The sequence below is a fragment of the Marinomonas profundimaris genome (genome assembly GCF_000508165.1).
Classification (GTDB): domain Bacteria; phylum Pseudomonadota; class Gammaproteobacteria; order Pseudomonadales; family Marinomonadaceae; genus Marinomonas; species Marinomonas profundimaris.
Window position 1 is genome coordinate 1 of record NZ_AYOZ01000061.1, and the last position, 115,343, is coordinate 115,343.

Annotated in this window: 111 protein-coding genes and 6 tRNA genes (1 of these 117 running past the window's edge); 48 read left to right on the top strand and 69 right to left on the bottom strand. The window is 42.6% G+C overall.

The features are described from left to right. The first annotated feature begins 76 nt into the window (after positions 1-76). The 20 genes from D104_RS35325 to D104_RS35425 all read left to right on the top strand — a co-directional run bounded on the left by D104_RS35325 (position 77) and on the right by D104_RS35425 (position 21,695). Positions 77-152 (top strand) — tRNA-Glu (locus D104_RS35325). Between the two features lie 58 nt (positions 153-210). Further along, positions 211-285 (top strand) — tRNA-Gly (locus D104_RS35330). Between the two features lie 18 nt (positions 286-303). Further along, positions 304-379: transfer RNA gene (locus D104_RS35335), tRNA-Glu, on the top strand. A gap of 48 nt (positions 380-427) precedes the next feature. Beyond that, positions 428-1,255, top strand: coding sequence for an aminodeoxychorismate lyase (gene pabC / locus D104_RS35340; protein ID WP_024025407.1), 828 nt, complete (start codon positions 428-430; stop codon positions 1,253-1,255). Continuing rightward, positions 1,242-2,273: an endolytic transglycosylase MltG gene (mltG, locus tag D104_RS35345; protein ID WP_024025408.1), complete on the top strand. Its 1,032-nt coding sequence runs from the start codon at positions 1,242-1,244 to the stop codon at positions 2,271-2,273. Before pabC ends, mltG begins: the two co-directional genes overlap by 14 nt. A gap of 12 nt (positions 2,274-2,285) precedes the next feature. After that, entirely contained in the window at positions 2,286-2,924 is a 639-nt protein-coding gene (gene tmk, locus D104_RS35350) for a dTMP kinase (protein WP_024025409.1), read from the top strand. Beyond that, positions 2,925-3,863 (top strand): DNA polymerase III subunit delta', encoded by a 939-nt coding sequence (gene holB / locus D104_RS35355; RefSeq protein WP_024025410.1) that lies wholly within the window; start codon positions 2,925-2,927, stop codon positions 3,861-3,863. It abuts the gene before it with no gap. A 7-nt stretch (positions 3,864-3,870) separates the two neighbouring features. Beyond that, positions 3,871-4,683, top strand: a complete 813-nt coding sequence (locus D104_RS35360) for a TatD family hydrolase (protein ID WP_024025411.1) — start codon at positions 3,871-3,873, stop codon at positions 4,681-4,683. Positions 4,684-4,891: 208 nt separating this feature from the next. Further along, positions 4,892-7,336, top strand: a complete 2,445-nt coding sequence (locus tag D104_RS35365) for a Lon protease family protein (protein ID WP_024025412.1) — start codon at positions 4,892-4,894, stop codon at positions 7,334-7,336. 537 nt (positions 7,337-7,873) lie between these two features. Continuing rightward, positions 7,874-8,305, top strand: coding sequence for a cytochrome b562 (locus D104_RS35375; RefSeq protein WP_024025414.1), 432 nt, complete (start codon positions 7,874-7,876; stop codon positions 8,303-8,305). A gap of 61 nt (positions 8,306-8,366) precedes the next feature. Further along, positions 8,367-8,720 carry a hypothetical protein gene (locus tag D104_RS35380; RefSeq protein ID WP_024025415.1) on the top strand — a complete coding sequence of 118 codons (354 nt, stop codon included), beginning with the start codon at positions 8,367-8,369 and terminating at the stop codon, positions 8,718-8,720. A 111-nt stretch (positions 8,721-8,831) separates the two neighbouring features. Further along, the gene (locus tag D104_RS35385; protein ID WP_031215349.1) at positions 8,832-9,899 is read left to right on the top strand and encodes an AraC family transcriptional regulator; all 1,068 of its coding nucleotides are present in this window, start codon (positions 8,832-8,834) and stop codon (positions 9,897-9,899) included. Positions 9,900-10,042: 143 nt separating this feature from the next. After that, positions 10,043-11,812 (top strand): acyl-CoA dehydrogenase, encoded by a 1,770-nt coding sequence (locus D104_RS35390; RefSeq protein ID WP_024025417.1) that lies wholly within the window; start codon positions 10,043-10,045, stop codon positions 11,810-11,812. A 48-nt stretch (positions 11,813-11,860) separates the two neighbouring features. Further along, on the top strand, positions 11,861-13,510 hold the full coding sequence (locus D104_RS35395; protein ID WP_024025418.1) for an electron transfer flavoprotein-ubiquinone oxidoreductase: 1,650 nt from the start codon (positions 11,861-11,863) through the stop codon (positions 13,508-13,510). Between the two features lie 121 nt (positions 13,511-13,631). Beyond that, complete coding sequence (locus tag D104_RS35400) at positions 13,632-14,081, top strand: YaiI/YqxD family protein (protein ID WP_024025419.1); 450 nt, start codon at positions 13,632-13,634, stop codon at positions 14,079-14,081. Between the two features lie 78 nt (positions 14,082-14,159). Next, positions 14,160-15,449, top strand: a complete 1,290-nt coding sequence (locus D104_RS35405) for an NAD(P)/FAD-dependent oxidoreductase (RefSeq protein ID WP_024025420.1) — start codon at positions 14,160-14,162, stop codon at positions 15,447-15,449. Between the two features lie 145 nt (positions 15,450-15,594). Further along, positions 15,595-16,020 (top strand): MerR family transcriptional regulator, encoded by a 426-nt coding sequence (locus D104_RS35410; RefSeq protein ID WP_024025421.1) that lies wholly within the window; start codon positions 15,595-15,597, stop codon positions 16,018-16,020. Between the two features lie 5 nt (positions 16,021-16,025). Continuing rightward, positions 16,026-18,626 carry a heavy metal translocating P-type ATPase gene (locus tag D104_RS35415; RefSeq protein WP_024025422.1) on the top strand — a complete coding sequence of 867 codons (2,601 nt, stop codon included), beginning with the start codon at positions 16,026-16,028 and terminating at the stop codon, positions 18,624-18,626. A gap of 250 nt (positions 18,627-18,876) precedes the next feature. Beyond that, positions 18,877-20,049 carry an MFS transporter gene (locus D104_RS35420; RefSeq protein ID WP_024025424.1) on the top strand — a complete coding sequence of 391 codons (1,173 nt, stop codon included), beginning with the start codon at positions 18,877-18,879 and terminating at the stop codon, positions 20,047-20,049. A 65-nt stretch (positions 20,050-20,114) separates the two neighbouring features. After that, a complete protein-coding gene (locus D104_RS35425; protein ID WP_024025425.1) occupies positions 20,115-21,695 on the top strand; it encodes a sensor domain-containing diguanylate cyclase in 1,581 nt (526 codons plus the stop codon). Between the two features lie 208 nt (positions 21,696-21,903). Here D104_RS35425 and yjjG read toward each other — a convergent pair whose 3' ends face one another. The 7 genes from yjjG to D104_RS35460 form a co-directional block, all read right to left on the bottom strand. Then, positions 21,904-22,584, bottom strand: coding sequence for a pyrimidine 5'-nucleotidase (gene yjjG / locus D104_RS35430; RefSeq protein WP_024025426.1), 681 nt, complete (start codon positions 22,582-22,584; stop codon positions 21,904-21,906). 29 nt (positions 22,585-22,613) lie between these two features. Then, positions 22,614-23,192 carry an inosine/xanthosine triphosphatase gene (gene yjjX, locus D104_RS35435; protein WP_024025427.1) on the bottom strand — a complete coding sequence of 193 codons (579 nt, stop codon included), beginning with the start codon at positions 23,190-23,192 and terminating at the stop codon, positions 22,614-22,616. Between the two features lie 86 nt (positions 23,193-23,278). Further along, entirely contained in the window at positions 23,279-24,376 is a 1,098-nt protein-coding gene (gene aroC, locus D104_RS35440; RefSeq protein WP_024025428.1) for a chorismate synthase, read from the bottom strand. Between the two features lie 3 nt (positions 24,377-24,379). Further along, positions 24,380-25,294, bottom strand: coding sequence for a 50S ribosomal protein L3 N(5)-glutamine methyltransferase (prmB, locus tag D104_RS35445; protein WP_024025429.1), 915 nt, complete (start codon positions 25,292-25,294; stop codon positions 24,380-24,382). Between the two features lie 47 nt (positions 25,295-25,341). Beyond that, positions 25,342-26,106 carry a hypothetical protein gene (locus tag D104_RS35450; RefSeq protein WP_024025430.1) on the bottom strand — a complete coding sequence of 255 codons (765 nt, stop codon included), beginning with the start codon at positions 26,104-26,106 and terminating at the stop codon, positions 25,342-25,344. A 166-nt stretch (positions 26,107-26,272) separates the two neighbouring features. Continuing rightward, positions 26,273-27,292, bottom strand: a complete 1,020-nt coding sequence (gene sppA, locus D104_RS35455; protein WP_024025431.1) for a signal peptide peptidase SppA — start codon at positions 27,290-27,292, stop codon at positions 26,273-26,275. Between the two features lie 3 nt (positions 27,293-27,295). Beyond that, on the bottom strand, positions 27,296-27,940 hold the full coding sequence (locus D104_RS35460) for an HAD-IA family hydrolase (RefSeq protein ID WP_024025432.1): 645 nt from the start codon (positions 27,938-27,940) through the stop codon (positions 27,296-27,298). Positions 27,941-28,007: 67 nt separating this feature from the next. Here D104_RS35460 and D104_RS35465 point away from each other — a divergent pair, with 67 nt between their 5' ends. Continuing rightward, positions 28,008-28,430 (top strand): MaoC family dehydratase, encoded by a 423-nt coding sequence (locus D104_RS35465; protein ID WP_024025433.1) that lies wholly within the window; start codon positions 28,008-28,010, stop codon positions 28,428-28,430. Positions 28,431-28,504: 74 nt separating this feature from the next. Here the strand turns inward: D104_RS35465 and adhP are convergent, their stop codons facing one another. After that, positions 28,505-29,515 carry an alcohol dehydrogenase AdhP gene (gene adhP / locus D104_RS35470; RefSeq protein WP_024025434.1) on the bottom strand — a complete coding sequence of 337 codons (1,011 nt, stop codon included), beginning with the start codon at positions 29,513-29,515 and terminating at the stop codon, positions 28,505-28,507. Positions 29,516-29,725: 210 nt separating this feature from the next. Between adhP and D104_RS35475 the strand changes: the two genes are divergently transcribed. Then, positions 29,726-30,031 (top strand): hypothetical protein, encoded by a 306-nt coding sequence (locus D104_RS35475; RefSeq protein WP_024025435.1) that lies wholly within the window; start codon positions 29,726-29,728, stop codon positions 30,029-30,031. A 44-nt stretch (positions 30,032-30,075) separates the two neighbouring features. After that, a complete protein-coding gene (locus D104_RS35480; protein ID WP_024025436.1) occupies positions 30,076-30,669 on the top strand; it encodes a CBS domain-containing protein in 594 nt (197 codons plus the stop codon). Positions 30,670-30,757: 88 nt separating this feature from the next. Here the strand turns inward: D104_RS35480 and tusA are convergent, their stop codons facing one another. Both tusA and D104_RS35490 read right to left on the bottom strand, forming a co-directional pair. Next, positions 30,758-30,991: a sulfurtransferase TusA gene (tusA, locus tag D104_RS35485; RefSeq protein WP_024025437.1), complete on the bottom strand. Its 234-nt coding sequence runs from the start codon at positions 30,989-30,991 to the stop codon at positions 30,758-30,760. A gap of 57 nt (positions 30,992-31,048) precedes the next feature. Next, positions 31,049-31,633, bottom strand: a complete 585-nt coding sequence (locus tag D104_RS35490) for an alpha/beta family hydrolase (RefSeq protein ID WP_024025438.1) — start codon at positions 31,631-31,633, stop codon at positions 31,049-31,051. A gap of 172 nt (positions 31,634-31,805) precedes the next feature. Between D104_RS35490 and hemN the strand changes: the two genes are divergently transcribed. From hemN to D104_RS35505, 3 genes are read left to right on the top strand one after another with little or no spacing between them, the layout of a single operon-like run. After that, positions 31,806-33,176, top strand: a complete 1,371-nt coding sequence (gene hemN, locus D104_RS35495) for an oxygen-independent coproporphyrinogen III oxidase (protein ID WP_024025439.1) — start codon at positions 31,806-31,808, stop codon at positions 33,174-33,176. A gap of 21 nt (positions 33,177-33,197) precedes the next feature. Further along, positions 33,198-33,959, top strand: a complete 762-nt coding sequence (gene fnr / locus D104_RS35500; protein ID WP_024025440.1) for a fumarate/nitrate reduction transcriptional regulator Fnr — start codon at positions 33,198-33,200, stop codon at positions 33,957-33,959. Between the two features lie 25 nt (positions 33,960-33,984). Beyond that, complete coding sequence (locus D104_RS35505; RefSeq protein ID WP_024025441.1) at positions 33,985-34,527, top strand: adenine phosphoribosyltransferase; 543 nt, start codon at positions 33,985-33,987, stop codon at positions 34,525-34,527. Between the two features lie 78 nt (positions 34,528-34,605). On the opposite strand, the gene D104_RS35510 is transcribed toward D104_RS35505, so the two are convergent. The 4 genes from D104_RS35510 to D104_RS35525 form a co-directional block, all read right to left on the bottom strand. Next, positions 34,606-35,169: a YfaZ family outer membrane protein gene (locus D104_RS35510; protein WP_024025442.1), complete on the bottom strand. Its 564-nt coding sequence runs from the start codon at positions 35,167-35,169 to the stop codon at positions 34,606-34,608. 10 nt (positions 35,170-35,179) lie between these two features. Next, positions 35,180-36,019: a tRNA 2-thiocytidine(32) synthetase TtcA gene (ttcA, locus tag D104_RS35515; RefSeq protein ID WP_024025443.1), complete on the bottom strand. Its 840-nt coding sequence runs from the start codon at positions 36,017-36,019 to the stop codon at positions 35,180-35,182. Positions 36,020-36,136: 117 nt separating this feature from the next. Then, positions 36,137-36,655: a SprT family zinc-dependent metalloprotease gene (locus D104_RS35520; protein ID WP_024025444.1), complete on the bottom strand. Its 519-nt coding sequence runs from the start codon at positions 36,653-36,655 to the stop codon at positions 36,137-36,139. Then, entirely contained in the window at positions 36,652-38,412 is a 1,761-nt protein-coding gene (locus tag D104_RS35525) for a RecQ family ATP-dependent DNA helicase (RefSeq protein WP_024025445.1), read from the bottom strand. Before D104_RS35525 ends, D104_RS35520 begins: the two co-directional genes overlap by 4 nt. Positions 38,413-38,508: 96 nt before the next feature. On the opposite strand from D104_RS35525, the gene D104_RS35530 reads away from it, so the two are divergent. Further along, positions 38,509-39,153 (top strand): UPF0149 family protein, encoded by a 645-nt coding sequence (locus D104_RS35530; RefSeq protein WP_024025446.1) that lies wholly within the window; start codon positions 38,509-38,511, stop codon positions 39,151-39,153. Between the two features lie 19 nt (positions 39,154-39,172). Here D104_RS35530 and D104_RS35535 read toward each other — a convergent pair whose 3' ends face one another. From D104_RS35535 to D104_RS35565, 7 genes are read right to left on the bottom strand one after another with little or no spacing between them, the layout of a single operon-like run. Further along, positions 39,173-40,327: a fused response regulator/phosphatase gene (locus D104_RS35535; protein ID WP_024025447.1), complete on the bottom strand. Its 1,155-nt coding sequence runs from the start codon at positions 40,325-40,327 to the stop codon at positions 39,173-39,175. A gap of 10 nt (positions 40,328-40,337) precedes the next feature. Continuing rightward, the gene (locus D104_RS35540; protein WP_024025448.1) at positions 40,338-40,637 is read right to left on the bottom strand and encodes an STAS domain-containing protein; all 300 of its coding nucleotides are present in this window, start codon (positions 40,635-40,637) and stop codon (positions 40,338-40,340) included. Between the two features lie 28 nt (positions 40,638-40,665). Continuing rightward, entirely contained in the window at positions 40,666-40,971 is a 306-nt protein-coding gene (locus D104_RS35545; protein ID WP_024025449.1) for a BolA family protein, read from the bottom strand. A gap of 11 nt (positions 40,972-40,982) precedes the next feature. Beyond that, positions 40,983-44,399 carry an SbcC/MukB-like Walker B domain-containing protein gene (locus D104_RS35550; protein WP_024025450.1) on the bottom strand — a complete coding sequence of 1,139 codons (3,417 nt, stop codon included), beginning with the start codon at positions 44,397-44,399 and terminating at the stop codon, positions 40,983-40,985. Positions 44,400-44,408: 9 nt separating this feature from the next. Continuing rightward, the gene (locus D104_RS35555) at positions 44,409-45,056 is read right to left on the bottom strand and encodes a DUF4194 domain-containing protein (RefSeq protein ID WP_024025451.1); all 648 of its coding nucleotides are present in this window, start codon (positions 45,054-45,056) and stop codon (positions 44,409-44,411) included. Beyond that, complete coding sequence (locus tag D104_RS35560; protein WP_024025452.1) at positions 45,056-46,447, bottom strand: Wadjet anti-phage system protein JetA family protein; 1,392 nt, start codon at positions 46,445-46,447, stop codon at positions 45,056-45,058. The genes D104_RS35555 and D104_RS35560 overlap by 1 nt, the downstream gene beginning before the upstream one ends. Before the next feature lie 39 nt (positions 46,448-46,486). Then, entirely contained in the window at positions 46,487-46,894 is a 408-nt protein-coding gene (locus D104_RS35565; RefSeq protein ID WP_024025453.1) for a sirohydrochlorin chelatase, read from the bottom strand. A 168-nt stretch (positions 46,895-47,062) separates the two neighbouring features. On the opposite strand from D104_RS35565, the gene D104_RS35570 reads away from it, so the two are divergent. Next, positions 47,063-47,944 carry a TIGR01777 family oxidoreductase gene (locus D104_RS35570; protein ID WP_024025454.1) on the top strand — a complete coding sequence of 294 codons (882 nt, stop codon included), beginning with the start codon at positions 47,063-47,065 and terminating at the stop codon, positions 47,942-47,944. A 5-nt stretch (positions 47,945-47,949) separates the two neighbouring features. Here the strand turns inward: D104_RS35570 and D104_RS35575 are convergent, their stop codons facing one another. From D104_RS35575 to D104_RS35595, 6 genes are all read right to left on the bottom strand, one after another. Further along, the gene (locus D104_RS35575; RefSeq protein WP_024025455.1) at positions 47,950-48,462 is read right to left on the bottom strand and encodes a DNA topoisomerase family protein; all 513 of its coding nucleotides are present in this window, start codon (positions 48,460-48,462) and stop codon (positions 47,950-47,952) included. Positions 48,463-48,468: 6 nt separating this feature from the next. Continuing rightward, entirely contained in the window at positions 48,469-48,837 is a 369-nt protein-coding gene (locus tag D104_RS35580; protein ID WP_024025456.1) for a hypothetical protein, read from the bottom strand. Further along, positions 48,834-49,571, bottom strand: a complete 738-nt coding sequence (locus tag D104_RS35585) for an HAD family hydrolase (protein WP_024025457.1) — start codon at positions 49,569-49,571, stop codon at positions 48,834-48,836. The genes D104_RS35580 and D104_RS35585 overlap by 4 nt, the downstream gene beginning before the upstream one ends. Position 49,572: 1 nt before the next feature. Beyond that, on the bottom strand, positions 49,573-50,565 hold the full coding sequence (gene hemH / locus D104_RS35590) for a ferrochelatase (RefSeq protein WP_024025458.1): 993 nt from the start codon (positions 50,563-50,565) through the stop codon (positions 49,573-49,575). A 173-nt stretch (positions 50,566-50,738) separates the two neighbouring features. Then, positions 50,739-51,542, bottom strand: coding sequence for a sulfite exporter TauE/SafE family protein (locus D104_RS0119150; RefSeq protein ID WP_024025459.1), 804 nt, complete (start codon positions 51,540-51,542; stop codon positions 50,739-50,741). An 85-nt stretch (positions 51,543-51,627) separates the two neighbouring features. Beyond that, the gene (locus tag D104_RS35595) at positions 51,628-52,563 is read right to left on the bottom strand and encodes a chemotaxis protein CheV (protein WP_024025460.1); all 936 of its coding nucleotides are present in this window, start codon (positions 52,561-52,563) and stop codon (positions 51,628-51,630) included. Positions 52,564-52,676: 113 nt separating this feature from the next. Between D104_RS35595 and D104_RS35600 the strand changes: the two genes are divergently transcribed. Continuing rightward, positions 52,677-53,861 (top strand): EAL and HDOD domain-containing protein, encoded by a 1,185-nt coding sequence (locus D104_RS35600; RefSeq protein ID WP_024025461.1) that lies wholly within the window; start codon positions 52,677-52,679, stop codon positions 53,859-53,861. Continuing rightward, positions 53,858-54,634 carry a TatD family hydrolase gene (locus D104_RS35605; RefSeq protein WP_024025462.1) on the top strand — a complete coding sequence of 259 codons (777 nt, stop codon included), beginning with the start codon at positions 53,858-53,860 and terminating at the stop codon, positions 54,632-54,634. Before D104_RS35600 ends, D104_RS35605 begins: the two co-directional genes overlap by 4 nt. 10 nt (positions 54,635-54,644) lie before the next feature. On the opposite strand, the gene D104_RS35610 is transcribed toward D104_RS35605, so the two are convergent. From D104_RS35610 to D104_RS35620, 3 genes are read right to left on the bottom strand one after another with little or no spacing between them, the layout of a single operon-like run. Further along, positions 54,645-56,987, bottom strand: coding sequence for a DNA polymerase II (locus D104_RS35610; RefSeq protein WP_024025463.1), 2,343 nt, complete (start codon positions 56,985-56,987; stop codon positions 54,645-54,647). A gap of 31 nt (positions 56,988-57,018) precedes the next feature. Continuing rightward, positions 57,019-59,478, bottom strand: coding sequence for an ABC transporter permease (locus tag D104_RS35615; protein WP_024025464.1), 2,460 nt, complete (start codon positions 59,476-59,478; stop codon positions 57,019-57,021). Next, complete coding sequence (locus tag D104_RS35620) at positions 59,475-60,158, bottom strand: ABC transporter ATP-binding protein (RefSeq protein WP_024025465.1); 684 nt, start codon at positions 60,156-60,158, stop codon at positions 59,475-59,477. Before D104_RS35620 ends, D104_RS35615 begins: the two co-directional genes overlap by 4 nt. A 25-nt stretch (positions 60,159-60,183) precedes the next feature. On the opposite strand from D104_RS35620, the gene D104_RS35625 reads away from it, so the two are divergent. Genes D104_RS35625 through D104_RS35635 form a run of 3 tightly spaced genes read left to right on the top strand, consistent with a single transcriptional unit; the run spans position 60,184 to position 62,502 of the window. Beyond that, positions 60,184-60,810 carry an arylesterase gene (locus D104_RS35625; RefSeq protein ID WP_024025466.1) on the top strand — a complete coding sequence of 209 codons (627 nt, stop codon included), beginning with the start codon at positions 60,184-60,186 and terminating at the stop codon, positions 60,808-60,810. A 10-nt stretch (positions 60,811-60,820) separates the two neighbouring features. Further along, the gene (locus D104_RS35630; RefSeq protein WP_024025467.1) at positions 60,821-61,756 is read left to right on the top strand and encodes a D-2-hydroxyacid dehydrogenase; all 936 of its coding nucleotides are present in this window, start codon (positions 60,821-60,823) and stop codon (positions 61,754-61,756) included. Beyond that, positions 61,756-62,502: a pseudouridine synthase gene (locus tag D104_RS35635; RefSeq protein WP_024025468.1), complete on the top strand. Its 747-nt coding sequence runs from the start codon at positions 61,756-61,758 to the stop codon at positions 62,500-62,502. Before D104_RS35630 ends, D104_RS35635 begins: the two co-directional genes overlap by 1 nt. Here the strand turns inward: D104_RS35635 and D104_RS35640 are convergent. Continuing rightward, positions 62,482-62,991: a GNAT family N-acetyltransferase gene (locus tag D104_RS35640; protein WP_024025469.1), complete on the bottom strand. Its 510-nt coding sequence runs from the start codon at positions 62,989-62,991 to the stop codon at positions 62,482-62,484. The genes D104_RS35635 and D104_RS35640 overlap by 21 nt on opposite strands. Before the next feature lie 146 nt (positions 62,992-63,137). On the opposite strand from D104_RS35640, the gene yciH reads away from it, so the two are divergent. The 3 genes from yciH (at position 63,138) to D104_RS35655 (ending at position 65,114) form a co-directional block, all read left to right on the top strand. Then, a complete protein-coding gene (yciH, locus tag D104_RS35645) occupies positions 63,138-63,482 on the top strand; it encodes a stress response translation initiation inhibitor YciH (protein WP_024025470.1) in 345 nt (114 codons plus the stop codon). A gap of 165 nt (positions 63,483-63,647) precedes the next feature. Continuing rightward, positions 63,648-64,676 (top strand): GGDEF domain-containing protein, encoded by a 1,029-nt coding sequence (locus D104_RS35650; RefSeq protein WP_024025471.1) that lies wholly within the window; start codon positions 63,648-63,650, stop codon positions 64,674-64,676. Positions 64,677-64,703: 27 nt separating this feature from the next. Continuing rightward, positions 64,704-65,114 (top strand): acyl-CoA thioesterase, encoded by a 411-nt coding sequence (locus D104_RS35655; protein WP_024025472.1) that lies wholly within the window; start codon positions 64,704-64,706, stop codon positions 65,112-65,114. Between the two features lie 147 nt (positions 65,115-65,261). Here the strand turns inward: D104_RS35655 and D104_RS35660 are convergent. Both D104_RS35660 and D104_RS35665 read right to left on the bottom strand, forming a co-directional pair. After that, positions 65,262-65,349, bottom strand: a tRNA-Ser gene (locus D104_RS35660). A gap of 92 nt (positions 65,350-65,441) precedes the next feature. Continuing rightward, positions 65,442-66,008 carry a nitroreductase family protein gene (locus D104_RS35665; RefSeq protein WP_024025473.1) on the bottom strand — a complete coding sequence of 189 codons (567 nt, stop codon included), beginning with the start codon at positions 66,006-66,008 and terminating at the stop codon, positions 65,442-65,444. Positions 66,009-66,132: 124 nt separating this feature from the next. Between D104_RS35665 and D104_RS35670 the strand changes: the two genes are divergently transcribed. Beyond that, complete coding sequence (locus D104_RS35670; protein WP_235075967.1) at positions 66,133-67,644, top strand: coiled-coil domain-containing protein; 1,512 nt, start codon at positions 66,133-66,135, stop codon at positions 67,642-67,644. Between the two features lie 21 nt (positions 67,645-67,665). On the opposite strand, the gene nadA is transcribed toward D104_RS35670, so the two are convergent. The 14 genes from nadA to D104_RS35740 all read right to left on the bottom strand — a co-directional run bounded on the left by nadA (position 67,666) and on the right by D104_RS35740 (position 78,499). Beyond that, the gene (nadA, locus tag D104_RS35675) at positions 67,666-68,712 is read right to left on the bottom strand and encodes a quinolinate synthase NadA (protein ID WP_024025475.1); all 1,047 of its coding nucleotides are present in this window, start codon (positions 68,710-68,712) and stop codon (positions 67,666-67,668) included. Positions 68,713-68,753: 41 nt separating this feature from the next. After that, positions 68,754-68,829, bottom strand: a tRNA-Lys gene (locus D104_RS35680). Between the two features lie 28 nt (positions 68,830-68,857). Then, positions 68,858-68,933: transfer RNA gene (locus D104_RS35685), tRNA-Lys, on the bottom strand. 41 nt (positions 68,934-68,974) lie between these two features. Further along, complete coding sequence (gene ybgF, locus D104_RS35690; RefSeq protein WP_024025476.1) at positions 68,975-69,757, bottom strand: tol-pal system protein YbgF; 783 nt, start codon at positions 69,755-69,757, stop codon at positions 68,975-68,977. Then, the gene (gene pal, locus D104_RS35695; protein ID WP_024025477.1) at positions 69,757-70,335 is read right to left on the bottom strand and encodes a peptidoglycan-associated lipoprotein Pal; all 579 of its coding nucleotides are present in this window, start codon (positions 70,333-70,335) and stop codon (positions 69,757-69,759) included. The genes ybgF and pal overlap by 1 nt, the downstream gene beginning before the upstream one ends. A 19-nt stretch (positions 70,336-70,354) precedes the next feature. Continuing rightward, positions 70,355-71,653: a Tol-Pal system beta propeller repeat protein TolB gene (gene tolB / locus D104_RS35700; RefSeq protein WP_024025478.1), complete on the bottom strand. Its 1,299-nt coding sequence runs from the start codon at positions 71,651-71,653 to the stop codon at positions 70,355-70,357. Then, positions 71,653-72,555: a cell envelope integrity protein TolA gene (gene tolA / locus D104_RS35705; RefSeq protein ID WP_235075968.1), complete on the bottom strand. Its 903-nt coding sequence runs from the start codon at positions 72,553-72,555 to the stop codon at positions 71,653-71,655. The genes tolB and tolA overlap by 1 nt, the downstream gene beginning before the upstream one ends. 38 nt (positions 72,556-72,593) lie before the next feature. Next, a complete protein-coding gene (gene tolR, locus D104_RS35710) occupies positions 72,594-73,022 on the bottom strand; it encodes a protein TolR (RefSeq protein ID WP_024025480.1) in 429 nt (142 codons plus the stop codon). Beyond that, positions 73,022-73,702, bottom strand: a complete 681-nt coding sequence (tolQ, locus tag D104_RS35715) for a protein TolQ (RefSeq protein ID WP_024025481.1) — start codon at positions 73,700-73,702, stop codon at positions 73,022-73,024. The genes tolR and tolQ overlap by 1 nt, the downstream gene beginning before the upstream one ends. 9 nt (positions 73,703-73,711) lie before the next feature. Continuing rightward, positions 73,712-74,725 (bottom strand): Holliday junction branch migration DNA helicase RuvB, encoded by a 1,014-nt coding sequence (gene ruvB, locus D104_RS35720; protein ID WP_024025482.1) that lies wholly within the window; start codon positions 74,723-74,725, stop codon positions 73,712-73,714. A gap of 3 nt (positions 74,726-74,728) precedes the next feature. Beyond that, positions 74,729-75,331, bottom strand: a complete 603-nt coding sequence (gene ruvA / locus D104_RS35725) for a Holliday junction branch migration protein RuvA (protein WP_024025483.1) — start codon at positions 75,329-75,331, stop codon at positions 74,729-74,731. Then, positions 75,328-75,885 carry a crossover junction endodeoxyribonuclease RuvC gene (gene ruvC, locus D104_RS35730; RefSeq protein ID WP_024025484.1) on the bottom strand — a complete coding sequence of 186 codons (558 nt, stop codon included), beginning with the start codon at positions 75,883-75,885 and terminating at the stop codon, positions 75,328-75,330. Before ruvC ends, ruvA begins: the two co-directional genes overlap by 4 nt. 160 nt (positions 75,886-76,045) lie before the next feature. Then, entirely contained in the window at positions 76,046-77,818 is a 1,773-nt protein-coding gene (gene aspS / locus D104_RS35735) for an aspartate--tRNA ligase (protein WP_024025485.1), read from the bottom strand. A gap of 189 nt (positions 77,819-78,007) precedes the next feature. Continuing rightward, complete coding sequence (locus tag D104_RS35740; RefSeq protein WP_024025486.1) at positions 78,008-78,499, bottom strand: GreA/GreB family elongation factor; 492 nt, start codon at positions 78,497-78,499, stop codon at positions 78,008-78,010. Between the two features lie 178 nt (positions 78,500-78,677). Here D104_RS35740 and D104_RS35745 point away from each other — a divergent pair, with 178 nt between their 5' ends. Continuing rightward, positions 78,678-79,127 (top strand): MarR family winged helix-turn-helix transcriptional regulator, encoded by a 450-nt coding sequence (locus D104_RS35745; protein WP_024025487.1) that lies wholly within the window; start codon positions 78,678-78,680, stop codon positions 79,125-79,127. Continuing rightward, the gene (locus D104_RS35750) at positions 79,124-79,858 is read left to right on the top strand and encodes a siderophore-interacting protein (RefSeq protein WP_024025488.1); all 735 of its coding nucleotides are present in this window, start codon (positions 79,124-79,126) and stop codon (positions 79,856-79,858) included. Before D104_RS35745 ends, D104_RS35750 begins: the two co-directional genes overlap by 4 nt. Before the next feature lie 72 nt (positions 79,859-79,930). On the opposite strand, the gene cysN is transcribed toward D104_RS35750, so the two are convergent. The 3 genes from cysN to D104_RS35765 all read right to left on the bottom strand — a co-directional run bounded on the left by cysN (position 79,931) and on the right by D104_RS35765 (position 83,613). Further along, positions 79,931-81,544, bottom strand: a complete 1,614-nt coding sequence (gene cysN, locus D104_RS35755; RefSeq protein WP_024025489.1) for a sulfate adenylyltransferase subunit CysN — start codon at positions 81,542-81,544, stop codon at positions 79,931-79,933. Positions 81,545-81,574: 30 nt separating this feature from the next. After that, positions 81,575-82,480 carry a sulfate adenylyltransferase subunit CysD gene (gene cysD / locus D104_RS35760; protein WP_024025490.1) on the bottom strand — a complete coding sequence of 302 codons (906 nt, stop codon included), beginning with the start codon at positions 82,478-82,480 and terminating at the stop codon, positions 81,575-81,577. A 212-nt stretch (positions 82,481-82,692) separates the two neighbouring features. Further along, positions 82,693-83,613, bottom strand: coding sequence for a hypothetical protein (locus tag D104_RS35765; protein WP_024025491.1), 921 nt, complete (start codon positions 83,611-83,613; stop codon positions 82,693-82,695). Between the two features lie 157 nt (positions 83,614-83,770). On the opposite strand from D104_RS35765, the gene D104_RS35770 reads away from it, so the two are divergent. Continuing rightward, entirely contained in the window at positions 83,771-84,355 is a 585-nt protein-coding gene (locus D104_RS35770; protein ID WP_024025492.1) for a superoxide dismutase, read from the top strand. 72 nt (positions 84,356-84,427) lie between these two features. Here D104_RS35770 and D104_RS35775 read toward each other — a convergent pair whose 3' ends face one another. Both D104_RS35775 and D104_RS35780 read right to left on the bottom strand, forming a co-directional pair. Continuing rightward, on the bottom strand, positions 84,428-84,868 hold the full coding sequence (locus D104_RS35775) for a tellurite resistance TerB family protein (protein ID WP_024025493.1): 441 nt from the start codon (positions 84,866-84,868) through the stop codon (positions 84,428-84,430). Further along, complete coding sequence (locus D104_RS35780) at positions 84,868-85,332, bottom strand: DUF6942 family protein (RefSeq protein WP_024025494.1); 465 nt, start codon at positions 85,330-85,332, stop codon at positions 84,868-84,870. Before D104_RS35780 ends, D104_RS35775 begins: the two co-directional genes overlap by 1 nt. A gap of 221 nt (positions 85,333-85,553) precedes the next feature. Between D104_RS35780 and D104_RS35785 the strand changes: the two genes are divergently transcribed. The 4 genes from D104_RS35785 (at position 85,554) to D104_RS35800 (ending at position 88,776) form a co-directional block, all read left to right on the top strand. Continuing rightward, on the top strand, positions 85,554-85,952 hold the full coding sequence (locus tag D104_RS35785; protein ID WP_024025495.1) for a YeeE/YedE family protein: 399 nt from the start codon (positions 85,554-85,556) through the stop codon (positions 85,950-85,952). A 10-nt stretch (positions 85,953-85,962) separates the two neighbouring features. Further along, complete coding sequence (locus tag D104_RS35790) at positions 85,963-86,382, top strand: DUF6691 family protein (protein WP_024025496.1); 420 nt, start codon at positions 85,963-85,965, stop codon at positions 86,380-86,382. Positions 86,383-86,649: 267 nt separating this feature from the next. Further along, positions 86,650-87,816 carry a type III PLP-dependent enzyme gene (locus tag D104_RS35795; protein WP_024025497.1) on the top strand — a complete coding sequence of 389 codons (1,167 nt, stop codon included), beginning with the start codon at positions 86,650-86,652 and terminating at the stop codon, positions 87,814-87,816. 117 nt (positions 87,817-87,933) lie between these two features. Further along, positions 87,934-88,776 (top strand): MOSC domain-containing protein, encoded by an 843-nt coding sequence (locus D104_RS35800; protein WP_024025498.1) that lies wholly within the window; start codon positions 87,934-87,936, stop codon positions 88,774-88,776. Positions 88,777-88,845: 69 nt separating this feature from the next. Here the strand turns inward: D104_RS35800 and D104_RS35805 are convergent, their stop codons facing one another. Next, positions 88,846-90,432, bottom strand: coding sequence for an ABC-F family ATPase (locus D104_RS35805; protein ID WP_024025499.1), 1,587 nt, complete (start codon positions 90,430-90,432; stop codon positions 88,846-88,848). A 305-nt stretch (positions 90,433-90,737) separates the two neighbouring features. On the opposite strand from D104_RS35805, the gene D104_RS35810 reads away from it, so the two are divergent. Beyond that, positions 90,738-91,232: a cyclic nucleotide-binding domain-containing protein gene (locus D104_RS35810; RefSeq protein ID WP_024025500.1), complete on the top strand. Its 495-nt coding sequence runs from the start codon at positions 90,738-90,740 to the stop codon at positions 91,230-91,232. A 33-nt stretch (positions 91,233-91,265) separates the two neighbouring features. On the opposite strand, the gene D104_RS35815 is transcribed toward D104_RS35810, so the two are convergent. The 10 genes from D104_RS35815 to D104_RS35860 form a co-directional block, all read right to left on the bottom strand. Next, on the bottom strand, positions 91,266-91,619 hold the full coding sequence (locus D104_RS35815; protein WP_024025501.1) for a RidA family protein: 354 nt from the start codon (positions 91,617-91,619) through the stop codon (positions 91,266-91,268). 88 nt (positions 91,620-91,707) lie between these two features. After that, positions 91,708-92,316, bottom strand: a complete 609-nt coding sequence (gene cobO / locus D104_RS35820; protein ID WP_024025502.1) for a cob(I)yrinic acid a,c-diamide adenosyltransferase — start codon at positions 92,314-92,316, stop codon at positions 91,708-91,710. Positions 92,317-92,356: 40 nt separating this feature from the next. Next, positions 92,357-96,091: a methionine synthase gene (metH, locus tag D104_RS35825; protein ID WP_024025503.1), complete on the bottom strand. Its 3,735-nt coding sequence runs from the start codon at positions 96,089-96,091 to the stop codon at positions 92,357-92,359. Between the two features lie 165 nt (positions 96,092-96,256). Next, the gene (locus D104_RS35830) at positions 96,257-97,894 is read right to left on the bottom strand and encodes a coiled-coil domain-containing protein (protein WP_024025504.1); all 1,638 of its coding nucleotides are present in this window, start codon (positions 97,892-97,894) and stop codon (positions 96,257-96,259) included. 177 nt (positions 97,895-98,071) lie between these two features. Further along, entirely contained in the window at positions 98,072-100,705 is a 2,634-nt protein-coding gene (gene pepN / locus D104_RS35835) for an aminopeptidase N (protein ID WP_024025505.1), read from the bottom strand. A gap of 10 nt (positions 100,706-100,715) precedes the next feature. Then, positions 100,716-101,540: a DUF2797 domain-containing protein gene (locus D104_RS35840; RefSeq protein WP_024025506.1), complete on the bottom strand. Its 825-nt coding sequence runs from the start codon at positions 101,538-101,540 to the stop codon at positions 100,716-100,718. Continuing rightward, the gene (locus tag D104_RS35845) at positions 101,540-101,821 is read right to left on the bottom strand and encodes a YeaC family protein (RefSeq protein WP_024025507.1); all 282 of its coding nucleotides are present in this window, start codon (positions 101,819-101,821) and stop codon (positions 101,540-101,542) included. The genes D104_RS35840 and D104_RS35845 overlap by 1 nt, the downstream gene beginning before the upstream one ends. A 25-nt stretch (positions 101,822-101,846) precedes the next feature. Beyond that, positions 101,847-102,725 carry a rhomboid family intramembrane serine protease gene (locus tag D104_RS35850; RefSeq protein ID WP_024025508.1) on the bottom strand — a complete coding sequence of 293 codons (879 nt, stop codon included), beginning with the start codon at positions 102,723-102,725 and terminating at the stop codon, positions 101,847-101,849. Between the two features lie 59 nt (positions 102,726-102,784). Next, positions 102,785-103,666: an NAD(+) kinase gene (locus D104_RS35855; RefSeq protein ID WP_024025509.1), complete on the bottom strand. Its 882-nt coding sequence runs from the start codon at positions 103,664-103,666 to the stop codon at positions 102,785-102,787. 133 nt (positions 103,667-103,799) lie between these two features. Continuing rightward, positions 103,800-104,747: a 1-aminocyclopropane-1-carboxylate deaminase/D-cysteine desulfhydrase gene (locus tag D104_RS35860; RefSeq protein ID WP_024025510.1), complete on the bottom strand. Its 948-nt coding sequence runs from the start codon at positions 104,745-104,747 to the stop codon at positions 103,800-103,802. Positions 104,748-104,950: 203 nt separating this feature from the next. Between D104_RS35860 and D104_RS35865 the strand changes: the two genes are divergently transcribed. Together D104_RS35865 and D104_RS35870 are read left to right on the top strand one after the other, a co-directional pair. Next, positions 104,951-107,737: an FAD-binding and (Fe-S)-binding domain-containing protein gene (locus tag D104_RS35865; protein WP_024025511.1), complete on the top strand. Its 2,787-nt coding sequence runs from the start codon at positions 104,951-104,953 to the stop codon at positions 107,735-107,737. A 65-nt stretch (positions 107,738-107,802) separates the two neighbouring features. Continuing rightward, the gene (locus D104_RS35870; protein WP_024025512.1) at positions 107,803-108,543 is read left to right on the top strand and encodes a spermidine synthase; all 741 of its coding nucleotides are present in this window, start codon (positions 107,803-107,805) and stop codon (positions 108,541-108,543) included. 75 nt (positions 108,544-108,618) lie between these two features. Here D104_RS35870 and pgm read toward each other — a convergent pair whose 3' ends face one another. Then, complete coding sequence (pgm, locus tag D104_RS35875) at positions 108,619-110,262, bottom strand: phosphoglucomutase (alpha-D-glucose-1,6-bisphosphate-dependent) (protein ID WP_024025513.1); 1,644 nt, start codon at positions 110,260-110,262, stop codon at positions 108,619-108,621. 92 nt (positions 110,263-110,354) lie between these two features. After that, positions 110,355-111,479, bottom strand: a complete 1,125-nt coding sequence (locus D104_RS35880; protein WP_024025514.1) for a beta-ketoacyl-ACP synthase III — start codon at positions 111,477-111,479, stop codon at positions 110,355-110,357. Positions 111,480-111,735: 256 nt separating this feature from the next. Between D104_RS35880 and D104_RS35885 the strand changes: the two genes are divergently transcribed. Beyond that, on the top strand, positions 111,736-112,896 hold the full coding sequence (locus D104_RS35885) for a patatin-like phospholipase family protein (protein WP_235075969.1): 1,161 nt from the start codon (positions 111,736-111,738) through the stop codon (positions 112,894-112,896). Here D104_RS35885 and murI read toward each other — a convergent pair. The 4 genes in view from murI to D104_RS35905 are tightly spaced (at most 8 nt apart) and all read right to left on the bottom strand, a layout consistent with a single transcriptional unit that may run on beyond the window. Next, positions 112,893-113,702, bottom strand: a complete 810-nt coding sequence (gene murI, locus D104_RS35890) for a glutamate racemase (protein WP_024025516.1) — start codon at positions 113,700-113,702, stop codon at positions 112,893-112,895. The two genes, D104_RS35885 and murI, sit on opposite strands and share 4 nt — an antisense overlap. Beyond that, on the bottom strand, positions 113,699-114,793 hold the full coding sequence (gene murB, locus D104_RS35895; protein WP_024025517.1) for a UDP-N-acetylmuramate dehydrogenase: 1,095 nt from the start codon (positions 114,791-114,793) through the stop codon (positions 113,699-113,701). The genes murI and murB overlap by 4 nt, the downstream gene beginning before the upstream one ends. A gap of 8 nt (positions 114,794-114,801) precedes the next feature. Beyond that, positions 114,802-115,278 carry a low molecular weight protein-tyrosine-phosphatase gene (locus tag D104_RS35900; protein ID WP_024025518.1) on the bottom strand — a complete coding sequence of 159 codons (477 nt, stop codon included), beginning with the start codon at positions 115,276-115,278 and terminating at the stop codon, positions 114,802-114,804. Next, positions 115,275-115,343, bottom strand: the end of a protein-coding gene (locus tag D104_RS35905; protein WP_024025519.1) for a Trm112 family protein. 129 nt of this gene lie beyond the right edge of the window; 69 of the gene's 198 nt are visible here — the last part of the coding sequence; the start codon falls outside the window, past its right edge; the stop codon is at positions 115,275-115,277. Before D104_RS35905 ends, D104_RS35900 begins: the two co-directional genes overlap by 4 nt.

Sequence of the window (115,343 nt, forward strand, 5' to 3'; positions counted from 1 at the left end):
GTTCGAACCCCCTATGGGACGCCACTTTTTATTGTGTCGTGCAGAAAGTGTAAGTTAGAAAAATGCAAAAGTTTATGTCCCATTCGTCTCGCGGCCTAGGACACCGCCCTTTCACGGCGGCAACAGGGGTTCGAACCCCCTATGGGACGCCACTTTTACCTTATTCATAAGGTAAAGAATTGCTTAAGTAGAATAGAGCAATTTTGTAATGCGGGAATAGCTCAGTGGTGGATCACAACCTTGCCAAGGCTGGGGTCGCGAGTTCGAGCCTCGTTTCCCGCTCCAATATCTAGTTTTTGATATGTCCCATTCGTCTAGAGGTCTAGGACACCGCCCTTTCACGGCGGTAACAGGGGTTCGAACCCCCTATGGGACGCCATCCTTTTTTACGCTATCATAGCGAACCTTATTTTTTGAGTGTTTAGCCATGACTTGGTTCGTCAATTATCGATTAGACAATCTAATTTCCGTTGCTGATCGAAGTCTGGCGTACGGTGATGGTGTTTTCGAAACCATTCGTGTCATTCCAACCTGTTTTTTTCAAATCAATGATCACCTGTTTCGACTTTATCGTGGGCTATCTAAGCTGGGTATGCCATTTTCGTTAGAGCAAAAACAAATCCTTTATGATTTTTTGCACATACAAATTTTACCTTTGATCGATGAGGAATCTGTGGTGAAGATCATGGTCAGTCGAGGAGAAGGGGGGAGAGGGTATGCAGCACCTGATCAATGTATACATTCCATTATAATCGGCATTCTTCCTGCACCAGATTATCAAATGCATCGTAAAAACGGTGTTTCACTCTCCATTTCACCCATTTCAGTCAACAGTAATCGTTTTCTATCCGGTATTAAGCATTTGAATCGATTGGAAAATGTCTTGGCGAAACAATACCTTCAAGAAGAAGACTTTGAAGCGATCATGCTGGACGGCGAAAAAAATGTGGTGGAATGCATTCAGAGTAATATTTTTTGGTCGAAACAAGGCATTTTTTATACACCCTCATTAGAAGTTGCCGGTGTGCAGGGGACGTATCGGAAGGCCATTATAGAGAATCAACAGGACTACACTGTTCAAATTGGTCACTTTTCTTTGTCTGAGCTCATGGCAGCGGATGAAGTGTTTATTACTAACAGTTTATTGAGGGTTGTACCTGTGACAAATATTGCTGGAACCTCTTTTCCGATTGGTGTTCACACCCGGAAAATTCAAATTTTAATGCGAGCTAAGGATATGCATGGCGTTTATTAAGTGGTTTTTTCGTGTTGCTGTTTTGTTAGTGTCTTTATCGGCCATTGTGGCAGGCTATCTGTATCATTCAATTACTTCGCCGATTACATTGGCGACAATTGATACCGTAGAAGTCCGCGCGGGGGATACCTCTTATAGTTTGGGTAAAAAATTGAATGATAGAGGGTTAATTGAATACCCGTTTCTTACGCGTGTTGTTTCGAAACTGAACCCTGAGTGGGTTCCGAAAGTAGGCAAGTACGCGATTAATCCTGAGATGAATTTACTGGATATCATGGCGCTGTTTGATTCTGGAAAATCCATTTTTTATTCTATTACCTTGCTAGAGGGTAAAACAACACGAGATTATTTATCTGCGATGGAAGCGCGGGGCAATATAACCATGACCTTATTGAATGCTTCAAATGAAGATTTGGTAAAAAGAATAGGACTTGATGTCTCTCATCCAGAAGGTCAATTCTTTGCCAATACTTACCGTTACCATGAAGGTGACACGGATGTGAGTATTTTGAAGCATGCCAACGAGTTAATGACCAAAACCTTGAATGAGTTGTGGTTAAGTAAAGCCGCAGACTTGCCTTATCAATCATCTTATGAGGCGTTAATAATGGCGTCGATTATTGAAAAGGAAACCGGTGTGCCAGAAGAACGTCCTTTGATCGCTCAAGTCTTTATTAGTCGACTTAAAAAAGGCATGCGTTTACAAACGGACCCAACGGTTATTTATGGATTGGGAAGTGACTATACAGGCAATTTAACACGTAAAGGATTGCAGAGTACGTCGCCATACAATACATACCGCTTTTTCGGTTTGCCACCAACACCGATTGCAAATGTGGGTCGAGAAGCCATAGAGGCTGCGCTAAATCCAGAGCAAACCAAAGCGCTGTATTTTGTGGCGAAAGGTGACGGTACGCATGCTTTTTCTAATAGCTTACGAGAGCATAACCGGGCGGTAAGACAATTTCAGTTTAAACGTCGAGAAGATTATCGCTCGACCCCAGACAGTGCGAAATAGAAGGATGTCAGTATGAAAGGTAAATTCATTTCGCTCGAAGGGGGGGAAGGCAGTGGTAAGACGACGGCGATTCAGTTTATTCGTCAGTGGTTAGAGTCACATCGCATTCCCTATATTTTGACACGTGAGCCGGGTGGAACGCCGCTGGCGGAAGAAATACGCGAGTTGATATTGACGTCGAGAGAAGAGCCGGTGAATGATGTTGCGGAACTGTTATTGGTGTTTGCCGCCAGAGCTCAGCATCTCGCAGAAAAAATCCAGCCCGCTTTAGATCAAGGTACATGGGTGATCAGTGATCGTTTTCTGGACTCGAGCTATGTCTATCAAGGAAAGGCGCGCGGCGGGAATGTTCAAATGTTAGATCTGCTAGCAAGCTGGGTAGTCGGTGAAAATAAACCTGATGCTACCTTAGTCCTAGATGTTCCGGTCGAGTTGGGGCAAGAGCGTGTTGTTCAGCGTCAACAACAAGATCGCCTGGATAAAGAGTCTGCGGTGTTTCATCAAAAAGTTCGTGATGGATTCCTTGAGCGCGCAATGGCCGAGCCTGATCGTGTGAAAGTGATTGATGCCAGTTTGTCTCTTGATGCAGTGCAAAAGCAAATTGAAGACCAGTTGATGCAATTAAACACGGCTTGGTCGGGTGATGTATAAATGACAACAATTGCTCATTGGTTGATTCCTTGTTTACGCCAAGTTCAAGTGCTCAAGCAGACAAATCGCTTGTCTCACGCCTTATTAATTACAGGTGCGGATGGCGTAGGGCAAGAACAGCTTGCGCGTGAAATGGTAAAAGACTTGATGTGTGAAAGTAATCAAGCTGCCGCCTGCAAGGAGTGTCACTCTTGTCAACTTATGCGAGCAGACACGCACCCCGACTTTCGAGTATTAGATGGTGAGGCGGCCAGCATTAAGGTCGACCAAGTGCGTCTGTTGGTACGTCAAATTAACCAAAAGCCACAAGTTGGTCAGAATAAAGTCGTGTTGATCACACATGCGCAAGCAATGAACGTTAATGCGGCGAATGCGGTGCTAAAAGCATTGGAAGAGCCCGCTGATCGAACCTATTTTGTACTCACAAGCTCTCAATCTACAAGTCTTTTACCAACCATTAGAAGTCGATGTCTTTTGGTTAATGTACCAACGCCTACTGTTGATGATGTTAAGGATTGGTTGCTGCAGTATCCAGAGCATCAAGAATTGAGTTCGCTTTTTTGGTTAACCACACAGCCTTTTCGTTTACTGTCCATTCAGCAGCAGGGAAAAACAAAAATGTATGCCGCTTTGCCCGATCAATTGTCGGCGATGTTGACAGGGAGTGGGTCCATTAGTGAAATGCTAAAGGGAATAGACAGCAATAATATTGACGATTTTTGCAATGGACTCGCGGCAATTTTACATCAATGTATTTGTCATTCCACTGGTGCGCCATTAGACGAGGCGTTGCAGGCTATTTATGCCACATTAATGGCTCGACAGGGCATTCAATTGCTCATGTTGCGTTATCAATCTTTACAGAAACTCAAGTCAGACCTTAAAAAAACAAATTTAAACCCCATAATGCAACTCACACATGAATTGAATCAGTGGTAAACCAACTATGTTAATTGACACCCATTGCCATCTGGATATGCTGGATCTAGCGCCCTACAACAATGATATAAATGCGGCCATTGATGCGGCGTATCAACAAGGGGTTAGGCAGTTGCTCAGTATTTCTGTCGATCTAAACAAGATGGATACAATATTAGGCTTCACAAAGCGAAATGGCGTTTATGCAAGCTGTGGCGTTCATCCATTACAAAGTGACGGCTTGGTTCAGGACGACTCTTTATTGCGCCAATACGCGGCCAATCCTAACGTGATTGCTATTGGTGAAACTGGGTTGGATTATTTCTACGAAGCGTCACAAGAAGCCCATGAAGAGCAGAAAATCAGCTTTATGCATCATCTTCAAGCGGCCGGGGCGCTTGGTTTGCCCGTTATCGTACACACTCGGAGCGCAAAGCAAGACACTCTGTCTCTGATTAAGCAGTACGGAAACCCGGATACAGCTGGTGTGTTGCATTGTTTTACGGAAGATTATGACATGGCAAAAGCCGCGTTAGATGAAAACTATTTGATTTCTATTTCAGGTATTGTGACATTCAAAACCGCTGAAGATCTTAAGGAAACGGTTCGTAAGTTACCTTTGGAGTCTTTGATTGTGGAAACGGATGCGCCTTATCTTGCGCCGGTACCTTATCGCGGTAAGAAAAATGAGCCAAAGTACGTCTCAGAAGTTGCTCAATATGTGGCTGATTTGAAAGGCATTCGTTACGAAGCTTTATTAGAGGCAACGGCAGCGAACTTCCATCGCGTTTTTTCAAAAGCAAACCCCAAAAATCAGCTTGAACTGACGGCGCCACACTGAAGTAACGCGCACAATTTTTTATTGTGAAAATTGCACGTGCGCATTGAAGTGCGTGAATGTTGAGGATATTTCAGCTTCCATATAGTCGAAGTGAAAACGGAGTGTTAGTCTCAACGCATTGTATTTATTTAAAATATTCGAAAGAAGAGTCTTCTTCTTTCACAAGCCGCATTTAGCGCGGCTTGTTAGACAATAAGGAAGCCCATCGATGTCCAACTTGGTTACCTCATTACCGTACCAAGCACTTTCCGCCAAAGTGCCTGATGACCACCTGACTTTCAATACATTACATGATATCGAACCACTTAGTGGCATTTTGGGCCAAGAGCGAGCGGTTGAAGCCATTCAGTTTGGCGTTGCTATGCAGCGCCCTGGTTACAATATTTTCACCATGGGAGATTCTGGTACAGGTCGTTCGTCCTACGTGATGAGCTACCTTAAAAGCGAGGCTAAACGTCGTTCTGCTCCCAATGAATGGGCTTATATTAATAATTTCACGGAAAGTCATCGCCCTAAAGCGATCGAGTTTCCACCTGGTTTGGCGTCTGAATTCGAAAAAGAAATTCGTGCGTTGATTGACGGACTGATGGCTACATTTCCAGCCGCGTTTGAAAACCCGTCTTACCAGCAGCAAAAAAGCGTGATAGATCGTGCTTTTAACGATCAATACGAAACAGCAATAAATAAAGTGGAGCGCGTATCAGGCAAAATTGGTGTGGCCATGTTCCGTGATGCCTCATCGGTTAGTTTTGCTCCGATGAAAGATGGAAAGGCCTTAGAAGAAAATGAATTTGCCGCTTTAACCGACGATGAACGTGACACTTTCCAAGAAGGCGTTTCGACTTTAGAAGGTTTGCTCAACGAAGAGTTGCTGGGGCTTCCGCAATGGAAACGTGCAACGTATGACAAAATTCGCCAATTAAACCTAGACACAGTCAATGAAGCGTTAGACCCATTGATGTCAATGTTGTTTGAAAAGTATAAAGACAACGTGGAAATCACGGCACATCTTATCGCCTTGAGAGAAGACCTAGATAAAACTATCATTGATCAAATGGCAGACGACAAAGCCTCTGAAAATCGTGATGAAATTGGTCGTCGACAACTCTATGAAGAATTGTATTTACCAAACATCGCGATCACTCATGAGGCGGATGGTGGCCAGCCCGTCATTTATGAGCCTCATCCAACGTACCGTAATTTATTTGGTCAAGTCGAGCACAGCAGTGACCAAGGTATGCTGGTAACCAGTTACCGCTTGATTCGCTCTGGTAGTCTGCATGCGGCTAACGGCGGATATTTGATTTTAGACGCTGAAAAGCTGCTAACGGATCATTATCTGTGGGAGGCACTAAAGCGTGCGTTAAAAAGCAAGACGATCAAGATTGAGCATCCTTATGCCGATATGGGGCTGATGAACACCATGACACTCTCACCGCAAGATTTGCCATTACAGGTGAAAGTGGTGTTGATTGGCGCACGTGATATTTATTACTTACTGCAAGATGCGGATCCTGATTTTCAGGAAATGTTTCGTGTTCTTGTTGATTTTGATGACACATTAAAACGCACAAAAGAAGCGGAATTGTCTTTTGCTCGCCTTATGAAAGATCGAGTAGCTAAAGAAGAGTATGCAAATGTTACTCGTGATGGTGTCGCTGCGTTGATTGAGTACAGCAGCCGTTTGGCGGAGCATCAGCGAGAAATGGCCGCGAAAATTGGCGATGTGTTTGAGTTGTTGGGCGAGGCGGACTTTGTTCGTGAAATGGCCAAAGACAGCGAAATCACGGCTGATCATATCGCGCGCGCTTTAAAAGCAAAAAAACATCGCACGGGTCGTGTCAGTGAAAAAATCATTGAAGAAATTATTGAAGGCACCGTCTTATTAGAGAGCGAAGGTTTTGCCGTTGGTAAGATTAATGGGTTAACCGTTATGCAAATTGGCGACAGTAGTTTTGGCGCGCCAGCTCGAATCTCAACCACGGTGTATCCCGGTGGAAAAGGCATTATAGACATTGAGCGCGAATCCAATTTAGGCCAGAACATCCACTCGAAAGGGGTGTTGATCTTGTCTGGTTATCTTGGCAATAAATATGCTCAACGCTTTCCATTGGACATTTCGGCGTCTATTGCGATGGAGCAAAGCTACGGTTATATCGATGGCGATAGCGCGTCAACCGCCGAGCTTTGCTGTTTGTTGTCTGCATTGATTCAAGTTCCGTTGCGTCAAGATTTGGCGATCACAGGGTCTTTAAACCAATACGGCGAGATTCAAGCGATTGGCGGTGTCAATGAAAAAATCGAAGGCTTCTTCAATGTGTGTAACGCGCGAGGGTTAACAGGAACCCAAGGCGTTATCATTCCAAAATCAAACGCAATTAATTTGATGCTGAACGACGATATTATTGAAGCAGTTAAGGCTGGAAAGTTTCATGTGTATGCCATATCGACAGCTGACGAAGCGTTGCATTTATTGACAGGGATGGAGCCAGGTGTGGCGAATGACGAAGGGGAGTACCCTGAAGGCACTGTATCGGCAAAAGTCATTGAGCGTTTAGAAGAAATTTCTATGCTGGGCGAAGAGGAAGATGATGAGGAATCAGGAGAGTCTGACTCTGAATTAGAAAAAAGCACAGAAAAATCGAAAAAATAACGTGTATTGGTTATTAATGTTTTCCATTTGTTCTTTTGATGATTTCAGATTTACATTTAGAGTTCACTAAAGAGTACACAGTGTAATAGAGGTCGTCTGCTTTGACATAAACATAGCTGGCGACCTCTTTTCGTTTACTCGGTAAATGTCTTTTTAAAATTAACGCGCTTTTAAATGTTTTCCCGCCCATGTATTTTTGTGCACTTTTATCTGCCGCTTGTTTTGCATCGAAATCACCGCATTCCGCGAGCGTTAAGTTGCTCAAGGTCAGTAACAGTAGGATTGAGAGCATGTGTTTAAAGTGTGGAATGATTGACTCCAAAGTTGCAAATGGTTAACTCATTTTATATCAACGTATAACTGTCAGTGTATTTTTACGTCTCTGCGCAGAAAAATAACACAACAAGATTTAATACATCAAAAAAGCTTACAATTTATAAGGTGTATTTTTTAGAGAGCATGCTATTTTAAACCTCATTGTTTGAAATGATCAACTTAGTCACTGCGTAAGTGATTTGGATATAAAGGGTGTTTTGTATGAATAAGGGTCTTCTTGCGGCTACGATTATCTCTATTTCTTATTCTTCTGCTGTGTTTGCAAGTGAATCGTGTGATGACACTGCATTGAACGGGTACATGGAAAGCATTAAAAGTGAAATTGGCTTACTGTCATCAGATGTGAAGTCAGGCAATAACACATCGGCGTCACATCGAGTGGATACTGTGATTTCTTACTTCAAAAAATCACGTAATGAAATACCGTATAAATTCAGTGCTGAGAAGCTTCAAGGAAATAAGCTAGAAGAGCAAAAAGCTGAATACATAAAAGTCGTCGATGACACGATCGTTATACTTGAGAAATTAGAGAAAGCACTGGAGTCTGACGATATGACTCAAGTGAAAAGCTTGTTTGGTCAGATCGGCGCTCAAAGAAAGCTTGGGCACGGTTCTTTTAAAGCAAATTGCTAGTGCTGCTGGATGACCTAGCGTGAATTCACTGCTACAATGCGCGCGATAAAGAGAGGATATTATGGCTCGTTCTAAAAAATCGCGTAGTATGCGTGGAAAACTTGGAAAAACTGGTTCAAAAGAGCAGATGAAAGAGCAAAATAAAGCTCGAAAAGCGTCATCTACTCGCCGTTTTGCAACAAAGAAATCCAAGGAGCGCAAAGAACAAGCGCACAAAAAGCTTGAAAGATTAGGATTACTTCCTGAAAAAGATGCAACACCTGTTTCTGGTCGTCCACGCCGCTTTGTTTTTGTTAAGCCTGTCGATGAAAAAGCAGAGCAAGCGGAAGCATTGGAAATGGCCAACAATATTGATACAGAAAGCGAAGACCTATCGCTTGATGAATTATTGTCTGCCTTTACTGAAGAAAAGTAATTGAAGAAACTTAAGCGAATAAATGTAAAATAAAAAAGGCTGCATCTGCAGCCTTTTTTTATGTTCGAAAAACACCGTAAAATAAAAGTATTAATTCCGTTATATAAGGTGATGCATGTGAAAGCTTCTGTTCCGATGTCTAGTGTTCGCTATCTTTTAAAAGCCGTCGAAGGTCAAGGTCTTGATCGTCAGGCTGTATTAGACAGTTTAGAAATCACACAAGATGAAATAGAAAAGAGCGAATCATTTCCTGCGTATCGATATGGAATGTTGTATCAAAAAATCATGTGGCTAATGCAAGATGAATCTTTTGGTATGCTCAGCGGTGGTAAGGTGCCAAATGGCACGTTCAGGATGATGTGCCTTTGTATCATTCATGCAAGAAGCCTTTCCCATGCCTTGTACCGTTGCAGTGATTTTTACGAAATTTGCCGTGGGCCAACGGTTAAGCCGGTGCTTATTAAAAAAGGGCGATTTGCCATGGTGACCTTTGCGCCTTTGGATTCGTCCGAGGAAGGCATAGATGCGTTAGTAGAGCCGGAATCGAAGGAACAATTAAGAACCACACTTTCTATGTGGCACCACTTTATTTGTTGGTTAATTGGTCGCCGACTGAATTTGAAAGCCGCGTACTTTACAAGTGAACGACCAGACGACGTTGAATACTATAAAACGTTATTTCAATCAGAGGTAAAATTTAATCAGCACGCGAACGCATTGGTATTTCCGGCCAGTTATTTGGACATGCCTATTGTTCAAACGGAAGACGGTTTGCGAGGGTTCTTGAAAACCGCACCTTATCAATTGCTCGTTATGGTTGAAAATGACAACAGTCTTAAATCTCAAGTGATGGCAATGTTAGGAAAGGATTTTTCCCGAGAAATGCCAAGTGCAGAGGAGGTCGCCAGCGCACTTAACATGAGCGTGTCGACGTTACGACGACGCTTAAACGATGAAAAAACCTCCTATCAGCACATTAAAGACGATTGTCGAAAAGAGGCAGCCATTACTTATATGAATGCGCCTCAGCTGAGCATCAATGACATCGCGGCGTTAATGGGGTTTGACGAGCCAAGTGCATTTTTTCGTTCTTTTAAAAAATGGACAGGAATGACGCCGGGTGAATATCGAAAAAGTGAGGAATATCTGAAATTTGGCAAGACGATGAAACGCTCATGATCTTTAGGTTTTGGACTATATTTTTTCGAGCTCTGATTGTATTTGTCATAAATATAGGTCTGAATTGTTATTGAGTGATTTGGCTCATTTTTACATGCTATAGGTATACATCCGCTCGGATAACCAATTCGGAGAATAAAAAAATGAGCGAATACCAATACCCAATCAAAGATATTTTATTTAGCTTACAGTCTGTTGCTCGTATCGAGCGCGTAACACCTTACCTTGAAGACCCGATTGACAATGATTTGTTAGACGCCATTCTGGGCGAAGCTGGAAAGCTATCTGAACAAGTTATTGCGCCCATCAACGCGTCCGGAGATAAAGAAGGCTCGCGTGTTGAAAATGGCGAAGTCATCGAAGCTAAAGGCTTTAAAGAAGCATTTAAAGCCTATTCAGAAGGCGGTTGGATTGGCCTTTCTGGTGACCCTCAATATGGTGGTCAAGGACTACCTTCCTATATCGCAACCGCGGTAAATGAAGGCGTCCAAGCTGCCAATCTAGCGTTTTCCCTGTGTCCATTGTTAAGTCTTGGTGCCATTGAGGCCATTAGCCTTCACGCAAGTGATGAACTAAAAAGCCTTTACCTTCCAAAAATGCTGGCAGGTGAATGGGCCGGCACAATGAACTTAACAGAACCTAATGCCGGTTCTGATCTTGCTGCGATTGCATGTAAGGCCACACCAGAGGGTGATGCGTTTCGAATTAAAGGTCAAAAAATATTTATCACTTGGGGCGACCACCAAATGAGCGACAATATCATTCATTTGGTGTTGGCTCGTTTACCTAATGCGCCGGAAGGCGTTAAAGGCATTTCTTTATTTATCGTACCCAAATTCATTTTGAATGATGACGGCGAGCCAGCTGAACGAAATGATGTTCAGGTAGTGTCGGTCGAACATAAAATGGGCATTCATGCGTCGCCTACTTGTGTTATGAGCTTTGGTGATAATGACGGCGCCCTCGGTTACCTTGTTGGTCAGGAGAATGAAGGTATCAAAGCCATGTTTACCATGATGAACAACGCACGACAAGGCGTTGGTTTACAGGGTTTGGCCATTTCTGAACGTGCGTATCAGCAGGCGTTAGAATACGCAAAAGAACGTAAACAAGGCATGAACGCGGCTCGTACTGAGCGTGCGGCTATCATCGAGCACCCTGATGTATTACGAATGCTGATGACTATGAAGTCTCAAATTGATGCCATGCGTTCCTTGATCTATGTGGCGGCTGTGGAAAATGATTTATCGCATTTATCAACCGGCGAACAAAAGAAACAGTCGATTGCACGAACGGCTTTGTACACACCTATTGTTAAAGGGTGGATTACTGAGCAAGCTCAAGAAATAACGTCACTCGCGGTTCAAGTTCATGGCGGCATGGGATTCATTGAGGAAACGGGCGTGGCTCAACATGCTCGTGACGCACGTATTCTTCCCATCTATGAAGGAACTAATGGTATTCAAGCGATCGATTTAATTGGTCGTAAATTGCATTCAGATAACGGTTCTGAGATGACGAAATTACTTGCTGAGATTGAAGTCGAGTTAAAATCAATCGCGCAGACTGCTCAGAATGAAAATGCGACTAAGACACTGGTTATAGTAGAACAGGCAAAGAAAGCGACAGAAGCGTGCCTCGCAAGTATGAAATCGGATTCGGTACTTGGTACGGGTCTGGCGTATGATTACATGATGTTAATCGGCTATTTAGTTGGTGCTTGGCTGCAAATTCGTGCACAACATGAAAGTTTACAGAGTGATACGATGGGCGTCGATGAAAAAGCGTCTTGGTCTTGCTCGGTGGATTTCTATTGTGACCATATTTTGTCTCGTGCGTTTGGTCACTCTCATTCGATTATGTTTGGAAAGACAACTGTTGACAAACTAAACAAAAATGCATTCAATCGATGAATAGAATATCGCTAAAATAATAAGACATGCCCGTATTTGGGAGGCAGTATGACAGACAGAGAAGTAATGGAATTTGATGTTGTGGTGGTAGGTGGTGGTCCAGCAGGACTATCAGCGGCGTGTCGCATCATGCAGAGAGCGCAAGCAGAAGAAAAAGAAATCAGCGTTTGCTTGGTTGAAAAAGGATCCGAAGTAGGTGCGCATATTTTATCTGGTGCCGTGGTGGATCAAATAGCGCTCGCAGAATTGTTTCCAGATTGGAAAGAAAAGGGCGCACCTCTCACAACTCAAGTAAATAGCGATGAATTATTTTGGTTGGGCTCTGAGAAAAATGCCAGATCATTGAGCCATTGGATGGTACCGAAAACGTTGCATAACGACGGCAATTATATCATCAGTCTTGGAAATCTCAGTCGATGGCTTGCCGAGCAAGCTGAAGAACTTGGTGTAGAAGTTTTTCCTGGTTTTTCGGCTGCGCATCTCTCTTACGACAGTGATGGTAATGTTGAAGGTATCATCACGGGCGATATGGGTGTGGCTGAAAACGGAACCGAAAAAGACGGTTTTATGCCTGGCATGCTTTTGAAAGCAAAATACACCGTTTTCGCAGAAGGTTGTCGAGGGCATTTAGGCAAAGAGTTGATGTCTCATTTTGAACTGGATAAAGACAAAGCGCCTCAACACTACGGCTTAGGAATTAAAGAGTTATGGGATGTGCCTGAAGCGCAGAGTAAACCAGGCGCTGTGATTCATACTGCTGGCTGGCCTTTGGGTAATGAAGCGGGCGGTGGTGGCTTTTTGTACCACTTAGAAAATAACCAAGTGGTGGTTGGACTAATTGTTGATTTGAATTACAAAAACCCCTATTTAAGCCCTTATGACGAATTTCAAAAATACAAACATCATCCGTTAATCGCTCAACATTTGAAAGGTGCAAAACGTGTTTCATATGGTGCTCGAGCCATTGCGAAGGGCGGCTGGGCATCGTTACCTAAAATGAGTTTTCCTGGTGGTTTGGTCATTGGTTGTGATGCAGGTACGTTAAACCCTGCGAAAATCAAAGGCACTCATACGGCCATGAAAAGCGGTATTTTAGCGGCAGACACTATTTTTGATGCATTGCAGATGGAAACGCCACCAGCAGAATTGCATCAATTTAATGACGCACTGCGCAATTCTTGGCTTGGAAAGGAGTTACAGCAGGCACGTAACTTTGTACCCGTTATGCATAAGTTAGGGACTTTCTGGGGTGGCGCTTATAATTGGCTAGACCAAAATATTTTTTCGGGCGCTTTGCCATTTACTTTTAATGATATGACGCCAGATTATGCGTGTTTGGAGTTGGCAGAAAAACATGTTGCGCCTGAATACAAAAAGCCGGATGGGTTATTAAGCTTTGATAAGCTGTCTTCTGTTTTTTTATCGAACACCAACCATGAAGAAGACCAGCCTTGCCATTTGCAGCTGAAAGATCCGAATATTCCAGTGCAAAGTAATTTGATGAAGTTTGATGAGCCTGCTCAGCGATATTGCCCTGCCGGCGTATATGAAATTGTCGAGTCCAATAATGAATCTATTTTTCAGATAAATTCACAAAATTGTATTCACTGTAAAACGTGTGACATTAAAGACCCTGCGCAAAATATAACTTGGGTAACACCTGAGGGCGCTGGCGGACCGAATTACCCTAATATGTAATCATATCGCCATTCTCTGTTAGCAAGCGGATCACCAATGCGTGTTCCGTTTGTTGTAATTCGTTACTGGATTTAACCCTTCGCCTGTTTAATAATGGAGCCCTACAAAAAAGGGGAAAACTATGCGTTTATGGGTTGATGCTGACGCCTGTCCTAATGTGATTAAAACCATTCTCTTTCGTGCTGCCGAACGTGTTGAAATTCCATGTATCCTTGTGGCTAATCAAGCCATTGCTATTCCGCCTTCTAAATGGATTGAGCGTCGCGTGGTGAGCTCTGGATTTGATGTTGCAGACAATTACATTGTCGATAATATCGATACTCAAGACTTAGTGATTACTGCAGACATCCCTCTCGCTTCCGATGTGATCGACAAAGGCGCTTTAGCCATTAATCCTCGTGGCGAGCTCTATACCAAAGAAAATATCAAACAGAGACTCAGTATGCGTGACTTTATGGATCAGATGCGTTCTTCTGGAGTGCAAACGGGTGGACCTGCGACGTTTAATCAACAAGATCGTATGGCGTTCGCGAATACATTGGATAAATTATTAGCACAAAGAGTGCGTTAGTCTTTTCCACTATTGTTGAATCTGGAAAGTATTCACGGAATATTTCCCAGATTATTCAATATTTATAGGTGAGTTCATATGAAAAAAATCGTTGTTGTTGGCGGTGGCGCAGGTGGCTTGGAGTTAGTGACTAAGCTCGGCCATGCGTTTGGTAAGAAACGCAAAGCAGACGTTGTGTTGATCGATAGAAGTCAAACACACATCTGGAAGCCTTTGCTTCATGAAGTGGCAACAGGCTCATTGGATATCAATAATGATGGTTTGAATTACAGGGCGCATGCCGCCAAGCATCATTACCAGTTTCAATTGGGAACGCTAATGGGTGTTAACCCTGAGCAACGCACACTCACGTTGGACTCTTTGTCTGATGACATGGGACACGTTGTTTTACCTGAACGAACTATTTCTTATGATATTTTGATTATGGCCGTTGGCAGTGTCAGTAATGATTTTGGTACGCCTGGTGTGTCTGATCATTGTTACTTCCTAGATTCACATAAACAAGCGGAACGTTTCCAGCAGGCACTGTTAAATCAGTTTCTACGAGTTCATCAGGAAGGTACTGAGTCTAAACTGAAATTGGCCATCGTAGGTGGTGGCGCAACGGGGGTTGAATTGTCCGCTGAGTTATTCCATGTTGCGGATATGCTCAAAGCGTATGGCATGCCTGAAATGTCTGGAAAACGAGTCCATGTTCAACTCATTGAAGCAGGTCCGAGGATATTGCCCGCTTTACCTGATCGCATTGCGGCATTGGCGACAAAAGAATTGATTCGCTTAGGCGTTACCGTTAGCCAAAGTACTCGCGTTGTGCGCGCATACGATGGTGGTTTTGAAACCGCGGATGAGAAAACCATTGAAGCAGATTTGATGATTTGGGCGGCGGGTGTTAAGGCACCGGATTTTGTCGCCAAAATAGAAGGTTTCGAAACAATGCGAAGTAATCAAATTTTGGTCAAAGGCACATTGCAAACGACCTCGTTCGAAAACATATATGTGATTGGCGATTGCTGTGCATGCAAGCAGGCTGATGGTTCGTTTGTTCCGCCTAGAGCACAATCGGCACACCAAATGGCGTCGTTGGTGTTTGATAACATTAAAGCGTCGTTTTTAAGTGAGCCTTTGAAAGAATACACTTACAAAGATTACGGTTCTTTAGTGAACCTGAGCCGTTACAGCACCGTTGGTAATTTGATGGGGAACCTGATGGGCGGCTCTATGTTTATTGAAGGCCGTATTGCTCGCTTCGTATACGTGTCCTTATATCGACTTCACCTTATTGCAATCCATGGCTGGTTTAAGGCGACGGTCATTATGGCGGCGCAGAAAATTGGCAAGGTAGTGAAACCAAAACTAAAGCTACATTGATTTGTGACAGTGGGTTCTGAGATAAAACCGAGATTTAACCATCTCGGTTTTTTTTGCTTTACATTAAGTGATGAAATATTTGACCTGCATGTTACACATAGGTTTTATACTTTAAATATAGAGTATATTTCTTAAAGGAGTTTTTATGCGAGTAAGTGAGCTGGCTAAAAAAGCTAACGTGACGCCAGAGACGGTTCGACATTACACACGATTGGGCTTGATCCATGCAAAACGCGACTCAAATAATGGCTATCATCTTTACGATAGTGTGAGTTTGCAGCGATTGCATTTTGTTCGTCAATCCAGTGATCTTGGATTTAGCCTTAAGCAAATAGAAGAAATCTTTCAGCAATCAGACAGTGGCGATTCCCCATGCCCTATGGTGCGAGATTTGTTGCAAAAAAAAGTTCCTGAAACCAAATTGAAAATAGCCGCATTGCAGGCGCATCTAGTAAAAATGGAAGAAGCATTGGCAGCTTGGAATGAAATGCCAGATGGCACACCCGATGGCCATTCTATTTGTTGCTTAATAGAAGACTGGGAAACCCAACATTCAACAGAAAGTAGGTGAGTAGTATGAAGACTGAACACCAAGAATCAGATGTGAATCATGCCTTTGTCACGTTAGAGCTCAATGTAACCGGAATGTCGTGTCAAGGTTGTGTTTCAAAAGTACGTGGGTTGATCCAAGAAAAAAGCCCTAAAGCGATAATAGAAGGGATACCAAAAGAGCAGCGTTTGGAGGTTACCTCTGATCTGCCGTTATCATCGATTGAATCGAGCATCAAAGAAGCAGGCTATGAATCACTTGGTGTCATAAGAAATATTGAGCGCGCTCATTATAGCTTGGATGCCGAACAAAATGGGCTAGCCAGTATTGATGAGTCTGATAATCAACAAACTGATCAGGGCAATGCAGATAAGACCAATCATTATCAATTTTCTATTTCAGGTATGACCTGTGCAAGTTGTGTTAACACGGTACAGACGGCATTGCAAAATTCAAAAGAGGTTATTTCTGCGGATGTGAATTTTGCAAATCATACGGCTCAAATATCGACAACGGGGTTACCAGATTCAATCATTAAAGCCGTAATCGGTGTTGGTTATGGCGCGAGTCTAATTGTTGATGCAGAAAAAAGTGAAGCGGAGCGAGACCAAAGAGAGCATGCCGAATATCGAGAAAAGTCGAAAGCGTCCGCACTTGGATTAGGACTTGGCATTCCATTAATGCTGTATGGCGTTATGGGAGGGAATATGATGGTGAGCACGCTCACCGATAGGTTGATCTGGCTTGTCGTTGGGCTTGTGACACTTTGGGTTATGGTTCAAGCAGGTACGCATTATTTTCGTGGCGCCTGGAAAGCATTTATGGCGCATCAGGCCAATATGGACCTACTTATTGCATTAGGAACGGGCAGCGCTTGGTTTTACTCTATGTTGGTTGTGTTGATGCCGAATTGGTTTCCCCATAATACGAATCATCTGTATTTTGAGGCATCTGTCATGATTATTGGTTTGATTAATCTGGGGCAAGCATTAGAACTTCGCGCACGTCGTAAGACCAGTAAAGCCTTACATAGATTATTGGACCTTAGGCCAAAAATGGCAATAAGAGTCGAAGGTGATACAGAATCACGAATATCTGTATCCGATATTAATGTAGGAGATGTTCTCAGGGTTCGATCAGGTGACAAGGTACCGGTTGATGGCAATGTATTGGAAGGTTCATCTACGGTGAATGAATCTATGTTAACCGGTGAGCCAGCGCCTATCGAAAAAAATATGGGTAGTAAGCTGTCTGCAGGGACAGTAAACGGGCAAGGTAGTTTGTTGTTTGAGGCCACTCATATTGGAGCTGACACTTTGTTGGCGCAGATTATCAGTATGGTTGGCAAAGCTCAAAACTCTAAGCCTCCTATCAGTGTAATGGCAGACAGGGTCTCTTCTGTCTTTGTGCCGAGCGTTATTATTATTGCTATTTTGACGGCTCTTGCTTGGTACAACCTAGGCACTGAGTCCGTGTTTTCATACATGTTAGTTACCACTATATCCGTGCTGATTATTGCGTGCCCTTGTGCCTTGGGCTTAGCAACCCCGATCTCGACCATGATTGGTATCGGAAAAGCCGCTGAATATGGTGGACTGATTCGTAATGGTGACGCTTTGCAGCGTGCCAGTGAGCTAACGGTTATTGTGTTAGACAAAACAGGAACGATTACAGAAGGTCGGCCAAAAGTAGTAAGTCAGCTTTTGGCTGATCGAGCTCAGTCAACTGACATTGCACAGATAGTGTCAGCACTTGAGTCGAGAGCAAACCACCCATTAGCGGAAGCGCTTCTCTCGCATTGCCAGACAGAATTCGACGCTGACGACACTGTCGAACTTATTGAATTTAAGACGTTAATTGGGTTAGGTGTCGAAGGTCGTACTAATGGTGTTCGATACTATCTGGGTAATGAGCGCTTAATGAAAGAAAAGGGCATTTCACTAAGCCTTGACGACATGAACGGCCAGCAGCACCAAAATGCTACACGAGTGTATTTTTCTGATGAGAGCGCTATTCTGGCTGTTTATTATATTGAAGACCCCATTAAAAAAGGCATTGAATCGGCAATCACCAGTTTTAGAAAACAAGGCCTAGAAGTCATTATGTTGACAGGAGATAACCCAGAAACGGCAGCTTTGGTAGCGTCGATGGTTGGCATTCAGGATTATCATGCCCAACTAATGCCCAATGATAAATTGGATTGGGTTAAACGACTGCAAGCAAAAGGAGAGGTTGTAGGGATGATTGGGGATGGCATTAATGATGCGCCTGCTTTGGCTCAAGCTGATGTGGGGTTTGCTATGGGAGCAGGAACCGATGTTGCCATGGAAAGTGCAGACATAACGCTCATTCACAATGATTTAAAAGGCGTGGCTGATGTTATTCAGATCAGTAAAGCAACCCTAAGAAATATTAAACAAAACTTGTGGGGCGCCTTTGCTTACAACAGTTTAGGGATTCCGCTTGCAGCAGGAATATTGTTCCCTTTCACAGGTTGGTTATTGAGTCCGGTTATTGCTGGGGCCGCTATGTCGCTCTCTTCCGTTACTGTGGTTACTAATGCAAATAGACTTAGATTGTTTCGTATCGTTGCATCGGATGAAAGAAAGATGGAGGAAAAACTATGAGCGCGCTCATAAACGTGTTTGGCTTGATACTTATTGTGTTTGTTGTCTATTGGTTTTGGTGGTCAGGCAAGAAACCAAATAAGAAAAAATAAGCGACGTGTTTTTACGTTCTTTTGAGTAAGTATTTGTAATGTAAGTGTTGTAATATATGAGCGCTAAAAACAAGCCAAGGGTTGTCTGTGGCTTGTTTTTTTTGCTTTGAGCATACAAACATTTTTTCATTATTAATACATCAAACTTCGGAGCGTTTATGCTTGCTTATCAATGGGGTATTTTTGCCATTGCACTTGGTACATTCGGGCTAGGAACGACAGAATTTATGCCTATGGGTTTATTGCCCGTTATTGCTGATGGTGTTAATGCATCCATTCCTGCTGCAGGTCTTTTAATCAGTGCGTATGCTGTGGGTGTAATGATCGGTGCTCCTTTGATCACTTTGTTCCTCACTCGCTACAGTCATAAGACCTCGTTACTCGCCTTGATGGTTATTTTTGTCGTGGGCAATGTTCTTTCTGCTGTATCAATCAATTACGAAACCTTTCTATTTTCTCGCATTGTTACCAGCCTTTCCCACGGCGCTTTTTTTGGTATTGGTGCGGTTGTAGCCATGAATCTGGCCCCATATCACAAAAAAGGATCCGCGGTGGCGTCTATCTTTTTGGGGTTGACCATCGCCAATATTGTGGGCGTTCCTATTACTACTTGGTTGGGGCAAACGTTTGATTGGCGTATATCTTTTGCGGTTACTGCTGTGTTGGGTGTGGTTGCCATTATAGGCATTAGTCGAAGTCTGCCAGCGATGCCTTTGGCAGAGCGCCCTAATGTGAGAAGTGAGCTGAAAATCATTATGCAACCGGCCGCGTTACGGGCTTTCGCGACAACCGTTATGTGCGCAGGTTCCATGTTCACACTTTACACCTATATTGCGCCAATTATGCAGACGTTAGCCCAAGCTTCGGATAACGCGATTGCTACCATGTTAGCGTTAACTGGAATTGGGTTCACATTAGGCAACTATATCAGTGGCAAAGTAACGGATAAGTCACCTGATTTGGCTTTGTTTGTCTTCCTAGGCTTACAGGTTCTAGTTTTAGTCTTATTCCGATTTACAGCAACAACCGTCGTTGGCGCGGGAGTTAGCATCTTGTTATGGGGCGTGGTGATTTTTGGCAGCGGGCCGCCATTGCAAATGCAGGTGATGAAAATTGCTAATAAAGCACCTGGTTTAGCGTCTTCCATTAATATCGGTGCATTTAACTTAGGGAATGCATTGGGCGCAGCGTTAGGTGGATTGGTGATCAGTATTGGCTTTAGTTTTGATTGGATTCCTACTGCGGCCGCGATGTTATCTTTCTTCGCCTTGATCATGGTTTGGCTTAACCGTCGTAAAGCAATAGCGAGTAAAGAAGAAGTGTTCAATTAATAAGTACATAAACACTTTCATATTTATCTAAGGTGCTTCAGTGCATGTATAAGGGATAAGCTGTTTTGGGAATCGTTAAAAGCAAATTTTTAAAATTGAATCGTTTGATTCTATTCTTGGCATTGTCAGCCACAATTATCACCTTCATTAATAGCTTCTATTCAAATTATGAAGTTCAAAAAGAACAGTTGATCTTTCAAGCGATAGAGGTAAATCGGGCTTATGCTCAGAAGCTTTCTGACACAACAGAAGTGTTTATATCATCATCGAAACAGCAGCTTGCGTATGCAGCGAATGAAGTGTCTAGTCAGATGGACAACGATGCGTTTTTAATGGATGAGGCGAATCGTTTGAAATATCAAACCGACAGTTTCAACTCCGTTGTCATCAGTGATGCATTAGGCAGAACTCAGGCAGCATCACCTGAAACATTAGACCTGGTTGGCAAACAGTTAAAATCCGCTGGCAGTAAAGAGGCATTAGAAGAAAAAAAGGCACTTATTAGCAAACCTTATGTATCAACCATCCAAAACTTACTTGTCTTCATTTCGGCACCAATTTTCGATAAGCAGCATAATTATTTGGGTTTCTTGGGCGGCAGTATTTACTTAAAATCCCCTAATATTCTCAATCAAATTCTGGGTGAGCATTACTATAAAGACGGTTCTTATATTTATGTTGTCGATAAAAATAGGCAAATTTTGTATCACCCTCAAAAGGAGAGAATTGGCACGTTCCTTAATGGCAATAGCGGGCTCGACGAAATTATCAGTAAGAAAGAAGGGGGCTTGTTACTCAAAAATAGCAAGGGCATCGAAATGCTGGCGGGTTACTCAAGTATTCCGAGTACGGATTGGATTGTCATTACTCAAAGCCCTTTAGAATCTACCTTGTTACCATTAACGGGCATTATGGAAAAGGTGATTTTACGAACACTGCCAATGGCATCGGCTGTGTTTCTTTTTATATGGCTCTTTGCGCGAGCAATCTCACGACCGCTTCAACAACTGGCTGAAAGAGCGAAATCACTCGATAGCCCAACCGTTACGAGCGACATTGAAAGCATTGACTCTTGGTATGTTGAAAGCTTTAGTCTTAAAAAGGCCATGTTAAGTGGTGTGAAGCTTCTGCATAATCAAATTGGTGATTTAAAACGTGATGCCGACACAGACCCTTTAACAGGCGCAAATAATCGCCGCGCATTTCAATATAAGCTCAAGCAATTGGCGTTACTGGAAACGCCATTTGCGATTTTAGCTTTGGATATAGATTACTTCAAACGCATCAATGATGAATATGGTCACAGTGTTGGTGATGAAGTCTTAAAACAGCAAACACAGATATTGCAGGTTTTTTCCAGAGATGGTGATTTGGTTGCTAGAACTGGTGGTGAAGAATTTGTTCTGTTATTGAAAGACGTCACCGTGGAAGATGCGTTTATTATTGCTGAGCGTTTACGTGTGGCGATTGCTGAGGAAGCATTTGAAACCGTTGGTCATGTTACGGCGTCCATTGGCATATCGGCTTGGACGGCAAATTCTATCTCTATTGAGAAAACGTTATCATTGGCGGATCAGGCGCTTTATCAGGCTAAGAAACAAGGCCGGAATTGTTGTGTAATGCGTTCACTAGAAGATGTCGCTTAAAACTGAATGAAGGTGTGTGCGTACATGGTTTGGTATAACGGTGTACGCGTACCGTTTGAACATTCAAACAAGCACAAGGCAATCATGGAGAGTAAATTTAATTCATTAAAGTGGATAATCACCACAAACTACTAATTCCGATAATAACATTTATCGGAATTAGTAAGCGTGAATAAGCCTTCTATAATCCTAACTGCTTCTGCGTTGTTTAGTGAGATTTTAACCAAGCCAATAAGTCGCTCAGTGCTTTGACTTGATGTGTTGGTGTGATCTCTATTGGGTGTGTTTTTCCATGATGGTTCAGCCAGCACGTATCAAAGCCGAAGTTATTGCCGCCCAGAATGTCAGACTCTAGTGTGTCGCCAACCATGAGTACGCTTTTTTTATCTGGATTATTCATTTTATTGAGCGCGTCTTGAAATATGTTTGCGTGCGGTTTGGCTACGCCAACCAGTTCAGAAATCACCACAGGTGAAAAATAAGGTAAAAATCCAGTCCGTTCGAGTCGTACTTGTTGTAATTGAGCAAATCCGTTGGTGATAATGCCCATTTTTACGTTATTTTCATGTAAATGCATTATTAGTTCTAAGGCGCCTGGTAATGCTTTGCATATTTCAGCCATTGAATCTAAAAATTGTTTATTAAGCTCTTTTGCGCTGATGGCCAGCTTGTCACTCCAGCGTTGAAATCGACGTGTTTGCAGCTGCTCTGCTGTAATGCTGCCATTTTGGTATTCAACCCACAACGGCTTGTTTAGCGCTTGGTATTCATCAAACTCTAACTGTCCAAAATTAACCCCGTGGCGTGAAAACATGTGTGTTAAGCCGGCAAAGTTATCGAAATGAAACAGTGTTTCGTCGGCGTCAAATAATATCCATTGGTATTTCATTGTTACTACTTCTATGCAAACAAGTTGGTTTAAACAGAATAATGTTCAGGGTGCAGTATTGGAGCTAATGCCAGCACTAAGGCTTGGGTGTAAATGCTTTCTCTGGTTGCTGCATGATTTGTCAGCAAGCCAATGGCACCGCCTTTCTGGCGAATATTGGAGGTATTAAATAAGTCGTCCATAACATCCCCAAGTTCTTCGTGTTCTTTTAACCGCTTATAGACTTTATTTGGTAGCGGCAGGTTTGCGGATCGACCCGTTGTCATTGCCCCTTCATTGCTCAAAATAGCGACATAGGCAAAGGTGGCTGCGCCCTCCTCAAATTCATCCACACCGCCTTCCATCGCTACAAAAAAATCCATCTCTGATTCAGGGACTTGTTGAGCATAGTGGCGAGCGCAATAGCGAACTCGATTTTGTGCGCCGAGACGTGTTTCGGCTTCTGTCATGGGTTGATCCGCTACCTCTGACAGTGCGTGCATTTCTTCGCAGTGCACAATGTGCTTAGGGAAAATGAGCGAAAAAGCATGTTTGGCGGCATTGATTTTAACGGGGTTGGTTGAGCCAACACAAATTCGAATGACGGTAGAATCTAATTTTATAGTCATCAAATGTCCTTGTTTTAAGGATGAAAATTAAAACAAAAAAGCCGCTATCCATAATAGCGGCTTTTCATTAAAACTTATGGATGGATCTACGCTTGGCCTTTGATAACCGGCGTTGGGCAAACAACGTCTGCATTTTGCGCTCTGTGGCGTAGCAAATGATCCATAATCGTCAATGCCACCATCGCTTCTGCGATTGGTGTAGCGCGAATGCCAACACAAGGGTCGTGGCGACCTTTGGTAATCACTTCGATTGGGTTACCAGCACGATCAATGCTTTTACCCGGTATTGTTATGCTCGACGTTGGTTTTAATGCCATGTGAACCACAATGTCTTGACCAGAGGAAATGCCACCTAGAACACCGCCGGCATGGTTGCTTAAAAAGCCTTCGGGGGTCATCTCATCACGATGCTCGCTGCCTTTTTGTTCAACAACGTCAAAGCCATCTCCAATTTCAACGCCTTTTACCGCGTTAATGCTCATGATGGCTTTGGCGATGTCCGCATCCAGACGATCAAACACTGGCGCACCTAAACCTGGCATGACGTTAGTAGCAATAACGGTAATTTTTGCGCCAACAGAATCACCTTCGCGTCGCAATGCTGTCATGTATTGTTCGAGTTCTGGTATCGCGTCGGGATCTGGGCTAAAGAAGCTATTCTCATAAACTTGGCTCAAGTCTTTTACTTCAAGCTTGATAGGGCCAAGTTGCGATAAGAACCCTTTTATCTCAATGCCAAATTGTTGTTTTAGGTATTTTTTTGCGATGGCGCCAGCAGCAACACGCATTGCTGTCTCGCGTGCAGACGAGCGCCCGCCACCACGATAGTCACGGAAGCCGTATTTTTGGTCGTATGTGTAATCGGCGTGTGCTGGACGAAACGTGTCTGCAATGTTGCCGTAATCTTTCGAGCGCTGATCGGTATTTTCTATCAGTAAGCCAATCGGCGTACCGGTTGTTTTACCTTCAAATACACCCGATAAAATTTTCACTTCATCTGCTTCACGTCGTTGAGTTGTGTATTTAGAGGTACCCGGTTTACGCAAGTCTAAATCGTGCTGCAGGTCTGCTTCATTGATTTCTATGCCCGGTGGACAACCATCAACAATGGCACCAAGCGCTATACCGTGACTTTCACCAAATGTGGTGACTTTAAAAAGTGTTCCAAATGTATTACCAGACATAGTTTATTTCTGCTCTTGTAATAGTTCGCTGAGTTGTTCTTTGGTTAGGATAAAAACACCGTTACCACCCTGCTCTAGTTCCACCCACATAAATGGGGTGTTTGGGTATGCCGCTTGAAGCGCATTCTCGGTGTTTCCAACTTCGTATACTAATATACCGTCATCATGTAAATAATGCCCGACTTGGGCTAAAAAGTCGTGAGTGAAGGTTAGACCGTCTTCTCCTGATGTTAATGCTAATTCAGGCTCGTTATGAAATTCTGCTGGGGCATTTTCAAAGTCATCGGCATCAACATAGGGTGGATTGCAAATGATAAGGTCATATTGCTTTCCTATTAAGCTTTTGAACATGTCAGAGTGAATAGCGACCACTCTTTCTTCTACTTGGTGGCGTATTATGTTTTCGTTGGCAACAACCAGTGCGCTTTCACTGATGTCAGTAATATCAACTTGCGCATCTTCAAACACTAAAGCGGCAGCAATGCCTAAGCACCCCGAGCCAGTGCACATGTCCAAAATATTCAAAGGGTAGTTTTTTAGCCAAGGCGCAAACTCACTTTCCAATAAAGAAAGGATTGGGGAGCGAGGGATTAATGTGTCTTTCGTGACTTTAAAAGGCAATCCCATGAACCAAGCTTCGCCCAACAGGTAAGGCAAAGGTTCGCGTTTTGTGATGCGTGTTTGGACTAATTTTAGAATGTGTTTTTTTTCATTGTAGGTCAACGCGCAATCTAACATGTCACGATCAAAATCTAATGGCAACTTAAGTGCGCCCATCACCAACTGTACCGCTTCGTCCCAAGAGTTGTCAGTTCCATGGCCGTAGAATAAATCGGCTTGGTTGAAGCGACTAAATGTCCAGCGGATAAAGTCTTTTATGGAGGATAAATCACGAGTGGCGGATTGTTTGTAGCTCATCTTCTCTTCTTAATGATACACGTATAACGAAGCCCATATTATAGCGGTTATTTTTTCGAGCCTCTATCTTTGTTGTGAATGGTTTGTATTGATGTGGCCAAAGCGTCCAGTTTTTTTGTCATGTCTTGCCATTTTTTGGTGTCGTCTTTTGCGTGATTGCTCATTGTGTTGCTGTGTTGTTTTAAAAGCTTTTCGTTTTCGTGTTTAAGGAATTCGAGTTGGTTATCTTGTTTTGCAAGATCAACCTCTTTTTGTGACAGGTTCATTCTCAACTCAGTGCTGCTCTTTTGCTCTTCTTTTAGTTGACTGTTGAGTACCTGATTCTGAGAAAGCACATCCAAATAGCGCTGTTCGCTGATGTCGAGTTTTTGCTGAAGGGCTTGAGCGTGAGACAGTAGTGTTTGATGTTCTGCATTTATTTTTTCATGCGCGTCTTGTAGCTCGATCAGTGCAGAAGACAAAGAAAGATAACCACCCTCTGTCGCGTCTTGCTTATGTTTATGGTGTTGCTCTACATCGGTGGCTTTTTCATCGAGCAGTTGACCTAGATTTTGCGCTGCTTCTCTGGCGAAACGTTTAAAAACCGGCAGTAAAATATTATCGATTTCGTGTAATTGGTTCTGTTGATGTTCTTTGTAGGCTTCCTCCCACTCGGATATGGCTTTCATGAAAGTGGTGTTGGAGCAGCGACGTCCATCTTTCGTGAAAAAGTGTTCGGTTAAGCGAGGAATGTTAGGGAAGAGATTCTTTTCGATAAGTTCCCAACAGGCTAGATGTATTTCTTCTCTTGATATGTTTGCTTTACGGGCCATTCTGCTTACCTGACAACTCAATTAATATATTCAGTAATAATATTATCAAATATATTTTTTTGTTGAAACCAGTAAGTAATTTAGTGCCAGATTACGAAAAGTTGGCCGATGGTTATTTTGGGTAAAAAAAAGCGCCTGTCGGCGCTTTGTAAAAATATCTAGTGTTTTATTTAAGGCTGGTTGTACTGAGTATTTTGGTTGCCATTTCAACGCCAAATTCTTTTGCGAGTTCTTTCCATGAGTCCTGCTTGGCTTCGAAATAAACGGGTTCGGCATTAGGGAAACGAGCATCAAGCAGTTCATTAACACTCGATAAGCCATCAATCAAACCGATGGTTGTGGCTTGTGAGCCTGTAAATACCATGCCTGAGAAAACATCATCGGTAATGGTTAGTTTATCGCCACGACCTTCTTTTACGGCGTTGATAAATTGCTGATGCGTTTCATCCAATACCGCTTGCCACTTTAGCTTGGCTTCTTCTGTCATTGGGGTGAAAGGGTCTAAAAAGGCTTTATTTCGGCCCGCGATAAACGTACGACGTTCTACTCCGATTTTTTCAAGCAAATTACTGGCATCAAACCCTGAGGAAATAACACCAATAGAACCTACTAAACTGGCCTTATCCGCATAAATTTCATTGGCGGCAGACGCAATATAGTAGCCACCCGATGCGGCCATGTCTTCCACAACAACGATCACCGGGATGTCTGGATAGCTTTGCTCTTTGTTTCTAATGGCGTCGTAAATAATGCCCGAATGCACAGGACTACCGCCAGGGCTATTCATTTCAATCACAACGCCTTTCAATTGACTGCTCTGATAAGCATCATCTAGCAAGTTAACAAAGGTTGACGACTCGATCTCAGCGTCGGCGCCAATCACTCCACGCATTGGAATCATGGCGACAATATCACCGTCTAAACTGACGTTTTGCAATTGAGACTGCATAAACCAACCGCCAAGAATGGCCATAAAAATGGCTATTGTTGTAAAGCGGAAAAATATTTTCCATCGTCTAGCGCGGCGCTTCTCTATTACGTTTTCACTGAGTGTTTTCTCTAACAATGCCCAGATTTCATTGTTAGGATCAAGCGGATCACTGCCTTGCGATTTCGAGTCACTCTTTGAATCGACAGCATTGTCGTTTTGCATTTCCATTCGATCTTCGTCTTCTGTCCAGCTCATTAGTCATAGCCCCAGTAAATTGGATAATTGGTTGAAATCATTTAGTAGCGCATGAGGCCGACACGCGTTTAGTCGAGCTTCATTATGAGCGCCATAGGTGACCCCAATGCTTTTCATGCCGGCATTGGTGGCCATGTTTAAGTCGTATTCTGTGTCGCCAATCATGATGGCGTGTTCTGGCGAGATATCCAATTCTGTCAGTATTTGCTCTAGCATCAACGGATGCGGTTTGGATAAGGCTTCATCTGCGCAACGTGTTGTGGCGAAATAATGATGGGTATTGGTTAACGACATGACTCTTTCGAGCCCTCTTCTGGTTTTCCCTGTAGCAACCGCCAATATCAATCCTGCTTCTTGGAGCTGATCTAACATTTGAATCACCCCAGGGTAAGCATCGGGTGGTGTTTGATCTGCCGCGACATAAATTCCTTTGTAATGCTCCATAATGATACGCTGCTCATCAATGGGCAATTCAGGCCATATTACGTCGATTGCTTTATCAAGAGATAAACCAATGATGTTTTTAATGTCGTCTTTGTGTCTTATTGGCGCCTTTGCTAAATGAGCCGCTTGTAGCATGCTCGCGCATATTTTATCGATCGAATCGAATAAAGTACCGTCCCAATCAAAAATCACTAATTTAACCATAGATACCTCTTAAGAATGGCGCGGCGAAAGTGTACCATAGCGATAAAATACAACATAAGGATTGGCAATGACTTCTGGCTATACATTAGAACAACTTTCGATTGATCAAAGCGTTGAGTATCGAAAAACCGTTACCAAAGCAGATGTGCATGCTTTTGCTGAAGTAACCGGTGATACCAACCCTGTGCATTTGGATGCGGATTACGCGGCGACCACTACATTTGGTCAACCGATAGCGCATGGCATGCTGACAGCTGGCTTTATTTCAGCGGCCATTGGCACGAAATTGCCAGGGCCTGGCTGCATTTATTTAGAGCAAACATTGAAATTCCGAGCGCCTGTCTATATCGGGCAAGAAGTTGTAACAACAATCACGGTGACGGATTTGAATGAGCGCAGACGCCGCGCAACACTTAAGACTGTATGTGAGTGTGATGGAAAAGTGGTTGTCACAGGTGAAGCGACTATTATGTTGCCAGCCACTGTGTAATGACATGCTGTCGGTATAAATAAAAAAGAGCGTAACCTTGAAGGAGGTTGACGCTCTTTTTTATTGGGCGCTGACTACATGGACATGACGATTCGCCCAGTAATTTCCCCTTTTTCCATGTCTTCGAAAATTTCATTAATATCTTCGAGTTTCTTCTCTTCAATAATGGCTTTTACTTTGCCTCGCGCAGCAAATTCTAGGCATTCTTCAAGGTCTTTTCTTGTGCCGACGATAGAGCCGACAACACTGACACCATTAAGAACAGTGTTAAATATTGGCAATGGCATATCTTCTGGTGGTAAACCAACCAAGACACATTTACCGCCACGTCTTACGACATCGTAGCTCTGCCTAAAGCCAGCTTTGCTCACGGCAGTACAGACACTGGCATGAACGCCGCCTGTGTTTTCTTGGATGCGGTTAACAATGTCATCTTCTTTAAAATCATAATAGTGCTCAGCACCAAGTGATAATGCAAGCTCACGTTTCGCAGATCCTGTATCAACAGCCACAACACGAAGCCCCATTGCAACGGCGTATTGAACCGCCAAGTGACCTAGACCACCGATTCCAAAGATTGCGACCCAATTGCCAGGCTTAGCATTTGATACCTTAAGTGCTTTGTACGTTGTTACGCCCGCGCAAAAAAGTGGCGCAGCTTCAACATAGCTTAAGCCTTCTGGCACTTTTACGACATAAGCAGCATCAGCAGCACAATATTCAGCGTAACTACCATTCACTGAATACCCTGAATTTTGCTGAGATAAGCACAGGTTTTCATCGCCAGTTAGGCAATATTCGCAATGACCACAAGCGCTATAAAGCCATGGGATGCCGACCCGATCACCATTTTTAATGTGCTTAACGGCACTGCCAATTTCCACCACTTCACCAACGCCTTCGTGGCCCGGAACGAGTGGCAAGGTTGGCTTCACTGGCCAGTCACCATGACAAGCATGTAAATCTGTATGACAAACACCACAAGCGTGAATTTTAACGAGGATTTGGTGGGGCTCTATTTTAGGTTTGGCGATATCTTCAATCTTTAAAATGGCGCCAAACTTACTAGCAACGGCTGCTTTCATAGCATTCTCCTAATGGATGAATTAACTTACTTTGCAGATTAGCTGAGTTGTCAGAACCACATGACGACATAGATCAAGGCTTGGCGAATTAGGTCTCATTTTTTGATAAATAGACGGATCATGGAAAAAAAAGACACGTTGTAAAAAATGCTAGAATTTATTACGTCACAAGCCTATATTTGATGCATAAAACGCAGGATAGGAACCACCATGAAAATCCAACTACTTATGATCATTGCTGTGATTGCATCGTCTATATTGACGATCTCTCAACGCGCTAATGCTCAGGAAGTAAATCAGTTTCGGTGGTTAGAACCTACACTAGAACAAAGATGTGGCGAAGTTGTTGCTCCAGATCAAGAAAATGGCACTGACAATGAATATGTCGCCTACCTTCCTGAAAAGAGTCACTTTACGCCCTTCACATCCACTCCATTATTACGTTTCCGTTTTCCAATTATTGCGAAAGTGAACGGCAACATCATCCCGAGAGCACCACCTCTTTCATTGATATAACTTACCTAATTTATTCTATTTATTACCACTACTGGGGCTATATCATGAAAACACTAACTTATGTATCTACTAAAGACGTCAACAACCTTGTTTGGCCTGTCAAAACAGACAATATTAACCTCTATTCTCCAGCACTGACTGTTTTTACCGATTTTAAAACAGCCGGCCCACGAGTAATCGAGTCCAGCACTCGTGCAGATGAACTTGTTCAGTTAATGAAAAAAGAACACGTTCGAATGAAAATAGTCGTCGACGCAGACAATCATTTTATCGGGGTAATTAGCCTTGAAGACTTGTCCGAAGATATTTTTATTAAACAGGTTGCGAATGGATTCGAGCGATCTGAATTGATGGTGGCGGATTTGATGAGAGCAAAAGAAGTGCTGCTTGCTTTGTCTTACACATCACTAAAACATTCAGATATTGAGTCATTGTTATTTAGTCAGCGGAACAACCCGCTTCAGCATTTGCTTGTTATTGACGAAGAAACCAAAGCGATTCGTGGATTGATATCTTCTAATGATGTTGCACGACAGCTGAGATTGGACGTTGATGTGGCTTTTTCAAGCTTTGAATACACGTATCAAAGCGCCATTCTTGGCCATAAATCTCAGGATAAGAAACGCAGAGTGGCTTAAGTATAGATTGCCATAAGTATCGATTGCATTAAGTGATCTTCCTTCATAAAAGAGCCTGAATCCGTTAACCACTCAGGCTCTTTTTAAATTAGCCTTCTTTTTTTTCTATCCAATAGTAATAGCAATTCTCTTCTTGAATTTGCTTTATTAATTTATGGCCTAAAAATTGGCAAAATTTTGGAATGTCTCGTGTTGTAGACGGGTCTGTCGCGATGACTTTCAAGACCTCTTTACCTGCTAATTTTCGCATTTCTACGTGGAGCATCATAACGGGCTCAGGACATAGTAGATCGGTTGCATCAAGCAGTGCTTGGTGTTCCATGGGGTTCCTCTCAAAAGGTGTATAACCCCATTAGTTAAAGGGGTTATTAAATCGGTGTTATGTGTTTGCTTTTAACCAATCATGAGTGTTGGTCGCAAGCTCTAAAATGGTGTCTTCTATCGATCTATTGTATTTCTTTAGTGTTTTAAAGTCATGATCCGCGCCTTCCACCCAAAGAATGTCAACATTGCTGGGTAACGATTGCTGACTAACCCAATCGTATGAGCCAAGCTTATCTCTTGTGCCTTGAATAATAAGGCAAGGCGTTTCGAGCTTTTCAAGAAATGATAATCTATTTTTTTCAGGCTTACCTACAGGGTAAAAAGGGAAACCAAAGCACACCACAGCTTTCACCATAGAGAGATGAGAAAGTTGAGTGGCAACTCGACCGCCCATTGATTTTCCTGCAACTACACAATGAGTTTGTTGAGCTAGCTTTTCTTGGTATTCGGGAATCAACTTATTAAAGCGCGGTGGTGGTCTTTTTTTGCCTGAACGCTCTTGTTCTTCCATGTAGGAAAACGTTACCGGAACAACGGGGTGATTGAGTTGTGTGGAAATGGCAGCGCTAAGCTTCGTTAAAAAGAGGTTGCTGTGACCTGCGCCAGCGCCATGAGCGAGATAAAATGGAAGTGTATGCATGGTTATGAGTTCAAAACCCTATTAGAACAGATTCATAAAGTGGTTAGAACCGTGATAAGGGTGGATAATGCTTTAATAGGCTGTTTTGTATGTAGTAAAACTTGATCTGTATCAGAAAGTGATTGTTCTCTAGAGGGTAAACTCCTATTAGAAATTTTAATAGGAACAAAAAATGATCTGGGATTCTTCTCTAATTACAAAATATGACCTGTCAGGACCTCGATACACCTCATACCCGACCGCACCTCAATTTGACGCAAACATCAGTAAAATTGCGTTAATTGATAAGATGTTAATGCCGTCTGAAAGTCCTCTTAGTTTGTACTTCCATATCCCTTTTTGCGCTCATCTTTGTTATTACTGCGCTTGCAATAAAATTGTCACCAAACAATACGATAAAGGCGCTGAGTACGTTGAATTATTGGGTGAAGAAATGAGGCTTAGAAGCCTTATGCTGGACGATACGAGAAAAGTGACTCAGCTGCATTTTGGTGGCGGCACGCCAACATTTCTGAGTGAAGCGTTAATTGACACTCTGTTTGCGAGTATTAAACAGCATTTCAACTTAATCAATGATGGGTCCCAAGATTACAGTATTGAAATCGATCCTCGTGAGATAACGCACACTAAGTTGAAGCGATTGACGGACATGGGAATCAATCGAATCAGCATAGGCGTTCAAGATTTTGACCATAAAGTACAAAAGGCGATACATCGTATTCAGTCATTTGAAATGGTTTCTGACTTAGTGTGTTATGCGAGAGAGCTTGGGATTAAATCAATCAATTTCGATTTGATCTATGGTCTCCCCTACCAATCTATTGAGGGTTTTAGAGAAACGCTAGACCAAGTTATTGCGCTGTCGCCTGAGCGTATCTCCCTTTTTAATTACGCCCATTTGCCTGAACGCTTTCGATCTCAAAAGCGTATATCTGATGAGAGCTTACCTGCTGCTCGTCTGAAACTTGATTTACTCAAAATGAGTATCGAATACTTAATTTCTGCCGGCTACGACTACATTGGAATGGACCATTTTGCGAAACCTGACGACAGTTTGGCCATAGCTCAAAAGCAAGGTAAATTGCAGCGAAATTTCCAGGGCTATACTACTCATGCGGGTACGGATTTGGTTGCTTTTGGTGTGTCTGCTATTAGTGACATAAAAGGCGTTTATATTCAAAACCATACCGATCTGTCAAAATATAGAGATAGTATCGAGAAAGGGCAATTGGCCATATCAAAAGGCTATATAAGCGACCTAGATGATAGAATTCGTCACACAGTGATTATGACGCTCATTGCGCAGTTTGAACTCAATACTGTCGTTATCGAGAAAATGTTTAATATACGTTTTTTCGACTATTTTGGTGAAGAAGTAGACAAGCTAAAACCTATGGTCGATGATGAGATGGTGGAAGTTCATCGCGGTGGTGTGCAGGCCACTATAAAAGTCACGGAACGCGGTAGATTACTTATTCGTTGTATTTGTATGGTTTTCGATAAATATTTGAATAGCTCTATAAAATACTCAAAAGTTATATAGATCGAAATCAGGGAGATTCACATGGCAATGACACACACACAATCACGATTTAACAGCACGCTTACGTCGCAATGCCAAAATTGCAGCTTAAGTGCACTTTGCCTGCCAATTGCATTGGCAGATGAAGACATTAATAAATTAGACCAAATTATCGAGCGAAAAAAACCCCTCAAGAAAGGCGAATTTTTATTCCGCCAAGGCGATACGTTTGACTCTGTTTATGCGGTTCGTTCAGGCACGCTGAAAACGTTCAATATTACGTCTTTCGGTGAAGAACAAATTACAGGCTTTTATTGCCCTAGCGAGTTAGTCGGCCTCAGTGGTATAGACTCAAACGTTTATCCGGTTTCTGCAAAAGCATTAGAAACAACCACTGTATGTGAGATTCCTTTTAGCCATTTAGAAGAATTATCGACTCAAATACCCTCTTTAAGGCATCAACTGTTTAAAGTGATGAGTCGAAAAATATCTGATGATCAGCAAATGATGGTTTTGTTAGGTAAAAAAAATGCGGACGAAAAAGTCGCGTCATTCCTCCTTAATTTATCTAACCGCTTTAAAAAACGTGGTTATTCAGCTTCTTCATTTCGCTTATCGATGTCACGAGGGGAAATTGGTAACTATCTTGGGTTAGCGGTTGAAACGGTCAGTCGTGTAATCACTCGTTTCCAAAAAAGTGAACTTGTGCACGTAGATGGCAAAGAAATTGAGATAGTCGACTTTCCTGAAATGCAAAAACTCGTGGGTGTTGCTAGCGATTGTGGTAAAATAACTCAAATTTGATTGAAATATTGAGGCGCTACCAGATATGCTCTACGACGATTTTTACGTTAAATCACTCATACAAACTATTGAAGACTGGCCAAAAGAAGGCATTAGTTTTCGAGATATAACGCCTATTTTCAGCGACCCTAAAGGCATGAGGATGGTTGTAGATGCATATGTTCACCGTTATATCTCTACTGACATTTCTCACATTGCCTGCATCGATGCTCGCGGTTTTTTGATTGCGGCCGTATTGGCGTATGAGCTTCAGAAACCATTAATTTTAGTGCGAAAAAAAGGCAAACTTCCGGGCAAAACCATTTCTCAAAAATACGCATTAGAATACGGTGAAGCAGAGTTAGAAATTCAAGAAGGTGCCGTTAAGCCTGGTGATCAAGTCCTGCTGTTTGATGATTTGATTGCAACGGGCGGTACACTTTTTGCCGCTATTAAGTTGCTGACGAAGCAAGGTGCCAATATTAAAGAGGTTGCCGCGATTATTGATTTACCAGATCTTGGCGGAAGCCAAAAGCTAAGAGACAGTGATATTCCTGTTTTCAGCTTATGCGCTTACGATGGTGAGTGATTACACAGCTTGTTTCTGATTAAATAAAAAAGGTGGCTTAAGCCACCTTTTTTATTTTCAATAACCCTATTTTTGGTCTTAAAAGTCTACTGTTGCACCAACAGATAACCCTTTATTCACTTCTTTTCGGCTCTTATCATCATATATTATGACGGTTTTGCCATAGCGAATGTAAGCACGTGCATTCTTCATGGTCATGTATTCTGCACGGAACTCATAAGTATACATGTGGTTGAGGTTTGTGAAGGATAGCACCTCTGGCGAATAGTACAGTGAACCATAAATGCTTACACGGTTCGCTTCTGGAATAGTGTATCTGTACCAGCCACCTAAACTTAAGCCCATAGACACATCGTCTTCTTTTTCAAGATCGGCATCAATAGCGTATAAACGCACACCTATACCAACTTGCAACGGTCCACTGCTATCAGAATCTTCTACACTCAGTCCGACATGTGCCGTTGAGGTGCTTTCATCCTTGTCGTGCGTGACACCAGCATTAATACCAAAGCTGCCCATGGATAAATTAACATCACCCTTTACGGTGTCATTGGTCAAGCTAACACCAGCAGTAGAGGCGCTTACGATAGAGGAACCGAGAATTCCTGCAGTTAGTAATAACGTTTTATGAGTAAGATTCATTTCTATTATCCTATAATGAAATAATATTTAATCGATCAAAAGCGTCTGGTGATTGCTTCAGCTCTTTAAAGTTAAACAATTCTGTATCCGCTAAATGAGACGGCACGACGTTTTGAATGGCGGAGAACATCGTTTCTGTTCTGCCTGGGAACTCCTGTTCCCATTTTTGCAGCATGTCTTTTACGACTTGCCTTTGTAGGTTTTGTTGGGAGCCGCATAGATTACAAGGAATGATAGGGTATTCCTTGATAGTGGCGAATTCCTCAATGTCTTTTTCCTTACAGTAAGCGAGAGGACGAATAACAACGTGTTTGCCATCATCACTTAACAGTTTTGGAGGCATAGATTTTAACTTACCACCAAAAAACATATTCAAGAATAACGTTTCAAGAATGTCGTCTCTGTGATGACCAAGTGCAATTTTGGTCGCGCCAATTTCTTCGGCAAAACCATACAAAGAACCGCGACGTAAACGAGAGCACAAACCGCAAGTGGTTTTCCCTTCAGGGACGATTTCTTTTACGATACTGTATGTATCGCGCTCTAGAATATGAAAATCTACCCCGAGTTCTTCCAAATAAGCAGGTAAAATATGCTCAGGAAATCCGGGTTGTTTTTGATCTAGATTCACCGCTACAATGCTGAAATCAATGGGTGCGCTGGCTTGCAGATTACGCAAAATCTCAAGCATGGTATAAGAATCTTTGCCGCCAGACAGGCAGACCATCACCTTATCGCCCTCTTCAATCATATTGAAGTCTGCAATAGCTTGGCCAGTTTGCCTGCGAAGGCGTTTTTGGAGCTTGTTTAGCTCTAGTTTTTCTTTGGGTCGGTTAGAGAAATCCATCATATATACGCTGTAAATAAAACGCGCCTATATTACTATAAAGTAGGATCAAATCGCATTAAAAATGCGAAATATAAGGTAAAAGTGTATAAAATTCATTTTTTCTACCTTTATTAACGATTACTTATCACTCTCGCTAAACTGCAATGTTGAGCGGCACCCTTTGCACACATATTCTGTTCCTCGCTGTGCTCGAGTGTGGCGTTGCTTTGAGAATTGATGCTTTTGGCATGAGCAATGATACTCAAAGGTTTCTTTTAGAGGCGGAACATCAAAGCTGTGCGTTCTACTCGGCTCGATGCCATACACTTTTAGCATGACGGCTTGCCACTCCTTACCGTGCGGCCTAACATTGTCTCCATAAATTTGATAAACAATAATATGGGCGACTTCATGAGGAACAACCGTTTCTAAAAATTCTTTCGGATTTTGTTGATACATGAAGACATTAAAACGGAGCTCATTTTTATGGAGGTGCGCTGTTCCAGCCGCTCTGCCTCTTTGCTTCAGGTTGCAAGTAGCCGGTAAAAACGTGTTGCCGAAAAACGTGTTTGCTTGATTAAAGCATTCGGTCGCTTTCTCGTAAATGATATTTAACACTTCAGTATTGAGCTTCAAATCTGCTTTCTTTGAGGTCATATTGCATAAGCCTCACTTTGATCAACTTCATGAATCACATTAATGAGACTTTCAGCAAAATCCGCTACCGTTTCTTTAGATAGGCCGGTTAAGCGACTGAGTGATGCGATGGAGTTTGGTTTGTGTAAACAGATCAATCTGAGTTGCGAGTCACTTAAGCTGATTTTTCCGTATTTGTATTTCCAAGCTAAGATTCTGTGCCACTTCACCGTGTCTAGTGCCAATTGCTCTTCTTTTAAAATGGGGTAATAGTGTTCACTCGGTATGATGATCTGTGTTTTTCCTTGCAGAACACTTCGCGATTTTTCATTAATTTGTACGGTGAAAATATTTGATTCACCAATACTAAGGTACTTAAAGGCAATTAGGTGTCGTATCACTGACTTCCATTGCACTTCAGTAAGCTCCTTTCCTTTTCCATAAAGAGGAAGCAACTCAGCCCTCACGGCACTGACCGCTTTGGTTTTCTTTCCTAGTAATATTTGAATCAGCAATGCAAAAGGCTCTAAGCCTTTCGTATGATAAATTAACGACAACATTTTCTGGCTAGCTGTCGTCATATTGTGCTCAGACTTTGTTGAAAGGCATCGATCGCAGTAGTTGCAGGCAGGGATGCTTTCATCGAAATGAGACAATAATTGTTGCCGTCTGCATCCTCGACCTTCTAAAATCTGAAACAAATTAACCAAATGGTGTACTTCTTTTTCTGCTGATAAAGGCTGAGACACTGCCAATTGTTGCGCTTGTAACATATCTTGAAGGCCATAAAGCAAAAGTGTTTTTGCTGGTTGGCCATCACGACCTGCACGACCAATTTCCTGAAAATACGCTTCAGGACTGTTGGGTAAATCTAAATGAATCACGAACCTTACATGAGGGATATCAATCCCCATACCGTATGCTGTTGTTGCCACCATGATGGTGCCGTGTTGTTCTATGAAGGTTTGATGATTGTTTTGTTTATCTTGTTCTTGCATAGCGGCATGGTAACTTAAACTGGGTAAACCTAATTGCCGTAACCAACTGGAAATTTCTTCTGTTTTTTTCCTAGATCGACAGTAAATAATACCGGTCTGACCTGGTGCTTCATGATGTAAAAAATACAAAATTTGCTGCTTGGCTTTTCTCTTTTGAGCGATTTGAAGATTGATATTGCTACGATCAAAGCTATTTTTCAGGATAAGGCTGTTTTCAAGCTTTAAAGATTCCTGAATAGAAGAGATGGTTTGTTTATCGACTGTGCCCGTTAGTGCAATGATCGGCACATTTGGGAAAGCATCTTTTAGCTGACCTAACTGGCTGTATTCCGGTCTAAAAAAATTGCCCCATTGCGAAATACAATGAGCCTCATCAACGGCAAATAAAGAAATGTCAAAACTATGAAGAAAGCCGATAACCGATGGCTGAACCAATTTTTCTGGGGATAAATACAGTAAATCGATGTGGTTATGGCGTATTGCCCACACGAGATCGTCTTGCTCTCCGGGGTTCATGGTTGAATTCAAAAATTTTGCATTTATGCCTTTCCTATTCAATTCATCAACTTGTTGAGACATCAGAGATAAGAGTGGACTGACAATAACAGCGATGCCACTTCTAATGAGCCCTGCTGATTGATAAACCAGAGACTTCCCACCACCAGTGGGTGCTGCAAGCAAAACATCGCGCCCAGAACATAGCGCGTCGATTGCTTCTTCTTGCAATGGGCGATATTCGGTGTGACCTAAACGGGAAAGTACGAGTTTCTTTAAATTCATTTCGGAATTATCCCTTAAGAACGCGCTTTCTGCATCGATTTTTCGCCATCTTTTCGCTAGAATCGAACACTTAATTTACATTAGGGAAACATTTGTATGGCACACCAACCTCTTGATGATCTTGAGTTAGAGACGTTAGAAAATTTTTTGGAGTCCGATCAGGTTCATGAAGAATGTCAAAATTTTGTTATGACCCACGGGTTCTTAACCGCATTGTCAATTTGTCCTGTTAGTACTACTGAGGATAAATGGTTGCCTGTTGTGTTTGAAGACACACCAAAGTTCGAGAACGAAAAGCAAGAAAAGCAAATACTGCAGTATCTATCCCGTTTGTTTATCGATATTCAAAAGGAACTAGAGTCTGAAGATGGTTTTATGGTCCCCTGTGAACTCGAAATGGGCCAATCTCCTGAAGAGCTGAGTGAGCTGCAAGAATGGGCTACCGGTTTTATGGAAGGTGTTTTCATGACGGAAGGCGCTTGGTTTGAATCAGAGAAAGAAGAAGTTGTTGCGGAATTATTATTGCCTATCATGGTCGCATCTGATTTATTCGATGATGAAGAAGTACTTCAAATCCGTGCCAGTGAAAAACTAACGAATTCTTGCATTGCACAAATTCCAGAAGTAGTCACAGACTTGTTCCTTGTGTTACGTACTGAGCCAGAAAAACGCCCATTTCCGAAACATCAGCCTAAAGCGCAAGGTAATAAAAACAAGAAGAAAGGTGGTAAGAAGGCGTAATTGAAATCTGCCTGCAGCTTTACTGCTGCGGGCAGGCATTTCGTAAAGCGACGAGGGTAATATCGTCAAGCTGAACCGATTCCCCGCGGTAGTCTGTGAGTTTCTTTTCTATTTTTTCCTGCGCTAAAACAAGGCTTTTTTCTGCGTAACATTCTGAAATTAACGTTCTGACTTGATCACAACCAAGCATTTCATCCTGACAATTTTTCAGTTCTAAAACACCATCTGAGACAATAATTAATGTGTCGCTATTATTAAGTGTATTGCATTGCAGATCCGCTTCGAATTCATCTACTGGAAGAATGCCCAGTGGCATGTGGTTTGATTGTAAATAGTCTATTTTATTGTTCGCTCTTCTAATAAAAGCATGCGGCATCCCGCCACCCCAATAGGTAATATCACCGTGTGGGGTCATTAATATTAAGTAGCCCGCACAAAACATATAATCAGGCAAAATACTGAACAGGATTCGATTCAGTTGGCTTGCGAGTTGATTAACATCGAGCAAATCATCAACGGCATCAAAAAAGGCATGCATAACAGGCAGCGCACCGATTGAAGCCGGTAGTCCATGCCCAGTAAAATCACCCACAAATACAAGCCGAGCACCATCAGGACGGGTCTTCACTAAGGCTAGATCACCATTAAAGCTGGCGGCCGATAATCGAGTAATGACGACGTGTTCTGAATTTTTTTCGCTTCGAGTTTGAATATGATCAAGGACATTGTGTGCCATGTCATGCTCACGCTCTATCATGGTTTGATAGTATGTGAGTGCTTTGTTTTTTCGGTACATTTCTTTCATTAATTCGACGTGACGGATGTGTGTTTTAAGTCGAATGTTGAACAAAACTTCATTAAATGGTTTTGGAATGAAGTCGTCAGCACCATATTTAAAGCACTTGTCCATCACAGAGTCGGTGGCATGCGACGTAAGAAAAATCATCGGCACAAAGCGATTGCCTGATAAAGATTTGAGCTTTTTTACAAGATCAAAGCCGCTGCCACCTTTAATAATGACGTCTAAAGTCACAATGTCGGGAGCAAAATCAATGAAGCTTTTAATGGCATCTTCGTAGCAGTCTACGGCTTTGACGATAACATTTTCATTTTTCGCACATAACGAAATGATTTCGCGGTAAACGAGTTCGCTGTCTACGCATAATAATTTCATTGGCTAGGCCTTATTGAATTTCGAAACGTTTATCGAATCGTGAAATCATGAGAATATTTTTAATAAAGCTATTCGCGCCTTTAAGCTGAATATTGCTGTCTGCATTGATCGCATTTCTCATGCTGAGCAACATGCCTAATGCTGCGCTATCTAGGTATTCTACCATCGACATATCGATGATATAAATTTTATAGTTATTGATTTCAGAATACGCTTCTCTAAAGTCATTGAATAAAGAAAAGTCAAAACTGCCAACAATTGTGATGGTCACCATGTTTTGGGATTCATTTTTTGTGACGGAAATACTCATCTATTTATCGAGTTTAAGGCTGTTCGCCCTACTCGCCTCCGTGGCATTTTGGCGATGTTGGAGCAAGCGCGGTGCGCTCACTCCATTCATTAATCGAATACAGGTGCATTGCCAGTGCATGAATTTTTGTCATTTGCTCTTGCAGTACCGCATAAACAAGTTGATGACGCTGGACCAGTCTTTTTCCTTCAAAAGCATCACTTACTAATACAAGTTTAAAGTGTGACTCGCTTCCCGCAGGAACATTGTGCATATGACTCTCGTTTTCGAGTGTCATATGCACAATGTCTATTTTTCCTTTAAGGCGTTGGTCGATCTCTGTTTGAATGATCATAAGACCCTCTATTATGCAGACGTTAACATAGTGTCAGACTGCCCATTGAGTAACACTTGACCCTTTTCTTTTGGGTAAGCGACATCGATCGAAACAGCCCCACCTTCGCGCCAAACACTGATAATTGTGTCCATATTTGCCGCCATTACAGCACGTTTATCATCAGGTGCCGCGGCAATAACCTGTAAGCCAATGTCTTTCATAAAGCCCATACAGGTTGATGTTTTCACCATATCAATTTTGTTAAACGCTTCATCAAACATTGCCAAAGAGAATCCACCCACGATATCGCCTTCCATTGTTTCATGTAGTCGATACGTTGTAGAGAGCGCAGCGGCAATGGCCAAATAAAATGGTATCTGATGTTCACCACCAGAACCGGTTTGAATTCGCTGGCTCAAGGTGGTTTTTTTATTGCCTTCTGAATCTAAAATATCGACTTCAAAATTGTAAAATTTACGATAATCCGCAAGGTCTTGTTGCTTTTCTTCGTCAGATATTAGCTCTTGAATCGATGCAATGGCACGCGCATGTTCAGGGTCGTCACTCAAATGCGGGTCGAATAAACCGCCTACATTAGCTTGGTCTTGTGCACTAAAGCGTTCAACAAGATCCAAAATGTCTTTCATGTCTCCGTTAGGGTAGTAGCGGAATTGGTAGATTTCTTGGTTGAAAGGTCGACGCTTAAGGCTGTGATTCAATTCACGGATGATATGGGCGACTTGATCTAGTGAGTCTTTCAATTTAGAAACATAATCAGAACGGAAGGTTTCTTCTGCTTCTTTACGCGCTAACTCTGCACGCTTAGCGTATTTAGCCAATTCTGTTTCACTAAGAATGTCAATCTGATACGAGACATAATGCTCAAACTCTTCAAATTTCGATTCCAAATAATCCAACTGAACGTCATTGTCTAAGTTCGCTTGATGGAATTTACCATAGTGATCCGCCACTTCTTTTCGAACTTTCTGATCAAAACTGCGGGCCTTTTCGCTCGCTTTATCTGCTCGGCTAATGGCCTCTTTATAGATAGCCGCGCCATTTACCATACTGCTTTCCAATAAGGAATAACGCTCACTGGCAAATTCAGCATCGTATCGCGGATTAGAGGTTAAGCGGTTGCGCTCTTCATCTAATGCAGACAGTGCTGAGCTTAATTGGCTCTTTTGAGTATTAAGAGAACCGAATTGCTCTGCAATTTGTTGACGCTCTCGATCCAATTTTTTCTGTTCTAACTCAACATTGGTGATTCTTGATTTCAGTTCTTCGATGCGTTCTTGCAGTTCTGTATCATCGTGTTTCTGAAGTTGCGATATTTCTACTTCGACCGCCTCCAGTTCTTGTGTTAAGCGAGTCACTGTGTGGCTTGCATTCCCAAGACTTTCCACATCAAACTGATTGTTTGCGATGACTCGGCCAAGCAAAGAATCGGCTTGTTCCAATCGTTGGTCTGCTTTCAGAAAATTCATTAACTCACCGCTCAAACTGGCAAGTTGTTTTTCGCGAGAGTCACGCATTCCTTCCGTATTAATACCTACCATCATATGAGGAACAAAACGAATGGTAGAGATGGTTCCGGCCAGTTTTAACATGCCATCTGCTGTCATTGCGCTGTCTTCACGAAGAAGCTCACGCTCAGTCTCAACAGGTTTAATACCACCTAATCGACGATTGATATAGGCTTGAGCATGATCATTATTACAGCGAATAAAGCGCAGTGCTGAGTTATTATCGCCGCGATTCAACCATAATCGTGTTTGCGTTGTGTCGATGACACGGCACCCCATCAATTGACGACGATGAGCACGGAAGATACGAATGGCTTCTTCTGCATCTTCTGGCTCTACAATTAATGCTTCTCGTTGCGCACCCAAATACCCTTCAATGGCATCTTGCCATTTTCTATCAGTGACTTCAGCGAGGTGACTTAATGGGGTTGCTGTAATGTTCGCGTCTTTTAGCAAGGCAATAAGACGCTTTGTATTCTGTGAAAGCGGACTCACGCCACCTTTAAGAGAAGAAACATCAGACTCGAGTTGCTTACATTCGTCTTTCAAATTCAGAATATTACGGTTCAGTTCAGACCGTTGAGCAAATACCTGTGACTTCTCTTTATCAAGAAGGTCATTTAGTGCTACTAGCTTCTGCGTCAAGGGTTTGAGATTGCCTTCAATTCGGCCATCTTCAGTAATTAACCCATTAAATTCAGAAAACTCTTTTACCAACGTCGTGGTTTCTTTTGAAAGTAAGTCTTCAAAAGAGTTCAGTGCGGATAAAAGCAAAGTAAGCTGACGAACTTGCAAAATGGCCTTTTGGTCTTGCTGACCTTGTAGTACCAATAACTTTTTGTTCTGTTCCAGTTGTTGCAACTTCAAGCCAACATCAGAATGTTCGTATTGTTGTTCGAAGCGTAATAACTGTCCCTGCAGCTGTTTTAATAAACTGCCTTGCGTTGCGAGCTCTTCTTCAATTTCTTCTTCGCGTTCTTTTTGCAGCTCGTACTGATCTTGGATATCGTCTTGTTTGCTACCCAGCTCATCAAAGCGCGCTTCGGTGGCTATCCACTGATAATTGATCGCACTTTGCTCTTGTTGATGTTTTTTCTCGCAATCCAGCTGAATGAGTTTGAGATCATCGATGCGCTTAGACACTTCCAGCGTTTTCGCTTCCAAGTGTCGATATTCGTTTAATGATTTCTGGTACGCGCCAACTTGTAACGGTGCTTCTGCTAAAACGAAATCCTGAACAAAACGAGTTGGCGATGCAATCGGAACGAACTTTAATGCGTTTTTGAAGTTTTTAAGGAAACTGTCCAATGTGATCAGTTGATCGGCGCTTGGACTTAACTCTTCAAGATAACGATTAATATATTGAGTGGCAGACGCGCTACCAGATTTGATATAAGGGTCTAGACAGACTTTTTTCATTGACTCACGAACTTCAATCCAAGGTTTTGCTTTGTAGCTTTTCCCTTCCATTGCGTCGATAAAATCTAACTTTCTTGCGCCGAAATTTGGTAATACAAAACGGCCTAATACATCTTCTTCTGGCGACGCCAAAGATGCGCTTAATGTCAAACCAACGGTTGATTCTTTACCCGTAACGCTGTCTTCAAACACCAACGCAAGATAGCTGGTGGCATCTTGTCTTGGTTGAGTACCTAATGATTTTACATTGGCTTGACCTGAGTCGATCATTCCCAAAATGTAAGAGCGGATGCTTCGTCCACTGGCTTTTCCGTCATTTGCGCTGGCGTTATAATTAAGATGGCGTTTGCTGGCGCCAGTGAGTACCGTTTGAATCGCATCAAGCAAAGACGATTTACCAGAACCTGTTGGACCAACAATAGCGGTATTGCCACGAATATTAATTTCTTCAGCACCCAGTAGGTACCAATTGACTAATACGATTCGATTTAACTTTTTCATATTTTGGCCCTAGTCTTGAGTCGTTTCTGGCGTTGCTTCTGTTTCAATGTCTGAATCTGATACATCATCTTCTTCTGGATCTGTGCCATTAAAAGACTCAAGTTGTCTCAAATACGCTTCTGTCACAATAAGTCGGACCACAGGTGTGATGTTGATCATCTGGTTTTTGCTGTCTTCTTCGTAGGATTTACCACGAATGACAATGCCATGACGGCTAAACAACGCCAAAATATCTTTAAAGCGTGTTTCGTTGGGGATTTCTCGTTTTACCAATTGCACAAAACGATCCAAAATCGTGTGAGTATTGGTCGCAACAAAGCCATTATCTACTTCAAAGTTTTCAATTTTCTCTTCATAAATCTGACGAAGCACCAATAGGAACAATGTTTCGTCTGTTTTCAAACGGACAAACGCTTCTTTTTGGATGGGTAATACACCAGCAAGACGCTCATTTTCATTGATGTAAAGTTTCATGCCCAAGGCGTCAAACAAGCGATCAAAGTATTCTTGGTAAGATTCTAAAAGAAGGTAATGCTTTCTTTGTCCGTGTTTATAGGCACTAGCGAATTGATTAGCGATGACGAAATTTGCTGTCTGCTGGAATTCTTGCGCGTCTTTACCGGACTCTTCAACGACTTTTTTTAATTCTCTAAGCATTACGCTTTGCTCCTACGAATCACATTAAATTCGCGACATTCAACGAACTCATGCACATCCAAATACTGATTAGTAAAGTGTATTTCAAATGCGTCTTCTAGTTTTTTGGCGCTAACGCCAAGTGAACCGATATAGCGTAAATGGTCAAAACACACAAAATCTTCAACTGATTCAATCGTGAAATCTAAGATGTGTTTGTTGTTACCAGAAGACATTTGTTTTTCTAGATAGCTTTGCATTTTTGGAATGGTGACTTGTCTAGCTTCATGGAAACGGCGTTGCTGGTCGCGTACTTTGATGGCGTCAGCAGACACTTCGGCAGGCGTCATCACTCGCGGCGGCGGCGGCTCGCGTCTTTTGGTGGGTTGTGCCGCAGAAGCCATTCCGACAAAACGCGCTCCCACCACTTCTTTCAATATGGGTAAATGGTTATATTTTGCGACATCAGTAATGATACCGGCGACTTTGTTTGCCATGCCAGGACGAGAACTGTCCATATATCGAGCGGTGTCTGCGGCACGTTTTTCCAAACGGTATCGATATTCATCAATTCGCTCTAAACGTTGCTCTATGTTGCTGAACGTCTGAATGATATCGCGACAGTCTTTCTCAACCATGGCTTGTGCTTCTGCCATCGTAATAAGCTGCTGATCGACATAGCACTGAGCAACGAGCCCCATAGTGTCAGGATTGGCTAAAAAGTCTTGAGTAAGTTCAAGAATCTGGCGGCGAAAACGAAAAGGGTTATTACTGGTTTTAATGGTTTTGTAGTCGGCAATGAGAATGCCTTCTACAAATAAATCAAAGAATCCCGCAACAATTGCTTTTGGGTCTCGACTCGCAAATAGCTCTCTTTGCAAGCTTCGAATACCAAGGAGTATTTGATTCAAGTGCGCCGAAAACTCTCGAGAAGCCTCTGCGGATTGACGAAGTGTCACTCCGCGCTCTTTTGGCTGCTTTGCGACGGCTTCTAAATTACTGAGGATGCTTAAAACAGTGGCACCATAATTGCGTTTACCGTGACGGCCTATTTCTACTAACGAACGCAGCAACATGGAAATCTGAGGCGTCATTAACACGCTGACACGATACAGCTCTTGCTCTTCAACTAACCAGCCAGTATTGACCAAACGGTGATATATTCTTAATGCGTAATCATGAATGGTTTTTGGTGAGTCGAAAGATTCCTTTTGGTCATCATGCCACGCAAGCGTATCCAATTTATGAAGGGTGTCTTCAATGGATTCTATAATTGTTGACTTGTCTTTTATTGGGTCTTCGGCATGATCGTAAAAAACGTCTGCAAGATCATGTAACACCGCTTCAATTAAGGCTCTATTTGAGCCACTGAGTGCTTGAAAAATCTCATCTGGTAGATGTTTAAATAGCATTAATTCGGCTCCATGAATCAACTAAAAATAATGACATATTTAAACCTTACCCAAATGATTGGCTACAACGGATAGCATGGCTTGCTTTACGGCATCGTCATCGCCAATAGGCGCTAATAATTCTATATGCAAGTCGTCTCTTTGGAGTGTTGCAATTTGCGCAGGAACATCCTGTCTCAAATGGCGGCCAACCGCCAAAAAAAGTGGCAACACAGCGACCGTTCGAACATCATCGCTTAACTCAGCAACCACATCTTCCAATGAAGGAGACGTTAATTCCATATACGCTAAACTTGCATTATCTTCCCCATACGCTGTACTAACTTGATGGTAGAGAGATTCGAAGGGCTGTTTCCAAAGAGGATCAGGACTTCCGTGTGCAAGAAGTATGATGTGATCGTAGTCTTTGCGTAGCATTTTGATACCTAATGTTTCTCGATTCCCCATTTTAGCCATCCTATTTCAGAAAAAGAAGGTGCAGAGTAAAAAACCTTGAAATCTTCTATGCAAATTGTGGGAAAAATCGTTGTAAACGCGAATCCGCGAAGTGATTGATCCTATTTCACTTTTCATACGTAATAATAAAAAGCATTGCAATGCATGAGGTATGTGAATATGAAGGTTTTACTGTCTGGCGCAACCGGTTTTATTGGTCAATCTGTACTTGAAAAGCTATTGGATATGAAGATTGAAATTAGCGCATTGGTAAAAAAGATTGATGGGCGGCTAAATTCGAGCGTAACACAATACACCCTAGAGACATTGGGTCAGCATAGCGAACCGTTTGATGTATTTATTAATTTGGCCGGCGAGAATATTGCCAGCCATCCTTGGACGAATAAGCGTAAAAAAGCACTCTACGATAGTCGTGTTGAATTAACCAAAAAGATTAAAAACGAATTAAAAAACGCCCCTAAACTTGTTATCTCAATGTCAGCGGTTGGCTATTATGGTGTAGCGCGAGATGGTGTTTTTTATGAGAGCACGCCGCCTAAAATGGGATTTTGTCACGACCTTTGTGCTGCATGGGAAATGTCCGCAAAGGCATTTACTCAAGACCAGACTCGCGTGGTCATTTTCCGGCTAGGAGTTGTATTGGGTTCTGGCGGAGCATTAAAAAAAATGCGCTGGCCTTTTTTAAGTGGATTGGGTGGCCCTATTGCTGGCGGTAAACAGTGGTTTTCATGGGTTCATATTGACGATGTTGTTAGGGCGATTCTTCAAGCGATGAGCGATGAAAATTATGTTGGTACGTATAATTTGGTCGCGCCAGACTTGATCGAGCAAGGGGATTTTGCACGCCGTTATGCCGCATCATTAAATCGTCCTGCGGTATTGACCACACCAAAGTGGATGCTGAATGTTTTATTTGGGGAAATGGCGAGCTTACTGACAGAGGGCGCTAAGATCATACCACAAAGGCTAGAAAAACAAGGTTTTACATTTCAATATAAGAAAATAGATGAGGCGTTAAAAGACATTGAAAGCAGGCATTAAGGGGCTTAACGTTTTTTCTTTAAGACAGGTAAACCTTTGTCATCGTTTAAAGTATTTGTGCATTTTGGATACGTAATACAACCCCAAAAGTAACCGTTTTTGCTTTTTTTCCTGACCAAATAATGCCCGCAAGCACGGCACGGGTATTTTTTTGTACTAGAGGGGATGCCATTATCGTCTTCTACCGTTACTTTACATTCAGGGTAATTTGAACACCCCCAAAAAACGTTCTCTTTAAAGGTTTTTTTTCTTAATGGCGCCTGGCAAGCAGGACAAAGATAGCGCTTCGCTCGAACGGGCTTGCCAGATTCATCGTTGGCGGTGTAATTGCAAACTGGGTAGGATTCACAGCCCCAAAATTCGCCATTAGCCCCTTCTTTTAACACCAATAAGCTCTCACATTTCGGGCAACGATAACGGACTTTTGCGGATTTAATATGAGCATCGCCCTGCTCTAAGAATTCCTGCTCCCAGTTGCTGGAAGCAGGTGTTAAGTTCTTAGCGTCTTTTTCCGACATGCAGTGTTACTCTTTATCTTTATAGCAAAGCGCACTGTCTTCTTTGCACTCTTCACTCATTAGGCTTTTGATTTTCGAAGCGCCTTTTCTCGCACCTTCTGCCGTCGCAGTACCTGCGTCCTTCATTTTGTCCCAAACAATAGTCCCCGTTTCTTTGGCATTCTTCGAGGCCTTGTAACCAAAATCGGAAGCTTTTCCGCCTATTTCTGAGGCTTTGTCTGAGGTGTTTTCAAACATTTCAGAGGTGGCCGTTTTGGTCTTTTCCCACATTTCAGACGCACTGCTTTTGGCTTTGTCTATAGTACTTTCATCTGCTTGAGCCAAAGAGGAAATGAGAATTAGGGTGCCAAAAATTGCTTTAATGTAATGCTTCATACGGCTTCTTTATCTCGCTGTGTCGAAAGATTTAATAAATCAATAAGTTCAGCAATATTGCTGAGACTTTTAAGTTGCGGGTAACATAACAGCGTTTCATCAGAAACCTGTTCATGGTCCCACGTACTATGATAAGGAATGTGTATCGCCTTGGCGCCGAGATCTAGCACCGGCAATACATCAGATTTCAAAGAATTACCAATCATTAAAAATTGTTCAGTGGGTATGTTGTGGCGCTGAAGTAACTGCTGATAAACGTCAGCCGTTTTGTCACTGACTATTTCTATTACATCAAAATAATCGACTATGCCCGAACGAGCCAGTTTACTTTCTTGATCAAGTAAATCGCCTTTTGTAATCACCATTAATTGAGCGTTGCCTTTTAATTCAGACAACACTTTTTTTACATTAGGCAGTAATTCAATGGGCGACGCCAACATACATTTAGCTAGCTGTATAATTTCATGTATTTCGTTTCCTGACACTCTGCCTTCGGTTAATTCAATGGCGGTCTCTATCATGGACAAAGTAAACCCTTTGATGCCATAACCAAAATGTTCTAAATTCTTGATTTGAATTTCATTGAGATGAGAACGGATAAAAGATTCATCATGATACGGTAGCAATAAATTAATGAATTCATCTTGAGCATGAACAAAAAGATCCTCATTGCGCCAAAGTGTGTCGTCGGCATCAAAGGCGATGGTGTGGAATTGAGTGCTTTTTAACGTCATGTTAGTTCCATTGCTTGGTATTTTGCTCAATCAAATCGATATAGAGCGCCACATGGTCTGGTGTGTCATTCAACGCGGGGATGTAATCAAAAGCCACACCGCCATTTGCCTTAAATTCATCGCCCAATTCCAATGTCACTTCTTCTAACGTTTCTATGCAGTCAATAGAAAATGCAGGGCTAATCACGTTGATTTTTTTTATGCCCATTGACGGCAACGCCCTTAATGTAGCATCGGCATAGGGTTGCAACCACTCTTCACGACCAAAGCGAGACTGATAAACGTGAGTCCACTCTTGATCACTTAACTCAAGTGTTTCTGCCACAAGCCGGCTCGTGGTTTCACATCGACGTGCGTAAGGGTCGCCATTGGTAACGTATCGCTTAGGAATGCCATGATAAGACAAAACCAAATGACGCCTTTCACCTTGTTTGTCCCATTGTGCTCGAATGGAATTTGCTAACGCTTTAATGTACAGCGAATGATCGGCGTAATCGTGCATTAACTGTAATGCAGGCCAGTGAGGACACTTTTTAAGTGATTTCATTAATCTGTCGTACGCCGCAGCTGTCGTGGAAGCCGAGAACTGCGGGTACATTGGAATGACAACAATATTTTGAACGCCCTGTTCTCTTAACTTATCTGCTGCGGATTCAATACTAGGGTTTCCATACGTCATAGCAAGCTCAACAGGAATGTCTTTTCCATGTTTATGAGAAAGTGCATTTTTTACATTATCTTTTAAGCGATTACTCAACACCAGCAAAGGTGAGCCTTCATCCATCCAGACTTGCTGATAAATCTTGGCGACCTTGGGTGGTCGTATGGTTAAAATAATGAGGTTTAAAATCGGCTTCCATAAAAGTGGATTTAAATCGACTACACGAGGGTCGGAAAGAAACTCTCTAAGATAGCGGCGAACTTCAGGCGCATTCGGTGCATCCGGCGTGCCCAAGTTGATCATCAATACACCGTAGTTACTCGTGTTTTTCATGTTTTACCTTGTTAGTTGAACGCTTAATTCATTATAGGCTTTTAAAGTGGGGGCAATAATGAAAATACCAAGCTATTTCGTCTCAATTCTGTGTTGTTTTGTACCCACTTGAAATAGCGTGATTATGAAATAGTGGGAGAAACGTTAAGGTGTTTGCTTGTTGCTAATGCGCACTATGAAACCCAAAATCGGATGATTGAGCAGAGGATGAAAATCATCACGCTGATGGATAAAACACGCTTATCTAATGTATTACCTCGGTTACGACAAAGCCAATAAAACACAAAGTGGCTTATCGACAGGATAACCATTAAGGGCAAATGTACCGCGCCAGCGAAGCCAGAAAGCTCCATAGAATTGAAGGTTTGAGCTGGGTAAATAAATCCTACCAATGCAGAAATAGACGCAAAGACAACTAACCCACTGCTCGTACCTTGGCTTTTTCTTTCATCAGTTTGAGTGAGCATACATAAACTTTCACTGAGTGTCCGTCCGCAATTTCCAGACACAAGAGACACCACCCCAATTAAAATACCAGTCGGCATAAACGCATACTTACTAAGCTGAAATTTTGAAATCTTTAGCGTTTTTGGTTTTGGCAGAATGTTTATAATCGCCAATATGGCCATCACACTGAAGGCAACTTTGAACGTTAAGAAATTGGTTAAAGACAGCGTCTGAGCACCAATAACGCCGCCCATGGCAATTCCTGGTGCAAAATGGATTAGGTTATTCGAGTCTACTTGGCCTACTTTCATAGCCTGTATCCATGCGAAAAGATGCACAGGAACAAAAGCACAAATGCAAGTTGCGACAATGGGCAAGACCGATTTTTCTAATGATAAATTGAATACAGGTAAAAAAAAGTACAGCGTTGGAATTGCAACAAGCGTTGGTGCAATCCTGATGATAGATGTAATTGAGCCTGTTGCCGCCCCAATAAACGCAAACAATAAGGCTAATTCAAATGATGGCATAGTGTTAAAAACCTAAAAAGTAGCAGTAAAATAAAAAAGCAGGCCAAGCCTGCTTTTTTATGAAACGAATACGTTAAGTTAACGGTTATTCGCGATAAACCACGCTACGAATTCGTTCTTGAATCAAGGATGCTAATTTGTCTGGTTGAAACTTGGAAAGAAAATCATCACAACCCACTTTTTGTACCATGGCTTTGTTAAAGCTACCACTAAGCGAGGTATGAAGAACGATGTAAAGGTCTTTCAGTCTCGGATCTTCGCGTACTTCTCTTGTCAAACGATAACCATCCATTTCAGGCATTTCGGCATCGGTTATCATCATCAATAATTTTTCAGGGACGTGATCGCCTTTATCGGCCCATTGTTTTAGCTTCTCTAAGCCACGCTTACCGTTACCCGCTTCATGAACGGTTATACCTAAGAAGTCCAAGGTGGAGCGACATTGAGCCAACGCAACAGATGAATCGTCTACGATTAACACTTCTAAGCCTTTGGCAAGAGACAACAAATCTTTATCAATAACATCATCGCTGATCGTACCGTCATACGGTGAAATTTCCGCTAAGATTTTTTCCACGTCGATAATTTCGACAATACGTTCGCTGACACGGGTGATCGCAGTCAAATAATGCTGACGCCCAGCTCCTTCTGGCGGTGGTAATATTTCATTCCAGTTCATGTTGATGATGCGATCTACTTCACCAACCATAAACCCCTGAATGGTGTTGTTGTATTCTGTTACAATTAAGTTACAAGGTTTGGTGCGATCAATGGGCTTCATGCCAATGGATTCGGATAAGTCGATAACGGGAATGGTTCTGCCTCTAAAATGAGTTACACCCGCTACAGATGGGTGTCTATGAGGCATTTGATTCAATTTTGGCAGTTGCACTACCTCTTGAACTTTAAACACATTGATTGCAAACATTTGCATACCACTAAGACGGAACATCAGTAGTTCCAAACGGTTTTCACCTACTAACTTGGTTCTCTGGTCTACAGCGTCTAACATGCTTGCCATATATTACTCCAAACATTTTAAAAATTAAGGCTTTAATCCATTTTAGCCATGATATTGTATCCGACTAAACGTTACAGTATTTTTTTGTGTTTACTCTTCTTGCAAGGACCTTTATGAAGAATAATGATGTACTTTTTTGCCGTAAAGCTGTGGTCAATCAACTCTCAGAAACAATAGCTTACTACATACTGCATCCAAGTAGCGTAACAAAAGGACAAGATTCAGATTTTTTAAGCGCCCTCTTTGTTGATGTTAATCTTACCGAAATAACACAGCAAAAAACCATTTTTTTTGAAAGTAACTTAGATGAGCTTAGTTCTTTGCCGCTGCAGAGCAATATTAACATGGTTGTTTTTTTAAATGGTGCTGAAATATCAGAAGCAGATTTTGATGCGCTATCTGATTTTCGCCTTCAAGGTTATCAATTGGGTATTATAAACCCAGACCCAAATAATTATTCTGCCGCACTGCTTGGAACTTTTTCTCATGCACTCTTTGCCTTAGACTGCTTGTCGATGGAACAAACCATTACATTGGTAGAAGACCCGCTCATTGCGTCAAAAAACATTTGGGTCAATAAAATAGAAAAAGAGGCGCAATTTACACAATTACAACAAGTCTTACCCAATGCACACTTTAGTGGCAATTTTATAAATCGAATCACCTCGGTCAAAGGCAAACGAATATTGGCCTACAAAGCCATTTTAATTGATTTATTGGTTGCGCTGAATGACCGTGAATCCTCTCCTCGTATATTGGCCGATTACATAGAGTGCGATCCCACTCTGACGTATCGAATTATCAAACTCACCCATACCGCGCGCTATCGAAGCCAATTTAATGTGTCTAATGCGCAGCGAGCGATTGAAATAATTGGCATAAGAGATTTGATTAAATGGGTCGGTTTAGTGATGCTGAGCAGTGTGTCTGGGAAACCAGATTGTTTATTCTCTATGGCGGTGTCTCGTGCCTGTTTTTGCCAAAGCCTCTCTGCTGCATTATTTCCAAAGTTAGAAGGTGCATTCCTAGTCGGACTTTTTTCCTACTTGCCTTATTTTCTTGATGAAGAGTTGCCAACACTGTTAAAAGAGCTACCGCTGGATGACAATATCAAATCTGCCTTATTAGTGCGCAAAGGCAATTTGGGTGGCATTTTGAAAATAGTGGAAGCTTATGAAGCAGGTCGTTGGGAAAACATTCCATTCGATCAACTTGTACTCAAGGAATTGTCTAAAGAGTCTCTTAAAGAATTGTATATAGAGAGTTTAAAAGACGCTCGAGAAATGGGAACGTTATGATTGATATTGGTGTAAATATAAACCACCGTTTTTTGCTTGATGATATGGTTAAAACCTTGAGTGAGATGCAAGAAAATAATGTGAATGGCATGATATGCATCGCATCTGACTTAGATGAGAGCAAGCAAGTTCAAGGGTTGAGTCAAATATACCCAAACGTTTGGAATACCTTGGGTTGCCACCCTCACCAAGCAAAATCATGGACGTCTGACAGTCAGTCTCAATTATCCGCACTCATTCATGGCGAAAGACCTGTGGCAATAGGTGAAATGGGATTGGATTTCAATCGTAATTACTCAACACCCGATGAACAGCGCCATGCCTTTCGCGAACAACTCGAATTAGCGTCCGAGCATAAATTACCCCTTTACCTCCATGAAAGAGACGCGCACAAAGAAATGCTTGAGACGCTCAAGCAGTATCCCGAGTTGGCACATAAGTCTGTGATTCACTGTTTTACAGGAAGCAAGGAAGCGCTAGATAATTACTTAGCACTTGGCTTGTATATTGGCATTACTGGCTGGGTGTGTGATGAACGTCGAGGCGGTGATTTACAAGACGCGATTCCTCATATTCCATTAGATAGAATTCTATTAGAAACTGATGCCCCGTTTTTGTTGCCTAGAAATATCCGACCGAGACCCAAAAAGAATCATCCGAAATATTTACCCTGGATAGCGGAAGAAGTGGCTCGATTGAAAGGCATTCCTCTTCAAACCTTGATTCAAGCGACAATGAACAATACGGAAACGGTTTTTGGGATCCGCGCATAATATTGATTAGTTAAAGTAAGGATATTTGCTGAGAAAGCAAGCTGGCCATATTGGTTTTAAAGAACGGTAAAATGCTGTCTGCGATAGGTTCAATTTGTTTTTCTATATAATGTTCGTAATCCAAATCAACTAAGTTGTTTTCACCCTCATAAGGCACGACACCAGAGCGCTGATAGACATAATAAACACGCTTTCGACCTTTGTTGTATTCTAAGGGCAAACCTTGCTCAGCCCTTTTTTGATCAATGATTGCCGCCGCTCTCACATGAGGCGGTTTGTTTTTTGTATAAGACGACAAAGGCCTACTTAACTGCTTGCTGTACACCAATTGATTGTCATAGTAACCAGATCGAAGTTTATCTATTGTGTCTTGAATGAAGGCCACAGGGTTTTCATCATTAAAGATTTTTTCAAACAGCGTACGTTGAAATTGCCTAGCAAGCGGAGTCCAATCTGTGCGAGCGGCTTCAAGCCCTTTAAAAATTAATTTCCCTTGAGACTTGCCAGCATAGCGCTTTTTACTGCCTTCTTCTTGGCCGCGTATTGTTGGCATAAAGAAACGTTCGTAAACCTGCTCAAACTCTAACTCTAAATGGGATTCAAGTTGAGCATACTTAAGGCACCACTGTGACAAGCAATCGTTGATCTGCTGGCATAGCCATAAACCTTGTTCTTTTGGATCAAGGTTCGTGTCGCTTAAAGTGACAAAAAGAGAATCAGTGTCTCCGTAAATGACCTTAGCCCCCCTTTCTTCCATCCAGGTTTTTGTTCTTCCAAGTAATTCATGACCCCGCATGGTAATGGAACTGGCTAATTCGGCATGATAAAAGCGGCAGACATTGGACCCTAAAACACCATAAAAAGAGTTCATGATGATTTTAATGGCGTAACTCAATATGTCATTGCCCTCTTTTTTTGCGGTCTCCCTTGCTTGAGCGAGCTCAGTAATGAGTTCAGGTAATATTGCATTTTTTCTGTCGAAATGAGCACCGAGAAAACCTGGCACTAAGTCAGGGTCTATCGTGGTTGTTTTTAGTTGTTTGTGTGTCGCACAGACTCTTGCTAAAGGGTCAATATGAAAGGTACGGATGATACTGGGATAGAGGCTTTTGAAGTCGAAAACGAGAACATTTTTATACAAACCGGGTATTGATGACATAACAAAACCGCCAGGGCTCGCAACAAAGTCGTCATCCGTCCAAGCGGGGGCAACCCAACCAGCCGCGTGTAATCTGGGTAAATATAAGTTTTCAAAGGCCGCCACGGAGCCACCAGTTTGTTCAAATGGGATGCCTGTTAAATCCACTCGGGTTTGCTGCAATTGGATCAGCTTAAGCTTAGCAAAAATACGCATAACAAGGTCGCAGTCTTGAAGGTTGTACGCCACAAAAGCCGCTAAATCTTCCCGATGCAATCTTTCTATTTCTTGCCATCGCTCGCTGCCATGAAGGAGCTTTCCATCATCTAGAATTTCTTTGCTGACATTATTTAGGCTAAATGATTCAAAGTGATAACCACCTACTTTTAATAAAGTGATGCCATCTAACGCCACTCGACCAGGGATGCTAGCAAAATATTGTCCTTGATTATCGGATGAACGAATATTCCAGTTTTCGCCGTTCACACCAAACGCTGGTTTAATCCCCAGAATCTGGCAACGCTGATCAATAAACTGCAAATCGAATCCAATAAGATTCCAACCAATAAAAATGTCTGGAGAATGCTTTTTGACGTAGCGAATAAATGCAAGCAATAAGCTTTTTTCATCCTTGAAAGGCTCAACAATCTCAGGTGTGTCCTCCTGATCTGTCACCACAAATGCAATACGTTGTTCAGCACTGGTAATACCAATTGAAAGCAAGGTATTGGTGGAGACTGACGTTTCTATGTCTAACGACCAAACATTCCATTCAGGTTGCCAATCGCCGGCGATAATACGAGCTTGACGAAAGGTTTGATTGCCCGCATCGGGAACACCAATAAAGCGTACGGCGCCACGAATATTACGCTCCATCAAATATCGATTGTGCGCTTTAATATCTTCTTCGAAAACACAATAGCCGCCTCGTTTTACTAAGCGGATCATTTGCTGGTGGAGTGTCAAACTGCTACTTTGTATTAATATAACAGGACGGTTTTCGAAAGACCTGAACGTAGTGGGCGCTAATATTACGCCTTTGAAGTGATTCGGAAGGCTCTCGATCGGAGCGTCTGTAAAAAACACACTGAGTTGTCTATCGGGTAGAACTTTTACTGTTCCTTCCGGCGTTTTTATAAACAGGCTCATTTCGATCTGGCCGCCAACGTCACGGGTATGGCGGCTGACAATATAGCCTTGCTTTTCTACAAACATTTAAACAGCCCAGTGTATTTTAAAGTGCTAACTATAAACCACGCAATAACAGCATAGGCGGCACTTTTAACACAGTTCTACTGGCAAATATACCGATGGTTGAAATAACGCAAACGCCAATTAATGGTCCAAACAACCACAGCAACGGGTGAAAACTTGCGTCAGCATTGAATACAAACACCTGTAAGCCATACAAACACATTTCAGCGCCTATCGCCGCGATAAGGCCAGAAAAGAATCCCAATGCACCAAATTCGACAAATAATGCCTGCCTTACTAGCGAACTTTTTGCGCCTAAGACTCTCAGTAATGCGCCCTCTTCTAATCGCTCTTCTAAAGTAGACCGTACACTGGCCAGTAACACCAGCGCGCCGGCACTCAAAATACAGAACAAAACCAGTTGAATGGCTTGAGACAACTGGCCAATGATGGACTGAATCTGTTTGAGAATGTCACCAACATTAAGAATCGATACGGTTGGAAATTGAGACATCGCTTTATAGAATGGTTGCGCTGAAGCATCATCAATGAACAAGCTGCTCACAAAGTTGGCAGGGTAATTCTCCAGTGCACTTTTAGGCAAGATTAGATAAAAGTTGGGCTGCATCGACCCCCAATCAACCGTTCGTACCGACGTGATAGGCAAGGTCATGATATTGCCGCCAATGTTAAGAGTTAATTGGTCGCCAAGAGTGAGTTTTGCTTCTTTAGCGACGCGCTGTTCAATGGACAAACCCTGCGCTGAAAAATCACCTGAAACGAGTTCGTTCCCTTTTCCAAGAGTGTCTGACCAGGTTAAATTCAGTTCTCGCTCATACAGTTCAGGCTCGCCTTTATCATCTGGATACAAACTTTGTACGGTGACACCATTCGCTGCAGTTACTCGGCCACGCACCATAGGAAACCAATCGGACGTTTGTACATTGAGCTTGTGTGTCTCGTTATTAATCTGCTCTATTTGGTTTGCTTGCACGTTAAATAAATAATGATTGGGTGCGTTTTCGGGTAATTGTTGTTGCCAATCTGCAATCAAACTCGACTTTACGCCGATGAGAATCAGGGTCAGCATGATGATTAAAGTAAAAACCAACAGCTGAAACAAATTCGGAACCAACCTTCTGTATAAAGAAGCGAGACCAATTTGCCAGCCACTGGTAGCGCCAGACGTTAATGAGCGCCCAAGCTTAAACGCAAGCCAGCCCATACCAGCAACGAGCAGTGCTATGCCGAAAATTGCCGCCGTCATAATACTTGGCAGTAAAAAACCATTGGTATAGACACACATCAACCCATACAAACCAATAAAGCCAATCAAATAAATGACAAAAGTGTTTAATTCCACTTTTGCATTGGGCTGGAGAACAGACAAGGGTGATATTTTAGTCAAATGAGATATAAGAGGCAGGCAAAAAACCAACATGGAAATTAGCCCTGTTGTTGCTCCCAACCATAAGCGGCTCACCGATGGCTCAGGCAACGTTGTCGACATTAAGCCTGAAAGTAAAGAGGCAATAATTTCTTGTATTCCCCACCCTATTACTAGCCCGATGACCGCTCCCGCCACAAATAATGTCAAAAGCTGCTGTAGGAACATCTTTCCTAACAGTTGAGGCGTTGCTCCCAGTGTTTTTAAAATCGCGACTTGCATAAGGTGACGCTTTACAAATCGAGCTGAGGCAAGCGCCATGGCGACGCCCGACATAACAACAGCCAAGGTTCCTGCGAGCAGCAAAAAGGATTCTGCGCGTCCAATGGTATCGCCAATGCGTTCGCCACGCTGCGTAGGTGTCTGCCAGCGCTGCCCTTCATTTAATTGAGGCATAACCCAAGCTTCATATTGATCTAGAATCGATTTTTCACCAGCAAGTAGCAGCGAATAGCGAACTCGACTGCCCGGAATGATCACATTAGTCGCCGCTAGATCCACCATATTCATAACGGCGCGAGGTGAAATTGCAAAGGCAGACGTGCTTGACCCAGGGTCTCGAACTAAGTATTTCATGACCGTTAGCGTTACATCGCCGACTTCAATTTGATCCCCAATCGTTACGTTTAGCAAGCTGGCAAGGCGAGAGGAAACCCATATTTCGCCTTGTACTGGCATACCGGTCGACGCGCTTCCAGTACCGAATAGAGTGTCATCAATGAGATAAGCGCCTTTAAGAGGGTAGCCTTCACTTACCGCACTTAACTGTGATAATTGAAGAGAATCACCTGCGAACATCATAGTCGTAAATGAGGTTCTTTGAGCGTGCTTTAGGCCTAAATCGTCCGCCTTTGTTTGCCATATATTTGGGATAGCGTCATCTGAGCGGATCAATCGATCTGCAGCTAATAAGTTAGCAGATTCTTGTTCAAACGAAAGTTGTAAGCGATCAATAAATAAGCCAATCGACGTCACTGTACTAACGGAAATAATCAATGCCAAAAGAAGTGTCAGCAAATCTCCGCTTCGAAGGTCTCTTAACATTAAGCGATAGGTAAAACTCATAGGGATTTTTCCGTTAATTGGCCTGAAGACATGATCAATTGACGATCGCACATTTTAGCGAGGTCATTGTCATGGGTCACCATAACTAACGTTGTTCCTTGAGACTGATTAAGCTCGAACAACAGCTTAATGATTAAATTACCATTGTCTTCATCAAGGTTCCCTGTAGGCTCATCTGCAAACAGTACCTTAGGATCAGAAGCGAACGCTCGAGCAATCGCAACTCGTTGTTGCTCTCCACCTGAAAGCTGATTTGGATAATGCGTTAAGCGGTGTGATAAACCCACTTTTTCAAGCAGTGCTTCGGCTTTTTGTCTTGCCTTTTTGTCCCCTTTTAGTTCAGCAGGTAACATCACATTTTCGATGGCTTGAAGACTGGGCAGTAGATGAAAAGATTGAAATACAAAACCTACGTATTGACCGCGCGCCAATGCCCTTTGCTCTTCCGTCTGACTTGAAAAAGGATTGCCATAAAGGACAATTTCACCCGAAGTATTGACGTCTAATCCAGCGAGCAAACCGAGTAAAGTGGATTTCCCTGAACCAGATGCCCCGACGATGGCGACCGATTCACTTTCCTTGATTTCCATATTTATTCCTTTCAATATGGTTAAATCCCCTGTATTCGAAGTCACGGTGTGAGTTAAGTTAGTTACTTTAATCGCGGTGTTTCTTGACATAGTGATTCACTCTAAAAGGTTTGATATGTATTTAAAAAGACAGTTAAAAATGTTTTGTTCGGCCGTCACTCTTATCTTTCTGAGTGGTTATGCATCGGCGACCACTTTACTCATTATGGGCGATAGCCTAAGTGCCGCGTACAATTTACGACAACAGGATGGTTGGGTTAGTTTACTGGAAAATCAACTTTCTCAATCCCATCCTGACGTTTCAGTAATTAATGCCAGTGTCAGTGGCGAAACCACTCAAGGTGGTCTGTCACGTTTTAGTTCGCTTTTGGCAACGCATAAACCTAAATGGGTTGTGTTAGAGTTGGGCGCCAATGATGCTTTACGTGGTTACCCTTTAAATCAGACCACGTTAAATCTTGAAAAAATGATTGAACAGGCACAGCAAGTCGGTGCGGTCACTTTGCTGATCGGCAATCAAATCCCTCAAAATTATGGCAAGCGCTACACCCAAATGTTTTTTAACTTGTATAAAGACATTGCGAGTAAGTACAACGTCGCCTATATGCCATTTATGCTAAAAGGTGTCGCATTGAACAAAGATCTAATGCAAGACGATGGCCTTCATCCCAATAAAGACGGCCAACCTGTTGTGCTTCAAAACATCTTGCCATATTTACAACCACTAATGACAAAGAAGTAAGGAAAGATAAATGAAAGCGGTTTTCCTAGACAGAGGGTCATTCCCTGATTACGTAAAAATAGATTATCCATCGAAAATATCTGAAGTGATGGAATATGAGAACTCCTCACCTGAACAAGTCGCTGATCGTATTAAAGACGCGGATATTGTTCTTAGCAATAAGGTCGTATTAACCGCAAGCGCAATCGAAAGTGCAACAAACTTGCGTCTTGTTCAAGTCATGGCAACGGGAACAAACAATGTCGATATTAAAGCCTGCTCAAGCCGCGGAATTGCGGTTCAAAATGTCGCTGACTATTCGACAATCAGTGTTCCTGAGCACACTTTTGCTATGCTGTTGTCGCTGCGTAGAAATTTAACGTCGTATTTTGATGATATAAAAGCGGGAAAGTGGGCAGACTCAAAACATTTTTGCTTTCTTGATTACCCAATCAAAGATTTATCAGGGACGACTTTGGCCATTATTGGGGGCGGAACGTTAGGAAAAAAAGTCGCTTCCATTGCTCAAGCGTTCGACATGAAGGTGATTTTTGCTGACCGAAAAGGCGCCAAAACCATTCGGGCAGGGTATGTGAGTTTTCAGGACGCACTCGCGTTAGCGGATGTAATAAGCGTAAATTGTCCCTTAACAGACGACACTAAAAATTTGATTGGTGATGATGAGTTTTTACGAATGAAACCAAGCTGCCTATTATTGAACATCAGTCGTGGCGGCATTGTGGATGAACACGCATTAGTCAGAGCGTTTGATAAAAACACGATTGCGGGAGCGGCATTTGATGTTGCTACTCAAGAACCTATGCTACTTGACCATCCACTTCAGGCATTGACTAAACGCCCCAATTTTTTACTGACGCCACACATTGCGTGGGCAAGCGACGAGGCGATGCAAACCTTAGTAAATATTGCGATGAAAAAAATAACTGCTTTTATAGATAAAACATAATGATGTTAGATATTTTATTTGAAGACGAACACCTTGTTGTCGTCAATAAGCCCGCTGGATTACTCGTGCATCGGACGCACTTAGCGAAAGAAGAAGAGGATGCCGTCGTTCAGAGGCTAAGAGATCAGACAGGCAAATGGGTATTCCCTGTTCATCGTCTTGATCGTGGTACTTCTGGCGTATTGGTCATGGCATATAGTCCAGAAGTGGCAAGGCGACTTTCTGTTCAATTTTCAGAATCTAAAACACAAAAGACATACCACTGTTTGGTAAGGGGTTTTTGTGATGCGGTCGGTGTTATCGATTATCCTCTAGCAAAACTCAATGAGCAAAAGGGCCGATCACGATTTAAAATTGAAGGCACTGAAAAGGAAGCGGAAACGCAGTTTGTTAGGCTCGCTCAATATCAACTTCCAGTGTCTGTTAGTCGTTACGATAGTATGCGTTTGAGTTGGGTTGAAGTAACTCCGAAGCAAGGTAGAAAGCATCAAATCCGTCGGCATTTTAAACATCTATTAAATCCGCTTGTTGGTGATTCGTGTTATGGCTGTCGCCATATAAACAAAGCAGTAAAAGACATTTGGCCGGATGATTTCAGATTAATGCTTCACGCTTCTAGACTCCAGTTTGTTCACCCAATAACAGACCAAGAAATGACAGTGGAAGCGGGGTTAAGTGACAAAATACTAAACATCTTAACGATATTAGAAAGTCATAAAATCGGTTCAACCACTAATACCATTTGACCAGCGAAATACCCAACAGTCATGAATATCTGGCTCTAAATTAATTGCATCCTTTTGAATTTCATTCATTTCAAAGCCGCAAGATAAAAGGACTTTAATTGAGGCTTTATTATGATCTGCAACTTGAGCATACACTTCCCTTACGCCACTACTCGCCCAAATAAGCAGTAAATTTTTGAGCACGTATTGAGCAATACCTTGGTTGGTGAATGTCTTAGCAATTCGATAAGACACCTCCATTGAGAGATTTTTATCGTCCAAAATTTGCCCATTGAACCGCCCGATCAAGACATCGTTTGGTAAATAAACCAAGTACTGCATTCGCTTAAGATGGCTTCGAAGTAAATGTTTGAAATAGAACTCCGTTTGTTGGCGCAGCATTTGACTTGGCAGGAACTGAGAAAACCAGCCTCTATTTCTAAACTCAAACAATAAAATACTTCTAAGATCGGCTTCTGTAGCTTGTCGGATGATTAACGTGTTTTTCATGGTCAAGTATGCGCTTTCAAATTAGAGATGTTCTTAGTTTAGTGTAGAACTTGTTGGAATGCCGAATAATGCATTTTTTATCTCGATAAGATTCATTGAGATGGTAGAATGCCGCCTTTTAATCATTGATCGAGGAACCGCTATTTATGAAGAGCCGAAATGTTGTCTATTCAACCGATCAAGGTCGGCTTTGCCCAGATTGTGAGTGTTCTATTGCGGAATGCCAATGTAAAAATGCACAAGCGGTTGGCAATGGAAAGATCCTAATAAGTTTAGAAACTAAAGGTCGTAAAGGAAAAGGCGTCACTGTGATTACAGGGCTCCCAATGACACAAGACGAACTAAAGCTATTAGGAAAAAAACTCAAGGCTCAGTGTGGTACTGGAGGCGCGGTGAAAGATGGACAGATCGAAATTCAAGGGGATAGCCGCCAAAAAATAAAAGAACTACTGGAAAAAGCCGGTTATTCGAGTAAATTTTCAGGTGGCTAATGGCTATTAAGAACTAATAGTTTTACTATATTTTTGTTTTCAAGAACAATGAAGTGCAACTAAACCACGATAAGAAAAAGAAGCCGTAAAGTGATCGAGCTTCAAGACTCATTTATATGAGCATGAACTACCACCAATGAAATGGGACGTCTTAGTGGTTAATAAATGGCAGCAGAGGTTTCAATGTTCCAACACAATATAAAACAAGCGAATCAGCTCATGCGATCGGCAATTCCGCTTATGGTTAAGTTAGACATACCCCCTACCCCCTACAATTACGGGATTTGGTATGAATACTCTTCAAATAGAAATCCAAAGCTCAATCAAGTGGTGGATCGTGCTCTACGCCGATTTGGAAGTCTGCCCGCATTTGTTTCAAAAGAACTCTTTAACGAGTTCTTATTGCCAGAAGAGCATCAACACACCCAACGCCAAGGCTCTGCTTTAACCAGTCTTACTGAAAACTTAGAAACAGAAACAACAAGTGTTACCAGTGAGCTTGCAACCTTTAATAGAACGCTTAAAAACACAAGAAAAGCATTAAAAAACACCAAGGACACATCGCAGGTTGAGCATCTCGCCCTTTTGCTTGATAAAGGCGCCTTTAAAGCAAATCAAGCCATCGAAGTTTTCGGTCGATCATTGTATGCCGCGCAAGAAGAACTGGCTGCACTCAGATCTGAATTGTCTGATGCCAAGAAAAGCACTGAACTTGATACGATGACCTTACTTTCAAATGGAAAAGGTTTTGAGCGAGCGCTATTCTCTCTCGTTCCGCATGCGGAAGATGATTTAACCTTACTGCTTATTGATATTGATGACTTGGGTGAAATTAATCAAAAATACGATAAAAAAGCGGGGACATCACTCATTCGCTATATTGCAAAATTACTGTTAAATAAATTGCCTGAGAACGGCTTTATCGCACGCATAAATGGCGGTCAATTTGCCATGTTGTTAGGAGAAACTGAGTTAAGTGTGGCCTCCCAACTGGCGGAGACACTACGCAATGAGGTTTCTATCCAGAAAATCCGTTACAAAAATACCAAGGTACTTCTTCGGCAAGTTACTGTCTCAATTGGTGTGGCAACTTTATACGGAGATGAAAGCCCAAATGAACTGATCAAACGAGCTCAGCATTATTTGTTGTACGCAAAGCGTTCAGGTAAAAACTGCGTTGCTCACCATGAATAAAAATTCATTTCTTTCTGAGGTTATCGCATGAAGGACAATCTAAACTCATCAAATCACGCTTACTTCGAAGTTCGAGATTATGAGTGCGATATGCAAGGCATAGTGAACAACGCCGTTTACCAGAACTATCTGGAGCATGCGCGGCATCAGTTTATTAAGTCAAGAGGTTTGGACTTTGCTGAAATAACCAGACAAGGTATTAACCTCGTACTCATAAAAGCAGAGGTTGAATACAAACGTTCGTTACAAAGTGGCGATTGCTTCTATATTAAAACAAGGGTTGAGAGGCTTTCGAAACTAAAGCTGGCGTTTTATCAAAACGTATACCGTGGTCAAGATGATCAATTGATGTTAAATGCCACGATGACCGTCACATCGACAACAACAGAGGGCCGCCCTATTATCTTCGAACGGGCAAACCTATTGATTGATGACTAAATATCCAAATCATATAAATTAAGGAAGCCTAATCACTAGCATAAAACGCAAATGAGCGGGCTTCATAAAACCCACCCAATCACCAAAAGTATATTTAGCCAAAATTTAGGCGAAAAAAAAGACGTCCAAGGACGTCTTTTTTTATAATGGCGGTGAGCAAGAGATTCGAACTCTTGATGCCTTTCGACATACACGCTTTCCAGGCGTGCTCCTTCGGCCACTCGGACAGCTCACCAAAACTTTTTCACGCAATGCGTAATTTGTGCGCGTATGATAATGATGAAGATCGTTCTTTGCAACCCATTTTTAAGCAATTAACCTTATAAATTAATCCCTTACCCATTCGAGGTTGCTACTAAGCTCAACCTCACGGGCCATAATCGATTTATCTTTAGGCGTCCCTGCATAAATAAGCCCTATTATTTGGTCGTTATCCTCAAGCGACAGAAGTGTTTTCGTTTTTTGCGTGAAACACGCTGGGCCACTACGCCACATTCCGCCATAACCTAACGCATTAAGACCCAATAGCACTTGTTGAGCGGCGGCAGAAGTAGCCATAATTTGCTCTACAGGGGGAACTTTAGGGTGATCTTGTATGTGTGCATAGATTAATAAAACGGCTGGCGCCCTGTAAGCCTTCTTAATAAATGATTCTTCTTTTGATGCTGGCATTGAATCCACTTCAGACAGAGCGTGGTGCCAATAAATTTGCCCGAGTTTTGCTCGACCCTCCCCTTCGTATATTCTAAATCGCCACGGTTTTAAGTTGCCATGATCTGCTGCACGACTGGCGGCACTAAGAATAGAATCCCATTCAATTTCAGATGGTGCTGGCTCGGTAAGCATTGGCTGAGACACACGATTTCGCATGAATGTTATAAATTCTTTACTCATAAAATAATTTATTCCGTTAATATAAGGGAAAGTGGCAAGTTAAAACGATGATTTGCTAGTGTTTAATGATAATGGATATCTCATATATTATCGCTGGGTCTAGAGGTTTTTTATGTCAAAGTGGTTGGTTTGGACGCTGCTGGAGCTTAGTACTTTTCTTTTATTGGCCAATCTTACTTTTATATGGCTGTCACGTACTCTTCGTAAAAAAATAAATGACAAGAATGACGCCGCACCAGATGTCGGCGCAAATAATGAAGTAGAAGATCCTGAGGTTAAGGAAAACGCTGATAGCTATAAAGGGTTGGCTCACTTCCTAGACTTGCAAATCAATTTTGCCGCTAACTCCATTGTGCCAGCTAAAATGGATCAGCATGAGATTAACCGTTTGAAGATTTGGGGGACGGCATTAAAGGCGGAGAGAGCCATTCTGTTGAACCAAGCCAGTGAAAAGCCAAAGCCTATTTTAAATCGGTTCTTATCCGCACTCCTGTATGCACTATCAGCACCGAAACTTCAAACCACCAACATAGATGAACTGCATCAAGATTTAAAAGAAATGGAAGAGGAACTTCATCAGACGACGGAGTTGTTGATAATGAAAGAGTCATTATCAAAGAGTCAGTATGCATTAAATGAAGATTTGAGAAAAAATATCGAAAGAGCAAAAAAACGCATTAAGCAATTAGGTGTTAAAAAGTCCGAGCAAGCCCGCTTAGAAATTGAAGTGTCTGGATTGCAGGAAAAAATTAAAAATCTCGAAAAGGCCCAGACAGAAAGTGCAGGCGGTTTCGCTGAATTCAAATTGGATGTCCCAACGGCTCAAAAACAAGAGAAACAAAGCCGAAGTGATTCCTATAAACAAATATCAAGTTTAAGCAACCTATCTTCTCGTCAACAAATGGTTATTGATCAGCTTAAAATTGAAATAGAGAAAGCCAGTAAAAACAACAATTCGCAAGATGCCGTTGAGGCCCAAAAAGTGGCTATTGCCAAAATGGCACGAATGTCAGAAGAGTCTCAAAGTCTAATTGCCCAGCTGGAAAATGAACTTGAGACATCAAACCTCTCTATTGTGTCTTTAAGACAAGATATTAGCGCAAAAGATGTAAGGCTTGCTGAGATGGAGAGACAACTCAATCAGAGTAATGAAACGGCCATCGGCAACTTACAAACATTGAATGCAAATCAAAAGGAAACGCTTGGCTCGCTTCGTAGTGATTTGGATTCTGCGCTTGAGACCATGTCTTCGGAAAGCTTAATAGAACAAGATAAAGACACAAAAATGTTGGAGCGCTTGCTGCAGGAATCGGAAACATGCGTCACCCTACTTGCGCAAGAGCTAGAGACCGCAGAAGACACCAACCAAGAATTAAGAGAAAAGGTAGCAAACCTTACTGTTGATGGCGGCGAAAGCACTTTAAGTCAATCTAAGCCCCTTATTGAGCAGCGAGAGAGAAATAAAAAGCTCGCCCAACAAACAACTGAGCTAAAGGAAAAGCTTTTGGATATGGCGACAAATAAAGACTTTCAGGCGCTTAGAGTGGTTTATAACAAGCGAAGTCTTGAGTGTGATAGGTTACAACTTGCGTTTTCAGACTTAGAAATCAAATATTTGGGGACGCTAAATGATTAGCTCCCCAAATAAATAGCTGCATCATTTCATCTGAAAATTTAACATTCTCTCTAATGGAATAAGCGCTTTGACTCTGGTTTCTTCCGGTACATGTATTTCACCTGAACCATCTCTAAGGGAATTTCGCAGCATTTCTAAGCTATTGAGCGCCATCCATGGGCAATGCGCACAACTTCTACAATTTGCGCCTGAACCTGCGGTAGGTGCCTCGATAAACCGCTTACCTGGCGAGGCTTGCTTCATTTTATAAAAGATCCCCCTGTCTGTTGCCACAATAAAGGTTTCGTTAGACATTGTTTTGGTCGCGTTTAATAACTGAGAAGTGGAGCCCACAACATCTGCTATTTCAACAACAGGTTCAGGAGATTCTGGATGTACTAGTATGGCAGCATCGGGATAAATCGTTTTAAGATCCAAGATGCCCTTCGCTTTAAATTCTTCATGTACGATACAAGCGCCATCCCAAAGAATCATGTCCGCACCGGTTTCGCGCTGAATATATCCGCCTAAATGCTGATCAGGCGCCCAGATGATTTTTTCACCTTGATCCACGAGGTGCTCAACAACATCTAGCGCAATGCTGGAGGTAACCACCCAATCTGCTCGCGCTTTTACTGCCGCAGAGGTGTTTGCATAGACAACCACTTTTCTATCGGGGTATTGATCACAAAATGCTGAAAATTCGTCGATTGGGCAGCCAATATCTAGAGAACATGTTGCCTCTAATGTTGGCATTAGAATGGTTTTTTCTGGGCTCAAGATTTTGGCGGTTTCACCCATGAATTTTACGCCCGCTACTACCAAAGTATCGGCTGGGTGATTTGCTCCGAAACGCGCCATTTCCAATGAGTCTGCAATAACGCCGCCGGTTTCCTCAGCCAATTCCTGAATAGCATCCTCTGTGTAGTAGTGCGCCACTAAAACAGCGTTTTTTTGCTTAAGTAAAGACTTGATTTCACTACGAATTTTTTGATCATCAACAGCGGGTGTTTCAAGAATTTTTTCAGCCTCTGTTAGATACTTTTGAACGGTATCTCGAAGCGCTGCTTTATTGAAAAGTTCGGACATTTCATTACCCCTTAAGAAACTGGGAGCGGAATGAGTGTTTTTGGTGGGTCGTACTGGATTCGAACCAGTGAACAATTGAGTAAAAGTCAACTGCTCTACCAACTGAGCTAACGACCCAAAAATCACAAAAGGAATAAAACAATGTTGGTGGGTCGTACTGGATTCGAACCAGTGACCAATTTATTAAAAGTCAACTGCTCTACCAACTGAGCTAACGACCCAACGGGTTGCGTATAATACAGAGCCCGTTGAGGAATGCAAGTTATTTAATTTTACTTAAATATCCAGCGGATAGCTTAGCCGCTTTAGTATCAGGAAAGCGTCTAATGACGTCTTGTAAATAAGACTTAGCTTTTACACTATCGCCAAGCTGATCGTTGACAGTGCCTAGCTTATACAATGAGTCCTGTTCTTTGGCATGCCCTGGAAAGCTCTGAATTACAGTGGAAAAGGCTTCTAACGCTTCCCTAGGCTTTCCTTGAACCAACTTCACTTCCCCTAACCAGTAATAGCCATTACCAGTCAAAGAGTTATTTGGGAAGTCTTTAACAAACTTATCAAACGCACTTTCCGCTTCATCAAATTTTCTTTGACGAATAAGATTGTAGGCATTGTTATAAGCTTGTTGAGATTCTGCCGTTGGCGGCTGTAATGTTACAGGTGCCAAAGGAGAGGCAATCAATGCACTTGCAGTTGCTTTCACTTTCTCTGCTGGCACTTGAGCGGGTACTTGTACGGTCTTTTGCGGTAATGAGTTATTTGGTTGACTTGATGATGCAGACATCAATAAGGATATGCGCTTATCGAGATCAATATATCTATCTCTTTGGCTCTGCTTCATTAATCTTAACTCATGCCCTTGCTCTTCTAATTGACCACGAAGACTTTGAACTTCTTGTTGCAAAGTGTCCAATTGGAAAAGTAAGTCCGCAGCAGCGCCGGGTGAAAGGCCACTGTTTGCTTGCGGAGATTCCGCCCAAGCAAATGGCGCTGTAAAAAACAGCGCCATTGCTAAAGAGTGAATTTTCACATCTTTATAGAACATTATTCGTAACGTACTTCAACTCGACGGTTTAACTGCCAAGCGTTGCTATCATGACCAAATGCAACAGGCACTTCTTCACCAAAGCTTACTGTCTCAATTTGAGAAGCGGCTACGCCTTGGATCGTTAAGTAACGACTGATTGCTTTAGCACGACGCTCACCAAGAGCCATGTTGTATTCACGTGTACCACGCTCATCTGCATGACCTTCCAATACGATACGAGCATCAGGATTGGCTACAAGGTATTCAGCGTGTTTAGCTAGGGCTTCACGAGACTCAGGGCGTACAATTGACTTATCGAAGTCAAAGTAAAAAACGGTTTCCACGCCAGCCAATGAATCCATTGCTGTTTCTTCTGTCGCTTCTGTTTCTTCAACAATAACGCTTGTTAAAGCACCTTCTTCGCCTGCACCAAATGCTTGGTCAGAACTGTCAGTTGCTTCATTCGCTTGTTCTGTTGATGCAGCATCTTCAGCAACAGTTGAAGAATCAGTATCAGTAGCAGTAGTACTACAACCCGCAATCCAAGCTGCAGATAAACCAATTACAGCAAACTTACCTAGTTTGTTTACACTCATTATTCACTCCTCAATGTCTTTATTTGAAATACGGGGACCAAGATGGTTCACGTACATCACCCTCTGCTGATGGTAACCTATATTTTACCAGTCCATCAACGGAAACTACGGCTAAGATACCCTTTCCTTGATAGGTTGTGGCATACATCACCATGCTACCATTTGGCGCAATGCTTGGCGATTCGTCTAAGTAAGTTTCTGTGAGAACCTGAACTCGGCCTGTTTTCATATCCTGTAGTGCAATATGATAGTTGCCGTCGTTCTTTTGGACCGTCACGAGATATCGGCCATCAGGCGTCATTCTTGCTCTGGTATTTAGGTCACCTTCAAAAGTAACCCTCTCGACTCGCTTACTATTTACATCTAACCGATATATCTGCGGATTTCCGCCTCGATCAGATGTGAATACAATTCCTTTACCATCTGGTTCCCAGCTTGGTTCAGTATCAATAGCATAATGATTTGTCATACGCTCAAGTTTTTGTGTTGCAATGTCCAAAGTATAAATTTCAGGGTTGTTATCTTTAGACAATACCAACGCTAATTTTTTACCATCAGGGGACCATGCAGGTGCACCATTTAATCCTCTGAATTGCGCAATTTGTTGGCGCTTACCTGTCGCCAGTTCTTGTATGAATATATTTGGTCGGCGATTTCTAAACATAACATAAGCGATATCACGACCATCACTGCTCCACGATGGCGATAATATAGGCTCTTTAGATTCAACCACTACTTGAGGCCTGTGCCCATCAGCATCCGCTACCTGTAGTTTGAATAAAGGCGCCCTCTTATCTCCTTCAGCAGTAACGTACAGTATTCTTGTGCTAAAGGCGCCTTTTGTTCCTGTTAACAATTCATACACTTTGTCGCTGATATAATGTGCCGCGTCTCTAAAATTTCTTGCACTCACATCAATAGAGCTGTGCTTTTGAACTGGCTTTTGACTCAAAACATTCAACAATTCAAAGCCGATTCGATACTGGTTATTTGTCAGCTTTTGAATACTACCAATGACAACATAATCGCTTTTCAATAGTCGCCAGTCACGATAAAAAACATCTGATTCTTTTGATGGCATGCTTAGCATATTAGATCGCGGGATAGGCTGAAACAAACCACTCCTTGCCAAATCGCTTTCAACAATTTGCGCGATATCTTCCGGCAAAGCATCAACACCATTATAACCAAAGGGAACAACTGCGACGGGGAGAAGTTGGTCCGCACCGCTGGTAATCTCAATTACTAGTTGAGCTCTCGCGGCTCCTACAAATACAACGCAAGTGAAAATAACACTCAGCCATTTTTTAAACATCATTAATTTCTCAAATCCTGCGGGTTAAAAATCAAATCTACCTGACGAAAATTACGTTCGAAAATATACGAATCAACATCCGCTAACTCTTCAATCTTTTTAACTTTATAAACGGCATCAACGGCTCTTTGATCAAATAAAGCATCGCCGCTACTACTGGTTACTTGTGCATTCATCACTTCACCATTTGGTAAAAAGTAGATTCGCAGTTGTGTTTTCATGCCATTTCTTGCACTAGGAGGTCGATTCCATACTGCAGTAACCCGATTATTAATCAAGCTGCTGATAGATTGAACCATTTGAGCTTCTTCTGCAGCGCGTTGCTGCGCCTCTTCCGCTGCAGCTTGGGCAGCCTCATCTTCTCTCTTTTGTTGCTCGGCCAACCTTACTGTCTCTTCTTGCCTTTTGCGCTCTTCTTCAGCTAGGCGTTCGACCTCAGCTTTGCGAACAAGTTCTTTACGTTGCCGTTCTTTTTCATTGGCCTCTTCTGTACGGCGTTTCTTGTCTGCTTCTTGCGCTATTCGTTTTTGCTCCGTTTCTTTTTCTACACGTTTCTGTTCTGCAAGGCGCTTGGATTCATTCGATTTTTTTAACGCCTCTGCCGCTTTTATTTCTACCTGCTTTGCTTGTGCAATTTTCTTCTTTTTTTCATCCAGCGCTTTTTGTTTGGCGTCATTTTTTCGTTTTTGTTCGGCTTCTTTTTTCTTTTTTTCTGCTACTACGGCTTGACGTTTTATTGTGGCTTTTTCTTCCGCTTCGCGCTTACCAATTATTGTCTGTGATATATCAACAACCGTAGCATTTACAATAGGCGACCTTTTAGGCGTTTGAGGCGCGCTATCGCTAAAATCAACCGCGAATAAGCCAACTATTACAATGCCAAGGTGCAAGCCGACCGCAAGCAAAATCGGAACGCCATAACTATCACTTCGGAACCTTTTCATTAATTTCGTTCCGGCTCTGTTACTAGCCCAACGTTCGGTACGCCAGCGGCTTGTAAAGCAACCATCAAACCAATCACATCACCATATGGGACGCTTCTATCCCCCCTCACTAATACGGACATTTTGGGGTTTTGGCTTAACACCTTTCTGACTCTGTCTTGCAATTGAGATAATGGTATGGATTCTTGCTTGCCACCGACATCTAGGTAAAACTTACCTTTCGAATCAATAGAAGCAATCATCACATCATTATCGGTGTCCTGCATTGGCGATGCATTTGCATTCGGCAGCTCGACATCAACACCTTGCGTAAGCATTGGTGCGGTAATCATAAAAATAACCAACAACACCAACATAACGTCAATATATGGCACGACGTTAATTTCCGCCATTGGGCGACGTTTATTCTTTCTTCTTGAGCGAGCCACTATACAGCGCCTCCCTCTCTAACATGAACCTTACGGTGTAAAATACTGGTAAACTCATCCGCAAAGTTTTCGTAGCTTGAACCGAGTGATTCAGCCGCAGATGAAAAACGGTTGTATGCAATGACCGCTGGAATCGCGGCCGCCAAGCCAATGGCTGTTGCGATCAATGCTTCTGCGATACCTGGGGCGACGGTTGCTAGTGTTGCCTGCTGAACTTCAGCAAGCCCAATAAAAGAATGCATAATCCCCCATACTGTACCAAACAGGCCAATGTATGGGCTGGTAGAACCAACTGTCGCTAAAAACGGCAGATGTTGATCTAACTTTTCTTCTTCACGATAGAGTGCCACTCGCATTGCACGTTGCACCCCATCCATAACTGCGTCAGGGTCAACATTTTGACTCTGCCTTAATCGAGTAAATTCTTTGATACCTGACGTAAAGATATTCTCCATACCTTCAACCTTACGACCTTCTTGAGTTAGCTTTCTATAAAGCTGACTTAGATCGATACCCGACCAAAAGCTTTCTTCGAATGCTGTACGTACTTTTTTGGCTTCTTTTAATACACGTACACGTTGGAATATAACAATCCATGAAAAAACGGAAGCCGCTAACAATATCAACATTACAAGTTGAACAACGAAACTAGCACTGGCTATAAGACCCCAAATTGACATTATTAACCTCTATTTAAAATCTGAAGGGAGTTGGTAATTAAAATGTTCATACGCACGCTTTGTAACCTGACGACCCCTTGGTGTTCTAATTATAAAACCCTGCTGAATCAAAAATGGCTCTATGACATCTTCAATCGTATCTTTGTCTTCACCTAATGCCGCCGAAACACTATCAAGTCCAACAGGTCTACCATCGAACTTTTCTATCATAGTCAATAACATACGTCTATCTAAATGATCGAAACCTTGACTGTCTACACTTAACATATCCAGCGCTCTTTGAGCAACTTTTTGCCCAACCAGTACTTCACCACTGACTTGAGCAACATCTCTTACTCGCCTAAGTAATCTATTGGCTATCCTTGGGGTGCCGCGCGATCTGCGCGCTACCTCAAAGCAGCCGGAGTGATCGAGTTGCATACCCATTTTACCAGCAGAGCGAGCAACAATTGTCGTTAACGACTCAACATCATAAAACTCAAGACGTTGGACAATACCAAATCGATCCCGTAATGGAGAGGTTAGCAGACCGGCTCGAGTCGTTGCTCCGACAAGCGTAAAGGGTGGTAGTTCAATTTTAATTGACCTTGCTGCTGGACCTTCACCGATCATGATATCGAGTTGATAGTCCTCCATTGCAGGATAAAGCACCTCTTCAATGGCAGGGCTTAACCTATGTATTTCATCAATAAAGAGGATATCCCCTTCATTCAAATTTGTAAGCAATGCCGCAAGGTCACCCGCTCTTTCCAATACCGGTCCAGATGTGGTTTTAACATCCGTCTCCATTTCATTACCAATAATATGAGCAAGTGTTGTTTTACCCAATCCTGGCGGACCAAATATCAAGGTATGATCCAGCGGCTCTTCACGCTGCCTGGCAGCCTGAATGAATATTTCCATCTGCTCCCTGACCACGGGCTGCCCAATATAGTCAGACAGTGCTTGCGGCCTTATGGCCCGATCTACCTGCCGATCATTGCCTTTAAGCTCTGCAGTAATAATGCGATCTTGTTCAATCATATGTTACTTTCTCAGCATTCCTTTTAGTGCAGCTTTAATAACATCCTCACTATTGGATGCATCAATGGGCACACCAGCAATGGCTTTGGCAGCCTCTTGTGGTTTGTATCCTAATGAAATAAGAGCCGCTTCAGCCTCTTGTCGAGGGTCCGCTTGTATTTGGCGCAATACAGTAGGGGTTGAGAACAAATCATTTTTTGCCGCTTGCCCAAGTTTATCTCGCAATTCAATAATAAGTCGCTCAGCAGTTTTTTTGCCCACCCCAGGGATGCGAGTAAGCGCGTCGACATCCGACTCCTGAACATTGGAAATAAGCTCTTCTGACGACATGCTAGATAAGACAGCAAGTGCCATTTTTGGACCGATACCATTTACCTTTATTAATATACGAAATAAGGCCCGCTCATTTTTATGAATAAATCCATACAGAGTGTGCGCGTCTTCTTTCACTAAAAAGTGGGTAAACAATACTACTTGATCACCAACTTGCGGCAGTTCATAAATAGTCGTCATTGACGCACTAATTTCATAGCCAATACCAGCTACATCAACCAATAATTCTGGTGGTGTTTTTTCTACTAAAGTACCGACAACTCGTCCAATCACAAAGCTTTCCTTACGTCTTGTTCTGTCCAGCGTTTTGCGGAACGCCCTGCTCGCTTACCAACACCATATTCAAGCCCACCTGATGTGCGAGTATTGGCATGGCACAAAGCAATCGCCAAAGCATCGGCGGCGTCAGCTTGTGGTTTAGCGGACAATTTTAATAATAACTGTACCATTAACTGCACCTGTTCTTTGTCGGCATTACCATTCCCGACAACAGATTGCTTTACGCGTCGAGCGGCGTATTCATGAACAAACAAGTCTTGAATGGACGCGGCAACAATGGCTGCCCCTCTTGCCTGCCCAAGCTTTAATGCTGAATTGGCGTTTTTCGCCAAAAAAACTTCCTCTATAGCAAATTCATGTGGCTCATATTCCTCTAATAATGACGAAACATTATTGAATATATGTTTAAGCCTAACGGAAAGCGCTTCATCTGGAAGGCGAATGCAACCGCTATTCACATAAATGGACTTGCCATTGATTACATCAATAATACCGAAGCCCGTTATTCTGGAGCCTGGGTCTATTGCTAAAATTCTGGTCGTGGCCATGATCTTCCTGCGCCATTTTCAATTACTGTATATTTCAACAGTCATTCCCTAAGTATGCAATGGCAAATCAATAAAAAGGCCGCTAATAAGCGGCCTTTTACGTTTTTCTTGCAATCCCTTAACATAACTTACTGTTTTAAAATAAGTTTAGCCTTGGGGTTTACGATTCGACAACAGGTTTTCTCACGCGAATACTTAACTCTTTCAATTGCTTTTCACTCACTTCACCGGGCGCTTGCGTTAACAAACAAGTTGCACTTTGCGTTTTAGGGAAAGCAATCACATCACGAATTGAGCTAGAACCCGTCATAAGCATAACAAGACGATCGAGACCGAATGCTAAGCCGCCGTGTGGTGGCGCACCAAACTTCAGAGCATCTAGTAAGAAGCCAAATTTTTCTTCTTGCTCTTCTTTGCTGATATTCAACAATTCAAATACTGTTTCTTGCATTGAAGACTGATGAATACGGATCGAACCACCACCCAATTCAGTGCCATTCAATACCATGTCGTAGGCCTGAGACAATGCCGTTAATGGATTGGCTTTAAGATCTTCAGGTGAACAAGAAGGTGCCGTAAATGGATGGTGGATAGCCGTGATGCCACCGTCTGAAGTTTCTTCAAACATAGGGAAATCAACGACCCAAAGTGGCGCCCATTTACATGTGTAAAGATCCATATCTTCACCAAGTTTACAGCGTAATGCGCCAAGGGCTTCATTGACTACTTTCTCAGAATCGGAGCCAAAGAAGATCAAATCGCCGTCTTGAGCGTCAAGACGAGTAAGCAGCTCTTCTCGCACTGCAACAGGTAAAAATTTCACGATTGGAGACTGCAAGCCTTCTTCAAGGTTTGATTTATCGTTTACCTTGATGTAAGCCAAGCCCTTCGCGCCATAGATGCCAACAAACTTAGTGTATTCATCAATTTGCTTGCGTGTTAATGCATTGCCGCCAGGTACTTTAAGCGCCGCTACACGACCTTTAGGGTCTGTTGCTGGGCCAGAGAAGACTTTAAAGTCAACATTTGCCATTAAGTCAGAGACAGTCACAATGGTTAATGGAATACGTAAATCTGGCTTATCGCTGCCGTACGTTTCCATCGCCTCAGAATAAGGCATGCGAGGGAAAGTTCCCAAATCAACATTCATCAATTCTTTAAACAAACCAACAATCATGTCTTCCGTCATGCCCATGATTTGTTCTTCAGACATAAAAGAGGTTTCGATATCAACTTGAGTAAATTCTGGCTGACGGTCAGCTCGTAAATCTTCATCACGGAAACATTTGGCAATTTGGTAGTAACGATCGAAACCTGACACCATCAATAACTGTTTGAACAGCTGTGGTGATTGAGGTAAGGCGAAGAAACTGCCTTGCTGAGTACGACTAGGAACCAAATAGTCTCGCGCACCTTCAGGTGTCGCTCGAGTCAAAATAGGCGTCTCTATGTCCAAAAATCCATTATCGTCTAAGTAACGACGTAAAACGGACGTTACTTTAGAGCGGAAACGCATTTTTGCTTGAACTTCTGGGCGACGTAAATCGATGAAACGATTTTTTAAACGAACGTCTTCACCTACTGATTGATGCTCATCAAGTTGGAATGGAGGCGTTTGAGCCGCATTCAAAATTTCAAGATCAGTACCAAGCACTTCGATCTCACCAGTGCGCATGTTTGCATTGGTTGTGCCTTCAGGGCGAGCACGAACACGGCCTGTCATTTTAACAACGAATTCATTACGCACACTGTCAGCAATGGCAAAACTTTCCGCACGATCTGGATCAAATACAACCTGAGTGATTCCTTCGCGATCTCGAATGTCTAGGAAAATAACGCCACCGTGGTCACGACGACGATGAACCCAACCGCATAAAGTAATTTCTTGTGAAATGTTAGAAGCATTTAACTCGCCGCAATAATGGCTGCGCATAATTTCTATCCTATTACTGTCTCAGTAAGAGAGTGATGTGTTCTTGGAGTATTTTCTGTGGGCCAGTAAAGGGTTACTGAATATTAAACACCACACAGAAGAAACGAATATTTTAAGGCAAAGCATTATATGCGAACAGAGTCTGACTCTCTAGAGCCTGAGCCAAATTTGTCCAATACAAGAGAGGGTTTATTGAATAGAGGTTATTTCATACACCACTTGAACGCCATTTTGGCTTAAATGCACCTCTTCCTCGGTTGTTTTTCCTATTATTGCTTTGCCAACAGGGCTCGATGCCGTAATCACATACACCGCTTGCTCCTGAACCTCAACGACAAGTCCACCCGCACAAGGAGAAATAAAAAAATACTTCCTTGAGGGTGTTGGTGAATCTACTGGCGTTAACTCAACGGCACACCATAAAGTGGCTGCGTCACCGACCTGGTATTGCGACGGGGCTTTTTTACTAAAGAGAAGCCAATCTTGTTCACACTCTACAACTCGTTGAGATTGGCCATGGGCCAAATAAGAGGCTTCTAGGCCAAATGTGTCATATTTATTTTCAGCCACACTTTCTTTATTTGTCGCCGCTTGATGCGCCTGTGACGCAGCAAATTCTGCAGTTTTAAAGCGCTTTAAGAGCGCTTCGGTTATCGCGTCATGGATGTCACACTTTTTCATAGATACTATCTAACCCAATCATAATGGCCTGCATCTTAACCTCGACAAGCTAAAAAAAATAGAAATTCACAAGAAACATGAAAATCCCCGCACATCATTAGATTTAACTGAAGCAAGGTTGACAAAGTCAACCCCATTAAATATATTGATAGTCATTCTCGTTTAGGTGCACTTTAACATGACAGATAATATTAGCGAAACGCTTCACAAATTGATTTCCACCTATAAAGGAGAGCTAAAAAACGCAATAAGTCAGCAAAATGTTGATTTGCCTATTACTTACATTCGATCTTTGAAGTGTATCGATAAAATTACCGATTGCAGTGCAAAAGACATTTCAATTCGACTTCGTTTAGATAAATCTCAAGTCACCAGAATCATCAAAAAAATGTTGGCTGATGGGTATGTTAAGAAAATGCCACATCCAAATAATCACCGCAGCCAAGCACTTTCTCTTACTGACCTTGGTGAATCGGTGATCGCACTTATTGCAAAAATAGACCAAGAAACAAAAAGTAAAATGGCAGTAGCATTAACGGACGAGCAAATTAAAAGCTTTCTGACTGTTGCCAATATCATGATAGACAATTTATCCAAAGACCTTGTAAGCATTAAGGAATCAGAATGAGCAGACCACAACCTAAAGAATTCACTGTCATCAAAAAAGAACTCGTGACTCCTCACATGCTCCGCCTGACATTAGGAGGGGAAAGTGTAAAAGCATTACCAGATGACCAAGAAAGCAGTTACGTTAAATTGATTTTCCCAAATGGTAATGAAAGACCATTAATGAGAACGTACACAATCCGCCATCATAGAAAGGATGAAATAGACATTGACTTTATGCTTCATGAAGACAGCGGCCCCGCTTCTACATGGGCTAAAGCGGCACAATCTGGTGATACCATCATAATTGGCGGTCCTGGCCCAAAAAAACTCATTGAATCGTCGTCTGACTGGCAGCTTTTGGTGGGTGATATGACCGCATTGCCTGCCATCAGCGTTAATTTGGGTGAGCTACCATACAGCGCTAAAGGCTACGCCGTTATTGAAGTAGTGTCTGAGGACGATATACAAACATTAAAGCACCCTGAAAATATAGAAATAAAATGGGTTATAAATCCTTACCCTGGTACCGATTCGAACGCCCTGCTCAACGAAGTTAAGTCACTTCATTGGCTTGATGGAAACGCCTCTGTTTGGGCGGCTTGTGAATTTAACAGTATGAAAGCACTGCGTGATTTTTTCAAAAATGAAAAGAATATCAGCAAAGAAAATCTTTATATTTCCAGCTACTGGAAGCTTGGCATTAACGAAGATGAGCATAAAATTGAAAAGCGCAACGATGCTGAAGCATAAATAATATAACGACAATATTTAAAGCAAAAAAAACCAGCCTCATGAGCTGGTTTTTTTTGAATTGTAAAAGCGTTACAAACGAACACTCTCTACGATCAAATCAACGACATCATCCAATGCTGACTCTGTTATTTCAGAATCCGCAATGGCTGCGTTTGAGATCAAGAACGCAATGCCGGTTTGACGAATCAGTGTCGTTTCTTGCTCTGTTGCATCAGACTTAACTAAAGCCACAATACCTTGACGGAGCAATAGACGCTCTAACGCATCTGCTTTCGCTAAAACATCAGAAGACAATGCGATGACCGCTGGCTTTTGACCAAGACGTGCAGCTCGATCTTCCGCACTAACGACCGTATCTGCGTCTAATTCAGCAATGGCTTCTTCCACCATGCCTGCACCAACCGTTACATTCGTTAAGCGATCGATAATAACTAATGCACCAGTCAAACGGCTGTTTTGATATTCATCAAATGCGACGGGCGCGTCAAATTGAATAACGCAATCGCCAATACCGTTCAATTCAAGGGAATCAATATCACTCTGTACAAGTGTATTCACATCAACACGATGATTGAAGTGGTGCACTTTACCTGGCACCGTTTGAGTGCCAAGCTTGAAGTCATAAAGCTTACCAGGAACCAATGGCTGATCAGCCATCCATACAACAGACGCACGGAGTGTGGAAGCGATGAGTGGCTCTTGACCTGGGTGCGACAGCATATCACCACGACTGATGTCGATTTCATCTTCTAGCGTAATCGTCACTGCCTGGCCTGCTTTTGCTGATTCCAAATTACCATCGTAAGTCACAATCTCGGCAACTTTTGATTTTTTTCCAGAAGGCAAAGCAACAATTTCGTCACCCGGCTTAACAACACCGGCGGCAATGGTTCCAGAGAAGCCGCGGAAGTCTAAATTCGGGCGATTCACATACTGAACAGGGAAACGAAAGGAATCTCGCTTTACATTGCGATTAATTTGAACCGTTTCTAACATCGCCATCAAAGGAAGACCTTTGTACCACGTCATTTTATCAGATGTGTTAACCACGTTATCGCCCTGCAAAGCGGACATAGGAACAAACTGAATGTCTTGTGGTTTACGGTCGCCAAGTTGATCAGCAAACGCAAGATAGTCGGATTTGATCTCGTCATGCTTCGCTTCGGAGAAATCCACTAAGTCCATTTTGTTCACCGCAACAATAATGTGCTTAATACCAAGCAATGCGGCAATGTAAGAATGGCGACGAGTTTGCGTTTGTACGCCGTAACGCGCATCAATCAAGATAATCGCCAAGTCACACGTCGAAGCACCTGTTGCCATGTTACGTGTGTATTGTTCGTGCCCAGGCGTATCAGCAATAATGAACTTGCGCTTTTCTGTAGAAAAGTAGCGATAAGCCACATCAATCGTGATGCCCTGCTCTCGCTCAGCTTGAAGGCCATCCACTAGCAACGCTAAGTCGATTTCTTCGCCTTGCGTTCCAGATTTTTTACTGTCGCGCTTAACCGCATCTAAATGATCTTCATAAATCAATTTAGAGTCGTGCAGCAAGCGGCCAATTAGTGTGCTTTTACCATCATCTACGTTGCCACAAGTAAGAAGGCGCAGTAGATCTTTTTCTTCATGTTGTTTCAAATAGCCAAGTATGTCTTGGCTGATCAATTCTGATTGGTGAGACATTTTTCACTCCAAACTTACTTTACTTCAAACTTAGAAGTAGCCCTGTTTCTTCTTCTCTTCCATTGAACCGGAAGAGTCATGGTCGATCATTCGCCCTTGGCGCTCGGAACTGGTCGTTAACAACATTTCCTGAATGATTTCAGGCAAAGATGCAGCTTCTGACTCAACGGCTCCCGTTAATGGATAGCAGCCAAGCGTACGGAAACGAACAGACTTCATTTCTGGCACTTCACCATTAAGTGGCATGCGTTCATCATCAACCATGATCAGGGTGCCATCGCGCTCAACAACAGGTCGTTTTGCAGAGAAGTACAGAGGCACAATTGGAATGCTTTCTAAATAAATGTATTGCCAAATATCCAGCTCAGTCCAGTTAGATAGTGGGAAAACACGGATGCTTTCGCCTTTATTCACTTTGCCGTTGTAAATATTCCATAGCTCAGGGCGTTGGTTTTTAGGGTCCCAACGATGCTGTTTGTCACGGAAAGAATATACGCGCTCTTTGGCGCGGGATTTTTCTTCGTCACGACGAGCGCCACCAAATGCAGCGTCAAAACCGTATTTATCCAATGCTTGTTTTAAACCTTGTGTTTTCATCACATCGGTGTGTTTTGAGCTTCCATGAGTGAAGGGACCAATGCCTTGATCAATACCTTCTTGGTTTTTGTGGACGATAAGCTCCAAACCAAGCTTCGCAACCAATTCATCGCGGAAGGTGATCATCTCTTTGAATTTCCATGTCGTATCAACATGCATCAAAGGAAATGGCGGTTTACCAGGATAAAATGCTTTCATCGCAAGATGCAGCATGACCGCCGAATCTTTACCGATTGAATACAGCATCACTGGATTGTCAAATTCGGCAGCAACTTCACGTATAATATGAATACTTTCAGCTTCTAGTTGCTTTAGGTGAGTTAACCTTTCCTCAGTCATAATTCCTCATCTCTGTTGTAAGGATTGTGTATCATCAAACTATAACATGCCTTAAAGTTATAAAAACCTTAGTATTTAGACTTTAGTTGCATATGCATATTAAAAAAGCTTTATAAGCATAGCTTTTATAGGTTTCATAAAATAAGCAAAAGTGCATTACCCAGACGAAAAAAAGGCCGAACATGTCGGCCTTTTTTGGTATTTCAAACAGTTTATTCGGCGTTAAATTGTTGTTCCAGCATCAGCTGATTTATCTGTTTCCGCAGGCGAATAATTTCACCATTCACTTGTGTTCTGAATGCATCACTTGAATTAATCGCATCTTGATGTGCAGCCAATGTTTGTTGGATGCCGCTCATATCAGAAGAGCTAGTGTCAGCGGTTTGTTTTTCGACTGCCACCACCTTATTCTGCAATGTCGCCAAATCTTGCAAAATTTGATCAAGACTTAATGTTTGTGCTTCGTTTTGCCCTTGCTGTGCTGCAATTGCATTTTTCACGACCAGCAATTGCTGAGATTGGCCTTCTTGTTTCGCGCCCATCTCTTTTACAGAGGTATCTATTAGAGCAACGGCAGGAACTAATTTGTTGTAGCCTGCTTCAATTTCATTAAAGGTTGCAGCTTGTATTGCTATCCGTTGAGACTGAGTTGACATAGTGTCCCGCATCGAAGAAAGCTTCTTTTCTATGTCGTCAATTGATGCATTATTACTTGCGATAGCTTTACGATTTGTGTCATAAGCCACACCCCAAAGTTTGCGAATTTCACTACCGTGATTCTTTAGAATTTCTTCTAACGTTTCGCCTTGTTTGTTCGCAGAAACATCCGCGGCCAGTAATTGGTGATCTAAGTTTTGTATCTCGCTTTTCGCACCATACAACTCATTACGGAGTTGCATGTTTTGCTGCCACAACCAATATCCAGCCCCTGCAGATGCAGAAAGTATGAGCAGTAATAATACATAGACGCCAGCCAAGCTTGTTCTCTTATGAACAACACTTGGGGCATGGGCCGGTCTTGTTGGAGAAGGGGTCGAGCGGCTCTTTGGGGCAGCAGCATTCGGTCTTCTATCGCTGACTTCATCTTGATCCAGAGTCAGGCTTGGGATCTCAACATCATCGTCTCTTCGCATGGAAATCTTATATAGTCGCTATTAACATAAATTATGGAAAAATGGTCTGGAACAATCCTAAATAATATTATCTTAAGATGTTCAGTGCTACTATATAAGCACCATTAACTGCTTGATAACAAGCATTTTTCGTTAATTAAAAGCAAGGAGAATTGAAATGGCTTTTGAATTACCCGCTCTTCCTTATGCTAAAGACGCACTAGAGCCTCACATGTCTGTTGAGACGCTTGAATACCACCACGGCAAGCATCACAACACCTATGTTGTTAAACTAAATGGCTTGGTTCCTGGATCTGAATACGAAAATAAATCACTGGAAGAGATCATTGTATCTGCTCCTGCTGGTCCTGTTTTTAACAACGCAGCTCAAATCTGGAATCACACATTCTTTTGGAACAGCTTAAGCCCTAATGGCGGCGGCGAACCAACAGGCGCATTGGCTGATGCAATCAATGCAAAATGGGGTTCTTTTGCTGAATTCCAAGCTGCATTTAATGACAAAGCGGTCAATAACTTCGGCTCTAGCTGGACTTGGTTGGTTAAAAATACTGACGGCTCGTTAGAGATCGTAAACACGAGTAATGCAGCAACACCACTAACAAGTGGACAAACAGCTGTTATTACTGTGGATTTATGGGAACACGCTTACTACATTGATTACCGCAATGTACGTCCTGATTACCTTAAAGGTTTCTGGGCATTGGCTAACTGGGAATTCGCAGCAGCGAACTTCGCAGCCTAAGCACTTTAAAGACCAGTCAAAAAAACGCGGCTTTTGCCGCGTTTTTTTTGTTTTGGACACCAAAAGTTATTGTTAAGTATTAAGTTCATTCTGCACATGAAGTTTTGCCTGAATGAATTCTGAGTGAGGCATGAAAAGCAGCTCGCTAATCCTTCTAATACGATGATCTTCATGTGCATCTATATCACCATCAGCCAAAGCTACTCGCCATAGACCCTTCAGCAATGACACTTTTTGCTCTAATGTCGCGGTGTTGTTAATCACCTTGGTAAACTGGTAAAGATCATTGGCCTCATTAACACCAGAATGAGCTTCTGCATAAAGCACATCAATGTCATCACCCAAATTACTAATTTCTCGAAGAAAGCGCTTCACTTGCTCTTCTTCTTTTTCATCAACATTGTGATCTGCCAACATAACTTCCATAAGCAGTGCTGCAACCGCTTTTTGGTAAGGGATTTCTTCGCCCTGCTCCACTTGCGCAGTAAAAAGGCTTTTCAAAGCATTAAGCATTATTTCTCCAAAATATATTCACGAAGCGTTTCTATTAAAATATTAGGAAACTGCCGGTAATCTAAATAAGGACACCAAATAACAGGATAGGCAACATGCGCCAAGCATTTCGAACCTACCTCATTCGCTCGATCCGAAATGGGCATCACTTCGCGGAACGTATTGCCGACAATAAAAAGCACACCTTTATAGCCATCAACTTGATCCAATGAAAAAGCAACACCAACTGAATCGAATAATTTTTCATCGCGGCATGTTCGCCAATCACAGTCACCTACCACAACAAGTTTTGCCATTATCGTGAAAATTTTTCGCCAATGATTACCATTTAGCTCAATCAACTGAGAAACATTCGGTTTTATAGTCAATGGTCTATCTATGTTATCCGGTAGCACCGGCACGTTTGGCAAAAGAAAAACATATTTAGCATCATCAACCGAGGCGCCTAACCACAATTTTTCCATTTCGACCTCCTGATTAGCCACAGAATACAGTGTGCATATTAACTTATCAGCTATATATTGGGTAAAGAGTGTGTAATGAAGCTCACACCGCTGATCAAAGAAAGCCAGCGCGCAAACCGCAATCGTCTTATGCTATAGATTCAATCGACAAAGTGAAATTACATTAGACATTACTTATTTATATACATTAGAATAAGCTTATATAATTTAAGGAGCAAAAAATGGACAGTGTTTTTAACCCTTTAGTTGGCGGCCTGTTAATCGGTGTCGCTACGGTAGTTTATCTTCTTAGCATTGGTAAGGTAATTGGAATAAGCGGCATTTTTGCGCAACTCTTATTCAATAGAGATCGACTCTACCCTTTCCTATTTATAGCGGGTCTGGTTATTGGCGGCAGTGCGTACGGAATATTAACAGATCAAACCGTGCCCTTTCCTGAAGCTCGAAGCCCATTTCTTTTGATTGTCTCCGGGCTCTTAGTAGGTTATGGAACAAGGCTTGGGGGTGGTTGCACAAGCGGTCATGGTGTGTGCGGCATATCAAGACTGTCTCCACGATCCATCGCAGCGACGATTATTTTCATGCTCACTGCCATCATTACTGTTTCAGTCTTACATTAGGAAAATGATTATGTATGCTTTTATTACGCTCATTTCTGGCTTGCTATTTGGGTTAGGTTTGGCTTTTTCTGAAATGACAAACCCAGCCGTTGTAATTGGTTTCTTGGATATTTTTGGTAATTGGAACCCTTCTTTACTTATCGTTATGGCAAGCGCCATTGCGATTGGCATGATTGGTTATTACATCAAGAGAAAAAGCTTAAAGCCTTTACTAACTAACGTATGGCAAATACCAACAGCACGAAATATCGATGCTAAACTCGTCATTGGCTCAGCACTTTTTGGTATAGGTTGGGGCCTAAGTGGCTACTGCCCAGGACCAGGACTTACCGCAATGGTAAACAATCCAAGTGAAGGTTTTTATTTTGTTATTGCTCTGATCGTAGGGAGCAGTGTGCATTATTTTCAGACCCGAATAACCAATAAATAGCCTCAAAACAAAGTAAGCAAAAAAGAGACTTTTCGGAGTCTCTTTTTTTTACTTTAAAGTGCAAAAAAAAACTTGACGTAAAGGCCTCTTGGTTTTAAATTGCGCCCGCGTCATTGCTGAACATAATCCGCACCGCTTCAACTGCTGCGCTAGTCGCTTAAGGCCTCATTTGGCCGGATAAGTAACAGCCATAAGTAGGACGGGAGAAGGTAAAGGCGTTTACTTATAATCGGTTTATGTTTTGTACCATTAAGGAGTTCTCTACTTATGACTGTTGACGTCAATTCTTTCTACACACCAGAGCGTTTCGCTCGCTTTAAAGCCTTTGCAGAAGACAAAGAAACCCCTTTTGTTGTCATCGATACTGAAATTATCGATGAAGCCTACACTGAGCTAACGAAAGGCTTTCCTGTTGCTGATATTTTTTACGCCATTAAAGCGAATCCAGCCCCAGAAATCCTAACGCTACTTCGTGATCGTGGCTCAAACTTTGATGTTGCATCACGCTATGAATTAGACAAACTATTGGCGATTGGCGATATTTCTCCAGAGCGCGTTAGCTTTGGCAATACGATCAAGAAAGCAAAAGATGTACGCTATTTTTATGAAAAAGGCGTGCGCATGTTTGCATCTGACTCGGAAGCCGACTTGCGAAACATTGCAAAAGCGGCTCCAGGCTCTCGCGTATACGTTCGCATCCTGACAGAAGGTACCGTCACTGCGGATTGGCCACTTTCACGTAAATTCGGCTGCCGTCCAGACATGGCGATGGATTTATTAGTACTGGCGAAAGAGCTTGGCTTAATTCCTTACGGCATCTCTTTTCACGTGGGTTCACAACAACGCGATATCGGTGCGTGGGATGCCGCCATCGCCAGCGTAAAAGTAATTTTTGAGCGCCTAAAAGAAGAAGACAACATCGAGCTTCAGATGATTAATATGGGTGGCGGCTTCCCTGCTAACTATATTACCCGTACGAATGAGCTTTCTACTTACGCAGAAGAAATTACGCGTTTCTTGGAAGAGGATTTTGGTACCGATTTACCGCGTGTCATCCTTGAGCCAGGTCGCTCTTTGATTTCTAACGCCGGCGTATTGGTCAGTGAAGTGGTGTTAATTTCTCGTAAATCTCATACTGCTTTAAACCGTTGGGTTTACACAGACGTTGGTAAATTTTCTGGTCTAATTGAAACATTGGACGAGTCTATCAAATACCCTATCCATGTAGACAAAGGCGGAGAATTAGAAGAAGTTATCATTGCAGGACCAACCTGTGATAGCGCTGACATCATGTATGAAAACTATAAATACGGCTTGCCACTAAATTTGGCAATCGGTGATCGCATGTACTGGTTGTCCACTGGCGCATACACAACAACTTACAGCGCGGTTGAATTTAATGGCTTCCCACCATTGGCGTCTTATTATTTGTAAGGCATTAACTCGCTAGTTAGAAATCGAAAGCCTCAGAGTAAAACCCTCTGAGGCTTTTTTATTGGAAAGTATTTAGACCTAGGCAATAATAAGTACTGATTAAAAAAGGGAACTTTTATGACTTACTTTCTCAGCGACCTATCCATCTATCCAATAAAGTCCATTAAAGGCATTCCATTAAAGAGCAGCCAAGTTTCTGCAGAAGGTCTTTGGGGTGATAGGCGATACATGATCATCAAACCCAATGGCGAATTCATTACAGGTCGAGAATACCCCACGCTGACACTCATAAAATCAGAGTGGATTAAACGGGGAATATGGAAACTATCACACCCAAGCCACCCCAATTTTATAGAGATTAATTCCGACGATCTTTCAACTGAGCACCAAGATGTCTTGATTTGGGACGATACACTGCGCGCTCAGAAGGCCAAAGAAAACATCAATACGTGGTTTAGTGATGTACTGAATGAATCTGTCTGTCTTGTGCACTTTTCAGAACAATCGAAACGTTTTACAAGCCGTAGGCCAGAGTCACCTGTTGCCTTCGCAGACGGTTATCCATTTCTTTTGACCACACGCGCGTCATTGGAAGAGCTAAACACAACCTGCACACAGGCCATTGCCATGACACAATTTAGACCTAATCTCGTTATTCAAGGAAATAGTGCGTTTGAAGAAGATTCATGGAAGCGCATTAGAATTGGTGACGTAGAATTTGAGAACGTGAAGCCTTGTATACGCTGTATTTTTACGACATTGGACCCCGAAACAGCGGAACGCCTCCCAAAAGGAGAGCCATTAAAAACACTTGGGAAGTTTCGTCTTCTGGATAACAAAGGCATTACCTTCGGTATCAATATGATTGCTCTTAATTCCGGAGAGATTCACGTTAATGACAAAGTAGAAGTGCTTGAGTACAAAACGCCAGAAACCTATACCGACAGACGAAAAAAATAAGTGTCGGCACGTAACGAAAAAAGGAAGGCCAATTGGTCTTCCTTTTTTAAGTCCAGAGAGTTCAGAGAATTACGCTTCTTGCTTCGCCAAGTATTCGTCGTATGTACCGTGGAAATCAACAATTCCTTCACTGGTTACTTCAACAATACGAGTCGCAAGAGAAGAAACAAACTCACGGTCATGAGAAACGAAAATCAATGTACCTGGGTAGTTTTCTAGCGCCAAGTTCAAAGACTCAATCGATTCCATGTCCATATGGTTCGTTGGCTCATCCATTACCAAAACATTTGGCTTTTGAAGCATCAACTTACCAAACAGCATACGGCCTTGCTCACCACCAGACAGTACTTTAACGGATTTTTTGATGTCATTCTGAGAGAACAACAAACGACCTAATGTGCCACGAATAATTTGCTCATCGTCGCCCTCTTGACCCCATTGAGCCATCCATTCGATCAAATCAACGTCTTTCTCAAATTCATGATGATGATCTTGAGCATAGTAACCAATATTGGCATTTTCAGACCACTTCACTTCACCCTTTGTCAGATCGGTATCACCAACCAAACACTTAAGCAGCGTTGTTTTACCAATACCGTTTGGACCGATGACCGCAATCCGCTCGCCAACTTCCACCATCATATTCAAACCACTGAACAATTGCTCATCATAAGACTTAGCAACATTTTCGATTTGAACCGCCATGCGGTGCAATTTTTTCTCTTGTTCAAAGCGAATAAATGGGTTTTGACGGCTAGAAGGCTTTACATCTTCAAGCTGAATTTTATCGATTTGCTTAGCGCGTGACGTTGCCTGTTTGGATTTAGACGCGTTCGCAGAAAATCGACTTACAAAGGATTTCAGTTCGTTAATTTGTGCTTTTTTCTTCGCATTATCTGACAATAAACGTTCGCGTGCTTGAGTTGCAGCGGTCATGTATTCGTCATAGTTACCGGAGAACAAGCGCAATTCACCGTAATCCAAATCGGCCATGTTTGTACAAACAGAGTTCAAGAAATGGCGGTCATGGGAAATAATGATCATGGTGCAGTTACGTTCAACTAACACACCTTCCAACCAGCGAATGGTATTGATGTCCAAGTTGTTGGTAGGCTCATCAAGAAGTAATATTTCTGGATCTGAAAACAACGCTTGTGCAAGCAACACTCGCAATTTCAAGCCAGGCGCAACTTCACTCATCAAGCCGTAATGTTGCTCTGTTGGAATACCAACGCCTAATAAAAGCTCACCGGCTCTTGCATCGGATGTGTAGCCATCCATTTCTGCAAATTCTGCTTCCAAATCACCAGCACGCAAGCCATCGGCTTCGGTCATTTCAGGGTTTGCGTAAATCGCATCTTTTTCAGCTTTGATTGCCCAAAGCTCAGTGTGACCCATGATAACGGCATCGATAACAGAGTATTCTTCGTATGCAAATTGGTCCTGCTTCAATTTACCAAGACGTTCATTTGGGTCTTTAGAAACGTTTCCTGAGCTCGGCTCTAGATCGCCACCCAAAATTTTCATAAAGGTCGACTTACCACACCCATTGGCGCCAATAAGACCGTAACGTTTCCCTTCTCCAAACTTAACAGAGACATTTTCAAAAAGAGGTTTTGCACCAAATTGCATGGTGATGTTAGCCGTCGTTAACAAAGTATTCTTCCGTATATCATGAGGTAAATTATGAGGCTTATATATTTGAAAAAATAATAAAAGCAACGTTGATGTGGCGCATTATCGCACAGATTGCTTCTACTCTTTAAGCGAGAAAGCACTTATTACACAAAAAAATCGTGAACTTACTGTTACACAGCGATGTAAAAGTGTTACTAGACAATACAAAACAACGCTATCACTCTGTTTAAAATACGCCTAAAACTTATAGAGTTAGCTACACCATTTAGAAATACGTTTTATAGCCGATGACATGAAAGGAGTTCATAGCGGCGGAGGTTAAAATGAAAACAGTTTTGTCACAACAAACACAATACGACATATCACCATCACATTTAAAACAAGGCTCCATTTTTGGCGCCCTATCCGATTCGGCCATTTATTTTTTATTGGAAAGCGGTGTATTACATGAAGCGAAAAAAGGCGATGAAGTTTTTGCCTATGGCAGTAAAGGGGGAAGTTTTTATGCGGTATTACACGGCAACCTAGACTTTTACAAACACCATGACGAGAAAATAACGCGCACTCGTACGATTCAGTTTGGTGAAGCCATTGGCTTTGTTTCCATGATTGCGTTACATGAACGCGTTGGTAGCCTATACGCTTTGGAAGAGTGCTTGTTACTTGAAATATCCAGCCTATTGTTCAGTGACCTGCACGATCAATATGCTTTTGACTTTGGTATTTTACTGATGAATTTATCAAGAGACATGGCGAGAACCATTAGAGTATTAAGCGATGACTTAGTTGACAACGATCAACTACTGAAAGAAGAGTGAGAGCTGGCACAAGGCGTACCAGCTAAAGCGACATTATTTCAATGCAGCAACAACGGAAATTTCGACTAACAGTTCCGCCCTTGCCATTCTCGCTTCAACACAAGCGCGAGCAGGAGCGCAACCTTCAGGAATCCAAGCATCCCAGACGGCATTCATTGCAGCAAAATCTTTCATGTCACGAACGTAGATAGTAGCAGAAAGAATATTCGCCTTATCCGAGGACGCTTGCTCCAGTAAAACTTCAACTTTATCGAGCATTGTTTGAGTTTGTTCAGTTATGCCTGCATTTGCATCTGCGCCAACTTGGCCACAAAGATAAATCGTTTCGTTGTGTTTAACGATTCGACTCATACGCTGACCTACTTCCATGCGTTCAATGGTAGCCATTAAAACCTCTATTATATTTAAAATATGGACACAGTTTTATATCTTATATTCCTATAAAAACCAACCAGATAAACGATATTAATATCGTTTAGAACTCTAACCCTTTTTGCGCCTTAATGCCTCTTTTAAACGCATGCTTGATCTCTTTGATTTCGCTGACCGTATCAGCCAGTTCAATGAAAGCATCTGAAGCCCCTCGACCGGTTACGACAAGGTGTTGATTGTCAGGTCGGTTCATGATGGCATTGAGAACATCACCTTCATTCAAATACTCATAGTGCAGTAAGTAGGTTAATTCATCCAGAACGACAAGATCCATGCCTGAATTAGACAGCATCGCCTTTGCTTTTTCCCAGGCTTGTTGTGAGGACGCGATATCAGACTCACGATTTTGTGTTTCCCACGTAAATCCAGCGGGCATAATTTCCCATTGCACGCCATCTTGCTTTTTAAAGAAATCAATCTCGCCGGTGTTCCATTCGCCTTTTAAGAACTGAACAACCCCCACTTTCATGTTATGGCCTAAAGCGCGAGCGACCATACCAAGTGCTGAGCTAGATTTGCCTTTGCCATTACCCGTCAGTAAAACAAAAGTACCTTTGTCTTCTTGTGCGTTGGCAATACGCTTATCAACATGTGCCTTAATTGCCTGCATGCGCTTTGCATGCAGGACTGGATCGGTAATGGTTTTTGACATGCTTTTAGCCTACCTTTTTCATAAACAACACGATGCTAACTTAAATGCGATCGTCTTCAGGGTCGTAACCAAGGTTTGGTGCTAACCAACGCTCAGCGTCGTCTTTACTCATACCTTTTCTTTCTGCATAGCTATCAATCTGATCAGGGCCTATTTTGCCAACGCCAAAATAAGTGGCGTCTGGGTGAGCAAAATACCAGCCACTCACCGCGGCCGTAGGCAGCATGGCAAAACTTTCAGTAATGTCCATATCGGTGTTATTTTTAACGTCTAAAAGTGTCCAAATTTTTGCTTTTTCAGTATGGTCTGGACACGCAGGATACCCAGGAGCAGGACGAATACCTTGATATTTTTCTTTGATGAGTTGTTCGCAGCTTAATTCTTCTGATGGCGCATAGCCCCAGAATTCTTTACGAACTCTTTCATGGAGATATTCGGCGGTAGCTTCCGCCAAACGATCTGCAACGGCTTTGATCATGATGGAATTATAGTCATCATGATCCGCTTCGTATTTCGCAACAATTGGGTCGATACCAAACCCTGCTGCACACGCAAATGCACCAATGTAATCTGGAATGGCACTGTCCTTCGGCGCAACGAAGTCGGCTAAACTGTGGTTGTATTTACCCGGCGCCGTGAGTTCATTCTGAATACGGAGAAAGGATAAGCGCTTAATTACTTCGGTTCGACTTTCATCTGAATAAATTTCAATGTCGTCATGATTCACTTGATTGGCAGGAAACAACCCAACCACAGCGCGAGCTTGCAGCTCACTGGTGGCAATCACTTCGTCCAGCATCATAAGCGCATCATGATAAACACGTGTTGCTTCTTCACCAACCACTTCATCTGTTAAAATTCGTGGGTACGCACCAGCGAGTTCCCAAGTTTGAAAAAATGGCGTCCAATCAATGTATTTTTTTACAATGGAAAAATCGATGTCTTTTTCAGTGAGCACAGTCACACCCAATTGTTTTGGGGTAACAATGTTCTGTGTAAAATCGATTGGCGCTTTATTAAGTTGCGCTTTTGCCAACGAAACACGGCGCCCCGCTTTTACACGATCTTTATAACGAATACGTGTTTTTTCATAATCTATTTGAATGTCGTCAACAAATTTCTGGCGACGTTCTTTGTCTTTGCTCAGCAATGCACTCGCCACACCAACGCTGCGAGAAGCATTTGTCACATGAACGACTTGATTGCGTTTGTAATTTTGCTCAATTTTAACCGCTGTGTGCGCTTTCGATGTCGTCGCACCACCGATCATTACAGGTAAGTCAAACCCTTGTCGCTCCATTTCTTTGGCAACATGCACCATCTCATCTAACGATGGTGTGATTAATCCTGACAGGCCGATCATGTCTGCCCCAACTTCTTTTGCCGTACGCAGAATTTTTTCTGACGACACCATAACGCCCAGATCGACTACTTCGAAGTTGTTGCATTGCAACACGACGCCGACAATATTCTTACCAATGTCATGCACATCACCTTTTACAGTGGCCATAACAATTTTGCCATTACTAGAAGACGCCGTGTCCATGTTGCGGGCTTTTTCTTCTTCGATATAAGGCATTAAATAGGCAACGGCTTTTTTCATCACTCGTGCTGACTTTACCACTTGCGGTAGGAACATCTTACCGGAACCAAATAAATCACCAACGATGCTCATGCCATCCATTAAAGGCCCCTCAATGACTTCCAATGGTCGTGCAAACGCCAGTCGAGCTTCTTCTGTATCTTCATCAATAAACTCTGTAATGCCTTTAACCAGCGCATGACTAAGGCGATCTGAGACCGACAGACCACGCCATTCTTGCGTTTCCTTCTCCGCCACTTCACCCGTACCGGCAAATTCACCCGCCATGGCCAATAAATTATCGGTCGCGTCTGGCGTACGATTAAGTACGGCGTCCTCTACGGCATCGCGAAGTTTTTTGGGAATGTCTTCATACAAGGCCAACTGCCCTGCGTTCACAATCCCCATCGTCATGCCTTGCTTGATGGCGTGATACAGAAATACGGCATGAATGGCTTCACGAACAGGATTGTTACCACGGAATGAAAACGATACGTTTGACACACCACCGGAAATTTTGGCGTATGGCAGCTCACGAGTAATGTCACCCACGGCTTCAATAAAATCCAATGCATAACGGTTGTGTTCTTCGATGCCTGTCGCGATAGCAAAAATATTAGGGTCAAAAATAATATCTTCCGCAGGAAAACCCACCTCATCAACAAGGATGTGATAAGAGCGACGGCAGATTTCGATTTTACGTGCGCGCGTATCCGCTTGCCCGTCTTCGTCGAAGGCCATAACAATGACCGCCGCGCCGTACTTCATCAGTTTGCGGGCTTGTTCTTTGAACTTTTCTTCGCCCTCTTTCATGCTTATGGAGTTCACAACCCCCTTACCTTGAACCCACTTCAAACCGGCTTCTAAGATTTCCCACTTAGAAGAGTCCAACATAATTGGCACGCGTGAAATATCAGGTTCTGATGCGATCAGCTTAAGAAAACGTTCCATAGCGGCTTGTGAGTCCAACATGCCTTCGTCCATGTTGATATCGATAATTTGCGCACCGTTTTCAACTTGTTGACGAGCAACATCCAGCGCGGTATCAAAATCGCCTTCTTTAATAAGGCGCTTAAACATGGCCGAACCCGTTACATTAGTTCGTTCACCAACGTTAACAAACAAGCTGTTGCCATCAATATTAAAAGGTTCAAGACCAGACAAACGACAGGCTTTTTCTATTTCTGGAATAACACGAGGTGTTGCATCGAAAAACGCCTTCGCAAAGGTTTCTATGTGTTCTGGTGACGTGCCACAACAACCACCAATAATGTTAAGAAAGCCAGAATCCACCCAGCCTTGAATTTCTTCCAACATTTCTTCTGGTGTTTCGTCGTATTCGCCAAAGGCGTTTGGCAATCCGGCATTGGGGTGAGCAGAAACATGTGTGTCGGCAATACGAGATAATTCTTCAACATATTGACGCAGCTCTTTTGGCCCAAGCGCACAGTTTAAACCGACAGAAATTGGCTTGGCGTGTGAAATTGAATTCCAAAAGGCTTCCGTGGTTTGGCCAGATAAAGTACGACCTGATGCATCGGTAATGGTGCCAGAAATCATGATGGGATAACGAACACCCGCTTTCTCAAAATAATCCAATACCGCATAAATAGCCGCTTTTGCATTCAAGGTATCAAAAATGGTTTCAATCAAAATGAGATCAACACCACCTTTAATCAAGCCGTCAACCGCGGTTGTATAAGCTTCAACGAGTTCATCAAAATGCACATTACGAAAACCAGGATCATTGACGTCTGGCGAAATAGTACAGGTGCGGCTGGTTGGCCCAACGGCACCGGCGACAAAGCGCGGCTTGCTTGGGTTTTGTCGAGTGAATTCATCGGCCGCTTCGCGCGCCAAACGTGCAGATTCAAAATTCAGTTCGTAACTGAGGTCTTCCATGTGGTAATCCAGCATGGAAATGTAATTGGCATTAAAAGTATTGGTTTCGATGATGTCTGCGCCAGCCGCGAGATAGCTTGAATAAATCGCTTTAATGATCTTCGGCTGAGTCAAAGAAAGAAGGTCGTTGTTGCCTTTTACGTCGCTGTGCCAGTCCGCAAAACGCTCGCCTCGATAATCCTCTTCCTCCAACTTATACGCTTGGATCATGGTGCCCATAGCGCCATCAAGGATTAATACATTATCAGCTAGTCGCTTCTCAATAATAGAATACGAATCGGACTTTACCACGCTCACCACCTCAAAAAAGAATATGCAAACGTACTATACCGAAAAGCGATTGTTTTGACGTTGAAAAATAGTAATGAAGAGTTGAATGATTCGAGGGAGAAGACAGTGCAGATCTAACGAATGCCAGATCCACACTTGTGATGTATTGTTCGTTTTTATTCGATATTACAGCGTATTTTTCTGTTTGTTGATTCGACCAATCAGAAATCCGCCCAGTAAACCGAACAAAATAGCGATGGCCCAATAACCGTATTTTTCAAATAAATTGTTGTTGATAAGAGACAGGGTTTCATTGCCGCGATATATTTGTCGTTCCAACGTTTGACCTTCAAAGCTAATCTGTTGGTTAACAAATAGATTGAGTTGTGCTTTTGGCTTCTCATTCAAACCGGATACACGCCAGCGCCATTGCAATCGTCCGTTTTGCACAACCGCCGTTGCAACTGGGTCACTGATCATCCTGATGTCGCTGTCGGTTACCAACTCGGCTAAATACATTTGACCAGCGAGCGATGGCTGAATATTAGCGGACACTAGAATCTCAAAGGTATTATGCAACGCAATTTCATTTGGCACTTGCCACTGTACGTTTCGAAGTGTTGTGGTCAATTGTGATGTTAACGAATCAATGGCCGCGGCGGTTGTAATGTTACTGTTTTCATTTGATTCCAATGCTTGTTGCGTGCTATTGAGGCGCAAAGATAACGCGCTCATCTCTGCTTGACTGTTTGCTAGTCTTTCTTGTGCATCATTCAATTGCTTGTTAAGAAGTGCATTGTTCTCGATTGCCAATGCGAGCTTGTCATCCAGTGATTTCCAACGAGCTTCGTAATCAGCGGATTCATCTAGCGCAGATTCTAAAGCCAAAACATCATTCTGGTACTCTTCAATAATCAATTTTTGATCTTCGACCTGCGCTTCAAGGTTGATCAAGTCGATGCGTAATAGTGAGTCATCCGTGTTGTTACCGTTATCAGTAAGATAAATTGGGGCCGGTATGGATTCGAACTCAGGTGATAGTTCTTCGGATTCAATTTGGCGGTTAGCCAAGTCAGTTTGGTCTAGATCTGACTCATCAGAAACTCCTGAGGCATTGCGTAACGCATGAACTTTGTCCCAAAGGATTTGATGCTGTGCTCTTGCATCTGACAATGCGCCACCCAAAATCAAATTTTCTTTTTTTAATGCAGAAAGCTGCTTCTGGCTAGACTGGTTATCGGCCTCCAGATTTGCGTATTTATTGTGTAAATCGGTGTTTTCGCTCAATAAAGTAAGATAACTCTGTTTGAAGGCATCTTGTGACGTTGGCATGGATTCTAAGCTAGAAACCTGCTGTTTCAATGATGTGTTTTCATTTTCCAATTGATTAATTCGACGAGTCAATAAGTCATTGTCCAGCTTTAAGGCGGCGTAACGCGATTCCAAAGCTTCTCGTGATTTCTTTTGTTTTTCTAAATCCGCAAGGTTATCGGCATTCGATAACGCGTTTTGTAGGGAAGCGATATTTTTATCTTTTTCGTCCAACGACCTATCTAATGCTGAAAGCTGCTTATCATTGTTGATGAGCCGCTGCTGAAGAGAATCGATAAGCGTTTCTTTTGATGCGATTTCTTTTTCTAACGCATCGCTGTTGGTATCTTCAGTCGAAATATTAGCAGCAAGAGCTGGAATGCTGGCAGAGACGTCTACATTACTGGCTTCAGATTCCGCAACAGACTCTGTCTGCTGGCGAGTAGTGGTACTACAAGCTGACATCATCAAGCCTAAGGTGATTGGAATCAAAATCGTCGTACGTACTTTCATTTTTCGCTCCTTAATAAACTCAAGGTCGACAATAGGTTACCACTCTTATGCCAGATTTAAGTTTAGAATGCAAAGAACCCGTAAAGAACCCCCTTTAGGAAGCTTATCCGACGCCATAAAAAAAGCCTCTAAGGCGATCTCCTTAAAGGCTTTTACTTGGATTAATGCCGGCTTGTGTTATGCAAGACTTTTAGACACAACCTCATAAACGTCTTTAGACAAATCTTCCGCTAATATACGTTCAAGTTCGGCTTTCATCTTCACGCTCAATTCTGGTTGAAGCTTTTTCCAACGAGTAAGTGGCGTACAAAGTCGAGACGCAATCTGTGGGTTCTTTTTGTTCAACACGATAATTTGATCGGCTAAGAAACGATATCCGCTGCCATCTGCATTGTGGAAACCAGACATGCTTTGTCCAAAACCACCTAATACAGAACGCACTTTATTCGGATTTTTAAGGTCAAATGCCGGGTGCGCCATCAAGCTTTTAACAGTAGTCAATGCCGCATCGCTTTCTTGACTGGCACTGAGCATCAACCATTTGTTCACGACCAAAGGCTCGTTTTTCCATTGCTCGTAAAAGGCAGACAACAAATCAGCCGCTTTAGCATGCTGCGTATTCACCGCAATAGAAAGAGCAGCAAACTGATCTGTCATATTGTTAGCAGACTGAAATTGATCGAGAACTGCTTGCTGAGCAAGCTCATTACCTGTTTCAACCCAATACGACAACGCGGTGTTTTTTAACGAGCGACGTGCAATATCTTCCGCAACCGCTTGATATTCCCCTGTCACATTATGCTCATGATAAACACGTTTAAAGTCTTCAATTAACACATTGGCTAATTGTGCTTTTAAGAAATCTCGAGCCTGTTTGATTGCCGCCGGATAAATAGGATTTGCCAATTCAGACAGGTACGCCTGACTTGGCAAGGCAAGCACAAGCGCGACCATTGCAGGATCAAGACTTGCATCATTCAACAAAGTTTTAAATCCAAGCGCGAGCTGTGAATCAATCGACAGCGTTTCACCGTCAATGGACTGCTTAATCAGAGTATTTAGCTCACCCACCGCCAATTGCTGCGAGGCACTCCAGCGATTAAAGCCATCGGTGTCGGAAGACATCAATAACAGCAAGTCTGTTGTTGAGTAGTCATAACGCAATTTAACTGGCGCTGAAAATCCCCTCAATAAAGATGGGACTGGACGAGCGGTTAATCCGGTAAATTCAAAGTCTTGTTCATTCGATGTTAAGTGCAACACATGCTCTTGTGCATCGACACCTTGAACACTGGAAGTCAGTTCAGCACCTTGCGGATCCAACAAACCAACACGAACAGGAATATGAACCGCCAATTTAGTCGGCTGACCTGGTGTGGCTGGCGTATCTTGTTTCATGGTCAAACGATACGTGCCTGTACTCTCATCAAAACTGTCCGTCACCAACACCGTTGGCGTGCCGGCTTGAGAATACCAACGTTTGAATTGCGAAAGATCGACACCAGATGCATCTTGCATTGCGGCGACAAAATCATCACAAGTTACGGCTTGTCCGTCATGACGTTCAAAATACAAATCGGAACCCGCTCTGAATTTTTCAGCACCCAATAAGGTGTGAATCATACGAACAATTTCAGCGCCTTTTTCGTAAACGGTTAAGGTATAAAAGTTTGAAATTTCAATGAAAGACGCAGGACGCACCGGATGCGCCATTGGGCCTGCATCTTCAGCGAATTGTGCGGTCTTCAAAAAGGCCACATCCTCTACCCTTTTTACCGTTTCAGAATGCATATCAGCTGAAAATGTTTGATCGCGAAAAACAGTAAAGCCTTCTTTGAGGCTCAACTGAAACCAGTCTCGACACGTAACGCGATTACCAGACCAGTTATGAAAGTATTCATGTGCCACAATCGCTTCAACACGCAGATAATTATCATCGGTTGTGGTTTCTGGACTGGCCAATAAGCACGACGAATTGAAGATGTTTAAGCCTTTGTTTTCCATGGCGCCCATGTTGAAGTCGTCAACGGCAACGATCATAAAAATGTCTAAATCGTATTCTCGGCCATACGCTTCTTCGTCCCAACGCATGGAGCGCTTTAAGGCTTCCATGGCGTAGTCGACTTTATCGATATTGTGCGTTTCGGTAAAAATTTGAAGTTTCACATCACGCTGACTCTGCGTTGTGAACACATCGTTTTTAACAGCCAAATCTCCTGCAACGAGAGCAAAAAGGTAAGCAGGTTTAGGGAAAGGGTCGTGCCAAACAACAACGGTTTTACCTTCCTCTGTTTTGCCACGCTCTACTTCATTGCCATTAGACAACATAACTGGATAACGAGATTCATCGGCAATGATGGTCGTCGTAAACACAGACATCACATCAGGGCGATCTAGATAATACGTTATGTGACGAAATCCTTCCGCTTCGCACTGTGTGCAAAACATCGAAGAAGAACGATATAGACCTTCTAAGCGAGTGTTGTTTTGAGGCTCAATTAAAGTTTCACAAGTTAAGACAAATTTATCTGCGGTCGCTGTGATAATCAGTTTGTCTTCACTGACTCGATACTCTTCAGGTGGTAACGAATAATTATCCATCGCTACGCCAATCAACTTAACGTCTTCACCGCCATCAAGAACCAGTGGCGCCGTCGATTTACCAAAAGCTGGGTTACGTCGCATGTGCAAACGCGACGTAACTATGGTGGTCGCTTCTTCTAGGTCAAAAGTAAGCTCAGTTTTATCGATGAGAAAAGGAGGAACTTTATAATCTTTTAAAAAAATCGCAGAAGGTTGACTCTCTTTCATGTGCTCTCTCCTAAAATGTCAATGTCGCTTGATAACCTGTGTACTTGCGAATATTTATCACCCCAGTATCGAGCATCCAATATTGGCCTTTTATGCCCATTAGCGTGCCTTCAATAAGTGGTGTTTTTTCTGCATTAATACTGGTGACTTTGGTCGGATATTCCAAAACAGGATAGTTGAATTCGTGGGTTTCATTTTCATCGGATAAATCCGTGATGGATTGCAGCCCAAATTCCCGCTGCAGTGAATCCAGCCCTTCATAGAGTTGTCCAATAAGACGCTCTTGCTCAAACTCTAAATCCATTTCAATGGATGACCCTTTTAGCATGTTGCGCCAATTTGTTTTGTCTGCTACTTCTGATTTAAACAGGGTTTCCACTAAACCAGACATTCTTCGATTTTGGACGCGAAACAAGGCCCGCGCTTGCGTAGCACCCTGATCAATCCACCTCGTTGGTAATTGGTCACCACGAGTAATACCCACTTTTAAGGCGGATGAGTTGGCCAAATACACGTAATGGCTCTGCATACAATATTGCTCAGCCCATTCTGGTTCACGACAAGTGCCCAAGTGATAATGGCACTTTTCAGGACTCATGATACAAGCATCACAAGCGGCTAACTTACGAAAGCAATTGAAACAAAAACCTTGGCTAAAGGATTTCTTGGTCACTTTCCCACAATGAGTGCAATGAATAGTGCCATCAAGGTTTAGGGTGATTTTTTTAGAAAGCAGATCATTCACTGCGACTCGCTCACCACCCAAATCAAGGTAATACTGAACCTGATCATCAACCACTTCAGTCGACATTTTTTTTAAGTTGCCTTGCAACATCAAGCTTGCCCCTCAGGACCTTCGCCAACCCATTTTATGGTGTCATGCTCATCGGCCGCTTTTTTACTGCCTTTGCCTTTGTGGTCTTTTGTGTCGATATAGCCAACACGATCTTTTTCTTCTTTATTGCTGTAGTCGTAAGTAATAACAGCCTGCAAGCATAATTCCGTTTGATCCGGCGTCAAACGAACACCATTTGGCCATTTACCAAGCTCGACTGCTTGCTTCAATTTTACGTAGACTTCAGGGGACATGTTGTCGATCATTTCTTTAAAATTCATTTGTTCTCTCTCTACGTTTACGCTGTTATTTATAGACATTTTTACGGGATTTGGTGGCTACCCAATAGACAAGTCCAAGCAACAATCCTGATAACAACCCAATACTGTGTGCGGTATTAGCCATACTGCCAAGCCCAAGCATTTCTGGAAAAGGCGTATAACCAACAGCAAGCCAAACTACAAAAAAGACCATTAATTGCTTATTAATAATGACTGGCCAGTGTTTATTCAAATGAGGCAATAACCATGCAAACCCAATTAATCCGTACACCACACCAGACAAGCCTCCAAACAAAGGATAGCCACTTATTTCATACTGGAGAACATTGCTTAACACAGCAATAATAACGACACCAAGGCTCCAAATAATCGAACCTAAGATACGCTCAAGCTTTCGGCCGATGTCCCAAATCCATAAAGTATTAAAAACAAAATGCAGTACGCTAAAATGCAGTAAGGTTGGCGTAAATATTCGCCAATATTCCCCTTTGGACATCACCTCAGATAAATTATAAAAATAAATGTGTCCATTTTTGATATCGAACGGACTGATCGAAAAATAGCCTACCACACTAAAATCAGCCCCCAATTGAGTGAACAAGGCAACAAACAGGGTTAATAGCAATAACCCAACCGTCATAGGCGATAATTTAATTTGTTGTAAAAGACTCGATTGCGAGATGACCTTCGAAGAACGTGCTGGCTTTACTTGATGCAATAAAGACGGATCGTCTCGCCAGATGGCCATAAGCTGTTCTATGGTTGGTATTTGGCTTGGATCCAGCACCCATAATTCATTATGGTCTTGGTTGAAAACAATCTGATGTGCCACTTTGTGATGCCATAACGCATCGGTTAACCCCTTAGGGTCTTCTGTTTTTTTAAATTGATAAACAAAATACATAGAGACCTAAAGAGGATACCTTTTCAATAGAATACAAAACCGACATCGTACTGCGAAAATTAAGAGCGATAGCTAGATTGCCAGCCTAATTTGTCACGACACACATTATAAAAATCATGGTTTTTAGGGTGTATTAATCGTATGCCGCCCGCTTTTTTAGTGATGTTAATTTCATCACCTGGCGCCGCGGTAATATTTAACTGTCCATCACAACTGACGCTTGGATAAGTCAAGTTTGACTCGCACACCACAATTCTAATTTTTGCATTGGCGTCAATCACAATCGGTCGATTACTCAACGTATGTGGGTGCATCGGAACCAAAACCAGCGCGTCTAATTTCGGCAACATGATAGGGCCACCAGCAGATAGAGCGTAAGCGGTTGAACCCGTTGGTGTAGCAACGATTAGACCATCGGATTTCTGATTCATAACAAATTGATCATCAATGAACAAATCAAAACGAATCATTCGTGCTGATTTTCCGGGGTGCAATACCAAATCATTTAAGGCGATGCCCTCACCGCTTGGTCGATTCTGACGCTTGATTTTTGCTTCGATCATAAAGCGCTTTTCTTCTTGGTATTCACCACGAAAAATAGGGTCTAGTTCTTCTTGTAAATTGTGCGGAGAAATATCAGTGAGAAAACCCAACGTACCTCTGTTGATTCCCAGAACAGGGATATCGTAATTACAGATTGCTCTCGCAGCGCCCAGAAAACTGCCATCACCGCCGACCACCATGACCATGTCACAATGATCACCCAGCTCTTTTAACAACGCCGAGTCGACTTTAATGCCTGGCATCATCGTCGCTAACTCGTTTTCTAAAACTGGTGCAATATTCTTTTCTTGGAGATATTCCATCAGTTTCTTGACCGTATCAAGAATCTGCGGTTTATCTAATCGAGCAATAATACCAACACGTCTAAAAAGACTCATGTGTCATTCTCTTCCCGTCTGTCGATCTAAACAAAGCAACCCACTTACGTGTTTTCAAAACGGTTTTTATTATTTATGTGGGTTTACATAAGTAGGCAACTTTAACATGAAGAAGCCCGTTTTCGCTATCTCGTTAGGATGCTACAAAAGGATTACTGTCTAATGAATACCCCCTCCAGCCTTGTAGCCCACCAGTATGAATAAATAATGTACGCCGATGAGGCCAAGTTCCTGCTTCCATTGCCATAAAAATCCCAAACATACTTTTGCAGGTGTAAACCGGATCAAGAGGAATATCAGGGTTGCTGTTTGCAAATTCGACCATGAATTCGTTCAATGCCGGGCTTCTTTTTGCATAACCGCCTTCATGTTGCTCACAATGAAAAACGAAATTATCCGCTAGCGATTTCTGCGGACCTTCCTTAGTAATTGGACACTCCACGTTTAAATTTGTGGCTTGATTCAGTATTTCGTCTTTCTGACGTTGTGCGCCTTTCAGGGCACTAACCACATGCAGCATGGGTGTTTTTGAATAGGCTAATAATCCCGCTGCTGTTGTTCCTGTTCCTGCTGAAACGACCCATGCATCATGAGGTTTTGTGAGAACGTCTATCTCTTGCGCCCAATCTCGACAACCCAACGCACCCAACAATCCCCCACCCCCTTCAGGAATCCAATAGATGTTGTCATAAAGGACATTAATCATACTGGTTACTTCAGAATCTGTGCCCAGTCGATAATCAGAACGTGATGAAGGCCATAACTCAACGCCATTATTTGCAAGATCTTTTAAAGTAGGCGAAAGCGCTGGCTGCAGCTCCCCTCGAACGACAGCGATGGACTTAAACGGCGTAGACGCCAGTGTTGAACCAAAAGCATGAAGGTGATTTGAAAAGGGGCCACCAAATGTCGCGATAGCCGTCGCGTTTTGTTGTTTAGCCGCCTTTATGTGATGTTGTAGCTTATGCCATTTATTGCCTGGTGCATCTGGGTGCTCCAGATCGCCACGATAAATAGCCAGCTCATAATGAGAAGAACCTAGGCAAGAAGGAGGAAGAACGATCGATTGAATAATGGCCACTAAATAAACCCAACTTTATGAAAGCCTGTAATGAAAAGAGAATAACATATTAATAATGATGATTACGGATGAGTGACTGCGCCATCAAATCCTGAACTCACAAACACGCAGTGGGGTTATCACCGAAATTCACTCGATAAATATCACGTCATTGTCTGTTTCTTTGTTACCATCAGCGCACTCATCATTTGTGGAGATGATACATGATTCCAACGCTATCCGAAGTCTCGCCCATTCAAGCTAAATACCTCTCTTTTATTGAGCAGCTGAAAGCAATAGGTTTCTCAGGCGATATTAATCTGGACTACGCTAATCGCGTAGTACTTTCGACTGACAACTCTATTTATCAGATTTTGCCTCAAGGTGTCCTTTACCCGAAAAATACCAAAGACATCCAAATACTCACCAACTTATCAAATCAAGCCGTCTTTCATGACATCGTCGTAAGCCCACGAGGCGGCGGCACGGGAACAAATGGTCAATCGCTCACGGATGGGTTAATAGTCGACTTATCCAAATACATGAATCACATTTTGGAGATAAACGTAGAAGAAGGCTGGGTGCGTGTTGAAACAGGCATGGCGATTGAGCAGCTAAATTGTGCGGTAAAATCACACGGCCTATTTTTCCCTCAACCGTTAACAACCAGTAATGGCTCTACTATTGGCGGCATGATCAGCGACGACGCCAGTGAACAAGGTTCTGTGATGTACGGCAAAACACGAGATCATGTTTTGTCCCTGAAAACCGTATTGTTAGATGGTTACCTACTTGAATCTGCCCCAATCGACGACCATACACTGGCGCTCATTCAAAGTGGCGGAGATTATTCCGCCCATGCTCACCGCATTGTCGATTCTATTCAAAAAAATAAAGCAAAAGAGATCAAAGACACCTTCCCTAAGTTAACTCAATGTCTAACAGGTTACGACTTAGCGCATATCCGCACTCATGATGGACGCTTCGATATGAACGCGGTTCTTTGTGGCTCGGAAGGAACATTAGGTTTCATTATTGAAGCAAAAATTAACCTTTTAGCGATACCAACTCACGCTGCTTTAGTGAATATTAGATATGACAGCTTTGAGGGGGCATTGCGACACGCAGGTGACTTACTCTCAACTCAACCAACGTCAATTGAGACCATTGATTCTACCGTACTCAATCTGGCTAAAGCTGACAGCGTATGGCATTCGGTGACGGAGTTTTTTCCTACGCTAGCTGGTGAAAAATACCAAGGTGTTAACCTTATCGAGTTCACAGGCAACAATGAGCAGGACGTCGCTGAAAAGATTAAATTATTAACAGACAATCTGGATATTTTACTGGTGCAGGACGAACGCAGTGCGTTGGGCTATACCATTGCAATGGGTCGGGAACAGGTTAATAAACTGAGTGCTTTGCGGAAAAAATCGGCCAGACTGTTATTAGATAAACATAAAACAGACATTAATCCTGAATACACACCCGCTTTTTTAGGCGACCTTTACCCGAGTTTACAACAGATTAAAGGCGCTTTTGACCCTAGAAACCAATTAAATCCGGGTAAGATTGCCACACCGTTTGAGTTCGGTGCCAATTTAATAAAAACCGAAAACGTATCATTGCGCAAACAGTTCAACCATGAAATTTCAGCAAAGAATCGTGATTATTTTAAAACGGCCCTGAGTGATAGCAATCATGACGTAATGTCCACTTCATGGAAAAACTCGAGAGATCGTCGCTATTCGCCCAAAGGTCGTGCGGCGTTAATACGTGAATGGTTAAGAGCTCTAAGCGAGCTGGGCGTAGACACAAAACAAGCCAGTAAAAGCGCCAAAAATAGTCGTGCCTTGATCAACTTCATTCCTCGAATAAAAAACACACTAGAAAAGCGTCGTGGTGTATACGATTTCTCGCATGAAGTACACGATGCGATGACGGATGGCGTGACAAACACTTACTGCACAGAAGATTACTCAAGCAACATAGATGAGACAGAATACCGAGCCAAGTTCTTTGAATTATATTACAGCCGCTATCTTCGACCCGTTAAAGATTATCTAAAGGGGTTTGTAGAATTCAGTACGCCGTTCATCGCACTTCTCCCTAAGCCTTATAATTGGCTGATAAGTCAGCGATGGATCAACACACTCAGTAATAAATATATCGGATTGATAAATAACCCAGAACTGAGCGTGCTCAACCTTAAGAAAGAGATGTCTCGTCGTGGGATTCGATTAGCTACACCACTGGCGATTGAGTCACTCAGTCCAAAAGACCGTTCCCGTGCTGTCATTGTCGTGCAGGATGTGTTTACCAGCTACTTCGAAACACAACTGGTACTGGACACCATGGAAGCGTTGAGTCGACTTGGCTTTCAAGCCTATCTTGCCCCTTACCTACCAAATGGCAAGCCACTTCATGTTCATGGCTTTTTAAAAGCGTTTAACAATACCGCGCGTAAAAACCTAGACATGCTACAACGATTATCATTTTATGGACTGCCTTTCATTGGCATTGATCCTTCAATGACACTGACGTATCGAAATGAATACACCAAATCCTTCGGAAAAAGCCGTCAAATACCCAAAATCCATCTAATGCAAGAATGGCTGATGAAAAAGAGTGAACACCTCAAAAAGCAGCCTTTAGCGTGTGATCATTCGACCTATTATTTATTAACTCATCGTACAGATAATAATCACTCGTCACCGGCCATTCAGGATTGGCAGGAAATTTATCGTATTCTTGGGTTGGCATTAAGCGTTCAACATATCGACTTTGACGACGTAGAAGAAATGTATCTGAATGAATCACCGCATAAAGAAACGTCAATATATGGTTATGATCGCACTTTAAAAAATACAATCACCAAATCAAGGTTACTCGGAAAACTTGTCTCCACCAGCTATTTCAACCGAAGCCAAGTAAGGCAATGTTATAAACTGGATATCTCTCACCCCATACAAATGCTGCTGAAACATTTAAGAGAAGCCAACGTCGATTAGTACGACTACAACACATTATTTTAATGACTGAGACATTCGAGTCATTTTTACATTTAAGGGACACCATGAGTCACCAGAATTTATTACACGACAGCGCCGACGAGCTTGGACCAATACGCATTTTTGATGATGGACAATATCGTATTTTGTCCTTCGCCGAAGGTGACGAACAGAGCCGAATTCGTTTATCAACACCACACATACTTCAACACGAATACACACAAGCGATGATGTTGCCTTTGTTATTTTGTGAGCCTAAACGTGTCTGTATTTTAGGTCTTGGTGGCGGAACCATGCTAAACGCACTCCATCATACTGTCCCAGCGATTCATATTACGGCGGTTGAATTGCGTCAAGAAGTCATGGACGCCGCGGAAATGTATTTCAAGCTCCCTACTGGAAAGCGCATTACATTAGACGTTGCCAATGCCATTGATTACATGGCAGAAGGCTTGCCCAAAAAGGTCGACTTATTGATGACAGATTTATACAACACCGAAGGAATGGATCGAGCCGTTTTGCAGGCCAGTTTCATAGAAAACTGTGCGCGAAATATCAAAGAAGATGGCTGGTTAGCGCTTAACTGCTGGATAGATCAAAAGAACAACCAAACGCTCACCGACATCATTAAGAAGCATTTTAATGATGTACGCGCTTTAGACACCGGAACAGGAAATTGGGTGATCATCGCCGGTAAGCGAAAAAATCAAAGCAACATTAAAGAACTTAAAGCCGCCGCACAAAAACTGAGCGATAAAATGGGATTCCAATTAACCAAATGGCAGTCTCGATTATCTGAGATCTAAAAACCGACAAGAGATACAAAATATAGAAACAAAAATGCCGCTTTTAAAAGCGGCATTTTACATGGCTGGAAACGCTTAATTATTTAGCACATTGTCGACTAATGCTTTTGCTTCCGTTTCCAATTTGGCGAGATGTCCTTCTGATACAAAGCTTTCTAAGTATATTTTATACACGTTTTCAGTGCCAGATGGTCTTGCTGCAAACCAACCGTTTTCAGTAGACACTTTTAAACCACCAATTGCTGCGCCATTGCCTGGCGCATGCGTCAATACAGAGGTAATAGCTTCACCCGCTAGCATGGTCTGCGTCACATTTTTTGTGTCCAACGCGCCTAACAATGCTTTTTGGGCCGACGTTGCCGCCACATCAATTCGCTTGTAATACGGCTTTCCATATCGTTCAACTTGCTCATCATACAGCGCTTGAGGGTCCTTCCCTGTTACAGCGAGTATTTCCGCCGCAAGCAACGCCATAATGAACCCATCCTTGTCTGTTGTCCAAACGGTGCCGTCTTTACGAAGAAAAGACGCGCCTGCGCTTTCTTCGCCGCCAAATGCCATAGAACCTTCAAACATACCTTCTACATACCATTTGAAACCCACAGGTACTTCGCAAAGCTGACGACCAAGACCGCTCACAACCCGATCTATCATGCCGCTGGATACTAGGGTTTTACCGAATTGAATATCTTGCGGCCAATCCATTCGATGTTGCGCTAAATACTCAATGGCGACAGCAAGATACGCATTTGGATTCATCAAACCTGATGATGCGCACACGATTCCATGTCGGTCATAATCTGGGTCATTGCCCACCGCAATATCAAAATCATTTTTGAGTTTTAACAAACCTTGCATTGAATAGGGAGAAGAGCAATCCATTCGAATACGGCCGTCTTTATCCAGAGGGACAAAGCGAAACGTTGGATCCACCTCCAAATTCACCACGGTAATGTCTAAACCGTATTTTTGGGCAATGGGTGCCCAATAATGAATACCAGACCCACCCATTGGATCAACACCAATTCGAACCTTTGCTTTCGAAATGGCTGCCATGTCGATGACAGTTTCGAGGTCGTTTACATAGTGCTCAACGTAATCGAATGTTTCGATCAGCCCACTATGCTGCATTTCTTCACTGGAGAAACGTTTAACGCCTGTCAGATGGTTTTCTAATAATGCATTGGCTCTTTTGGCGACCCAATCGGTAATGTCTTTGTCTGCCGGTCCGCCTTTTATTGAGTTGTACTTAATGCCGCCATCTTCCGGTGGATTGTGAGATGGCGTAATGACAACGCCATCACTTAGGTCTTTTTGCGTGTTGTTGTGCGTAATAACGGCATGAGAAATAACAGGTGTTGGCGTAAAACCACCGTTGAGCTGAGTACGAACTCGAACCCCATTCGCGGTAAACACACTCAACGCCGTTTGAAAGGCGGCTTCAGAGAGAGCATGTGTGTCTTTGCCTAAATAAAGTGGACCAGAAATGTGTTGTATTTGACGGTATTCTGAAATGGCTTGAGTAATAGCTAGAATATGATCTTCATTAAAACTGCTTAGTAATGCGCTACCACGATGTCCGGAAGTACCGAAACTGACGCGCTCATCTGGGTGCGTTGTAACGCGAGGTTTTTTTAAAAAGTACGCGGACATTAGCTCTGGTAAATTTACCAGAGATGTATGCGGAGCAAGCTGTCCTGCTTGAGGGTGAATTGCCATATTGTGAGCCCTGTTAAGTCTTTGAAACTGATGCAATCAGTCTCCCTTAAATCCATTACAGTTTCAATGACTTAACAGAGTGAAATCGGGGGTTAGCGTTTTCGTAGTATTAAACTGCCGATCGAATAACCCGCACCGAAAGAACAAATCACGCCGATATCTCCTGCGGCCAAATCCACATGATATTTTGCAAAAGCAATGATTGACCCTGCGGAAGCGGTGTTGGCGTATTCATCCAGTACAACAGGCGCCTCTTCACGTGTCGCATCACGCCCCAATAACCGCTTACTAATGAGCAGATTCATATTGATGTTGGCTTGATGTAACCACCAACGCTTTAAATCTGAGACTTGGATCCCCTCACTCAGCAAATGCTTTTCAATGTGGTCTGCCGCCATGGGGCACACCTCTTTAAACACCTTACGTCCATTTTGATGGAAGAGCTTGTCTGCTGAATACGGATCTTCATCCGTAGTGCGCGTGGTGTAACCAAAATTTGAGCGAATGTTGTTCGAGTAGGACGTCACACACTTCGTACTTACCACATCAAAGGCGTGTGCTGACTTACAAGTGTCACTGCTTTCTATTACGACCGCCGTCGCTACATCGCCAAAAATGAAATGTGAGTCTCGATCCATGTAATTGACTTGTGGCGACGTAAGTTCTGGGTTGATGACCAACACGCCTTTCGATGTTCCAGCTTTCACGGCATCAACCGCTCGCTGTAAGCCAAACGTCGCAGCAGAACAAGCAACTAACATGTCAAAACCGAAGCCTTCAACACCCAAAGCCGCTTGCACTTCAATCGCAATGGCAGGATAGGAACGCTGAGTGTAAGCACACGATACGATGACCATGTCAATTTCGTCGGCAGTTTTATTCGCCGCTATCAGGGCCTTTTTGGCCGCTGCGATTGCCATCTCAGCTTGATGCGACACTTGCTCGTCGTCTCTCACCTCTAAGATTGGGCGCATGCGATGTATATCCAGCGCGCCTTCTTTTGAATAGATATAGCGGCTTTTAATACCAGAGGCCTTTTCTATGAATCCCGCGCTAGAAAGCGGCTTTGCTTCAATCTCTTCTGCTTTAATAGCGGCTGCGTTTTCGAGATTAAAATGTTCCGCCCAAGCGTTATAGCTTGTCACAAGTTCTTCATTACTAATACTGTGTTCTGGAGTCCATAAACCGACCCCACTAATGACGACTGAAGAATTCATTGTATTCACCCTTTTTTATTCTTTTAAATAGACGCTTTAAAAATAAGTTATCTTGTAAAGTATAGATGAGATTGTGGACGACAACGGCGACTCAGTCCACACTTTGTAATAACAACACGCAAATGTCATTCGAATTGGTTATATCAATACACAACAAATTCAATAAAATTTGATCATGGGATTCACAACTGAGTGATTGTTTTTATAGAATAAACAAGGATTTTAAAGGGTTCAGTGGATGTTAGAGCGAAAAACAATGAAACGAAAGCATATGCCAAATAACAACGCGCTGATTTTATCTGGCGGTGGCGCCCGGGCGGCTTATCAAGTTGGCGTTTTATCCGCTATGGGCAAGATGCTGCCAAGACATTCTCAATTGCCATTCTCCATATTATGCGGCACTTCTGCAGGCGCATTGAACGCCACCATGCTGGCATCTTATGCAGGCAACTTCTCTAGAGCCGTTTCTTCTCTTGCCTTTGTTTGGCGACACTTAACACCGGATCAAATCTATACCGTGGGCCGCTGGCCAATTGCGACGTCGCTAACCAAAACCTTGTTATCGCTCTTTCATATTCACAACCATGACCGCTCTATAGCTCTCATGGATAACACGCCATTAAGTCAGCTTTTAACCAATTACCTTGATTTTTCCAAGATCAACACCGCCATAGACAACAATCAGCTTAAAGCCCTTGCCATTACCGCAATGAGCTACAGCACTGGCGAATCAACAACCTTTTTTCAGGGTGTGGACAATCTTCAGCCATGGAAGGGAAACCGACGAAAAGGCATAAGAGCAAACTTAGGTGTCGATCACTTACTGGCATCCAGTGCTATTCCAACCATTTTTCCTGCGCACAAAATACAAAATCATTATTATGGTGATGGAGCCATTCGCCAAAAATCCGCCATATACCCAGCGCTTAAGCTGGGAGCTGATAAACTCTTCATCATTGGCGTTAGTGGTAACAGAAGCCCAAAACAATGGGCTGCGCCAGATACTGAAATCGAGACCAGCGCGCCAAGCATGGCACAAATCCTTGGACAATTACTAAACAGCGCCTTTATCGATAACCTGGAAGACGATATTTCTCAATTGGAAATAATGAATAATCTTATTAAAGATCTTCCACAAGAAAAGCGTGCGCTACATCAGAACCTACCCACTGAGACCTTAATCATCTCTCCATCCGAAGAGCTCAATGAAATTGCCCATCATCATCTTTCAACCTTACCAAAAAACATTCGTGTTTTACTGAAAGCGGCAGGCGGTTCAACATCTGAAAAAATCAGTTCGGCGGCCAGCTATCTGCTGTTTACACCAGAATATTGTCGAGCGCTGATGGATCTAGGTTATAAGGATGCGATGTGGGAAAAAGATAGGATTCTCGCGTTCTTTGAGAACAACGCTTAGATATGGACGTGTTTTTGATCTGTAATAGATTGAGAGTCTGCTGTCCATGACGTTAGTCTCGGTAAATTTTTAACCCCAAGCGTGCTGCACAGTTCAATTACACCTTTCTGCAAAACAGCACAGGAAAGAAGTGCGGTCATTTCGGCAGGATAGGACTCTTCTAACCGGCGCATGAGTTGGGCTGTCACGCCCTCGCTTGGTTCAATAATTTCACAGCCCTTTCCTAGCGCTTGCTCAAATAGATGCTTTACCAAGGGATAATGCGTACAAGCCAAGACCAAGGTATCTACTTTTTTTTCCAGCATAACATCACACAGCGCGTGAATCGTGTGTTTAATCTTTACCTCACTTTCTGGCCAAGCATCAATATCAAAGGCTAAGGATTGACTGGACATGATAAACACTTGACTGTCTGCTTTCCAAAGATCAATAAGTTGATTAAGACGTTTACTTTGAGCAGTCACTGGCGTGGCCAAAACAGCCACATTACGCTGTTTACTAATACGAAAGGCGGGCTTCACTGCTGGCTCCACGCCAATTACAGGCAAGGATGTGCTTTCCCTGAGTGCATCAATCGCGGCAACGGTCGCAGTATTGCAAGCCACCACAATGGCCTGAACGTTTTCTTTTTCAAAAAAACGTCCAACTTTCACCAACCTTTCCTGCAACTGGGCAATGGTTTTATTGCCGTACGGCGCAAAATCATCATCGGCTAGATAGACGAGATCGAGAAAAGGGTATTTTTTGCGAATTGCATTGAGGATGGTTAACCCCCCCGCGCCAGAATCCATCACACCGATTTTCAATGCGATGTCTCCAAAAATACGTCTTTTTTAGAGGCCCGTACAGGTAACTGCACGGGTTCTCTTTCTAATTCAACGCCATACAGCGCGTAAACAGAGTGTTTGATATTGTCTTCCAACGCTAATAGCGCATCTGCCTTGCTCTCAGAATAGTTAACCAATACCAATGCCTGCTTTTCATAAACACCCACGCCTTGGTGCTGCTTACCTTTCCAGCCAGCTTGATCAATCAACCAACCAGCCGCCAATTTATATCCGTCTTCAAATGGAAATGACACAAGATTTGGAAAGTGTTCTTTTAACGTATTTCGTTGAGATGTACTGACAATTGGATTCTTAAAAAAACTTCCTGAATTGGCCAATACATTCGGATCTGGAAGCTTCTCATTTCTTACGTCACAAACCGCTTGGAAAACATCGGCTAAGCTAGGCTCACCCTGAATACGATCAGACAAACCGCCATAGCTGAGCAATAATTCGGCTTGCTTTTTTAATGACAATTCAACGGAAGTAATAAGTAACGTGTCCTTCCATTTCCCCTTAAAATGACTGTCTCGATAAGCAAATCCACAATCTCGGGCATTGATCCAATACACATCACCAGTGCATTTATCAATCACTTGAACACGAGCAATCACGTCCTTGACCTCAACACCATATGCACCAATATTCTGCACTGGTGCAGCACCAACCGTGCCAGGAATCAGGGCAAGATTTTCAATACCAAACCAGCCTTCATTCACTACGTACTTAACCACTTCATGCCAATTCTCACCCGCGGCCACGGTTAGACTGACTAAATTTCCTACCTGCTCTCTTGCGCTCATGCCAGCCAATCGATTAATAATCACCAGACCCGGAATACTGGCTGAAATCAATAAATTACTGCCTCCGCCAATCATCGTAACTGGTTGATTGAAATGCTTCGCCCAACGAAGCAGCACCTTCAAAGAATCCAGCGTCTCTGCAATGGCAAAATATTCAGCATGGTAATCGAAACGGAAGGTGTTATATGTTGCCAAAGAAACATCGGTTTGAATGGTTTCTTCTATACTGTTCGCAAAAGTATCTAAGGTATTAAATCGCATCTTCATTGACTGACTTAACGTTCTCTTCGTGGATTAAGGTGACTGACAAATGCGTCTGCAACGTCAGTAATATGCTCTCGCATGTGAACAAAGCCTTCTTCGCCGCCGTAATATGGATCTGAGATTTCACCTAATGCAACACCTTCGGAAAACTCACCAAACATAACCAACTTAGCCGAGCTATGCTCTGGTTGTATTTTCTTAAGATCACTTAGGTTTTCTTTATCCATAGCAAGAATCCAATCAAAAGAGTCAAAGTCTGCAATTGAGACCTGTCTGGCTTTTTGTTGGCTGATATCAATACCCATTTGCTTAAGCGCGGTAATGGATCGTGAATCTGGAGAATTTCCGACGTGATAGGCTGCTGTTCCTGCGGAATCGAGCGCTAAGGAAATCGAATGTTTTGACGCCACAAACTCTAAAATACCTTGTGCGGCAGGCGAGCGACAAATATTACCAAGGCACACCGTCAGCACTTTGTACGATCTCACTTTGCAGTGCCTGATTCTAAGCGCTCTTCCGCGGTTAGCGTACGCGCTTCTGTTTCCAAAAGGAC

Excerpts from the sequence above, each read along its gene's own strand:
- pabC (WP_024025407.1), top strand. The coding sequence starts at position 428 with ATGACTTGGTTCGTCAATTATCGATTAGACAATCTAATTTCCGTTGCT.
- mltG (WP_024025408.1), top strand. The coding sequence starts at position 1,242 with ATGGCGTTTATTAAGTGGTTTTTTCGTGTTGCTGTTTTGTTAGTGTCT.
- tmk (WP_024025409.1), top strand. The coding sequence starts at position 2,286 with ATGAAAGGTAAATTCATTTCGCTCGAAGGGGGGGAAGGCAGTGGTAAG.
- holB (WP_024025410.1), top strand. The coding sequence starts at position 2,925 with ATGACAACAATTGCTCATTGGTTGATTCCTTGTTTACGCCAAGTTCAA.
- D104_RS35360 (WP_024025411.1), top strand. The coding sequence starts at position 3,871 with ATGTTAATTGACACCCATTGCCATCTGGATATGCTGGATCTAGCGCCC.
- D104_RS35365 (WP_024025412.1), top strand. The coding sequence starts at position 4,892 with ATGTCCAACTTGGTTACCTCATTACCGTACCAAGCACTTTCCGCCAAA.
- D104_RS35375 (WP_024025414.1), top strand. The coding sequence starts at position 7,874 with ATGAATAAGGGTCTTCTTGCGGCTACGATTATCTCTATTTCTTATTCT.
- D104_RS35380 (WP_024025415.1), top strand. The coding sequence starts at position 8,367 with ATGGCTCGTTCTAAAAAATCGCGTAGTATGCGTGGAAAACTTGGAAAA.
- D104_RS35385 (WP_031215349.1), top strand. The coding sequence starts at position 8,832 with ATGCATGTGAAAGCTTCTGTTCCGATGTCTAGTGTTCGCTATCTTTTA.
- D104_RS35390 (WP_024025417.1), top strand. The coding sequence starts at position 10,043 with ATGAGCGAATACCAATACCCAATCAAAGATATTTTATTTAGCTTACAG.
- D104_RS35395 (WP_024025418.1), top strand. The coding sequence starts at position 11,861 with ATGACAGACAGAGAAGTAATGGAATTTGATGTTGTGGTGGTAGGTGGT.
- D104_RS35400 (WP_024025419.1), top strand. The coding sequence starts at position 13,632 with ATGCGTTTATGGGTTGATGCTGACGCCTGTCCTAATGTGATTAAAACC.
- D104_RS35405 (WP_024025420.1), top strand. The coding sequence starts at position 14,160 with ATGAAAAAAATCGTTGTTGTTGGCGGTGGCGCAGGTGGCTTGGAGTTA.
- D104_RS35410 (WP_024025421.1), top strand. The coding sequence starts at position 15,595 with ATGCGAGTAAGTGAGCTGGCTAAAAAAGCTAACGTGACGCCAGAGACG.
- D104_RS35415 (WP_024025422.1), top strand. The coding sequence starts at position 16,026 with ATGAAGACTGAACACCAAGAATCAGATGTGAATCATGCCTTTGTCACG.
- D104_RS35420 (WP_024025424.1), top strand. The coding sequence starts at position 18,877 with ATGCTTGCTTATCAATGGGGTATTTTTGCCATTGCACTTGGTACATTC.
- yjjG (WP_024025426.1), bottom strand. The coding sequence starts at position 22,584 with ATGAAATACCAATGGATATTATTTGACGCCGACGAAACACTGTTTCAT.
- yjjX (WP_024025427.1), bottom strand. The coding sequence starts at position 23,192 with ATGACTATAAAATTAGATTCTACCGTCATTCGAATTTGTGTTGGCTCA.
- aroC (WP_024025428.1), bottom strand. The coding sequence starts at position 24,376 with ATGTCTGGTAATACATTTGGAACACTTTTTAAAGTCACCACATTTGGT.
- prmB (WP_024025429.1), bottom strand. The coding sequence starts at position 25,294 with ATGAGCTACAAACAATCCGCCACTCGTGATTTATCCTCCATAAAAGAC.
- D104_RS35450 (WP_024025430.1), bottom strand. The coding sequence starts at position 26,106 with ATGGCCCGTAAAGCAAACATATCAAGAGAAGAAATACATCTAGCCTGT.
- sppA (WP_024025431.1), bottom strand. The coding sequence starts at position 27,292 with ATGAGCTGGACAGAAGACGAAGATCGAATGGAAATGCAAAACGACAAT.
- D104_RS35460 (WP_024025432.1), bottom strand. The coding sequence starts at position 27,940 with ATGGTTAAATTAGTGATTTTTGATTGGGACGGTACTTTATTCGATTCG.
- D104_RS35465 (WP_024025433.1), top strand. The coding sequence starts at position 28,008 with ATGACTTCTGGCTATACATTAGAACAACTTTCGATTGATCAAAGCGTT.
- adhP (WP_024025434.1), bottom strand. The coding sequence starts at position 29,515 with ATGAAAGCAGCCGTTGCTAGTAAGTTTGGCGCCATTTTAAAGATTGAA.
- D104_RS35475 (WP_024025435.1), top strand. The coding sequence starts at position 29,726 with ATGAAAATCCAACTACTTATGATCATTGCTGTGATTGCATCGTCTATA.
- D104_RS35480 (WP_024025436.1), top strand. The coding sequence starts at position 30,076 with ATGAAAACACTAACTTATGTATCTACTAAAGACGTCAACAACCTTGTT.
- tusA (WP_024025437.1), bottom strand. The coding sequence starts at position 30,991 with ATGGAACACCAAGCACTGCTTGATGCAACCGATCTACTATGTCCTGAG.
- D104_RS35490 (WP_024025438.1), bottom strand. The coding sequence starts at position 31,633 with ATGCATACACTTCCATTTTATCTCGCTCATGGCGCTGGCGCAGGTCAC.
- hemN (WP_024025439.1), top strand. The coding sequence starts at position 31,806 with ATGATCTGGGATTCTTCTCTAATTACAAAATATGACCTGTCAGGACCT.
- fnr (WP_024025440.1), top strand. The coding sequence starts at position 33,198 with ATGGCAATGACACACACACAATCACGATTTAACAGCACGCTTACGTCG.
- D104_RS35505 (WP_024025441.1), top strand. The coding sequence starts at position 33,985 with ATGCTCTACGACGATTTTTACGTTAAATCACTCATACAAACTATTGAA.
- D104_RS35510 (WP_024025442.1), bottom strand. The coding sequence starts at position 35,169 with ATGAATCTTACTCATAAAACGTTATTACTAACTGCAGGAATTCTCGGT.
- ttcA (WP_024025443.1), bottom strand. The coding sequence starts at position 36,019 with ATGATGGATTTCTCTAACCGACCCAAAGAAAAACTAGAGCTAAACAAG.
- D104_RS35520 (WP_024025444.1), bottom strand. The coding sequence starts at position 36,655 with ATGACCTCAAAGAAAGCAGATTTGAAGCTCAATACTGAAGTGTTAAAT.
- D104_RS35525 (WP_024025445.1), bottom strand. The coding sequence starts at position 38,412 with ATGAATTTAAAGAAACTCGTACTTTCCCGTTTAGGTCACACCGAATAT.
- D104_RS35530 (WP_024025446.1), top strand. The coding sequence starts at position 38,509 with ATGGCACACCAACCTCTTGATGATCTTGAGTTAGAGACGTTAGAAAAT.
- D104_RS35535 (WP_024025447.1), bottom strand. The coding sequence starts at position 40,327 with ATGAAATTATTATGCGTAGACAGCGAACTCGTTTACCGCGAAATCATT.
- D104_RS35540 (WP_024025448.1), bottom strand. The coding sequence starts at position 40,637 with ATGAGTATTTCCGTCACAAAAAATGAATCCCAAAACATGGTGACCATC.
- D104_RS35545 (WP_024025449.1), bottom strand. The coding sequence starts at position 40,971 with ATGATCATTCAAACAGAGATCGACCAACGCCTTAAAGGAAAAATAGAC.
- D104_RS35550 (WP_024025450.1), bottom strand. The coding sequence starts at position 44,399 with ATGAAAAAGTTAAATCGAATCGTATTAGTCAATTGGTACCTACTGGGT.
- D104_RS35555 (WP_024025451.1), bottom strand. The coding sequence starts at position 45,056 with ATGCTTAGAGAATTAAAAAAAGTCGTTGAAGAGTCCGGTAAAGACGCG.
- D104_RS35560 (WP_024025452.1), bottom strand. The coding sequence starts at position 46,447 with ATGCTATTTAAACATCTACCAGATGAGATTTTTCAAGCACTCAGTGGC.
- D104_RS35565 (WP_024025453.1), bottom strand. The coding sequence starts at position 46,894 with ATGGGGAATCGAGAAACATTAGGTATCAAAATGCTACGCAAAGACTAC.
- D104_RS35570 (WP_024025454.1), top strand. The coding sequence starts at position 47,063 with ATGAAGGTTTTACTGTCTGGCGCAACCGGTTTTATTGGTCAATCTGTA.
- D104_RS35575 (WP_024025455.1), bottom strand. The coding sequence starts at position 48,462 with ATGTCGGAAAAAGACGCTAAGAACTTAACACCTGCTTCCAGCAACTGG.
- D104_RS35580 (WP_024025456.1), bottom strand. The coding sequence starts at position 48,837 with ATGAAGCATTACATTAAAGCAATTTTTGGCACCCTAATTCTCATTTCC.
- D104_RS35585 (WP_024025457.1), bottom strand. The coding sequence starts at position 49,571 with ATGACGTTAAAAAGCACTCAATTCCACACCATCGCCTTTGATGCCGAC.
- hemH (WP_024025458.1), bottom strand. The coding sequence starts at position 50,565 with ATGAAAAACACGAGTAACTACGGTGTATTGATGATCAACTTGGGCACG.
- D104_RS0119150 (WP_024025459.1), bottom strand. The coding sequence starts at position 51,542 with ATGCCATCATTTGAATTAGCCTTATTGTTTGCGTTTATTGGGGCGGCA.
- D104_RS35595 (WP_024025460.1), bottom strand. The coding sequence starts at position 52,563 with ATGGCAAGCATGTTAGACGCTGTAGACCAGAGAACCAAGTTAGTAGGT.
- D104_RS35600 (WP_024025461.1), top strand. The coding sequence starts at position 52,677 with ATGAAGAATAATGATGTACTTTTTTGCCGTAAAGCTGTGGTCAATCAA.
- D104_RS35605 (WP_024025462.1), top strand. The coding sequence starts at position 53,858 with ATGATTGATATTGGTGTAAATATAAACCACCGTTTTTTGCTTGATGAT.
- D104_RS35610 (WP_024025463.1), bottom strand. The coding sequence starts at position 56,987 with ATGTTTGTAGAAAAGCAAGGCTATATTGTCAGCCGCCATACCCGTGAC.
- D104_RS35615 (WP_024025464.1), bottom strand. The coding sequence starts at position 59,478 with ATGAGTTTTACCTATCGCTTAATGTTAAGAGACCTTCGAAGCGGAGAT.
- D104_RS35620 (WP_024025465.1), bottom strand. The coding sequence starts at position 60,158 with ATGTCAAGAAACACCGCGATTAAAGTAACTAACTTAACTCACACCGTG.
- D104_RS35625 (WP_024025466.1), top strand. The coding sequence starts at position 60,184 with ATGTATTTAAAAAGACAGTTAAAAATGTTTTGTTCGGCCGTCACTCTT.
- D104_RS35630 (WP_024025467.1), top strand. The coding sequence starts at position 60,821 with ATGAAAGCGGTTTTCCTAGACAGAGGGTCATTCCCTGATTACGTAAAA.
- D104_RS35635 (WP_024025468.1), top strand. The coding sequence starts at position 61,756 with ATGATGTTAGATATTTTATTTGAAGACGAACACCTTGTTGTCGTCAAT.
- D104_RS35640 (WP_024025469.1), bottom strand. The coding sequence starts at position 62,991 with ATGAAAAACACGTTAATCATCCGACAAGCTACAGAAGCCGATCTTAGA.
- yciH (WP_024025470.1), top strand. The coding sequence starts at position 63,138 with ATGAAGAGCCGAAATGTTGTCTATTCAACCGATCAAGGTCGGCTTTGC.
- D104_RS35650 (WP_024025471.1), top strand. The coding sequence starts at position 63,648 with ATGGCAGCAGAGGTTTCAATGTTCCAACACAATATAAAACAAGCGAAT.
- D104_RS35655 (WP_024025472.1), top strand. The coding sequence starts at position 64,704 with ATGAAGGACAATCTAAACTCATCAAATCACGCTTACTTCGAAGTTCGA.
- D104_RS35665 (WP_024025473.1), bottom strand. The coding sequence starts at position 66,008 with ATGAGTAAAGAATTTATAACATTCATGCGAAATCGTGTGTCTCAGCCA.
- nadA (WP_024025475.1), bottom strand. The coding sequence starts at position 68,712 with ATGTCCGAACTTTTCAATAAAGCAGCGCTTCGAGATACCGTTCAAAAG.
- ybgF (WP_024025476.1), bottom strand. The coding sequence starts at position 69,757 with ATGTTCTATAAAGATGTGAAAATTCACTCTTTAGCAATGGCGCTGTTT.
- pal (WP_024025477.1), bottom strand. The coding sequence starts at position 70,335 with ATGAGTGTAAACAAACTAGGTAAGTTTGCTGTAATTGGTTTATCTGCA.
- tolB (WP_024025478.1), bottom strand. The coding sequence starts at position 71,653 with ATGATGTTTAAAAAATGGCTGAGTGTTATTTTCACTTGCGTTGTATTT.
- tolQ (WP_024025481.1), bottom strand. The coding sequence starts at position 73,702 with ATGTCAATTTGGGGTCTTATAGCCAGTGCTAGTTTCGTTGTTCAACTT.
- ruvB (WP_024025482.1), bottom strand. The coding sequence starts at position 74,725 with ATGATTGAACAAGATCGCATTATTACTGCAGAGCTTAAAGGCAATGAT.
- ruvC (WP_024025484.1), bottom strand. The coding sequence starts at position 75,885 with ATGGCCACGACCAGAATTTTAGCAATAGACCCAGGCTCCAGAATAACG.
- aspS (WP_024025485.1), bottom strand. The coding sequence starts at position 77,818 with ATGCGCAGCCATTATTGCGGCGAGTTAAATGCTTCTAACATTTCACAA.
- D104_RS35740 (WP_024025486.1), bottom strand. The coding sequence starts at position 78,499 with ATGAAAAAGTGTGACATCCATGACGCGATAACCGAAGCGCTCTTAAAG.
- D104_RS35745 (WP_024025487.1), top strand. The coding sequence starts at position 78,678 with ATGACAGATAATATTAGCGAAACGCTTCACAAATTGATTTCCACCTAT.
- D104_RS35750 (WP_024025488.1), top strand. The coding sequence starts at position 79,124 with ATGAGCAGACCACAACCTAAAGAATTCACTGTCATCAAAAAAGAACTC.
- cysN (WP_024025489.1), bottom strand. The coding sequence starts at position 81,544 with ATGTCTCACCAATCAGAATTGATCAGCCAAGACATACTTGGCTATTTG.
- cysD (WP_024025490.1), bottom strand. The coding sequence starts at position 82,480 with ATGACTGAGGAAAGGTTAACTCACCTAAAGCAACTAGAAGCTGAAAGT.
- D104_RS35765 (WP_024025491.1), bottom strand. The coding sequence starts at position 83,613 with ATGCGAAGAGACGATGATGTTGAGATCCCAAGCCTGACTCTGGATCAA.
- D104_RS35770 (WP_024025492.1), top strand. The coding sequence starts at position 83,771 with ATGGCTTTTGAATTACCCGCTCTTCCTTATGCTAAAGACGCACTAGAG.
- D104_RS35775 (WP_024025493.1), bottom strand. The coding sequence starts at position 84,868 with ATGCTTAATGCTTTGAAAAGCCTTTTTACTGCGCAAGTGGAGCAGGGC.
- D104_RS35780 (WP_024025494.1), bottom strand. The coding sequence starts at position 85,332 with ATGGAAAAATTGTGGTTAGGCGCCTCGGTTGATGATGCTAAATATGTT.
- D104_RS35785 (WP_024025495.1), top strand. The coding sequence starts at position 85,554 with ATGGACAGTGTTTTTAACCCTTTAGTTGGCGGCCTGTTAATCGGTGTC.
- D104_RS35790 (WP_024025496.1), top strand. The coding sequence starts at position 85,963 with ATGTATGCTTTTATTACGCTCATTTCTGGCTTGCTATTTGGGTTAGGT.
- D104_RS35795 (WP_024025497.1), top strand. The coding sequence starts at position 86,650 with ATGACTGTTGACGTCAATTCTTTCTACACACCAGAGCGTTTCGCTCGC.
- D104_RS35800 (WP_024025498.1), top strand. The coding sequence starts at position 87,934 with ATGACTTACTTTCTCAGCGACCTATCCATCTATCCAATAAAGTCCATT.
- D104_RS35810 (WP_024025500.1), top strand. The coding sequence starts at position 90,738 with ATGAAAACAGTTTTGTCACAACAAACACAATACGACATATCACCATCA.
- D104_RS35815 (WP_024025501.1), bottom strand. The coding sequence starts at position 91,619 with ATGGCTACCATTGAACGCATGGAAGTAGGTCAGCGTATGAGTCGAATC.
- cobO (WP_024025502.1), bottom strand. The coding sequence starts at position 92,316 with ATGTCAAAAACCATTACCGATCCAGTCCTGCATGCAAAGCGCATGCAG.
- D104_RS35830 (WP_024025504.1), bottom strand. The coding sequence starts at position 97,894 with ATGAAAGTACGTACGACGATTTTGATTCCAATCACCTTAGGCTTGATG.
- pepN (WP_024025505.1), bottom strand. The coding sequence starts at position 100,705 with ATGAAAGAGAGTCAACCTTCTGCGATTTTTTTAAAAGATTATAAAGTT.
- D104_RS35840 (WP_024025506.1), bottom strand. The coding sequence starts at position 101,540 with ATGTTGCAAGGCAACTTAAAAAAAATGTCGACTGAAGTGGTTGATGAT.
- D104_RS35845 (WP_024025507.1), bottom strand. The coding sequence starts at position 101,821 with ATGAATTTTAAAGAAATGATCGACAACATGTCCCCTGAAGTCTACGTA.
- D104_RS35850 (WP_024025508.1), bottom strand. The coding sequence starts at position 102,725 with ATGTATTTTGTTTATCAATTTAAAAAAACAGAAGACCCTAAGGGGTTA.
- D104_RS35855 (WP_024025509.1), bottom strand. The coding sequence starts at position 103,666 with ATGAGTCTTTTTAGACGTGTTGGTATTATTGCTCGATTAGATAAACCG.
- D104_RS35865 (WP_024025511.1), top strand. The coding sequence starts at position 104,951 with ATGATTCCAACGCTATCCGAAGTCTCGCCCATTCAAGCTAAATACCTC.
- D104_RS35870 (WP_024025512.1), top strand. The coding sequence starts at position 107,803 with ATGAGTCACCAGAATTTATTACACGACAGCGCCGACGAGCTTGGACCA.
- pgm (WP_024025513.1), bottom strand. The coding sequence starts at position 110,262 with ATGGCAATTCACCCTCAAGCAGGACAGCTTGCTCCGCATACATCTCTG.
- D104_RS35880 (WP_024025514.1), bottom strand. The coding sequence starts at position 111,479 with ATGAATTCTTCAGTCGTCATTAGTGGGGTCGGTTTATGGACTCCAGAA.
- D104_RS35885 (WP_235075969.1), top strand. The coding sequence starts at position 111,736 with ATGAAACGAAAGCATATGCCAAATAACAACGCGCTGATTTTATCTGGC.
- murB (WP_024025517.1), bottom strand. The coding sequence starts at position 114,793 with ATGAAGATGCGATTTAATACCTTAGATACTTTTGCGAACAGTATAGAA.